This window comes from Amycolatopsis sp. NPDC049159 (assembly GCF_040648295.1).
Taxonomy (GTDB): Bacteria; Actinomycetota; Actinomycetes; order Mycobacteriales; family Pseudonocardiaceae; genus Amycolatopsis; species Amycolatopsis pretoriensis_A.
Genome location: NZ_JBEZDL010000007.1, coordinates 206,814 through 319,390, shown reverse-complemented (window position 1 = coordinate 319,390; position 112,577 = coordinate 206,814). Strand labels below are relative to the sequence as shown.

The window sequence follows — 112,577 nt, the reverse complement described above, 5'->3', positions numbered from 1 at the left end:
GTCAGCGGGATCAGCCCGCCGGAGCCGAAGCAGAGGCCGCCGAGCAGGTAGAGCGGGATGGGGGAGAGGCCGATCTTCCCGGCCAGGCGCCCGAGCGCGCCCAGCACGAAGAAGACCGCCCCCAGTTCGATCAGGGACAGCGCGGTGTGGTCCATCGGCCGCTCAGCCGTACTTGAGGATCTTGGCGGCGGCTTCGAGGCCCTCGCTCGTGCCGACCGCGACCAGCAGGTCACCCCCGGTGAGGGCGAAGTCCGGCGTGGGTGACGGGTGGACCTGGCCCGCCCGCGCCACCGCGACCACCGAAACGCCGGTGCGGGTGCGCATCGCCGTGTCGCCGAGCGTACGGCCGTCGAACGGGCCGGACGGCTTGATCGGCAGCTGCTTCGTGCTGATCCCCGGTAGGTCCTGGTGCTCCTCGGTGAGCTGCGCGACCAGCTGCGGCGCCCCGAGCAGGTTGGCGAGCGTGCCCGCCTCGTCCGCGGTCAGCGGGATCGAGGCGGCGCACGCGTCGGCGTCGTCCGCCTTCGACACGATGAGCTCGGTGTGGCCGTCCCGCTGCGACACGACGCCGATGCGGCGGCCGGTACGGGTGCTGAAGTCCTTGCGGACCCCGATGCCGGGAAGAGGGGTTACTTCGACGTTCACCCAACCACCGTAACCCACCTGTCCGATTCGCGACGTTCAGCCGAGCAGGAGCAACGCGGCCGCGACGACCATCACGACGGCGGTCAGGCCGTGGACGGCGAACGCCACCGCCTTCTTCCCGCGGTGGCGCAGGACGATCAGCATGTCGAAGACGGGCCAGAGGGCCGCGGTGAGGATGACCCAGCCCAGTGCGTGCGGGTCTCCGTAGATCACCAGGGCCAGCGGGACCAGCCCGGCCCCGACGTCGCGGCCGCCCTTGACGTTGAGGAAGCTCTCGGCGTTTTCGGGGACCTCGGTGAAACCGAAGCCCGCGGCGATCTTGGCCGGCGCGAAGAGGTAGTTGAGCCCGACGTAGATGATGCCGAGCGAGACGAGTGCGACGAGGACGTAGCCGGTGACGATCATGGTGTTCCCTCCAGTTTTCTAGCATCGCTAGGATTGCTAGCAACGCTAACTTAGCGGCGCTAGTTTGTCTAGCGGTGCTAGCATCAGCGCCATGACCCAGCGACAACGGCGTGTGCGCGACCGGACCGAGCGCGGGCGGCGGATCGTCACCGCGGCCAGGGAGCTGGCCGAAGCCGAGGGCTGGGACGCGGTCACCACCCGGCGGCTCGCGGCCCTGATCGAGTACAGCCAGCCGGTGCTCTACAGCCACTTCCCCGGCGGCAAGGACGCGATCATGGCGGCGGCCGCCCTGGAGGGCTTCGCCGAGCTGGCCACGGCGCTCGCGGCGGCCCGGGAAGGCGGGGTCGCGGGGGTCGCGGGCGCGTACGTGCGGTTCGCCGGCGAGAAGCCCGCCCTGTACGACGCGATGTTCACGCTGGCCTCCGAGCTCCCGTTCGCCCAGGAGGACACCCCGGAGGTGATGCAGGAGGCCTACGGCGGGCTGGTCGCGGTGATCGAGCCGGTGGCGGGCACCCAGGACGCGGGCGTGCTGACCGAGGTCTTCTGGAGCGCGCTGCACGGGTTGGTCACCCTCGACCGCGGGCGCCGGTTGTCGCCGCGGCACCGGGAGGAGCGGCTCGCGCTGGTGGTCGCCCGCTTCGGCGCGCGGGCCGACTGATCTCCTCCGCACCCCGACCGGCAGAATGGGGGGCGGCCCGAACGAGGACGAGGACGCGAGGAGAGTGCCGGTGACGGGAGCGCTACGAGGTGTGGTCGCTTTGGACGGCCCTTCGGGGACCGGGAAGACGACCGTCGCCCGCAAGCTCGCCGACCGGCTCGGGGCGGGCTACCTCGACACCGGCGCCATGTACCGGATGGTCACCCTCGCCGTGCTGCGCGCCGGCGTCGACCCCGCCGACCCGGCCGCCGTCGCCGCCGTCGCCGACCAGGCGGACTTCAGCATCGGGACCAGCCCCGAGCGCCCCGAGATCCGGCTCGGCGGCGAAGACGTCGCCGCCGACATCCGGGGCCCCGAGGTCACCAAGGCCGTCTCGCCCGTCTCCGCCGTGCCGCACGTGCGCGAGCTGCTGGTCGGCAGGCAGCGGCAGATCATCGACGACGTCGTCGGGCACCGCGGCGGGATCGTCGTCGAGGGTCGCGACATCGGCACCGTCGTCGTGCCGGACTCGCCGCTCAAGGTCTTCCTGACCGCGTCGGCCGACGTCCGCGCCTCCCGCCGGAGCACCCAGGACACCGCCGCCGGGCGGTCGTCGTCGGTCGCCGACGCGCTGGCGAGCGTCGAGCGCCGCGACCACCTCGACTCCACGCGCGCCGCTTCGCCGCTGCGCGCGGCCGACGACGCCGTGCACGTCGACACCTCGGAACTGTCGATCGACCAGGTGATCGTCGCCCTCAGCGAGCTCGCCAGCCACCGCGGGCTGCTGGCGGGGTGCAACGCCGAGGTAGCTCGATGAGAGCTGACGGACTCCCCGAGGGATCCGTCGGCGCACTCCACGACGCCGGGCGGATTTTCGCCCGGTACCATTTGCGCTCGGCCTTCCGCATCCGCGTGCACGGCCGCGAGCGGATGCCCGCCACCGGGCCGGTGGTGGTGATCGCCAACCACAGTTCGATGATCGAGCCGCAGCTGATCTTCGGAATGCTGCCGCGGCGTTCGGCGTTCCTGGTCAAGGCCGAGCTGTTCAAGGGGCTCGCCGGGAAGTTCCTGGTGGCCATCGGGCAGATCCCGCTCAAGCGCGGCGAGATCGACCGCAGGCCGCTGATGACGGCGGTCGGCGTGCTCAAGGGCGGCGGTGTCGTCGGGATCTTCCCCGAAGGCACCCGCGGCGCGGGCGACGTCGGCGCGGCCGAACGCGGCGCGGCCTGGCTGGTCCGGGCCTCCGGCGCGACCGTGCTCCCGGTCGCGACGCGGGGCACGCGCAAGCCGGCGGACGGCAAGCGGCGCTGGCGCCCACGCGTGGACATCCTCGTGGGGGAGCCGTTCACGCCGAAGGTCGGACCCGGGAAGACCGGGCTCGACCAGGGCACCGAAGAGCTCCGCGGCGAGCTCGCGGCGCTCGTGAAGACTTTGGACGATTGGCGCAGCGAAAACGGATTCGCTACGCCATAAGGGAAATTGGGTAGTGATGGCAGTGTTTGATTCCGCCTCCGCGGAAGAAAGTACGTCGGCGGCGCTGGACAGCGTCGGCGAGATCGACGGCACCTGGTCGGACGAGACCGAGTTCGCCGCGCTCGACGCGCAGATCGAGGCGGCCGAGCTGGCCGAGGAGGCCGCGCTCGCGCAGCCGGTGCTCGCCGTCGTCGGCCGCCCGAACGTGGGCAAGTCGACGCTGGTCAACCGGATCCTCGGCCGCCGCGAAGCCGTCGTGCAGGACGTGCCGGGCGTGACCCGCGACCGCGTCGCCTACGACGCCTTCTGGGGCGGCCGCCGGTTCACCCTGGTCGACACCGGCGGCTGGGAACCGGACGCGACCGGCCTGCAGGCCTCCGTCGCCGCCCAGGCCGAGCTGGCCATGCAGACCGCGGACGCCGTGCTGCTGGTGATCGACGCCACGGTCGGCGCCACCGCCACCGACGAAGCCGTCTCCAGGGTGCTGCGCCGCTCGAAGAAGCCGGTGCTGCTGGCCGCGAACAAGGTCGACGACGACCGCCTGCTCGCGGACACCGCGTCGCTGTGGTCGCTCGGCCTCGGCGAGCCGCACCCGGTCAGCGCGCTGCACGGCCGCAGCTCAGGCGACCTGCTCGACGCCATCCTCAAGGCCCTGCCCGAGTCGCCGCGCGAAGGCGGCGCCGCGACGGCGGGCCCGCGGCGCGTCGCGCTGGTCGGCAAGCCGAACGTCGGCAAGTCGAGCCTGCTCAACAAGCTCTCCGGCGAGGAGCGCTCGGTCGTCGACTCGGTCGCCGGCACCACCGTCGACCCGGTCGACTCGCTGGTCGAGCTGGACGGCGAGACCTGGCGGTTCGTCGACACGGCGGGCCTGCGCAAGCGCGTCAACTTCGCCGCCGGCGCCGAGTACTACGCCTCGCTGCGCACCAAGACCGCGATCGACGCGGCCGAGGTCGCGATCGTGCTGCTGGACGCGGCCGAGCCGCTGTCGGAGCAGGACCTGCGGGTGCTGACCATGGTCGTCGAGGCCGGGCGCGCCTGCGTGCTCGCGTTCAACAAGTGGGACCTGGTCGACGAGGACCGCCGGCACGCGATGGTCCGCGAGCTGGACCGCGGCCTGGTCCGCGTGCCGTGGGCGGAGAAGGTCAACATCTCCGCGCTGACCGGCCGTTCGGTGCGCAAGCTGGCGCCGGCACTGCGGACCGCGCTGAAGTCGTGGGACCAGCGGGTGCCGACCGGCCAGCTCAACGCGTGGCTGTCCGACCTGGTCGCGGCCACCCCGCCGCCGGTCCGCTCGGGCAAGCAGCCGAAGGTGCTGTTCGCGACCCAGGCCGGCATCCGGCCGCCGACGCTGGTGCTGTTCACCACCGGCTTCCTCGAGGCGGGCTACCGCCGGTTCATCGAGCGCCGGTTCCGCGAGCAGTTCGGGTTCACCGGCAGTCCCGTTCGGGTGAACGTGCGGGTCCGGGAGAAGAAGGCGAAGGCGAAAATCGGTGGGAAGGCCGCCCGGACGCGGTGATTTCTCCCCGTGTCGGGCCCGCGTGAGGTCCGACACTCCCTCGTGACCCTGCGGACACCTTTTCGCAATCCGCGGGTATGGTGAAAGGTCGTTGCGGGCGCCTCAACCGGAGAGCGAGCCCGGTTGAGGCTCCCGAAAGGTGAGTGGTGGGCTTGCGCGCCCATGGTTTGTCCCTGCACGTCTTCTTCACGGCCGGGGTGAACGGTCGATGACCGTCACGATCGAGCCTGCCGAATCCGCCGCCGAGATCACCGCGCCGTCGCCGGCCTCCGTCGCCGGGCGGGCGCTGTTCTGGTCCGGCCTCGGCGCCAGCGAGCGCACCCTGCTCGACATCGTCGCCGAGACCGCCGAGCGGCACCCCAACGCCGCCGCGATCGACGACGGCCGCACCACCCTGACCTACCGGCGCCTGCTCGAGGAGATCGACGCCTACGGCCGTCGCCTGCGCGGGTACGGCGTCGGCCTCGGCGACCGCGTCGGCATCCGCATCTCCTCCGGCACCGCCGAGCTGTACGTCGCGATCCTCGCCACCCTGTCCGTCGGCGCCGCCTACGTGCCGGTCGACGCGGACGACCCGGACGAGCGCGCCGAGCTGGTCTTCGAAGAGGCCCAGGTGGCCGCGGTCGCGACCGACGGGAAGATCACCGTCCACTCCACGCCGGGCGGCCGCGACGGCGTCCCCGGCCCGGCCGACGACGCCTGGATCATCTTCACCTCCGGTTCCACCGGCAAGCCCAAGGGCGTCGCGGTCACGCACGCCGCCGCGGCCGCGTTCGTCGACGCCGAGGCCGAGCTGTTCCTCACCGACGAGCCGGTCGGCCCCGGCGACCGCGTCCTCGCCGGGCTGAGCGTCGCCTTCGACGCCTCCTGCGAAGAGATGTGGCTGGCCTGGCGCCACGGCGCCTGCCTGGTCCCGGCGCCGCGCGCGCTGGTCCGCACCGGCGTCGATCTCGGCCCGTGGCTGGTCGCGCAGCGGATCACCGTCGTCTCGACCGTGCCGACGCTGGCCGCGCTGTGGCCCGCCGACGCGCTCGAAGACGTCCGCCTGCTCATCTTCGGCGGCGAAGCCTGCCCGCCGGAGCTGGCCGAGCGCGTCGCCGTCGAAGGCCGCGAAGTCTGGAACACCTACGGCCCGACCGAGGCCACCGTCGTCGCCTGCGCCGCGCAGCTGACCGGCGAGGGCCCGGTCCGGATCGGCCTGCCGCTCTCGGGCTGGCAGCTCGCCGTCGTCAACGACGAGGGGCAGCCGGTCGCCATGGGCGAGACCGGTGAGCTGGTCATCGGCGGGGTCGGCCTGGCCCGCTACCTCGACGCCGAGAAGGACGCGGAGAAGTTCGCGCCGCTGCCGTCGCTGGGCTGGCAGCGCGCCTACCGCTCCGGCGACATGGTCCGCGCGGAAGAAGAAGGCCTGCTGTTCCTCGGCCGGCTCGACGAGCAGGTCAAGCTCGGCGGCCGCCGCATCGAGCTGGGCGAGGTCGACGCCGCGCTGCAGGCCCTGCCGGGCGTGCAGGGCGCGGCCGCCGCGATCCGCCGCACCAAGGCCGGCAACCAGGTCCTCGTCGGGTACGTCGTGCCCGCGGCGGGGGTCCCGTTCGACCTGGACGTGTCCGCGACCCGGCTGCGCGAGCACCTGCCCGCCGCGCTGGTGCCGCTGCTCGCCGTCGTCGACGACCTGCCGACCCGCACCTCCGGCAAGGTCGACCGCGCCGCGCTCCCGTGGCCGTTGTCCACTGTGGACGCGACCGGGCTGTCGCCGACCGAGACCTGGCTCGCCGAAGGCTGGGCCGAGATCCTCGGCGTGTCCGTCGACGACCCGAAGGCCGACTTCTTCACCCACGGCGGCGGCAGCCTGACCGCCGCGCAGGTGGTCGCGCGCATCCGCACCCGGCACCCGCAGGTGTCGGTCGCCGACGTCTACGCCCACCCCAAGCTGGGCGCGCTGGCCGCGATGCTGGACGCGCTGAGCGGCCAGGCCACCGAACGCCGGGACATCGCGCCGACCCCGCGTCGCGCCGGGGTGATCCAGACGCTGCTGACGGTCCCGCTGATGGGTCTCGTCGGGCTGCGCTGGGCGACGCTCGCCGCCGCGCTGTCGAACGTCCTCGCGCTGCTCGGGTTCGCCTGGGCGCCGACGCTGAACTGGGCGTGGCTCGGCCTGGCCTGGGTGGTGCTGTTCAGCCCGGCCGGCCGGATCGCGATCGCCGCCGGCGGTGCGCGTGTGCTGCTCTCGGGCGTGCGCCCCGGGACGTACCCGCGCGGTGGCAGTGTCCACTTGCGACTGTGGACGGCCGAGAAGCTCGCCGAGTTCTCCGGCGCGGACAGCGTCGCGGGCGCGTCGTGGATGACGACGTACGCGAAGGCGCTCGGCGCGCGGATCGGCAAGGACGTCGACCTGCACTCGCCGCCGCCCGTCACCGGCTTCCTCAAGCTGGGCCGCGGCGCGGCGATCGAACCCGAGGTCGACCTGACCGGCCACTGGGTCGACGGCGACCGCGTGCACATCGGCAAGGTCCGCGTCGGCGCGGAAGCCCGCATCGGCGCGCGCAGCACGCTGTTCCCGGGCGTCCGCATCGGCAAGGGCGCGGAGATCGCGGCCGGCTCGACCGTCCGCGGCGCCGTCCCGGCCGGGCAGCGCTGGGCCGGCTCGCCCGCCGCGCGCGTGGCCAAGGACGAGCGCGACGCGCTGAAGTGGCCGTCGAGCCGTCCCCCGCGGTCGCACTTCTGGGCCACCGTCTACGGCGCGACTTCGTTGCTGCTCGGGTTCCTGCCCGGCATCGCCGCGCTGGCCGGGGTCGCCGTGCTCGGCTCCGCGATCGCCGGTGCCCCGACGCTGCTGTACGCGTTCACCCGCGCGCTGGTCTTCGTGCCGGTCGCGACGCTGGCGTACTTCGGCGCGTACATGCTGCTGGTGCTCGTCGGTGTCCGGTCGCTGAGCATCGGCATGGTCGAGGGCTACCACCCGGTGCACGGCCGCGTCGCGTGGCAGGTCTGGGCCACCGAACGCCTGATGAGCATGGCCCGCGAAGGCCTGTTCCCGCTGTACGCCAGCCTGTTCACGCCGGTCTGGCTGCGGCTGCTGGGCGCGAAGGTGGGCCGCAACGTCGAGGCGTCGACCGTCCTGGCGCTGCCGAAGATGACCCAGGTCGACAGCGGCGCGTTCCTGGCCGACGACACCATGGTCGCCACCTACGAGCTCGGCCACGGCTGGCTGCACGTCGCCCCGGCGCGGATCGGCAAGCAGGCGTTCCTCGGCAACTCGGGGATGACCGCGCCCGGCCGTTCGGTGCCGAAGCGCGGACTCGTGGGTGTGCTGTCCTCGACGCCGCTGAAGGCGAAGAAGGGCTCGTCGTACCTCGGGATGCCGCCGCTGCCGGTGCGCCGCGCGATCGGTGCCGCCGACACGAGCCGCACCTACACCCCGGCGCTGCACCTGAAGGCGGCGCGTGCGCTTGTCGAGCTGTGCCGGATCATCCCGGTCATGTGCGGGGTCGCGCTGACCGTCTCGGTCGCCTTCGGGCTGCTGTGGGCGGCGACGGCGTTCGGCTTCGGCGTCGCGCTGCTGCTGGCCGGGCCCGCCCTGCTGGCCGCCGGCGTCGTCGCGGCGCTGACCGCGACGGCGATGAAGTGGCTGCTGGTCGGGAAGTTCCGCGAGATCGACCACCCGCTGTGGAGCTCCTTCGTCTGGCGCAACGAGCTGGCCGACACCTTCGTCGAGGCCCTCGCGGTGCCGTGGCTGATCGGCTCGATCGGCGGCACCCCGCTGCTGTCGGCGTGGCTGCGCACGATGGGCGTCAAGATCGGCCGCGGCGTCTGGCTCGAGACGTACTGGCTGCCCGAGGCCGACCTCGTGGCGCTGGGTGACGGCGCGACGATCAACCGCGGCTGCGTCGTGCAGACGCACCTGTTCCACGACCGGATCATGAGCATGTCGCGCGTGGCGCTCGGCGAGGGCGCGACGCTCGGCCCGCACGGCATCGTGCTGCCGGGCGCCGGCATCGGCGCGCGCACCACGGTCGGCCCGGGCTCGCTGGTGACCCGCGGCGACGAGGTGCCCGCCGACACGCGCTGGCTGGGCAACCCGATCTCCGCGTGGACGGGTAAGTAGAAGGTCACGAAGTACCCACCTGGCTCGCCGGACTCACCCGTGGCGTGCGAGCCTGGTTTGGTACGTCGGTACGAGGAAAGGTTCGGCACGGGTGATTTCGAAGGCTCCGGCTCCCGCACCCGGGGCGGACACCTCGGGGGACCCCTACCTCCCCGCCCACGGCAACGGTGGATACCGGGTCCGGCACTACGACCTCACGCTCGACTACAAGGTCGCGCCGAACCGGCTGTCGGCTTCGGCCGTGATCACCGCCGAGGCGACGCAGGCGCTTTCCCGCGCCAGCTTCGACTTCGGCGAGTTCCGGATCAACCGGGTGCTGGTCGACGGGCGGCCCGCGAAGTACCTGAAGCGCGGGGTGAAGCTGCACGTCAAGCCGGCGAAGCCGATCGCGGTGGGTGCCGCGTTCACCGTGGAGGTCCACTACGTCGGCAACCCGCGTCCGGTGGGCAGCCGCTGGGGTGACGTCGGCTGGGACGAGCTGACCGACGGCGCGCTGGTGGCGAGCCAGCCGGTCGGCGCGCCGTCGTGGTTCCCCTGCAACGACCACCCGTCGGACAAGGCGTCGTACCGGGTGAGCGTGACGACGGCGTCGCCGTACCTGGTCGCGGTCACCGGCACCCTCGTCGAGCGGACCACGTCGGCCAGCACGACGAGGTGGGTGTTCGACCGGCCGGAGCCGACGGCGACGTACCTGATGAGCGTGCAGATCGGCCGCTACGACGACCTCGAGCTGACCGGCCGCGGCTGGTTCCCGCACACGGGCGTGGGTCTGCGCCGGCTGAGCCTCGGCTTCGGGCGCGCGAGCGGGCAGGTCGAGACGGTCTTCGAGACCGTGCCGCAGCGGGCCGCCGTGCCACCGCGGCTGCGCCGGGCGTTCGACCGCGACTTCGGGCGGCAGGGCCGGATGATGGAGTTCCTGCAGCGGCTGTTCGGGCCGTACCCCTTCCACGAGTACGTCATCGTCGTCACCGACGACGACCTCGACGACCCGATCGAGGCGCAGGGCATGGCGATCTTCGGCGCCAACCACGTCGACGGCCGCCGCACCTTCGAGCGGCTCGTGCTGCACGAGCTGTCGCACCAGTGGTTCGGCAACAGCCTGACCGTGGCCGACTGGCGGCACATCTGGCTGAACGAGGGTTTCGCGACCTACGCCGAGTGGCTGTGGTCGGAGGAGTCCGGCGGCCCGTCCGCGCAGGCACTGGCCCGCGACTGGCACGCACGCGTGAAACTCAAGCCGGCCGACGTCCGCATCGCCGACCCGGGCGTGTCGCGCATGTTCGACGAGCGCGTCTACAAGCGCGGTGCTCTGACCCTGCACGCCCTGCGAGCGGAGATCGGCGACCCGGCGTTCTTCGCGATGCTGAAGGCGTGGGCGGTCGAGCACCGGCACGGATTGGTGACGACGGGCCAGTTCGTGACGACGGCGGAGGCGTACGCGGGCCGCCCGTTGACGGCGTTCTTCACCCGCTGGCTGGAATCGACGGCGCTGCCGCCGCTTTAGGTCTCGCAGCCGAAGACCGACCGGCAGACCGGGCAGCGGGCCCGCACCGAGCGGCCGACCGGCAGCCGGGTGCCGTGGCCGCAGGCGGGGCAGGCGAACGCGACCTTGGCGCCGTCGAAGCGGTAGTCCGCGGCCGGCCGGTGGTGGTCGCGGTCCTGCCGGTAGCGCGCCCGGGCCGCGCGGCTCGCGCCGGACAGCGGGGGACGCGCGTAGTCCGCCAGCGCCCGGCTGCGGCCCAGCCGGTACGCCTCCGCCGCGGGGCCTGGGAACGGCTGGACCTCCTCGCCGAACGCCAGCGCCCGCTTCGCCAGCACGTACCCCATTTCCGGCGGCGACAGGTACCCGACCCGGGACGTCGTCCGGCGGCGGGTGTAGCGCCCCTGCGTGTCGTCGACGCGGTACGCCGCCAGCATCGGCCGGCCGAGGCCCAGGTAGAGCGTCGCCGTGTCGGTCAGGATTTCGTGGCGGGCGAGGTCGGCGTGGCGGAGCCCGTGGCGGTGCAGGAAGACGTGCGTCACCTCGTGCGCCAGCACCGCCGGGATGTCGCGCGGGTCGTCCTGGTAGCGCGCGCTGAGGGTCACGAAGTACTCCGGGCCCGGCCCCAGTTCGACCTCGCCGACGTGCCCGCCGAGCGCGCTGAAGCCGACGATCACCCGGGCGTCGCCGATGCCGAGGTGGCGGGCCATCGCCGCCGCGACCCGCTGGGCGCCGGTGAGCGGGTCGCGTTCCGCGGGCAGGGGCGGCAGCGTGCCGAACGCCTTGACCGCCGGCCCGGACAGCTTCGCGTAGAGCTCGGCGATCGAGTCCGCCACGACGCCCAGCCGGTCGAACGTTCCCGCCGGCGGCACCGGCCCGGGCCACCGGAGGAAGGCCATACCGGCCAGACGTCCGAGCTGGGGCCAGAGTTCCCGGCGCGATAATTCATCGGATGTCTTTGCCGCTTTCCGAGTGAACTCCTCTGGCGTTTTGGGTGTCCCTCTGCAAGTATGACCGGACGCCGCCGCTTGAACTCGACGAAACGTAGTATGAATTCGGAGGATGCTTCATGGACTCAGTGTCCCGGCGGACGGTGCTCCGTGCTGCCTCGGTCGCGGCCGGCGCCGCGGCCTTCGGTGGTCTGTGGGCCCGGGCCGCGCCGCCCGCGGTGGCCGCCGCGAACCCGCACCGCGAGGTCGCCGCCGATGCGCGCATGGTCTGGAAGCGGCTGCCGAAGAACTGGCAGGAAGGCCCGTTCCTGGCCAACGGCTACCTCGGCGCGCAGGTCTACGCCGGCCAGGCACCGCAGGTGCTCAAGGTGATGCTGAGCCACACCCAGGTGCAGGACCAGCGCATCCAGTGGGAGGCAGGCATCGGCCTGTCCCGGCTGCCGATCGGCTACCTCACGCTCACCTTCGCCGGCGCGATCACCGCCGTCGACTGGACGCTCGACCTCTACAACGCCGAGCTGGGCGGCACCATCACCACGACGCAGGGCTCGATCGCCTTCTCCGCCGTCGTGCACAACGACCTCGGTGTGCTGCTCGTCTCGATGACACCGAGCGCGGGCGAAGCCGGTGCGGCGTGGGCGTTCCAACCGCTGGAGTCCGCGACGACGCGAACCGTCCGCAAGCCGCCCGAGTACGTCGCGAACCCCGCGCCCGAGGTCGCGAACGGGTACTGCGCGCAGCCGATGCTCGCCGGGGGCGGGTACACGACGGCGTGGCGGGAACGCGCGATCGGGGCCCGCCGGCTCCTCGCCGCGACCGTCGCCTACAGCTTCCCCGGCACCGACCACACCGCGACCGCGCTCGACAGCGTCCGGAAAGCGCTTGCCCTGAACCCGGACTTCCTGCTCGCGCGCCACCGCCGCTGGTGGAACGACTACCACCGGCGCAGCTTCGTTTCGGTGCCGGACAAGCAGGTGCAGCGGTTCTACTGGATCCAGCTGTACAAGATCGCGGCCGCCACCCGCGCGGACGGCCCCGTCGTCTCGGAGTGGGGCCCGTGGTTCCCCGAGGTCGGCAACAGCTGGACCGCGGTCTGGTGGAACCTCAACGTCCAGGTCACGTACCCGATCGTCAACAGCAGCAACCACCCCGAACTCGACGCCGTCACCGAAACCTTCCGGCGTGACCACGCCAACCTCGAGGCGTCCGTGCCCCCCGCGTACCGCGACGGCGACACCTACGCGCTTTCGCACCCGGGGGACTGGCGGCTGCGCCCCGGCGGCACGCGCTCGGTCGGCGTCCCCGGGACGACGTCCAAGACCGACCAGACCGGGAACCTGTTGTGGGGCCTGCACAACGTCTGGCTGGCCTACCGCCACCACATGGACCGGAGCGTGCTGCGCGACGTCCTGTACCCGACGCTGGCGAAGGCGCTGAACTTCTACCGCCACTTCCTGGTCACCGGCCCGGACGGCTTCCTGCACCTGCCGCTGACCCGGTCGCCGGAGTACGCCGACGCCCCCGACTGCACCTACGACCTGTCGCTGATCCGGTGGGCCGCCCGCACCCTCGTCGACACGGCCCGGATCCTGCGCCTGAACGAGCCGCGCGTGCCGGCCTGGCAGGAGATCGGCGCGAAGCTCGTGCCGTACCACGAAGATCCCGCGAACGGCGTGCTGATCGGCGACGGCGTCCCGCTGGCCGCGTCGCACCGGCACTTCTCCCACCTGCTGTGGCTGTACCCGTTGCGGGAGAAGGTCTGGGACAACCCCGCCGACCGCGACCTGATGACCCGCACCTTCGACCACTGGGTCGCCGACCAGTCCGCCTGGCACGGCTACAGCTACGCGTCCGCGTCTTCGATGAAATCCGTGATGGACGCACCCGAAGAAGCGTTGCGGTACTTGAAGTTCTTCCTCGACCGGAACATCGTCGCGGACACCGAGCTGACCGCGAACACGATGTACCGCGAAGGTTCGAACTTCGCCGTCGAAAGCCCGATCACGGCCGCGCAGTCCCTGGTGGACATGGTGCTGCAGGGATCCGGTGGCGTGCTCAAGGTCTTCCCGTCGGTGTCGGCGACCTGGCGGGACGCCTCGATTTCGGGCCTGCGCGCGGAAGGCGCGTTCCTCGTGGACGCCTCCCGCCGCGCGGGCACCACGGAGTTCGTCCGCGTGCGCAGTGAAGCCGGGGAACCCCTGGTCCTCCAGCACGGCATCGCCGGGGACGTCGACGTCCGCGACGAGCACGGCCGGCACCTGCCGTGGCGCGCCACCGGCCCGGGCCGGATCTCGATCGGGCTGCGGCGCGGCGGCACCGCCGTCGTCGCACCCCGGGGCACGCGGCCGGACTTCGCGCCGCGAGACGTTCCCGCGCTCGGTGCGGCACCCGCGTGGGGCCTGCCGGACTGACACCCCGCTTCGACGAGGAGGCCGGAATGGACATCACCCGCAGAACCGTGCTCGGCGGCGCGCTCGCCGGGCTGGCCGCCGCCGGCTTGACGCCGGCGGCCGCGGCGACGGCACCGGGCAGCGACGACTTCGGCTGGGCGGAGTTCCTGGCCACCGCGGACCTGCGCTGGCGGCGCCTGCCGAAGACCTGGTACGAGGGCCCGTTCCTGGGCAACGGGTTCCTCGGCTCGGGTGTCTACGCCGAGCCGGGGCAGAACGCGCTCCGGTTCACCGTCCAGCACAGCCAGGTGCAGGACCACCGGCCGGAGTTCGGCTCGCTGTTCGGCCTGGCCCGGCTGCCGGTCGGGTACTTCACCCTGGAGCCGGTCGGCGCGATCACCGCGCTCGACTGGCGGCTGGACCTGTGGAACGCCGAACTGACCGGCACGATCACGACGTCGGCCGGGAGCCTCAGCCTGCGCGCGATCGTCCACACCGGACAGTCACTGCTCGCGATCGAAGTCCGGCCCAGCGAAGGCGAACGCGGCTTCGAGTGGGTGTTCCACCCGGCGGTGGCGGTCAGCCCGCGCGCCGATCCGGTGTGGAACAAGCCGCCGCCGGACGGCTACACCGCGAACCCGCCGGTGAACCTGACGACCAGCGGCGACGCCCGGCTGGCCGTCCAGCCGCTGCTGGCCGGCGGCGAGCACGTGACGGCCTGGCGGGAGGTGCCGCGCGGCGGCACGCGCACGCTGTACACGTCGGTCGCGTGGTCGCACCCGGAAAAGACGTCGGTGGCGCGAGCGCTCGGCACGGTCCGCCGCGCGCCCGCGTTCCCCGAGCTGACCCGGGACCACCGGCGCTGGTGGCACGACTACTACCGCGGCAGTTTCATGTCCGTTCCGGACACCCGGCTGCAGAGCTTCTACTGGATCCAGCTGTACAAGATCGCTTCGGCGGCCCGGCGGGAGGCGCCGGTGATGGCGACGTCCGGGCCGTGGCTGGAGAACACGCCGTGGCCGGCGACCTGGTGGAACCTCAACGTCCAGCTCGAATACTGGCTGATCCACGGTTCCAACCACCTCGAACTCGACGCCGTCAGCTATGCGCTGGACAAGTACCGGGCGAACCTCACCAGCCAGGTCGCGTCGCCGTACCAGGCCGACTCCGCCGGCATCCCGCGGACGACCGACATGACCCTGCTCAACGGCGTTTCCAATGCCACCAGCGGGTTCGCGGTCGGCGTTCCGGGGCAGGACACCCCGACGCCCGAGGTGGGCAACCTGACCTGGGCCCTGCACAACGTCTGGCTGTCCTACCGGCACACGATGGACCGGAAGCTGCTGACCGGCACGCTGATCCCGTTGCTGCGCAGGGCGATCGGCTACTACCTGCACTTCCTCGCCCCGGGGCCGGACGGCAAGCTGCACCTGCCGCCGACGTTCTCGCCCGAGTACGGCGTCAACGCCCCGGACTGCACCTACGACCTTTCGCTGATCCGCTGGGGCTGCAAGACGCTCCTGCAGGTCGCACCCGGCGATCCGCTCGCGCCGAAGTGGCGGGACGTCCTCGCGAACCTCGTCGGCTACCCGGCCGACGCGAACGGCTACATGATCGGCGCCGGGGTGCCGTTCGCGAAGTCGCACCGCCACTACTCGCACCTGCTGCAGATCTACCCGCTCCACGACGTCACCTGGGAGCAGCCGGAGCACCGGCAGATCATCGAGACGTCGCTGAACCACTGGGTCGGCTTCGAAGGCGCGCTGCAGGGCTACACGTTCACCGGGGCCGCGTCGATCTCGGCGCAGATGCTGCGCGGCGACCAGGCCGCGTTCTACCTCGGCGAGCTGCAGCGGCGCTACATCCAGCCGAACACGATGTACAAGGAGTCCGGGCCGGTCATCGAGACGCCGCTCTCGGCGGCGAAGTCCCTCCAGGACATGCTGGTGCAGAGCTGGGGCGGCGTGCTCCGGTTGTTCCCCGCGGTCCCGTCGGCGTGGGGCGACGTCGCGCTGCGGGACTTCCGCACCGAGGGCGCGTTCCTGCTCAGCGCGTCCCGGGCGGGCGGCAAGACGCGCTGGCTCAAGGTGCACAGCGAGGCCGGGGCGCCGTGCGTGCTGCGGCCGGGCATCGAGGGCGAACTCGCGGTCACGGACGCGCGTGGCCGGGCCCGCCGGTGGCGGCGGCTGGCCACCGGGGACGTCCAAGTCGAACTCGGGCGCGGCGAGGACGCCTTCGTGCACCGGAAGGGTGACCAGCCGGACTTCGGTGTCCGGCCGGTCACGCCGAGCGGCCCGAGTTCGCCGTGGGGCCTGCCGTGATCCCGCGTTCTCACCCGGGGAGCGGGCGGTAGCGGCAGAATGGGGCTCTCGACGAGGGGAGCCTTCATGAGCGAGCCGGGGGAGCGGCCCCAGCCGTACGGGCAGTGGCAGCCGCCAGTGCCGCCGAAGCGGACTTCGACGACGGCGATCGCGCTGGTCACCGGGTCGGCCGTGGTCGTCGTCGTGATGGTGCTGGCCTTCCTGGCCTGGGGCTATCCGGGCTTCCTGCGCAAACCGGACGGTCAGGCCGACGGCGGCTTCTTCACCGCGGCGGCGTCGACGTCATCGTCGTCTTCCGCGCCGCCGGCCGCGGTCAGCTCGCCGGTCTCGATCCCGGGCGGCCGGGCCGCGCTGCCGAAGCGGACGAAACCGCTGGCCGACCCGGTGACCTGCGCGTTCACCCCGGACCCCGGCGCGCCGGCACCGAAGAAGGTCGCGCTGCCGCCGGACGGCCCGGCGCCGTCGTCCGGGACGGCCGGGGTGCGGCTCGCGACGAGCGCGGGGACCATCGGGCTGACGCTGGACCGCGCGCTGGCGCCGTGCACCGTGGTCAACTTCCTGAGCCTGGCCAAGCAGGGCTTCTACGACGGCACGTCGTGCCACCGGCTCTCGGTGACGGACGGGCTGCAGATGCTGCAGTGCGGCGACCCGGTCGGGGACGGGACCGGCGGCCCGGGCTACACGATCCGCGACGAGGTGTTCCCCGAGCTGACCTACGGCCGCGGGATCCTGGCCATGGCGAAGACGAGCCAGCCCGACACCGGCGGTTCGCAGTTCTTCCTGGTCTTCGGCGAGACGCAGATCCCGCCGGAGTACACGGTGTTCGGCAGCATCGACGACGCCGGCCTCGCCGTCCTGGACCAGGTCGCCCGCGGCGGCATCGACGCGTCGAAGCCGGGCATCGGCGACGGCAGCGGGCCCCCGAAGACCCCGGTGACGTTCACCGGGGTCACCACCACACCGTGATCACGGCCGGTCGAGGACCGTCCGCACCGCGCTGAGCAGGGCCTTCGCGGCTTCGGGGGCCGCGGTGGCGTGGCGCCAGGCGACGTAGCCGTCCGGGCGGACCAGCAGGCAGCCGTCCTCGTCGATGCCGCTCAGCCGGGACCAGTCGCCGTAGGCGTCGCGGGCCCCGGGGTCGCCGATCCGGACGGCGCGCAGGTCGAGGCCCAGCTCGGCACCCACCTTGGCGGCCGCGTCGCGCCACGGCGTGCCGGTCAGCCCGGTCAGGACCGTCCACCGGCCGCCGGCCACGAGGTCCAAAGTGGACACGCGGCGGCCGTGCGGGCCGACCAGCCACGCGTGCGGCAGCTTCGCGCCGGGCTCGGTGCTCGGCCGGTGGAACAGCTCGGGATCGCGGTCCGGCTCGGCGGTGGTGCCGTCGGGCAGCACCGCACCGGAGCGGTACCGCTGGTCCAGCTCGACGCCGTGGGCGTTGAACTCGTAGTGCTTCAGCTCGATGGCCCGCTCCAGCTCACGACGTTTGCGCGCGCCGTCGGCGGTCGGCGCGAGGCAGGTCTCGAGCCCGGCGGTGATGCCGTCGGCGTCGGTGTCGCCGTCGATGCCGAGCGCGGCGAAGATCGGCCCGAACTGGTCGCGGCTGAGGTTCGCCCGGTCGACGATCTGCTTGCCCACCGGCGCGCGTTCGGCGCTGTAGCTGTCGAGCAGTCCTTCGCCCGCCTCGCCGCGCAGGACCATCGCGAGCTTCCAGGCCAGGTTGTAGGAGTCCTGAACGGACGTGTTGGAGCCCAGCCCGTTGGACGGCGGGTGCCGGTGCACGGCGTCCCCGGCGCAGAACACCCGGCCGTTGCGGTACTCGGTCGCGTAGTTGTGGTTGACCGTCCACAGTGATGTCGAGGTGATCCCGACGGCCAGTCCGGGGTCGCCGACCAGGTCGCGCACCAGCCGCGTCGCCTCTTCGACGTCGACCTCCGGCGGGGCCTGCTCGATGTCGTAGCCCCACGTGAGCAGCCACTCGTTCCACGGCCGGACCATCCGGACCAGGCCCATTCCGATCCCGCCGAGGTGCGCGCCCGGCCGCATCACCCAGTACAGGACGCTGGGGCGGTGGGCCACGTACGGCGCGAGGTCGGCGGTGAACGTGATGTTCATGCTGCCCGCTTTGCCGGTCTGGCCGGCGATCGGCAGGCCGGCCTGCTCGGCGACGCGGCTGCGGGCGCCGTCCGCACCGACGAGGTACTTGGCGCGCAAGGTGAAATCGTCGCCGCGCACGCGGTCGTGGAACCGGGCCGTGACGCCGTCGTCGTCCTGCGTGAAGTCGAGGAATTCGGTGTCCAGCCGCAGTTTCGCACCGCGCGCGGCGGCTTCGCTCGCCAGGATCGGCTCGAGGTAGGTCTGCGGCAGGTCGATCATGTGGCACGGGCTGGCCGCGGTGTACTCGGCCGCCGACCGGTCGCCGGTGCCCCAGCTGGCGATCCGGCCGATCTCCGGCCCGGTCAGCGACGTGCAGAGCACGGTGTCGCCCATCAGCTCCGGCGGCGTGCCGACGGCGAGGGCCTTGTCCTCGACCCCGAGGTCGCGCAGCACCTCCATGGTGCGCTGGTTGGTGATGTGCGCGCGGGGCGTGTTCGCCGTCCAGCCGTACTTGGTGGCGAGCACGGTGGGCACGCCGTAGGTGGCGAGCAGCAGGGCCGCGGAGCCGCCGGCCGGGCCGCTGCCGACCACGATGACGTCGGTGTCGTAGCTCATTCGGTGCTCCCCGAGATCCGGAAGGTGAATTCGAGCCGCTGGTCGGCGAAGTCGACGATCAGGCCCTCCTTGACGCCGAACACGGTGTCGGAGTCGAGGTATTCGCCGCCGGCGACGAACAGCTGGGTGATCAGCGTCCGGTACCCGGGCTTGGCGATCATGAAGTGCACGTGCGGCGCACGGTAGGGGTGCCGCCCGACGGCGTCGAGCATCTCGCCGACCGGCCCGTCGGCGGGAATCGGGTACGCACTGGGCACGATGGTCCGGAAGCGCAGCCGCCCGCCGGCGTCGGTGCGGAAGCGGGCCCGCAGCACCGGACCGTCCACATCGGGCAGCTGGACGTCGTAGAAACCGTCCTCATTGGACTGCCAGACGTCCACGACCGCGTCCGCCACCGGATCGTCTTCGGTGTCGGTGACCCGGACGTCGGTCCACAGGGGAGTCCCCGGCAACCCGGCCGCGATGTCGGCACCCTGCGGGGTTTCGGGCGGCCCTTCGACGTAGAACGGCCCGAGCACGGCGGACGGCGTCGTGTCCGGCGTGCGCGAGTTGGTCAGGACGTCGACGACGCTGGAGACGCCGAGGGTGTCCGACAGCAGGATGAACTCCTGCCGCGTGTCGGTGGTGATGTGCCCGGCGCGGGTCAGGAAGCCGATCGCGTACTCCCACTCGTCCTGCGTGAGATCGGTGCGGATGGCGTAGCCGTGCAGGGTTTCGACGAGGTCGGTGAGGAGGACGCGCACGCGGTCCGGGGCGCCGGCGAAGCTGTCGACGACCTGCTTGGTGAGCGCCTTGAGACTCGGGCGCGCGGCCGGGCGGGTGCCGTGCACGGCCTGGCGGAGGAGGTCCGCTTCGGGCTCGTCCTCGATGTCGGCTTCGGTGAGCCCCAGTTCGGCCAGCGAGTGCGGGACGGGGAGGCTCGCGGCGAGTTCGAAGACGTCGTCCGCGTCCTCGAGCCCCAGGTGTGCCATGACGTGGGGGAGCAGGACGGCGTGGGTCTCGGCGTGCGGCAGGCCGAACTTGCCCCCGAGGTGGTGGCAGAGCCGGTGGTGCAGTCCCATTTTCACCGAGTCGAGGCAGGTACCGGCGAGCCAGGCACCGCGGAGGGCGTCGGCACGGGCGTCCACATCGGACGGATCTTCGGCGATCCGCGGCAAGGCGCTGGTGAGCAGCCTGACGGCCTCCGCGGCGAGCAGGTCGGTCATGGGGTTGGCGTCGGGGGCGTAGCGGGCCTCGACGGCGTGGGCGAGCGCGTTGAGACCACTGGCCGCGGAGACGCTCACCGGGAGTCCGAGGGTGAGCCGCACGTCGTAGAGGACGGCTTCGGGCCGGACCGCGGGGGTCTTTTGCGTGGTCTTGCGCCCGTCGGCGGTCTGCCCCAGCACGGAGGTGAGTTCGGAGCCGGCGTAGGTCGTGGGCACGATGAGCTGCGGCAGATCGGTGTGGAGGGCGATGGCCTTGGCCAGCCCGGTGGCAGAGCCTCCCCCGATCGCGACGACGCCGTCGACGTCGTGCTCGGCGACGACCTCGAGCGCCCGTTCGGTGACGTCGACGGGCGTGTGCATGGCGGGCTCTCCGAACCGCGCGGCCAGCCGGGAGCCGAGTGCCTCGGCGGCCCGGTCCCCGTGCCGCGGCCGGCCGATCAGCAGGACGCGGGTGAGCCCGAGCCGGTCGGCTTCGGCACCGAGGCTGTCGAGCGAGCCGAAGACCACCCGAACGGGGTTCGCGGCGTAGCTGAACGAGGTCATGCGGCGAGTATCCGGCGTCCGGAGGGCGGCGGTCCTGCACGTTCATGCTGCCGGCCGGCACGAAACGCGCGTGTGTCAGCCCGCCCGGCGCAGGGCCGCCGGCGTCGTGCCCAGCTGGGCACGCAGCACCCGGGTCAGGTGCTCCTGGTGCGAGAACCCGCAGCGGACGGCGATCTCCGCGATCGGCGCGTCGCCCGTGCGCAGCAGCAACCCCGCCTGCTCCACCCGCAGCCGCAGCAGGAAGCGGTGCGGGGGCAGGCCCGTGCGAGCCTTGAAGCGCCGCGAGAACTGGCTGACGCTCAGCCCCGCGAGCGCCGCCAGCTCGCTCAACGGGACCGGCGAGGCCAGCCGGTCCGCCATGAAGTCCCGAACGGTCGCGAACTGCCGGTCGGAGAGCCCTCTGCCGACCGGCTCGGGAGCACGCCCGACACGGTGCCGGCGGACCAGTTGCGCCGCAACGAGCGCACCCAGCTGGTCGGCGTAGGTACGGGCGCCCGGCTCCCAGTCCCGCACGACCCCATCGAGACTCAGCACGAGCTGTTCGAGCAGGGGATCGGTACTCCCGAGCTCCTCGGCAAGCCGGACCGGAGCGGAACCCCCGGCAGCTTCCTGAACGGCATCATCAGCCAGGTAAACGTGCACACTGTCGAGCTCCCCACCCAGCTCGACGGACAGTTCCGCGTGCGAAGGCTGGAGGAAGAGCCCCCCGACAGGCATCCGCCGACGCTGCTCCCGCGGGGTGCCGACACCGCGGCGAACGGTCACCGGGCCATCAAGGTGCAGGATCAGCTGATGGCTACGCGCGGCCCCGAACTCGGCCCGATAGGGCCGCTCCCGCTGCCGGGAAACGTAGAGGCGCTCCCACCCAAGACCGGCACTGGTCCGATCAGGCCGAACCCAGGGCAGCGCAAGGATGCCGTTGGTATCACCCAGTCCGAGTTCACCCACGCCCAACTCCTCACCATCGAGGCCCCAGCGATGATACCCGCCGAAAGCCCCACGCCCGACCCGAGCTGGGTGGCCATCCCCGAGCCTGCCCGTCCGGCGAGGACAGTCCTTCAGCCCCGAAAATCACCCCGGGGATGCCCGCCCATACCGCCAGTACCCCAGAAACGCGACATCCGCCTTGGACCACCCACGATCCCGCACCAGATGCCGCCGCGCCCCGGTAGCCAGCGCCGCCTCCCCGGCAACCCACGCGTAAGCCGGGCCATCCGGCAGATTCGCCGCAACGAGCGAAGCCAAAGCCAGCTCACCAGGACGCTCACCAGCCCGAGCACGGGGCAGCCAATGCACCCGCACCCCCGCCGGAGCCTCAACGCCCCGGACATCGCCGACCGAAGGCACCTCCAAGAAAACCTCCGCCACCAGATCGGCGGGCGCGTGGTCGAGGATCGCCAGGATCGCAGGCAAAGCGCTCTCGTCCCCGACCAGCAACTGCCAAGGCACCCCATCCGGCGGCAGGTAGCTGATCCCGAGATCGAACACCCCAGCCCGATCCCCCGCCCGCGCCCGCCGAGCCCAAGAAGCCGCCGGAGCGTCACCATCGTGCAGAGCGAACTCGATGTCGATCTCACCGGCCCGCGATCGCCGGATCGTGTAGTTGCGCACCCACGGCCGGCGGCTCTTCGGCATCAGGAGCACCTCGGCCATCCAGCCCTCGTTGTCCAGCGTCGGCATCCGCAGCCGCTCCTGACCCACCCGGGGGAAGAACAGCCGCACAGCCTGATCATCACCCGCCGGCTCGAGGTCCGCGAGGTCCGCCCCACCGAGGGTGATGGTCCGGAACGACGGACTCGGCGCGGTGTTCGCCAGGACTTCGAGCGCGATCATCCGCCGCGTCTTCGGGCGACGCACCTTGGGAATCATCAGACGTCCAGCACGAGCCGAGGGGACAGCGAACGCGACACGCAGGCGTACATCCGGCCGGCGGGCGCCCCGATGTCGTCCCGATGCTCCGGTTCGCCCTCCAGCACCGAAAGCTCACAACTACCGCAAACGCCTTCGCGACACCCCGAAGGCACCGCCCGCCCGGCGTAGCTCAACGCGTCGAGCAGGGATTCATTGGCCGGAACCCGAATGGTGTCACCGGAGCGAGCGCACACGACGTCGAACGGCGTGTCCGGCCCGAACACCTGCCGAGTCGGCTGAAAGCGTTCGGTGTGCACGCGAGGGAACAGCGCTTCGGCCGCGTCCACCATGGACGCCGGCCCGCAGCAGTAGACCTCGGCAGAAGAGAATTCCGCCGCCAGCGCCGCGAGGTCCGGTCGGCCGTGGGAGAACAACCGCACGCGATCGCCGAACTCGGCACGGAGTTCCGCCGCGAACGGCATGGTCGAAGCGGAACGACCGACGTACACGAGCGTCGCGCCGGCACCGGCCGCCCGCACCATCGGTGCGATCGGCGTGATCCCGATCCCGCCCGCCAGGAACAGGTAATCGGACGCGGGCGCGAGCGGGAAGTGATTGCGAGGCAGGGAAACCTCGAGCGTCCGGCCCGGGCGCAGGTAGAGGTGCACGTATTCGGACCCGCCCCGGCTGAGCGGATCGTGCCGCACCGCGATCCGGTAGGCGGAAAGATCACCCGGGTCGCCGCACAGCGAGTACTGCCGGGTCAGCCAGTTGGGCAGCGCGAGGTCGATGTGCGCACCCGGCTCCCACGGCGCCAGCGGCCCCTCATCGCCCCGCAGGACCAGGGAAACGACGTCGTCGGCGACGCGCTCGACGCGGTCGAGGATCGTCTTCTGCATGGTCAGTACAGCTTCCGGTAGCCCTCTTCGAGCATCTGCTCGAAGAGTTCGGGGTCGGCGTTCATCTGCTCGGCGGCGATCTCGCCCACCGACGGCAGTTCCGCGGCGAGCGCCTGGCTGGCCGGGTCCCAGAGCCGGGACCGGATCAGCGCGCGGCCGCAGTGGAAGTACACCTGCTCGACCTGGACGACGATGGCCAGCATCGGTTCCTTCGCCTCGGTGCGCATCCGGGCGAGGACGTCGGGGTCGTCGGTGACGTACGCGCTTCCGTTGACGCGCAACGTTTCCCGCATGCCGGGGACGAAGAACAGCAGGCCGACGCCGTCGTTCTCGGCGATGTTGCGGAAGGAGTCGGCGATCTTGTTGCCGGTGCGGTCGGGCAGCGCGAGGGTGCGTTCGTCGAGGACCTTGACGAACCCGGGGTAGTCGCCGCGGGGCGAGCAGTCGGCTCGGCCGGCCGCGTCGGCGGTGGCCAGCGTCAGGAACGGCGAGTGGGCGATGAAGCGGCGGGCGTGCCGGTCGACGCGGTCGGCGATCTTGGCTTCGATCATCGCGTCGGGCTCGCCCAGCCGGGACCGCACCTCGGCCATCGAGACGTGACTCAGCGTGTTTGTGCTGGTCATGACACAATTATGAGCAAATACTCAGATCTCGCGCTACTCGCTTTCGAGCCGCGCGGAAGGAGGAGCCGTGAGCCCGGGCGAGCGCCGCATCCAGCCACGTAAACAGCCCCGCCAAGTGCGTGCCGAGCTGACCAGGGAGCGGATCCTCACCGCGGCTGCTCGCGTTTTCGCCGAGCACGGCTACGCCGCGGGCACCACCAACCGCATCGCCGAGCGGGCCGGGATCTCCATCGGCTCGCTGTACCAGTACTTCCCGAACAAGGACTCGATCCTGGCCGAGCTGCTGGTCCGCCACCTCGACGACGGCACGGCCGCCACGGAACGGATCCAGCGCGGGGAACTGCCCGGCCCGATCGAGGAGATCTTCCGCGTCTTCGTGCGCGGCGCGATCGAGACCCACCTCGACGACCCGCAGCTGCTGCGGCTGCTCATGGAACAGGCACCGCGGTCGAAAGAGCTCCTCGACAAGGTCGAGCGGCTGAAGCAGGGCCTGGTCGGCTACGTCCAGGAGCTGTTCGACCACCACCCCGAGGTCCGGGTGACCGACACCGAGACGGCGGCCCGGCTCTGCGTCACCACGACCGAGCTCGTGGTCCACCAGCTCATCGCCGACCACGAACCGGTGGACCTCCGGAAGCTGGAGAACGAGCTGGTCGCGATGCTGACGCGGTACGTCAGGGGGTGAACTGGCGTTGACCGCCGTGGCAGACGAAACCTTCGGATTCGGCGTTGCTCGAGCGGACCGAGTTGTCGCGGAAGACCGTGCCGGTCACCGGGCGCTGACGACCGGCCCGCATGACGGCGAACGGGTCGTCTGCGTCGCGTGACGCTCGCGAAGGTGGCCAGGCTCGCCTGGTTACCGGCGGGATCGGGCCCGTCGTCGAAGGTGAGCGCGACGACCCGCTCGGTGGTCTCGACGCGGTTCACGAGGGTGCCGAAGAACTGGAAGATCCGCGACTTCGACACCTCGAACAGCGCGACCGCGCGGGCGAGGACGACGAGCACGCGAGCCACGACGACGACCCACTTCCGCGCGCGGCGGGATTTCCGGATCATGGCTTCACCCGAAGAGACGAGGAAGCCGCGGAGGTGCCAGTACCTCCGCGGCTTCCCGAAACCGTCAGAGCGGGTTGAAGACGCCCAGGGGAGCGGTGCAGAACGGGCCGCCGACGTACTCGGCCGCGGGTCCGGTCGGCGCGGGCTTGGACGCCAGCTGCTCCGCGTACACCTCCGCGTCGTCGAGGGACTTGTAGCCCAGCGCCTCCGCCTCGGCCAGCGAGTAGATCCGGCGCGTGTTGTCCGAGACGCCCCAGATCAGCCGGTACCCCGGCGACGGTGCCGACAGGCAGGCCTCGAACAGCCGGGCGCCGTCGTCCGGCGAGAGCCACGTCGTCAGGCCGCGCGGGCCCAGCGGCAACGGTGTCTCGAAGCACGAGCCGATCCGGATCACGATCACGTCCATGCCGAACCGCGAGTGGTACAGGCTGCCCAGCGCCTCGATCGCCGCCTTGGAGACGCCGTAGTACGTGTCCGGGCGCGGGGACGAGTCCGCGGGGAGGTCGGAGTCGTTGCGGCGGAAGCCGACCGCGTGGTTGCTCGACGCCAGGATCACCCGGGAAATCCCGGCTGCCCGCGCGGCCTCCAGGACCGTCTGCGTCCCGTTGATGTTGACGTCGAGGGTCGCTTCCCACGAGTTCTCGCGGCTGTGGCCGCCCAGGTGGATCAGCGCATCGACGCCCTCGCACGCCGCCGCCATCGCCGCCGGGTCGGTGACCGACGCCGTCACGACCTCTTCGGAGGCGTCCGAAGCCGTCTGCGGGGCCAGGTCGAGCAGGCGCAGCACCCGGCCGTCGCGCTTCAAGCGGGGCCGCATCAGGGTGCCGACGACACCCGCCGACCCGGTGATGAGCACACGCTGGTCCGTCATTGTGGTCCTCTCGATAAGGGCGGCGGTCAGCGAATCCCGGCCCGGCGCAGCTGCTGCCCGAGCTCGGCGGTGGTTTCGGCGAGCAGCTCGCCGACGCGACGGGCGTCGGCGTCGCTCACCTGGGAGATCGGCATCGAGCAGCTGATCGCGTCCGTGCCCGGGATCCGGTAGGGGATCACCGCGGCGACGCACCGGACGCCCAGCGTGCCCTCCTCGACCTCGGCCGCGTACCCGCGCTCGCGCGTAGCGGCGCACTCGGCGTGCAGGCCCTCGAGCGTGGTGATCGTGTTCGGCGTCAGCGGCGTCAACGTCGCCGGCATCAGCGACTCGATCTCCTCCTGCGTCAGCTCGGCCAGCAGCGCCTTGCCCAGCGCGGTCGCGTGCGTGGGCAGCGTGCGCCCGACGCGGGAGACGAGGTGCGTGGAGCGCTGCGACTCGCGCGTCTCCAGGTAGACGACCTCGGTGCCGTTGCGTCGCGCGAAGTGCGCGGTGAAACCGGTCTTCTCCCGGATGCGCTCGAGCGCCTCGGTCGCGAACGGGACGACGGCGTCGCGGTCCAGGTACGCCGTGCCGCAGATCAGCGCGCGGACGCCGAGGCGGTAGCGGGCGGTGTTGGTGTCGGCCTCCAGCCAGCCCGCTTCCAGCAGCGTCCGCAGCAGGCCGTGCAGCGACGAGCGCGGAAAGCCCGTGCGCGCGTGCAGGTCGGACAGCGACAGCCAGACGTCGTTCGCCGCGAACGTCTCGATGAGGTCGACGGCCCGGCGCGCGGACTTCACCCCCGACGACTCGGCGGGAGCGCCTTCGGCCGCTACCGGGTTGTCCACCTTCTGCGGCATTTGTGCTCCTCCGTCCGGCCGTTGACTTGTGACTCCGGCCATATTAGCGTCCCGAACAACGTTCTTATGGATGAACATAATCACTATAACAGACTCCGTTCATGGATGTGAACATCTCCTTCGAGACCGCATCATCGTGGACGCGGAAAGGAGCCTGCGGTGCACGCACTCGACTGGACGATGGTCTGCGCGTACTTCGCGCTGATGATCGTGATCGGCTGGTGGTCGCACAAACGGGTCAGCGACGTGAAGGACTTCTTCACGGCCGGCGGCAAGATGCCCTGGTGGCTGGCCGGGATCTCGCACCACATGTCCGGCTACAGCGCCGTGCTCTTCGTCGCGTACGCGGGCGTCGCGTACACCAGCGGCGTCACCGTGTACTTCTGGGGCTTCGCCAGCATCGGCATCGGCGTGGGCATCGGCAGCTGGCTGTTCGCCGCCCGCTGGAACCGGTTGCGCTCGAAGCTCGGCGTCGCCTCGCCGCTGGAGTACCTGGCCAAGCGGTACAACGTGCCGACGCAGCAGGCGCTGGCCTGGAGCGGCAGCCTGCTGAAGATCTTCGACATCGCCGCCAAGTGGTTCGCCGTCGCCACGCTGCTGCACGTCTTCGCCGGGCTGGACTACAACCTCGGCATCCTCATCACCGGCGCGGTCACCCTCGTCTACTGCACCATCGGCGGGCTCTGGGCCGACGCGCTCACCGACTTCGGCCAGTTCGTCATCCAGGCCATCGCGGCGATCGTGATGATCGTCGTCGTGCTCGGCAAGCTCGGCGGCGTCTCCGCGCTCTGGACGATGTGGGACAAGCTGCCCGAAAACCACGTCAACCCCGTGACGTCCAAGTACACCACCATCTTCCTGCTCGTCTACGTGCTGGTGAAGACGCTGGAGTACAACGGAGGCATGTGGAACCTGGCGCAGCGGTACATGGCCGCGCCGAACACCCAGGAAGCCAAGCGCGGCGCGCGCCTTTCGTCCGCGCTGTACCTGTTGTGGCCGCTGGTGCTGATGTTCCCGATGTTCGCGGCGCCGCTGCTGATCCCCGGCATCAAGGACCCGACGCAGTCCTACGCGATCATGACCACGACGTTCCTGCCGCCGGGCCTGATCGGCCTGGTGCTGGCCGGCATCTTCTCCCACACCATGGCGATGGTCTCCTCCGACGCCAACGCGATCTCCGCGGTGATCACCCGGGACATGATCCCGGCGATGTTCCGCCGCACCCGGCAGTGGACGGACACCCAGGGCCTGAAGGCCGCCCGGATCACCACGGTGATCTTCGTCGCGCTGACCATGCTGGTGGCCACCCAGGCGCAGAACCTCGGCGGGGTGCTGCAGATCGTCGTCAACTGGGTCGCCGCGCTGATGGGCCCGATCTCGATCCCGCTGCTGCTGGGCATGCTGCCGTGGTTCCGCAAGTGCGGCCCGCGCGCGGCGCTGGTGTCCTGGGCGGGCGGCCTGATCGACTACGCGCTCTGCTACTACGTCTTCAACGCGAACCAGACGGTGCTGATCGCCACGCCGATCCTGGTTTCGCTGGCCCTGTACGTCGGTCTCGGACTGCTCGCGCCCGAGCGCAGCGCGGTCGCCGATGAGATCGTCGACACCGTGAACGTCGACGACGACGTCGATCGCACCAAGGAAGGCACGACCGTGCCCGCTTGACCGGCGCCGGTCCACCCCCGGCCGCACCCGACAAACGGAGAGCAGAAAACAGATGGCACAGACCGAGATCGCGCTGGACGGCCTGCTGGCCTTCCCCCTCACCCCGTTCACCGAGGACCTCGAGGTCAATCTCGACGCGCTCGCGGAGAACGTGGAGAGCCACATCGCGGCGGGCGCCGGCGCCCTGTTCGTCGCGTGCGGCACGGGTGAATTCAGCTCCCTGTCGCCGGCCGAGCACGCCGCTGTGCTCGCGAAGACCCGTGAGGTCGCCGCGGGCCGCGTTCCGGTCTGGGTGGGTGCGGGCGGGGGTGCCGCCTCGGCGCGGGCGGGCATCGCCCTCGCCGAGGCCGGGGGTGCCGACGGCGTCCTGCTGCTGCCGCCGTACCTGGTCACCGGGCCGCCGTCGGGCCTGGTCGACTTCGTCCGCTACGCCGTGGGCGACTCGTCGGTGCCGGTGATCGTCTACCACCGCGGCACCGGCGTGTACACCGCGCAGACCGCGGCGGCGCTGCTCGACATCCCCTCGGTCGTGGGCCTCAAGGACGGCTACGGCGACGTCGAGGTGATGACCCGGATCGTCACCACCATCCGCGCGCTGGACACCGAGCGGTCGCGGAAGTTCCTGTTCTTCAACGGCTTGCCGACCGCGGAGGTCTCGGCCAAGGCGTACGCCTCGATCGGCGTCGCCCGGTACTCCTCGGCGGTGCACTGCTTCGCGCCGGAGATCGCGCACCGCTTCCACCGCGCGCTCGGCGAGGGCGACACCCGCGTGATGGACGCGCTGCTGACCGGCTTCTACCTGCCGCTGGTGGCGCTGCGGGACGAGACGCCCGGCTTCGCCGTCTCGCTGGTGAAGGCCGCCGCCCGGCTGCGCGGCGACAAGGTCGGGCCGGTCCGCCCGCCGCTGGTCGAGCCGACGCCGGAGCAGGTCCACCGGCTCGAGAAGATCGTGGAGGACGGCTTCGTCACGCTGAAGGCACTGGGCTGATGAAGATCCTCGATGTGGTGCTGACGCCGGTCGCGTTCGCCGACCCGCCGCTGCTCAACGTGATGGGCGTGCACGAGCCGTTCGCGCTGCGCAGCGTCGTGCAGGTGAAGTGCGAGGACGGGATCGTCGGGCTCGGCGAGTCCTACGGCGATTCCGCGTTCCTCGGCGAGGTGCGCAAGGTGCTGCCGCAGCTGCGCGGCCACGACGTCTTCGACCTGCCCGGGCTGCAGCGGCTGGTCGCGCGGGCGTTGTCGGACACGGTGCTGACCGACGCGCACGGGCTGATCGGCGGGTTCTCCATCCGCAAGACCGTGGCGAGCGTGTATTCGCTGTTCGAGGTCGCGTGCCTGGACGCGCAGGGGCAGTACCTCGGCCGGCCGATCACCGACCTGCTCGGTGGCAAGGCACGGGACGCCGTGGAGTTCTCCGCGTACCTGTTCTACAAGTACGGCAAGCACGTCGACGGCCGCGAAGACACCTGGGGCGAGATCACCACGCCGGAAACCCTGGTGGGCTCGGCGAAGCGGATGATCGACGAGTACGGCTTCCGCTCGATCAAGCTCAAGGGCGGGGTTTTCGAGCCGGCGCAGGAGGTCGACGGGATCCGCGCGCTGGCCGAGGCGTTCCCGGGGCACCCGCTGCGGATCGACCCGAACGGCGCGTGGACTCCTGAGACCGGCATCCGGGTCGCCGCCGAACTGGACGGCGTCCTGGAGTACCTCGAAGACCCGACGCCGGGCATCGAGGGCATGGCCCAGGTGGCCGCCGAGGCGTCGATGCCGCTGGCCACCAACATGTGCGTGGTCAACTTCGGCGACATCGACCCGGGCTTCCGGGCGCGCGCGATCGGTGTCCTGCTGTCGGACCACCACTTCTGGGGCGGCCTGCGGGCGACGCAGTCGTTGTCGACGACGTGCGAGAGCTTCGGTGTCGGCCTGTCGATGCACTCCAACAGCCACCTCGGGATCAGCCTGGCCGCGATGGTGCAGGTCGCCGCGGCGACCCCGCACCTGACCTACGCCTGCGACACGCACTGGCCGTGGAAGGTCGAGGACGTCGTCGAGCCGGGCGTGCTGGAGTTCCGCGAAGGTGCCGTGGCGGTGTCGACGACGCCGGGGCTCGGCGTCAAGCTGGACGAGGACGCACTGGCCCGCCTGCACGAGAACTACGTCCGATGTGGACTGACCAAACGGGACGACGTGACCTACATGCGCAAGTACGTCGACGGGTTCGAGCCCAACACGGCGAGGTGGTGATCCGGTGAAGGTGACGGGATACGCCTACCCCTGGGACGTCCTGGAGTCCGGGTTCGCCGCGCGCGTCCGGGACCTCGGCGTCGACGAGGTGGCGGTGGCGCTGTCGTACCACAGCGCCCGCGCGGCGACGCCGTGGTCGGCTGCGCGGACTTCGGTCGTGGCTCGGCACGCGGCGTTCTACCGCCCGGTTGCGGACGGGTGGGGCGCGCTGCGTCCGTCCACTCCGGACTGGGTGACCTCGGAGGACTCCGGCGGCGACGCTGTCCGGCTGCTCAACGAGGCCGGGATCCCGGCCGCCGCGTGGCTCGTGCTGACCCACAACTCCCAGCTCGGCTACGAGCACCCGGACGTCGTGGTGCGCAACTGCTTCGGCGAGCCGTACCCGTGGGCGCTGTGCCCGGCGCAGCCCGCGGTGCGCGAGTACGCCGCGAAGCTGACCGCGGAGGCTGTCGCCGGGCTGGACCTGGCGTCGGTGATCCTCGAAGCCTGCGGCCCGCTCGGCGCGGTGCACCAGCACCAGCACGAGAAGACCGACGGCGTCTGGGCGCCCGCGGTGGCCCGGCTGCTGTCGATCTGCTGCTGCGACGCCTGCGCGTCTTCGTGGGACGTCGACGCGGACACCGTTCGGGCTCAGCTCGTCGAGGAGGTCCGGCGGCTGGTCGCGACCGGCGACCTCGGCGTCACGGCCGACGGGTTGCCGCCGTCGTTGACTCAGCACCTTCTGTTTACAAGACAGATGAACACCGACGCGCTGCGGGCCGCCGTGCTGGCTGTGCTGCCTTCGGAGGTGCGTGTCGTGCTGCACGGTGCCCTCGACCCGTGGGCCACTGGCGCGCTGCCCGGGCTGACGCCGTCCGCTGCGGACGACGTCGACGCGGTCGTATTGTTCGGGTGGGCGCCCGCCACGGGTGCCGAGGCCGTCGCCGCGGCTCGCGAGGCGTTGCCCGAGCGGGTCGCGATCGGCAGCTACATCACCGCGGTCGCCGCCGCCGGAGTGCCGGACATCGCCGCGTACGCCGGCGAGCTGGCCAAGGCGGGCGCCGCGGAGCTGCACCTGTACCACCTCGGACTGGCCGGTCCGGGTCGCTGGGGCGACCTGGGCTCGGCCACCGCCGCCGCCCACGAGAACTGAGGAGCTGTTCCACCCATGAGCCAGGCCACCGACGCCGCCACGCTCGAGAAGATCCTCGCGGGAGCCGCCGCGGCCGCCCGTCCCGCCGCCGCGGCCACCCCGGCCGAACGGTCCCGCTGGCTGGTCGCGGTCGCCGACGCGCTCGACGCCGCCGCGGACGAGCTCGTCCCGCTGGCCCACGCCGAAACCCACCTCCCGGCGACCCCGCGGCTGGCCGGCGAGCTGAAGCGCACGACGTTCCAGCTGCGCCTGTTCGGCGAGGTCCTCACCGACGGCGAGTTCCTCGGCGCGGCCGTCGACCACGCCGACCCGGACTGGCCGATGGGCCCGCGGCCGGACATCCGCCGCGTGAAGACCGCCGTCGGCCCGGTGCTGGTGTTCGCGGCCAGCAACTTCCCGTTCGCGTTCAGCGTCGCCGGCGGCGACACGGCGGCCGCGCTGGCCGCGGGCTGCCCGGTGGTGCTCAAGGCGCACCCGGGGCACCCGGAGCTGTCCGCGCTGACCGGCCGGATCGTGCGCGAAGCCCTGGTCGGCGCCGGCGCGCCCGAGGGCATCTTCGACGTGATCTTCGGCCAGGACGAAGGTGTCACGGCGCTGAAGGACCCGCGCATCGAAGCGGCGTCGTTCACCGGCTCCATCCCCGGCGGGCGCGCGCTGTTCGACATCGCGAACGCGCGGCCGCGGCCGATCCCGTTCTACGGCGAGCTCGGCAGCGTCAACCCGGTCGTGGTGACCGAGGCCGCGATCGCCGCGCGCGGGGAAGCCGTCGCCAAGGGCTACGCCGGGTCGTTCACGCTCGGCGCCGGGCAGTTCTGCACGAAGCCGGGCCTGCTGTTCCTGCCCGAGGACCACGGCCTGACCGAGACGCTGCGTTCGGCGCTCGAGGGTGCCGCGGCCCAGCCGATGCTCAACGACCGCATCGCGGCCGGGTACGAGGCGAAGCTCGCGGCCCTGCGCGAGGTGCCGGGCGTCGATGTCGTGTCTTCGGCGGCTTCGGAGTCACCGTCGTTCACGCCGACGCTGCTGGCCACGACCGGCAAGCAGTTCCTCGAGGGCGGCCCCGCCGTGCACGAAGAGTGCTTCGGCCCGGCGTCGCTGATCGTCACCTACGCCGACCAGGCCGAGCTGCTGAGCCTGCTCGACGTCGTCGAACCGGGGCTCACGGCCACGATCCACGGCGAGGAGTCCGACGCGGACTGGCTCCGGGCGGTGCTGCCCCCGCTGGCCCGCATCGCCGGCCGGCTGCTGTGGAACGACTGGCCCACCGGCGTCACGGTGAGCTGGGCCCAGCAGCACGGCGGCCCGTACCCGGCCACGACCGCCCCGACGACGACCTCGGTCGGCACCGCGGCGATCGACCGGTTCCTGCGCCCGATCGCCTGGCAGGGCTTCCCGGACGCGCTGCTGCCCGAACCCCTGCAGGAGGCCAACCCCTGGCAGCTGCCCCGCCGCACCGACGGCGCCCGCTGACCCGCACTTTCACGTGAAAGTGCCGACCTGGGCCCCGCACTTTCACGTGAAAGTGCGGGGTGATGCTCCACCACGCCGCCGCACAACCGAATTCCGTTCCCCCTCACTGGGAGGCATCGTCATGCCCGTGAACCGGAGAAACGCCCTGCGCGGCGGCGCCCTGGTGGCCGCTTCCACCGTGTTCCTCACCCGTCCTGCCTTCGCCTCGGCGGTGGCCGCTCCGGCCGCGGGCGGGGTGCCCGCCGCGACCGCGCCGATCGTGGCCGCCTACCGGCAGCTGCAGACCGGCATCAACCGGCCGTCGCCGGAACGCGCCGAGGCGCTGGCCAACCTGGGCCGCGTCGCCAAGGCCTACCACGCAAGCCTTTCCGTGGCCGGGGGTGGTGCTCCACTGTGGACGGACCTGCCGCTCGGCCCGGGCAGCGACTACACGACGTCGATGTACGCCCGGCTGCGCGCGATCGCCGTCGACTGGGGCACGCCCGGCGGCGCGCTGGCCGGCGACCCGGCGGTGCTCGACCGGATCAAGGCCGCGCTCGAGCTGATCCACGCCAGTCAGTACAACGAGAACGTCGGCGAGATCGGCAACTGGTACACCTACGAAATCGGCATCCCGTACTACCTGCTGCACACGCTTTCGGTCGTCGCCGACCAGCTCACCGCGGACGAGCTCGCCCGCTACCTCGCGCCGGTCAAGCGGTTCGTCGGGAACCCGAACGTGCGCGCGAACAACGCGTCCGTCGTCGAAACCGGGGCCAACCGCGCGGACAAGGCGCTGATCTCGATCGTGGCCGGCGCGATGCTCGGCGACGCGGCCTGGATCAGGACCGGCCTCGACGCGCTCACCGACGTCGCCGGCGGGGGCGCGGCGAGCGTCGTGGCGAAGCTGGACCGCGCGGCGGGCGACGGCTTCCACGTCGACGGCTCGTTCATCCAGCACGACACCATCCCGTACCCCGGGCACTACGGCATCGTGCTGCTCACCGCGCTCGCCGGCGCCATCCACGTCACGCAGGGCACCGAGTACGCGCTCCCGCAGCCGCTGAAGGACAAGATCTACGCACTGGTGGCGGACAGTTTCGCGCCGTTCGTCTACGCGGGCGCGCTGATGGAACCGGTGCGCGGGCGGATGCTGTCGCGGCAGGGCGAGACCGGCCACGACATCGGCCACCAGCTCACCGTCGCGACCCTCGTGCTGGCGCGGACGGCGTCCGGCAAGACGAAGACCGACCTGAACGCGCTCGCCGCGAAGTGGATCAAGGAAGGCGCGTACGCCCCGTTCCTGAAGATCCCGGACCCCGAGCGGTTCGCGCCCGGCCCGGACCTCGTGGCGACGCCGGGGATCGAGTTCGCCCAGGACATGCTGGCCTCCGGCGCGCGCCCGGCGCGGGTCACGGCCACGCACCGGATCTTCGGTCAGCAGGACCGCCTGGTGCACGTCACCGAGGACTGGTCGGCCTCCCTCGGCGTCAGCTCGGCGCGGATTTCCCGCTACGAGGCCATCAACGGGCAGAACCTCAAGGGCTACCACGTCGGCGACGGCGTGCTCTACACGTTCCTCCCGAACGCCAAGGGCCACTACACCGACGCCTACTGGCCGACGGTAGACCCGCTGCTGCTGCCGGGGACGACGGAGAACGACGGCCCGGTGGACCCGGCGTTCGGCGGCGTGCCGGTCGGGCCGAACCGGCACACCGGCGGCGTCCGCTGGGACGCGCACACCGGTGCCTACGCGTTCGACTTCAAGTCGTGGGACGGCTCGCTGGTCGCGAAGAAGTCGTGGTTCTTCACCCCGGCCGGGATCCTGTGCCTCGGCGCCGGCATCACCAGCACCTCGGACCACGCGGTGCGCACCACGATCGAGAACCGCAACCTCGGCGAGGGCGGGCGCGGGGTGCTGCTGGCGGACGGCCGGCGCGTTCCGACCGACCTCGGCAAGGCGTCGGCGTTGCGTCGTCCGCGCTGGCTGCACCTGGAAGACGTCGGCGGGTACGTGGTCCTGGACGGCGCTTCGGTGACGGCGTTGCGCGAGGACCGGACCGGCGCGTGGCGCGACATCGACACCGGCGCCAACACCAAGGGCACCACGACGCCGAACACGCGCCGCTACCAGAAGCTGGTCCTGGAGCACGGCGTGCAGCCCGCCGGCGCGACCTACGCGTACGCCGTGCTGCCGGGTGCGTCGATGCTCGGCACCCTGGCGGCGTCCTGGGCGTGGCGCGTGCGGGCCAACACCGCGGCGGTCCAGGCCGTCCAGACCGGCGACACGCTGCTGGCGAACTTCTTCGCGGCCGGCTCGGTCGACGGCGTCAGCGCGTCCGGGCCCGCGTCGGTGGCGGCCGGGCGGCGTCAGCTCGCGGTGTCGGACCCGACCCAGACGCAGGACAGCGTCACGGTGACCGTGCACGGCAAGACCGTGACGGTGCCGCTGAAGGGCACGTTCGGCGCGACGACGGTCGTGCGGTTGTAGGACCCCGGTTACGCTGCGAGCCATGACCGGTGCCGAACACGTCGACGTCCTGATCGTGGGGGCCGGCTTGTCCGGCATCGGTGCGGCGTGCCGGCTCCAGGAGCGGCTGCCGGGCAAGACGTACGCGGTGCTCGAAGCGCGCGACACCATCGGCGGCACCTGGGATCTCTTCCGCTACCCGGGCATCCGGTCCGATTCGGACATGTTCACCCTCGGCTACCCGTTCCGGCCGTGGAAGGACCCGAAGGCGATCGCGGACGGGCCGTCGATCCTGGCCTACATCCGCGAAACGGCGGCCGCGCACGGGATCGCCGACCGGATCCGCTTCGGGCACCGCGTGGTGCGGGCGTCCTGGTCGTCAGCGTCTGCGCGGTGGACGGTTTCGACGGCGCACGGCGCCACCTTCACGTGCCGGTTCCTGTACCTGTGCAGTGGTTACTACTCCTACGAATCCGGGCACGTCGTCGACTTCCCGGGCCGGGCGGAGTTCGCGGGGGAGATCGTGCACCCGCAGCACTGGCCCGCGTCGTTGGACCACACGGGCATGCGGGTCGTGGTGATCGGCAGCGGCGCGACGGCGGTGACGCTCGTCCCGGCGCTGGCTTCCCGCGCCGCGCACGTGACGATGCTGCAGCGGTCGCCGTCGTACATCGTGGCGCGCCCGGGCTCCGACGCGCTCGCCGACCGGATCCGCGCGCTGCTGCCGGAGAAGCTCGCGCACCGGGTGGTGCGCGGCAAGAACGTGGTCATGGGCACACTGTTCTTCCAGCTGATGCGCCGGCTCCCCGAGCGGTCATCGCTGGCGTTGCGCAAACGCGTGGCGGCGCAGCTGCCGGCGTCGATCCCGGTGGACCCGCACTTCGTGCCGTCGTACGACCCGTGGGACCAGCGGCTGTGCCTGGTCCCGGACGCCGACCTGTTCAAGGCGCTGCGGTCGGGCAAGGCGGACATCGTGACGGACGGGATCGCGCGGTTCACCGCGTCCGGCGTGGAGCTGACGTCGGGGCGCACGGTGCCGGCGGACCTCATCGTGACGGCGACGGGCCTGCGCCTGGTGGCGTTCGGCGGGATCGAGCTGGCGGTCGACGGACGCGCGATTTCTTCCGGCGACCAGCGGGCGTACAAGGGCATGATGTTCGGCGGCGTCCCGAACCTGGCGTGGTGCGTGGGCTACACGAACAACTCGTGGACACTGCGGGCCGACCTGACGTCCCAGTACGTGTGCCGGCTGCTCGCGCACCTGGACCGCCACGGCTTCGCCTACTGCGTGCCGGACGAGGCCTCGGCTTCCACGGCGGGCCGGCCGCGCCCGATCGTGGACCTGCAGTCCGGGTACGTCAAACGGGCCGCTTCCGGCCTGCCGAAGCAGGGTGGGAAGCGGCCCTGGATGATGCGCCAGAACTACTTGCTCGATCTGGCGGACATGCGGCTCAACCGGCTCGACGACGGCGTGATGCGGTTCGGCACCCGCACGACGGCGAGCGCGGCTCAGCCCTGACGCGCCTTGGCGCGCGGGTTGTCCTTGTTGATCACGAACACCCGGTTGCCGCGGCGGATGACCTGGGCGCCCTGCTGGCGGGCCAGCGAGCGGATCGAGCTGCGGACCTTCATGGTGACCGTCCTTCCCGTGGGAACCGTCCCACACCCTGCTCAACATCGGCCGGGTCGGTTTGATTCCGCGACTCAGCTGGTCTCGCGCGCCACCCACCCTTGCAGGTCATCGCCGCGGATGGCGGCGGCCATCAGCTCCGGGAACTGGTCCGGGGTGCACGCGAAGGCCGGGACGCCCAGCTCGGCCAGCGCCGCCGCGTTCTCGTGGTCGTACGACGGCGCGCCCGAGTCGGACAGGGCCAGCAGCGTCACCACCTGGACCCCGGCGTTCACCAGCTCGCCGACGCGGTGCAGCAGCTCGTCCTCGTTGCCGCCTTCGTAGAGGTCGCTGATCAGCACCAGCAGCGTGCGCTCCGGGCGCTCGACCAGGCCCTCGCAGTACGCGATCGCCCGGTTGATGTCGGTGCCGCCGCCCAGCTGGGTGCCGAACAGGACGTCGACCGGGTCGGCCAGGTGCTCGGTCAGGTCCGCCACCTCGGTGTCGAACGCGACGAACGACGTCCGCAGCGCCCGCATCGAGGCCAGCACCGCGCCGAACAGCCCGGAGTACACCACCGACTCCGCCATCGAGCCCGACTGGTCGACGGCCAGGATCACGTCCCGCTGCACCGCCTGCTGCCGCCGGCCGAACCCGATCAGGCGTTCCGGCACGATCGTGCGCAGCTCGGGGGAGTAGTGCTTGAGGTTCGCGTGGATCGTGCGGGCCCAGTCGACATCACCCGGGCGGGGCCGGTGGGTGCGCGACGCCTTGTCCAGCGCGCCCTTGATCGCCGCGCGGGTGCGCTCGGCGAGCCGCTCCTCCAGCTCCTGGACCACCTTGCGGACGACCTCGCGCGCGGTCTCCTTCGTCTCCTCGGGCAGCACGCCGTTCAGCGACAGCAGCGTCCCGACCAGGTGCACGTCGGGCTCGACCGCCGACAGCAGCTCCTTTTCGAGCAGCATCCGGGTGAGCCCGAGCCGGTCGACGGCGTCGCGCTGCATCACCTGGACCACCGTGCTGGGGAAGTAGCGGCGGATGTCGCCCAGCCAGCGCGCGACCCGCGGTGCCGACGCGCCGAGGTTGGCCCCGCGCGTGCCGCCCGCGGTTTCCTCGTCCGGCTTGTCGTAGAGGGCGGCCAGCACCTGGTCGACGCCACTGTCCTCATCGGACAGCGGGGTGTCGGCCAGCCCGGAGCCGGGCCCGGCGCCCTCGCCGCCCAGCACCAGCCGCCAGCGCCGCAGCCGGTCGTCGGTCTCCGCGTTCACGCGCCCACCCCCAGCAGTGTCGCCAGCACGGGCAGCACGCGCTCCGCCCGGTCCTCGTCCAGTTCGTCGGCCACCGGCGCGAGCCGGGCGGGCCCGGTCAGGCCGGCCGCCCGGTGCCCGATGGCCCGTTTCTCGGGCCCGCTGAACGCGCCGAACGTCCGGCGCAGCAACGGAAGCACCTCGGTGAAGACCTCCGGCGGGATCCCCGCGAGCCACGCGTCGATCACCCGCAGCAGGCCTTCGTCGTGCACCAGCAGCAGCGCGCCGCCGTCGAAGAAGCCTTCGACGTACGCCGCCCCCGCCGCGGGCGTGATGCCCGGCGTCAGCGCCCGGCCCAGCCGCAGCTCGATGTCGAACGCGTCGAGCAGGCCGCTGTCGTGCAGGATCCGGGTGAGCCGCCCGGCCAGCAGCGGCGGCAGCGACGGCCGCTCCGCGAGCCGGGCCAGCGCCGCCAGCCAGCGTTCCTTGGCGTCGTCGCCCAGCAACGACGTCGCGTCGTGCACGCCGTCGACCAGCGCGGCCAGCCGGGCCGCGGCGTCGTCGTCGATGCCGTGTGTCGCCGGCGGCAGGCCCGCGCAGATCCGGTCGAGCATGCGGTCGGCGACCGCGCGCAGCGCCGCGGTGTCGGTGCCGCGGACGTTCCCGTAGCGGGTCGCCCTGGCCAGCGCGGGCAGCGCCGACATCAGCCGCGCGACGTCCGCGTCGGCCGCCGCCCGGGCGTCGAGCGCCGCGAGCGCCTCGGGCAACGCCTCGGGCAGGTCGGCGAGCAGGCAGTTCTCGACGGCCGTGGTGACCTCGTCCAGCGGGGGCGTGCCCTCGACGGTGCCGCGGACCGCGGCCGTGGCCGCCGACGGCACGGTGGTGCCGTGCACCGCCGCCGCGACGAGGTCGACCTCGAACGACGGTTCCCAGGCCAGCGCCCAGGTTTCCCGGAACGTGCCCTTGTTCCGCCGCGCCGACGCCTCCCGGCTGCCCCACTCGATGCCGAGGATCCGCAGCCGGTGCAGCAGCTTCGAGCGGTCGAGCCCGCCGGGAGTGCGCAGGTCGAGGTCGAGCTCCTTGACGATCGGATCCTTCTTGAGCCGCAGGCGTTTCGCCGTCGCGGTCAGGTCCGCGGCCAGCGGCGGCTGCGGCACCCGCTCGGGGACCTCGCCGAGCCGTTCGCCGACCACCAGCCGCCGCGTCACGAGCTCGACCTGCACTTCGTCCCCGCCGCACAGCACGGACCGGGTGGCTTCGGTGACCTCGGCGAGCCCGGCCGAGGACCGTCCGCGCAGCGCCGCGAGCGCCTCGGCCAGCCGGACGGCCTCGATGACGTGCGCGGTCGAGACGGGCAGGTCCTCCTCCCGCAGCACCCCGGCGACGCCGGTCAGCCAGCGCGTGGTGACGTCTTCGGCCGTGGTGAACAGGTGGTGGTACCAGCCCGGCGACCGCACCCCGGCGCCGTACCCGCTGGCAGTGGCCAGACGCCCGTGCGTCCACGGCACCCAGGTGCACGCGACCTTGCGCTTCGGCAGTCCTTTGAGGACGGCCTGGTCGTGCGACGCCGGTGGCAGCGGGTCGGTCAGCGCGGGGACGTGCCAGGCCCCGCAGACCACGGCGATGTTGTCGAACCCCTCCTTGCGGGTGCGGCGCAGCACCGAGCGCATGTACGCCTCGCGCCGCGCTTCGTTGCCCTGCGGCGGTTTCTCGTCCTCCCGCAGCGCGGTCATCGCCTCGGCGATCACCTCGAACGGGTTCTCGTCGTCACGCCGGGACTCGACGACGTCGTCCCACCAGCGTTCCGGGTCGTCGTAGCCGCCGGCCGCGGCCAGCTCCGCCAGCGGGTCGCCGGGCGGGCCGGCGTGCTCGTCCGGCCCCGCGGCGAACGTGTGCGCGGCCGGGAGGTCGCAGAACCGCACCGGGATCCCGGCTTCGCGGGCGTAGGCGAGCGCCTGCCATTCCGGGCTGAAGACGGCGAACGGCCAGAACGCGGCGCGCGAGACGTCGTCGGTCGCGTACGCCAGCAGCGCGACCGGCGGCGCCATCGCCGGGTCTTCGGTCAGTTCGACCAGGACGTCGGCTTCGGGCGGACCCTCGATCAGCACGACGTCGGGCTCGAGTTCGGCGAGCCGCGCCGCCACGGCCCTGGCGGACCCCGGACCGTGGTGGCGGATGCCGAGCAGGTGGGTCGCCGTCACGAAATCTCCTGGCCGGCCCGGTAGAAGTCGGCCCAGCCGTCGCGCTCGCGGACCACCGTCTCCAGGTACTCGATCCAGATCGCGCGGTCGGCCACCGGGTCCTTGACCACCGCGCCGTGGATGCCGGCCGCGACGTCGTGCGGGCGCAGCACGCCGTCACCGAAGTGCGCCGCCAACGCGAGCCCGCCGGTGAGCACGCTGATCGCCTCGGCGGTCGAGAGCGTGCCGGACGGGGATTTCACCGCCGTGCGGCCGTCTTCGGTGCGGCCGGAGCGCAGCTCGCGGAACACCGTGACCACCCGGCGGATCTCGGCCAGCTCGGCGGCCTCGGTGGGCAGCTGCAGCGACTTGCCGAGCTCCGCGACCCGCCTGCTGACGATCTCGACCTCCGCGTCGGCGCTGTCCGGCAGCGGCAGCACGACCGTGTTGAACCGCCGCCGCAGCGCGCTCGACAGCTCGTTGACGCCCTTGTCGCGGTTGTTCGCCGTGGCGATCAGGTTGAAGCCCGGCCGCGCCTGCACCTCGGTGCCCAGTTCGGGGATCGGCAGCGTCTTCTCGGACAGGATCGTGATCAGCGAGTCCTGGACGTCGGCCGGGATGCGGGTCAGCTCCTCGAGCCGGGCCAGCTTCCCGTCCCGCATCGCGTGCAGCAGCGGGCTTTCCACGAGCGCGGCGGTGCTCGGGCCCTCGGCGATCAGCCGGGCGTAGTTCCAGCCGTAGCGGATCGACTCCTCGGACGTGCCCGCGGTGCCCTGCACCAGCAGCGTCGAGTCGCCGCTGATCGCGGCGGACAGGTGTTCGGACACCCACGTCTTCGCCGTGCCCGGCACGCCGAGCAGCAGCAGCGCGCGGTCGGTGGCCAGGGTGGCGACGGCGACCTCGACCAGCCGGCGGGGGCCGACGTACTTCGGCGTGAGCACGGTGCCGTCCGGCAGGGTGCCGCCGAGCAGGTATTCGACGACGGCCCAGGGCGAGAGGAGCCAGTTCGGCGGCTTCGCCCGGTCATCGGCGGCGGCCAGCGCGGCCAGCTCGGCGGCGTAGTCCTGCTCGGCGTGCGGCCGGAGGACGGTGGCGGGGGCGGTCATGCGAGCTCCTCGTACATTTCGCGGCGGAAGTTCAGCGTTTCGGTGAGCGCCCGGCGCCAAGGCCCGGCGTCCATGGTCAGGCGGGTGGTGGCCAAGGGGTGGCCGAGGCAGCCGCGCGGAACCGCCCGCGCGATCACGACGGCGGCGTGCGAGACCAGGCGGTGGTCGTCCTGGCGGGCGATCCAGTCGAGCAGGGCGGTGCCGAGCTCCTTCGTCCACGGCCGGGGCAGTTCGTGCACCAGCCGCGCGAACGATTCGACGGGCAGCCGGCTGACCAGGTGCCCGATCGTGGCGGCCTGGCCGGCCGGACTCAGCACGCCCAGCAGCGGCGGGGTGGTGCGCCCGCCGGGGTCGGCGCCGATCAGCGCCTTCGCCCAGGTCTCGTCGCCTTGCCGGACCGCGGCGGTGGCCCAGGAGTCGCGCAGCACGGCGGCCGGGCACCCCTCGACGCTCATCCGCACCACCTCGGCGGGCGGCCCGAACTCGGTCCAGAAGGCCAGGGGCGCGGCCGCGACGAGGGTGCGCAGCCGGACGGTGCCTTCCCCGCGTTCACCTTGCGGCAGCGCGATTTCGAGCACCCGGTTCCGGCGGCGGACCAGCGGGCGCAGCCGTTCGGCCATGCGTTCGCCGTACCGGGTGCCGGGCAGCCGCCCGAGCAGCTCGGCGGCTCGCTCCCGGACGCCGGCCGCCCGGTCGGACAGCGCGGCTTCGAGGAAGGCTTCGTCGTCGGGCCGCACGTGCGCGGCGAGCACCCCGAGGAAGTCCGAGCGGATGTCGGCGGGCTCGCTCTTCCAGGAACCGACGAGGGCTTCGCGGGCTTCGCCGGGTGCGTCCGCCAGCTTGGCGGCCAGCCAGCGGCGGCGCTGGGCGAGGCTGCCGTACTGCCAGATGTCGCGGGAAGACCCGGTTTCCGCGGGCGCGGCGAGGAAGGACCAGTCCGGGTTCCGCTGCCCGAGCCAGGCCCCGACGGGCCCGGCGACCGCGACGAGCGGCCCCCGCAGCGCGGCTTTGGTCCGTGCGGCTTCGGCGAGCAGCGGCAGGGTTTCGGGCGGGACGCGGTAGTGCGTGCCGGCGACGATGCCGAGCCACTCGAGGAGCAGATCGGGATGACTGGCGGCGAGCAGCCGGGCCAGCCGTTCCCTGGCGAGCGCCGGCACGAAGGGCCGCTCGTCGGCGGCGGCGACGGGCAAGGGCCGCACGTCGTGCAGCGGCGGCCGCCCGGCCCGCCGGTAGGTGGTGAGCACGGCCGCGGCGGCCAGGAGCTGCTCGGCGGGGTCGTCGCGGTCTTCGGCGAGCGGCCGGACTGCGGCGGGCTGGGTGGCGAGGTCGAGGGTGCGCCGGCGGGTGCCGAGCAGTGCGGTGCCGACGAGATCTTCCCAGGCTTTCACGGCTTCACCGCCTTCTGGAGGGAGGGGATTCGAATGCGGGCGGCCGCGTTGGTGCGGACTCGGGTGGAGAGGGCGGTGCCGCTCGCTGGGGCGTGGCCGGTGGGTGGTTGGTCGGCGTAGCGGCGGCCGGCAGGGCGCGGGTCGCGGGGGCGTGGTGGGTCGGGGTGGCGGCCGGCGCCGGCAGGGTTGGGACGCGGCTCGCGGGGGCGTGGTGGGTCGGAGTGGCGGCCGGCACCGGCAGGCTTGGGACGCGGCTCGCAGGGATGTGGTGGGTCGGAGTGGCGGCCGGCACCGGCAGGCTTGGGACGCGGCTCGCAGGGATGTGGCGGGTCGGGGTGGCGGCCGGCGCCGGCAGGGTTGGGGCGCTGGTCGCGGGGGCGTGGTGGGTCGGGGTGGCGGCCGGCGCCGGCAGGCTTGGGACGCGGCTCGCGGGGGCATGGCGGGTCGGAGTGGCGGCGGGTGCCGTGGAGTGCGGTGCCGACCGCACAGGCGCGCTCGGTGAGTGGTGGGTCGGAGTGGCCGCGGGTGCTGGTGCCGGCCGGGATGCGGGCGGCCGCGTGGGCGCGCTCGGCGAGGGGGTGGCCGACGGGGGCGGGAGCGGCGGGGATCCGGGTCGGACCAGGTGCAAGGAAGTGGACGTGGTTCACAGCCGCACCGCCCGGTTTTCGTGCCAGCACGTCAGGGGGCGCAAGCCTGCTGGGCTCCACTCGCCCGCCACCGTCAGCGGGTTGCCCGCCGACATCGCCAGCAACGGCCACGGGAACGCGTACGGGACCAACGGCAGCGCCGTTCCGTCCTTTTCGGACAGACACCAGCCGCCGGGGTGTTCGGCCGGGGTCACCGACGAAAGCAGGACCGGCCAGCGTTCCAGCCACGGGTCCGCCGCCATGGCCTCCGCGTACGCCGCCAGTGCGGCCGGGATCGAGCCGCCCTCGGCAGCCGGGGCCGCGAGGGGGATTCCGCGCTCCACCAGCAATGCCCGCAACGGGGCCGCGCCCGGGTAGAACGCCAGCTCCGCCGTCAGCAGGTGCCCGGGTGGCAGCGACGCGTCCAGCGGGCGGCCCGGTGGGGCGAACGACAGCACCAGCGCGTCCCGCCCCGTGCCGAGGCCGCGCAGCCACGTCCGGCGGGTGAGGAGGCGGTCGTTCTCCTCGTCGGCCGCGCCCGTGATCAGCCAATCGTCCGACACCCGCTCGCCGGATTCCAGGACGCGGGCCGTCTCCACCGAGAAGCCGAGCCTGGTCCGGACCGTCTCCGCCAACGGTGGCGGCAGCGAATCCAGCCTCGTGGCCGCGTCCGCCAGCAAGTACAACAGCGACAGTTCCGAAAGGAGCGCCTCCGGCCAGTCACGGCGGCCCACGGTGCCCGCGGCCCGGCGCAACCCGCCCGCGAGGCCGGACGCCTGTGCGTCGACCATCCGGGCCGCGACCGTGCGCAGTTCCTCGCCGCCGTTGCGGTCGAAGCCCGCGAAGCCGGCGCCGATCCGGTCGGTCAGCCAGACCTTCAGCTCGGCGACACCGCCTTCGACGCGCGCGGCACGTTCGCCCGCCCGCCGCGCGGCGGCTTCCTCGTCCTTCGGCCCGGCCGCTTCCGCGCGTTTTTCCGCCCGCTGGGCGCGGTCGGCGCGCTCGGCCAGCCAGGAGTGCACCCACTCCGGTGGCTCGCCCGCGTCGATCTTCCCGGCCGCCCACAGCATCAGCAGCCCCAGTGCGTGCTTGCACGGGAACTTCCGGCTGGGACAGGAACACCGGAACGCGGGCTCGGCGAGCTCGACGCACGTCTGGTACGGCTTCTTGCCGCTGCCCTGGCAGAAGCCCCACACGGCGTCTTCGGACGCACCCGCGCCCGACCACTTGGCCGGCGCGGCGAGCGCCCGGCCCGCCTTCTCCGACGCGGGATCGGGCGCCAGCCCGGCCACGCGCTCCGCGGTCCACGGCACCGCCGTCACCACCTGTCCCCCCACTGTGCTCCCTCGCTTTCCGGTACTCGCTGAAGCATGCCAGCACCCACCGACAATTTCCGGAAGCGTTGACGAACGCGCCTATTCCAGTACTAGAATAGGCCCGTGCTCACCGACGCGGAACTCACGGTGCTCGGCCTGGTGACCGAGCGGCCGAGGCACGGCTACGAGCTGGACGAAGTCGTCTCCGAACGCGGCATGCGCGAGTGGACGGCGCTCGGCTTCAGTTCGATCTACTACGTGCTCGGCAAACTCCGCGACCGCGGCCTGGTCGCCGAAGTCGAGCAGGACCGCGCGCACGCCAAGGCGAAGAAGACGTACACGGCCACGGACGCGGGCCGGGCGGCGTGCGCGGCCGCCGCGGAAGCCGCCATCGCCGAACTGCGCCCGGTGCACCCGCCGGTGCTCGTCGGGCTGGCGAACAGCCCGGTCGTCGCGCCGGACCGGCTCGCCGCGGCGCTGGCCCGGCGAGCCGACGCGGTGGGGGAGCGGCTGGCCGAGGTCCGCCGCGCCGCCGCGGCCCAGCCGGACGCGCCGCCGTTCGTCCGGGCGATCTTCGACTACTCGATCGCGCAGCTCGAAGCGGAAGCCGCGTGGCTGGAAGGGATGTCCTGATGCCGTACGACCTCAAGAAAGAGCTGAAACCGCTCTACGCGCCCAAGAACACCGACTGGGCCCTGCTCGACGTGCCCGAGCAGCGGTTCCTCGCGATCGACGGCCGCGGCAACCCGAACACGGCCGAGAGCTACAAGCAAGCCGTCGAAGCGCTCTACGCCTTCGCGTACACGATCAAGATGACCGCGAAGAAGACCGGCGAGGACTTCGTCGTCGGCCCGCTCGAAGGCCTGTGGTGGGCGGACGACTACGCCGCTTTCACCGTGCGGGCCAAGGACACCTGGCAGTGGACCATGCTCATCGCGCAACCGCCGTGGATCGGCGAAGACGCCGTCGGGGAAGCCCGGGAAACCGTGCGGCGCAAGAAGAAGATCGACGCGCCGGTCCGCCTCGAGAAGCTGCACGAGGGCCGCTGCGCGCAGGTGCTCCACGTCGGTTCGTACGACGACGAAGGCCCGCTGCTGGCCCGCCTGCACGACGAATTCTTGGAGGGCCAAGGATTGAAGCCGACCGGGCTGCACCACGAGGTCTACCTCGGCGACCCGCGCCGGGTCGCGCCCGGGAAGCTCAAGACCGTGCTGCGTCAGCCGGTGGGCTGATCCAGCTCGGCGAGCCCCTTTTCCCAGCGCTCCCGCCGTTGCGCGGAAGTCTGCTCCCACCACGGTTCGCCGCGCTCGCCCAGCGCCACCTTCGCCAGCTGGGTGCGCTCGCGGTCCTGGACGCGCCGGGCCGCCATCAGGTGCTTCTGCAGCCGGTCGCGGACGTCGGCCGGGATCTCCGGGTCGGTCGCGCGCCAGCGGCGGCCGTTGACGACGATGTACCGGCCGTCGGATGTGTGTTCGGGCATCAGTACTCGGAGGTCGCCGGCCAGGTGTCGTCGTGCAGGAGGCGCTTGAGGATCTTGCCCGTCGCGTTGCGGGGCAGGTCCGGGACGAAGTAGACGTCCCGCGGCACGGCGAACCGCGCCAGCCGCTGGTGGATGTACGCGCGGATGTCCTCGGCGTGCAGCGAAGCGCCGCGCCGGGGCACGACGTACGCGGCCAGCCGCTGGCCCCACTCCGCGTCCGCCACCCCGACCACCGCGGCGTCGTGGACGCCGGGCAGCGCGACCAGTGCTTCCTCGACCGGGCGCGGGAAGACGTTCTCGCCACCGGAAACGATCATCTCGTCGGCCCGGCCGGTGACGAACAGCCGTCCCGCGGCGTCGAGGTAGCCGACGTCGCCGGTGGCCATCAGATCCGCCGCGCGCGCCGGGTCGGTGCCGTTGGTGTAGCCGTCGAAGAGCATGTCGTTGCCGACGAAGATCTGGCCCTCGCCGCCCGGCGGCACCGGCTTGCGGTCCTCGTCGAGGATGGCCAGGCGGGTGCCGAGCAGGCAGCGCCCGGCCGTGGTCGGCGCCGCGCGCAGGTCGGCGGGGTCGGCGATGCTCGCCCACGACACTTCGGTCGAGCCGTAGAAGTTGTAGAGGACGTCGCCGAAGGTGTCCATGAACGACGTCACGAACGCCCCGGACATCGCCGAGCCGCTGCTCGCCACGATCCGCAGCGACGACAGGTCGTAGCGTGCGCGGACGCGTTCGGGCAGGTCCATGATCCGCTGCAGCATGATCGGCACGACGAACAGCGCGTCGCACTTCTGCTCGGCGATGGTCCGCAACGTCTCTTCGGCGTCGAACTTGCGGATCAGCGCCAGCGAGGCCCGCAGCGCCATGCCGATCTGCATCGCGGCGAGGCCCCAGCTGTGGAACAGCGGTGCGGCGACGAGGATGCGGTCACCGGCGCGCAGCGGGATGCGGTCGAGGATCGCGGCGGCCGAGCCGAGCCCCTTGGGTGTGGGGCGGCGCGCGCCCTTCGGCGTCCCGGTGGTGCCGGAGGTGAGCACGACCAGCCGGCCCGGCCGCTCGACCGGCTTCGGCGGGTCGGCGGGCGCGGCGTGGATCAGCTCGTCGACGGTCGGGTAGCCGGCGTCGGCGTCCGGCCAGGTGCTGATCCGGGCGAAGTCGCCGGGGACGTTCGCGATGGTCTGCGCGAACTCGTCGTCGGCGAGCACGGCGGACGGCTTGTGCTCGGCGAGCACGTCCTTGACCGAAGCCGCGGACAGGCCGGTGTTCAGCAGGACGACGTCGGTGCCGAGCTTGCTGGCCGCGACGAACGACTCGACCATCGCGGAGTGGTTGCGGCACATCAGCGCGATCCGGTCGCGTTCGCTGACACCGAGTTCGCTCAGTGCGTTGGCGAGCCGGTTGCTGCGCTCCTGGACCTGGCGGAACGTGCGGAGGTTGCGCTCGTCGTGCAGCGCCTGCTCGTCCGGGACGCGGCCCGCGGCAGCCTGGTAGCCGCCCGCGACGGTGGCGCCCCACTGCGCGAGGGACTGGAGCTGGCGGGCCAGCTTGTCCGGCCGCGCCGGGCTCAGCACGCCGGCGCGCAGCAGCACGCTCGTGGTGCGCAGCTTGGTCGCCTTGGTGCCGTCGCGATCGGCTTCGGTGTCGTACTGCCCGGCCAGGTGCAGGTCGAGCCGCCGGCCCAGGGCGCGGACGTCCTTCTTGATCGACGAGACCAGATCCAGGTACGCCGGCGGCAGCATCATCCGGACGAACAGCTCGGTCTTGCCGCCCGCCAGGGGTCTCAGCTCCAGGGAGACCCACGTGCCCTCGTCCGGGACGCCGCACCACACCACGTGCTCGCCCGGCCGGTACACGACGGCCTGCACCTGCGCCTCCAGCATCGGCCCGCGCTCGGGGACGATCCGGATCACACCTTTCGGCCCGCGCCCGCGCGAAGCCGGCTCCTGCACCTCGCACCAGCTGATCTCCGGCACGAACCGCGCGTACCACTCCGGCGATCCGACGATCTGCCACACCACGTCCGGCGTGTGCCCGACCACCGCACTCGCTTCGACCACATCGTCACGCATCGTCTGCCCTCGCCGAAGTGTCACCGAACACACGTTCAGGTCACGGAGGCGTCACAGTAACAGCAAACGGGTGATCACGGATACTCCGAACGGCCAGATACCGGTGAGTAACGGACACTCGTAGTAGGTCTCCCCCATGTCCAAAGTAGACCGATTAACGGGGTTCACCGAGCATAGCGGGCGAACGGCGTTCAAGCGCGGTGCTTCTCGGCGGGCATCGGCCTGAGCAGGCCCGATACCGCGCGTGTTCGGGAGCGTGCGGGATTACCGGGCATAACGGGCAACCAGCTCCGCGCCCAAGCGGGCCAGCTCGGCCTTCACCGACTCCGGACCCTCGACGTCGACCAGCGCGCCCCACCCCGCCAGCTCCTGCGCGATCATGATCGGCGCGGGCGCCGCGACCCGGGCCCGCACCCGGTCGTCCGGCAGCTCGGCGACGAGCTCGCAGTGCCGCCCGAACCGGTCCCGCAGCACGCCGAAGTGGCGCCGGCTCAGCACCACGTCCGCGGTCAGCGACGAACGGCGCTTCTCGACCTCCTCGACGACCTCTTCCCACACCTTCGCCAGCTCCAGGTCCGAGGGCCGGTCGGCGGGCTCCTCGCTGACGGTGGCGGCGGCGATCCGGTCGACGCGGAACGTGCGACGCCCCTTCTCCGTGCCGGCGACCAGGTACCAGACGTCGTCCTTGTCGACCAGGCCCCACGGGTCGACCAGCCGCTCCGACCGCTCGCGGCCGCCGTAGACCAGGTGGACCCGGCGGCGGGCGATGACGGCGTCCCGCAGCAGCTCGACCACCGGCGGCCGGTCCTTCGGGCGCTCGCCCCAGCCCGCCTGGTCGACGACGACCGCGTCCGCGGCGGCCTCGGCGTCCGCCCGGAACGTGCCGGGCAGCGCGCCCATGAGCTTCCGCAGCGCGGACTTGACCTCGGAGGCGCCGGCCGCGGCCGGGCCGGCCAGGAGGAACAGCGCCTGCGCCTCGCGGGCGCTCAGGCCGGAGAGGTCGGTGCGGGCGCCGCCGACGAGCTGCCAGCCGCCGCCGCGACCGGGCTGCGGGTACACGGGCACGCCGGCGGCCGAGAGGGCTTCCAGGTCACGGCGGGCGGTGGCGACGGAGACCTCCAGCTCGGCGGCCAGCTCGCCCGCGGTGACCCGGCCGCGGGTCTGCATCAGCAGGAGGGTGGCCACGAGGCGGTCGGCGCGCATGGGGGAAGTGTCGCAAACAAAGTGCTCACTCGGTGCACACTTTCATCCCGCATGCTGGCTCCACACCGTCCGAGAGGAGCAGCCGTGCTGCGAGGAATGGCCACCGTTTCGTACTTCGCCGACGACCACGAGGCCGCGAAGGAGTGGTACGCCGGGTTCCTGGGCATCGAGCCGTACTTCGAGCGGCCCGGGTACGCCGAGTTCCGCATCGGCGACCACCAGCACGAACTCGGGCTGATCGACCGGAAGTACGTCCCGGCGAGCATGGGCGGGCCGAGCGGCGAGATCGTCTACTGGCACGTCGACGACCTCGAAGCGACCGTCGCCCGCCTCCACGAGCTGGGCGCGAAGGAGTACGAGCCGATCACCGAGCGCGGGCCGGGGTTCGTGACGGCGTCGGTCGTCGACCCGTTCGGCAACCTCCTCGGCGTCATGACCAACGCGCACTACCTGGCGGTGCTGGCCCGCTGACGAGGTGTGCGGCGGCACCACGGGATCTTCCCGGCTTGTAGCCGCCGCACACATGGTCCGCGACGCGGGTCACGCTTACCGTTCCCGTCCATGACCAGCGATCTGGACGGGCGCACCGCCCTCGTGACCGGCGGGGCCGGGGGCATCGGCCTCGCCTGCGTCCGCGCTCTCGCGGCGGCCGGGGCCAAGGTGCACGTCGTCGACGTGGACGCCGAACGCGCCGAAGCCGCCGCCACCGAAGTCGGGGGCTGGGCGCACGCCGCCGACCTGACCGACCCCGCCGCCATCGGCGCGCTGCCCGCCGAGGTCGACATCCTCGTCAACAACGCCGGCATCCAGCACGTCGCACCGATCGAGGACTTCCCGCCGGACGTCTTCACCCGCATCCAGTCGTTGATGGTCACCGCGCCCTTCCTGCTCATCCGGCACGCGCTGCCGTCGATGTACGCCAGGGGCTGGGGCCGGATCGTCAACATGTCGAGCGTCCACGGGCTGCGCGCCTCCCCGTACAAAGCCGCGTACGTCGCCGCCAAGCACGGGCTCGAAGGGCTCTCGAAGGTCGCCGCCCTCGAAGGGGCCGAGCACGGGGTCACCAGCAACTGCGTCAACCCCGGGTACGTCCGCACCCCGCTGGTCGACGGCCAGATCGACGCGCAGGCCGCCGAGCACGACATCCCGCGCGAGGACGTCGTCGCCGAGGTCCTCCTCCGCCGCGCCGCGATCAAGAAGCTCATCGATCCCGGCGATGTCGCTTCCCTGGTGGTGTGGCTGTGCTCCCCGCGCGCCGGCCACATCACCGGGGCGTCCATCCCGCTCGACGGCGGCTGGACCGCCGCCTAGATCCCGCCCGACCACAAGGAAGTGGAGCCCGCAGTGAGCCAACCCCACCGGTCGGCGATCGCCAAGATCGTCGGCGCGAGCCTGATCGGCACCACCATCGAGTGGTACGACTTCTTCCTCTACACCTCGGCCGCCGCGCTGGTGTTCAACAAGCTGTTCTTCCCGACGGCGGATCCGCTCACCGGCACGCTGCTGGCGTTCCTGACCTACGCGGTCGGGTTCCTCGCCCGCCCGGTCGGCGGCCTGGTGTTCGGCCACTTCGGCGACCGGCTCGGGCGGAAGAAACTGCTCATCGTCAGCCTGTCGCTGATGGGGGGTTCGACCGCGCTCATGGGCGTGCTGCCGACGTACGCCTCGGCGGGCGTCGCGGCGCCGGTGCTGCTGACGCTGCTGCGCCTCGTCCAGGGCTTCGCGCTCGGCGGGGAATGGGGTGGCGCGGTCCTGATCGTCTCCGAGCACGGCGATGACCGCCGCCGCGGGTTCTGGGCGAGCTGGCCGCAGTGCGGGGCGCCGGGCGGCAACCTGCTGGCCACCGCCGTCCTGGCGATCCTGTCCGCGACGCAGACCGACGCGGCGTTCCTGTCCTGGGGCTGGCGGATCCCGTTCCTGCTCTCGGCGGTGCTGCTGCTGATCGGGCTGTGGATCCGGCTGGCCGTTTCCGAGTCGCCGGTGTTCCTCGCCGCGCAGCAGCGGGCCGAGGAGCGCGGCGAGAAGCACGTCCCCGTCGTCGACGTCTTCCGCCACAACTGGCGCGAGGTGCTGGTGACCATCGGCGCGCGGATGGCCGAGAACGTGTCGTACTACGTGATCACCGCGTTCATCCTGGTGTACGTCACGACCGGGCTGCACCTGCCGAAGGGCATGGGCCTGACCGCGGTCCTGATCGGCTCGGCCGTGCACTTCGTGACCATCCCGCTCTGGGGCGCGCTGTCCGACCGCGTCGGCCGCCGTCCGGTCTACCTCTTCGGAGCGATCGGGATGGCCGTGTGGAGCTTCGCGTTCTTCGCGCTGCTGGACACGAAGTCGTCGGTCGTGATCGTGCTGGCCACGACCGTCGGGCTGGTGCTGCACGGCGCGATGTACGGCCCGCAGGCGGCGTTCTTCGCCGAGCAGTTCCCGACCCGCGTCCGCTACACCGGGTTGTCGGTCGGCGGTCAGCTGTCCTCGATCGCCGCCGGCGCCGTCGCGCCGCTGATCGCCGTGGCGCTGTTCTCGGCCTGGGGCAGCACGGTGCCGGTGTCGCTGTACGTCACGGGGATGTGCCTGCTCACCGTGATCGCGCTGCTGGCCGCCCGCGAGACCCGCGGGCAGTCGCTGCACGACGAGGGTGTCCAGGCGGAACAGGCGGCCGTTTCGCCCTAGCATGACCGCCGTGACCGCACCTTCCGACGCGTTGCGCCGGCTGCTCGACCTCCTCGCCTCCGGGGCGAGCACCGAGCAGCTGGCGCACGTCGTCGTGGCCGCCCGCGCCGAAGGCACCCTCGGCGCGGGCGACCTGGCCGCACTGGCCAGCGCCGGCGAGCTGGCCTTGCGGATCCGCGAGACGCTCGCCGAGCACCGGCGCCGTGAAGCCCAGCTCACCGCGCTGTTCGAGACCGCCAGCGAACTCGCCGCGCTGTCCGATCCGGACACCGTGCTGCGCTCGATCGTCCGCCGCGCGCGGGCGCTGCTCGGCGTCGACGTCTCCTACCTTTCGCTGAACCGCGAGGCCGAGAACAAGACCTACGTCCGGGTCAGCGACGGGTCGGTGTCGGCGGAGTTCCAGCAGATCGTGCTGGGCATGGGGGAGGGCCTCGGCGGGCTGGTCGCGCAGACCGCGCGGCCGTACGCGACTTCGGACTACTTCACCGACGAGCGGTTCAAGCACACCCGCCACATCGACTCCGGCGTCAAGGACGAAGGCCTGACCGCGATCCTCGGCGTCCCGCTGGCGATCGGTCCCAAGGTGCTCGGCGTGCTCTTCGCCTCCGACCGCGCCACCCGGGAGTTCACCGCGGACGAAGTGGCCCTGCTGTCCTCGCTGGCCGACCACGCCGCCATCGCGCTCGACAGCGCGAACCTCCTCGACCAGACGCGCCGCGCGGTCGCCGAGCTCAACGAAGCCAACGCGACGATCCGCGCGCAGAACGAGGCGATGGAACGCGCCGAGGACGCCCACGACCGGCTCACCGACCTCGTGCTGCGCGGCGGCGACCTGCCGGACGTCGCCGCCGCCGTCGCCGGGGTGCTGCACGGCGACCTCACGGTGTACGACGCCGACGGCACGCTCCTGGCGAGCTCGGCCGCCCCGGCCGCGCTGGACCCGGACGCGCTCGCCGCGGCCCGGACCGCCGGGCGGGCGGTGTCCACAAAGGACTGCTGGGTGTGCGCGGTGCAGGCCGGTCCCGAGCTGCTCGGCAGCCTCGTGCTGGCCGGCCGCGCCGGGCTCACCGACCCCGACCGGCGGCTGTTCGAACGCGCCGGCGTCGTGACGGCGCTGCTGCTGATGCTCCGGCGGTCGGTGGTGCGGGCCGAGGACGAGGTCCGCGGCGAGCTGCTCACCGACCTGCTGACCGCGCCCGACCGCAACCCCCGCGCGCTGCTGGCCCGCGGGCGCCGGCTGGGCATCGACCTGTCGGCCCCGCACGCGGTGCTGGTCGCGCACGCCGACGGCGGTTCGCGGCGGCGGGTGGCGAGCGCCGCCGCCCGGCACGCGACGCTGGTCGGCGTGCACGCGGAGGAGGTCGTGCTGCTCGGCGAAGGCGACCCGGACGAACTGGCCCGCCGGGTGGCCGCCGACCTCGGCGCGGCGACCGGCCGCCCGGTCACGGTGGGCGCGGCCGGTCCGGCGAGCGGCCCGCCGTCGATCGCGGACGCCCACGCCGAAGCCGCCCGCTGCGTACGTGCCCTGCTCGCGCTCGGCCGCACCGGCGAAGGCGCGGCGATGGCCGGGCTCGGCTTCCTCGGCCAGCTGCTGGGCGACCGCGCGGACCTCGACGCGTTCGTCCGGCAGACGCTCGGCCCGGTCCTCGACTACGACGAGCGCCGCGGCACCGAGCTGGTCGCGACGCTGCGGGCGTACTTCGCGAACGGGGCCCAGCTCGCGCGCACGAAGGACGTCCTGCACGTCCACGTGAACACCGTCGTGCAGCGGCTGGAGCGGGTGGCATCGCTGCTGGGCGAAAACTGGCAGGCGCCCGACCGCGCGCTGGAAATCCAGCTGGCCCTGCGCCTGCACCGCCTCGGCTCGCGGTGATTTCTTCCAGCGTGCTGCGGACCAAAGCCCGTTGCGCCGGGCGGCCCTAGCGGGACGCGCCGCCACCGGGCACCGTGGAAGCCGACGGATACCGAGACGATGGGGGTTCTCGTGAAGGAATTCGAAAGCGCGCTCGCGGCGGGGTTCGACGTGGTCCCGGCCGAGGTGCCCGGGCTTGCGATCGACCGGCTCGACGGCGGCCAGTCCACCGGGTCCCCGGCGCGGCTGTGCTACACCTGGGTGGCGGACCCGGTTCGCCCGTCGGTCAGCCCCTGTAGGTGACCGAACCCGCCTCGCCGGTCGTCGGGTTCAAGCGGCACCTCGGTACCGCGGTGGTGCCCGGCGACGCGGTGTACGTGCTCTCCGAAGAAGGCGCGACAGCCTTGCGCGGGCCGCACGTGGAGTCCCTGGTCCCGTTGCTCGACGGCACCAGGGACTTCGCGGCCCTGCGCCGGGAACTGCCGCCCGACGTCCCGGCCGACGAAGCCGCCGGGGTGCTGACGCGGCTCGCCGAAGCCGGGCTGATCGGCCTGCGATCCGCGGTCTCCGACCCCGAATCGGCTTACTGGGACGCGGTGGACGGCGAACCCGCGTCCGGCCGGGTCGCGGTGCTCGGCGCGGACCCCGCGACGGTGGACGTCCTGCGCGCGGCCGGGCTCACCGTGGCCGAGGACGCCGGCCTTTCCCTCGTGCTGTGCCACGACTACCTCGCCGGCCACCTGTCCGATGTGGACGCCGAGCACCGCCGCGCCGGGCGGCCGTGGCTGCTCGCCAAACCACTCGGGGCGCGGGTGTGGCTCGGCCCGTTCTTCACCCCCGGTGAAGGGCCGTGCTGGCACTGCCTGGCCGCCCGGCTGTGGGGCAACCGGCCCGCCGAGGCCCACGTCCGTGCCGCGCTCGGCTTGCCCGGCCCGCTGCCGCGCCCGGAAGTCGCCCTCGCGCCGCTGACCGCCGTCGCGCTCAACCTGGTGGCCCTCGAAGCGCGCAAGTGGCTGGCCGGGCAGCGGTACCCGGGCCAGCGGGCGCTGTGGACGTTCGACAGCCGCGACCTGACCGGCGAGCGGCACGAGGTGCGCGCCCGCCCGCAGTGCGCGTCCTGCGGGAACCCGGAGCTGGTCCGCGACCGGACGCGGCGGCCCGTGGTCCTCGAATCCCGCCCCAAGACCCAGCTCGGCGGCGGCGGGCACCGCGCGTTGCCGCCGGAGCAGGTGCTCGGCGAACACCGGCACCTGGTCAGCCCGCTGACCGGCGTCGTCAAGGAGCTGCGCCGCGACACGCGCGGCCCGGCGCTGTTCGCGTCGTTCCGCTCCGGGCCGAACACCGCGCTGGGCCGGCGTGGTGCCGAGCGGCTGCGCACGGCGCTGCGCAGCGAGAACGGCGGCAAGGGCGTCACCCCGCTCCAGGCCGAGGTCGGCGCGCTGTGCGAGGCCCTCGAACGGCACAGCGGGCACTACGACGGCGACGAGGAACGGGTGCGCGCCAGTTTCCGTTCGCTGGGCGACAAGGCCGTGCACCCCGACACGTGCCAGTTGTTCCACGAACGGCAGTTCGCCGACCGGGCGTGGATCAACGCGCGGCACGGGCCGTTCCAGTTCGTCGGCGAGCCGTTCGACGACGACGAAGTGCTGGACTGGACGCCGGTGTGGTCGTTGACCCGCGGCGAGCACCGGCTGTTCCCGACCGCGCTGCTGTACTTCGACGCGCCCGGGCCGCCGTCCGTGCTCGCCGACTCCAACGGCAACGCCGCGGGCGGCACGCTGGAAGACGCGGTGCTGCAAGGGATGCTGGAGGTCGTGGAACGCGACGCCGTCGCGCTGTGGTGGTACAACCGCACCCGGCAGCCGGCGATCGACCTGGCCGCGTCCGGTGATCCCTGGATCGCCGAACTGCGCGAGGTTTACGCCGGGCTGGGGCGCGAAGTCTGGGTCCTCGACGTCACTTCCGACCTCGGGATCCCCGTGCTGGCCGCCGTCTCCCGGCAGGTCGGCGGGCCCCGCGAGGCGATCATGCTCGGGTTCGGCGCGCACCTCGACCCGGCCGTCGCGCTGCGGCGCGCGCTGACCGAGCTGAACCAGCTGGTGCCCGCGGTCCTCGACGGGTGGGACGGCGGCGACGACCCGGACGCGGTGCGGTGGCTGCGGGACGCGACGGTGGCCACCGAGCCGTACCTGCTGCCTGCCCCGGGGCACCCGGTGCTCAGACCCGACGTCTCCTCACCCGACCTGCTGGCCGACGTGCACCTGGTGCGGGCGCGGCTGGAAGCGGCCGGGCTCGAGGTGTTCGTGCTCGACCAGACGCGGCCCGACATCGGCCTGCCCGTGGTCAAGGTGATCGTGCCGGGCCTGCGGGGGTTCTGGGCGCGGTTCGCGCCCGGCCGGCTCTACGACGTGCCCGTGCGGCTCGGCCGGCTGACCGAGCCGCACGGCTACGACGACCTCAACCCGATGCGGATCTTCCTCTAGCACTGGCCGTCGGCGAGCACCCAGTAACCCGACGACGTTTCGCGCAGCGCGTGCGTCGTGAAGGTGTTCCACAGACCCATGGCCTGGTTCGAGCCGTTGGCGTAGGTCTGGCCACCGCTCTGGTGCGCGCGCCCGGCCTGCGTGTGGGCGTAGTTGCTGGCGCTCACGCACGTCCCCGACGGCGGGGCGCTGGTCGTCGTCGTGGTGGTCGGCGGCGCGGCCGTCGTGGTGGTGCCGGTTCCCTTGTCCAGTCCCCAGAACACGCCGGTGTAGTAGCTGGAGCAGATCCCGGCGAGGAAGTACGCGCCGGTGCTGCCGCACTGCGTCGTGCCGCTGCCCGGGTCGACGGCGGTGCCGTGGCCCATGCCGGCGATCGAGTACAGCTGCACCTTGTCGCCGTAGTTCGTCACCGTCGTGCTGCCGGGCAGGGACTGGGTGCTGGTCGGCGTCTGCGAAACGCCGTGCACCGCGGTCCACTGGTCGCGCAGTTCGGTGCCGTTGACCGGGTAGACGGTGTAGTCGCCGGTGCCCTGCCAGATCGCGACGCGCGGCCACGGCCCGCCGTAGCCGGGGTTCTGCGCGGTGACCTTCGCGGCCCACTGCGCCGGGCTCAGGTTCTGGTTGTTCTGCTGGCAGCCCGACGCCTGCGTGATGCTCGTGGCGCACTGCGCGGGGAGGCCGGCCATGACGCCGCCGCCGGCGAAGACGTCCGGGTACGCGGCGAGCAGGTCCGCGGTCATCCCGCCGCCCGCCGAGAGCCCGGTGACGAACACGCGCTTGGTGTCCGAGCCGTGGTCCGCGACCGCCTTGTCCACCATGGACTTCACCGACGCCGCTTCGCCCTTGCCGCGGGTGTCGTCGGCGGGGTCGAACCAGGTGAAGCACTTCAGCGAGTTGTTCGCGGTCGACGTCTGCGGGAACACCACCTCGAACCGCCACCGGTCGGCCAGCGCGGGCCAGCCGGAGTGGGCGTAGTAGTCCGCGGCGCTCTGCGTGCAGCCGTGCAGGGCGACGACGACCGGGCGGCCGGCTTCGAGCCCGGCGGGGGTGTAGGTGTACATCGCCAGTGCGCCCGGGTTGGCGCCGAAGTCCGGCACCTGGACCAGGGACGACGGCGGCGGGTCGGCGGCGGCCACCCCGACGGTGGTGAGCACGGCGGCGGTGATCGCGGCGAGTCCGGCGAAGGCGAGCTTGCGCAAGGTGAACTCCTTCTCGTCGTTGAGAGGGTTTCCCGCGACGCTAAGTCGGACCGGCGGCGGGGACCATGTGGCCGTCCACCACATCGGCGCCGGAATTCATGGTGCCCGGCGGGGTGGCTCTCCGGCGGTGCGGGCGCTTGAGTTCTGTCTCATCGACGAGACCGGAGGTGGACCGTGCGCGGTTGGCTGACCTGGGTACTGGCGGGTGCGCTCGCGGCGGCGCTGCCCGCGACGGCGTCGGCTTCGGCCGGGCGCTGCCGGGCGGAGGTGCCCGGCGCGGAGAAGTCCGTCGCGGTGTGCCTGGACGACCTGACGACGACCGGCACGCTGAAGTCCGGCCACACGGTCGAAGCCGACTGGGCCGGCTTGACGTCGGCGGGACTCCCGTCGCCGAGCGGCGTCCCGGGCGTCCAGGTCGACGGGTACTTCCCGGACTCCTCGACGTCGAACGCGAACAACGGCTGGAACCACGACTCCCAGTTCGTGCTGCGGATGCCCGACCACTGGAACGGCGGCCTCGTCGTGGCCGGCTCGCCCGGCGTCCGCCGCCAGTACGCGAACGACCGCGCGATCGGCGACCAGGCGCTGGCCGAGGGCTACGCCTTCGCCGCCACCGACAAGGGCAACACCGGCGCGGCGTTCTACACCGACGGCGTCCGCCCGGGCGACGCGCTGGCGGAGTGGAACACGCGCGTCACGCAGCTGACGCTCGCCGCCCGCGGCGCGCTGACCCGCCACTACGGCCGCCCGCCGGCGAGGACGCTGGCGGCCGGGCTGTCCAACGGCGGGTACCTCGTCCGGTGGCAGCTGGAGAACCGGCCGTGGCTCTACGACGGGGGCGTCGACTGGGAGGGGACGCTGTGGCGTGCCGATGGACCGAACCTGTTCACGTTCCTGCCCCCGGCCCTGCGGGCGTACCCGGCTTACGCGGCGGGGTCGCCGGCCGCCCACCAGTCCATTTTGGACGCGGGCTTCGCGCCGGGCTCGGAGTTCCTGTGGGACTACCACTACCGCGTCTACTGGGACCTGACCCAGCGGATCTACCGCGAGGAGGCCGACCCGTCGTTCGACGGCGCGGTTCTGGCCGGAACCCCTTTCTGCACTTCGGGAACGCCGGCGTGTGACGCGGATTATGCGTACTCGTCCAGGCCTGCTTCGGTAGCGCGGGCGGTGGAGCGGATTTCGCTGACCGGGCGGATCGGGAAGCCGTTGCTGACGCTGCACGGGACGTGGGACACGCTGCTGCCGATCACGCGCGATTCCGATGTCTACGACCGGATGATCAGTGCGTCCGGGCGCGGGTCGCTGCACCGGTACTACCGCATCGAGGGCGGCAACCACGTCGACGGCCTGGTCGACCAGTACCCGGACCGGTTGCGGCCGTTGGGCCCGTGCTTCCGGACGGCGTTCGACGCGCTCGCGGGCTGGCTGCGCGGGGTGCGACCGCCGGCGTCGGCGACGATCGCCCGCCCCGCCGGAGCGACCCCGGCCGAGCTGGCGACCTCGTGCGACCTGGGTCGAGGGCGGGTCACTCCGGGGTGACGCTGCCGTCTTTCGCGATCGAGCCGGCGGGCCAGACGTGTCCTGCGTCCGCGTCGGTGACCTGAGCGCGGGTGAAGTCCGGTCTTCGGCGAAAGCTCGCGCCGTCGAACGAGGCCCCCAGGAAGTTCGCGGTCTCCGCGAACCGGACGTTGACGAAGTACGCGGTCCGGCCGAATTCGCTGTCACCGAACTCCGCCGCACCGGTGAAGCCCGTGTCGTCGAAGTCGGAGCCACCCCGGAACTGCGTGCGCTCGAAGGTCGCGGTCGACCACCGTCTGCCTCAGGCCGGGGTGGGCTTGGGCGAGCCGTTCGAGGTCGGTGAGGCTGCCAATCCGCACCGCCGCCTTGTCGCTGCCGAGCTGCTCGCTGGCTTTCGCCGACAGTTCGTTGATCTCCGCCGCCGCGCTCTTCCAGCCGGTGTCGAACGCGTCGCGGTGGTCGGCTCGCGTGCCGCGTGGGCGAGCGCCGTCGGTGCCGGGAACCGTACGTCCTCCCACCACGCCGGGAGCGCCCGGGTCAGTCGCCCTTGATCAGGTGGTTCGCCAAAGCCGGGCTGAACGTTCCGGCCGGCACGCCCGTTCCGTAGCCGCAGCTGCCGTCCGAGTCGCCCGGGACCTTGATCCACAGCTGCAGCTCCGGGCCGCCGCCCGGCTGGGACGTCGCGCCCAGCTTGCGCTTGGGCGGGTTGCACCACTCCGAGTCCGTGCCGTGGCCGGCGCCGTTGCGGCTCGTGTCGACCACGAACGGGGCCGCGTACCCGAGGGCCGAGCCGACCGCTTTGCCGTAGGTGGTCGATTCGGCCGTGGTGGAGAAGTTCGACACGTTGAGCACGAAGCCGTGGATCGACTGGACGCCCACCTGCTTCAACCGGGACGCCATCGTCGTCGCCGGGATCCAGGTCGCGGTGCCGCCGTCCAGGTACGCCCACGTGTTCGGGGCCTTCTGCGCGAGCTGCGTCGCCGCGTACTTCAGCAGGTCGACGCGGTCCGTGCGGGCGGTGCCGGTCAGGCAGTCGAGCTGGGCGAGCGCGTCCGGCTCGAGGACGACGATCGCCGGCTTGCCGCCGATGCCGTCGGCGAACGCCGAGATCCAGTCGCGGTAGGCCTGCGGGCTGCCCGCGCCGCCGGTCGACTCGCCGCCGCAGTCGCGGCCCGGGATGTTGTAGGCGACCAGGACCGGGAGCTTGTCGGCGACGTCGGCGGCGTAGGTGTACTTGTCGACAGCCGTGCGGATGTCGCCACTCCAGTTGCCGAACCAGCGGGCGCCGGGCTTCGTCGCGATCGACGTCCGGATCGGGCCCGCGAGGCTGTCGGACGGGTGGTCGCGGACCCAGACCGCCGGGTTCGAGTCGGGGTCGACGTAGAAGCCGTTCGTCTTCTCGAGCGGGTTGCCGTCCGCGGCGAGGGCCGGGGACGCGGGGGCGAGGCCGGTCAGCGCGAGCGCGGCGGCCACGAGCCAGGTCGAAATGCGCATTCCGCGAGTTTGCCGACCGGGTGTACACGGGCCGTACAAAACAAAAGTGAACCGCCGGCGGCGCGCGTCCGTACTACTGGGTGAGGGGCTGTTTCCGGCTACCCCGAAACCGGTCCTGAGCTGCGGTTTCGCCGCCCTGCGGGTCACCTCGTTCGGCTGCTTGCGGCAGTGTCGCCCCCTCGTTCATGATGGGGTTCCGGGGTCCGCGAAATTCGTTCACGTCGAATAGCCAGGTGTCGGCCATGCTTCGGAAGAACCGTCCGTCCGGAAGTGAACGCCATGCTGCTACCCGTCGCCGAGGCCGCCTGATGGCCGCGGACCTGCCCGGCCTCGCCATCGTCGCCGGCCTGCTGCTCCCGGCGCTGGCCGCCGCGGCCTGGGCGATCGCCCTCGAGCGGCGCACGCGCCGCGGCCCCGACGAGCCGGACGAAGAGCCGGACTGGACGGTGGCCGGCATCCAGGCGCGCCTGCGCTTCGAGCAGTCGGCGCGCCGGGTCGCGGAGGCGGGCACGATCGCGCTGCCGACCCTGCCGATCCCGCGGCAGACGGGCCCCGAGTCCTCGCTGGACGGGCTGCCGTGGCGGACGCCGCGGACCCTCCCGCCCCCGCGCCCGATGGGCCGCGTGCCGGCGCCGCAGCTGGCGTTCGCGGCCCCCGACACCGACCTGATGCGCCGCATCCTGGACGGCCTCCGCAAGATGGACTGACTTCAGGGGCCGGCCGTCAACGCCGCCGGCGACTCCGCCTCCGGGATGAGCAGCCGGGGCGCACCCGTGCCGTCCGCCGGCACCGACCAGACGTCCGCGTGGCCCGGCGCCCGGGGTACGCCGTAGCCGATCGTGTGGTCGTCGAGCCAGGCCGGCTGGTCGTCGACGCTGCGGGTCTCCGCCAGCGGTGTCACCTTCGACGCCGCCAGGTCCAGCACCGAAAGCCGCCAGCCGCGGGCCGGGTCGCCGTCCACCGCGGACTTGAACGCCACCCGCGTGCCGTCCGGGGACAGCGACGGGCACTCGACGTTCTCCCGCAGCGTGCGGATCGTGTGCGCGGCGAAGTCGCCCGCGACGAGGTACCGGTGCCCGGCCGAGGACATGGTCGCGTAGAAGTGGCGGTCGTCGGCGGTGAACGTGACGCCCCAGAAGTTGAGGTCGGCCGCCTGGTACGGCTTGCCGTCGACGGTCACCGCGTAGTCCTCGAGCGTGCCGGCCAGGTCGCCGGTCGCGGTGTCCAGGATGCCGGCGCGGGTGGAGAACATGCCGCCGTTGTAGGAGTCGCCGGTGACGAACACCGTCCACGCGAGCATCCGGCCGCTACCCGACACCCGCGCCCGGTTCGGCAGCCCGACCAGCGGGATCTCCCGCTTCGACGCCAGCCCCGCGTCGAGCACCACCAGCTGGTAGGTGGTCAGGTCGCCGTCCGGGCGCAGGCAGAGCCCGGTGCCGCCGGCGGCGTACACCCGGCTGCACGACAGCGGCGACACGGTCCGCGGTCCGCCCGGGTCGGTGGTCGAGACGGTGGCGACGTGGCCGCGGTCGGCGTCGGCCGTGCTGCGGAACAGCAGCCGCGGGCCGGGGGAGAGGCTGACCGCGCCGGTCGCGGTGCCGGCGTGGCCGCGCGCGCTCGCGAACCCGACGTACGCGACCGCCGCCCCGGCCAGCACGAGCACGCCGGCGACGGCGATCAGGACCCGGACCTTCATGCGGTGGCCTTCCGGGGCGAGAGGACGGCGAACGTCACGCCGATCGCGACCACGGCCCCGCCCGCGGCGACGCCGATCGCGAGCTCGGGACCCCAGAACTGCCAGGCCAGTCCGAAGAGGACGGACGAGGTGAAGTACGCGAGCGCCTGGACGGTCTGCACGAGGGAGATCCCCGTGGTACGCAACGATTCCGGCAGCAGCGGACCGGCCAGCGCCATCAGCACGCCGTCGGTCGCCGCGTAGAAGGCGCCGTACAACGCCAGCGCCGCGGCGATGAGCGGCCACCCGGACACCGGCCCGGCCAGCAGCAGGTAGACGACGGCCAGCGCGCCGTAGCCGCCGAGCACCACGGGCAGCCGCCCGATCCGGTCGGCCAGCGCGCCCAGCGGCGCGGCGAGCAGCAGGTAGCTGAGGTTCGTGCCGACCGCGAGCAGCGGGAACCAGCCGGTGGCGATGTCCTCCTCGTGCTGCAGCAACAGGTAGACGAACCCGTCGCCGACCGTGGCCAGCCCGAGCACGCACGCCGCCACCAGCAGCCGTCGCACGCCGCTGCCGCGCAGCAGCGCCGCCGCCGCGCGCGGGGTGACCGGGTTCGCGGCCGCTTTCGGCGTCCGGTGGTCGCGGACGAACAGCACCAGCAGCAGCACGCCGATCGCGGCGACGCAGAAGCTGACGACGAACACGGCGTCGAAGGCTTCGGGTTCGGCGGCGCCGACCGCGGCGAGCACGGCGAGCGCGACCAGCGGGCCGGCGAACGCGCCCACGCTGTCCATCGCGCGGTGCACGCCGAAGGCCCGGCCGAGCAGGGGTTCGGGCGCGGACAACGTGATCAGCGCGTCGCGCGGGGCCGTCCGCAGCCCCTTGCCGGTGCGGTCGAGCGTGATGACCGCGCCGATCGCGGCCGCCGACGCCCCGGCCGCGAGCAGCCCGAGCTTCGCCACCGCGGACAGCGCGTACCCCGCGCCGGCCACGACCTTGCGCCGCCGGACCCGGTCGGCGACGTAGCCGCCGGCGATCCGCAGCACCGCCGTCGCGCCGGTGTAGAGGCCGTCGAACAGCCCGTACGCGGCGGGGCTCAGGTGCAGGCCGAGCACCAGGTAGACCGGCAGGACCGCGGTGACCATCTCCGAGGAGACGTCGGTGACCAGGCTGACCGCGCCGAGCGCGAAGACGTTCGCGCCGACCGCCGAGAGCTTGCCCTTCGCGGCGTGCTCTCGGCGGCCGATGGTGGAGAGGTACACGCGGGTTACTGCCAGACGTCGAGGATCGGCGACTTGCTCGCGGCGCCGCCGATGCCCGGCAGGCCGTAGGACGCCTCGATCGTGCGCAGCACGGTGTAGTGGTTGATCGATTCGCTGTAGCTGCCGACCTTGACGTGGGCGCCGGTGAAGCTGGTGAAGATCTGGTTGACCGACGTGCCGCTGTCCTCGTCGAAGGTGGTGATCAGCAGGCTGTTGTGGGTCTTGGCCCACTGCGCGTAGGCGTCGAGGTGGTTCTTCAGCCAGGAGTCGCCGGTGCCGACGCTGCAATCGTGCATGTCGTTGCACATGTCGGGCGTGACGAACGAAACGGTCGGCAGCTGGGTGAAGTCGGCGGGGAAGCTCGAGTACCGGACGTTGCTCGCGGCGGGGACGTTCGAGAAGTCGACCCAGCTGTTGTGCTTGCGCCGGTAGGTGCCGCTCGAACAGCCGGTGTAGCCGTCGGACGGCATGGCTTCGGAGTAGCCCTTGAACGACTTGCCCGCGCCGATCAGCTGCTGGCCGAGGTTGGCCTTGGCGCCGAGGTTCGCGGGGCAGCTGTCGTCGGTGACGCCCTGCGTCGCGCCGGAGAAGAGGGCGACGTAGTTGGGCTGGCTCGGGTGGGTGATCGCGAACGAGTTGGTGAACTTCGCGCTCTGCGAGGCGAGGGAATTGAAGTAGGGCGCGCTGGAGCTGCCGTTGATCGAGGAGTACTTCTTGTTCTCGAACATCACCAGGACGATGTGGTCGAACGCGGGCACGGCCGCCGCGGTCGGCTGCACGGCGGGCTCCGCCGTCCGGGTGACGACCGCGGTCGTGACCGCGCCCGCGGTGACCAGAGCGGCGGCGGCGAACACGGCGGCGATCCGCTTGCGGATCATGGGTCCTCCAGCGTGTGGTGGGAGAGGGCGCCTCATGATGCCCATCGCGGAGGGCTGCTGCGTGCCGTGTCGTGGTCCGGTTCGTGAACACCTGGAAACCCTCCGGCGGACAACGGAAAGAGTGGGTTAATGCCTTTCCGGTGTCAACCTCCTTTGGTAGGTGTCCACAATGGCCGGTCAGGGAGTTGACAGGTCGTTCCCAGCTCGCTCAAAGGAACGCGGCCGAGACTCGTTCCCATGGACCCCTCGACCACCGCCAGGACCGCTCACCGGGAACGGGGCCGCCGCAAGGCCGCCCTGGTCACGGCGACGGCCGCCCTGCTGGGCGCGGCCGCCGCCGGCGCGATCGGCTTCGGCCTGTCGACGGCGGACGCGGACACCTCGCAGACGACCACCACGACCGATTCCGGAGACCAGGACCAGCTGCAGGCCCCGGACAACGGCCTGAGCTCCGGTTCGGGCTCCGCGCACACGGGATCGGGGGCGTCGTGACGACCGCGGCGACGGCGTTCCGCGCCCTCGGCACGACGGCGGAGCTGCTGGTCACCGACCCGGCCCGGCTGGGTGCGGCGACCGAGCTCCTGCACGGGGAACTGGCGGCGATCGACCTCGCGTGCAGCCGGTTCCGGCCGGACTCGGAGATCTCGCGGTTGCACGAGGCCGCGGGCCGGCAGGTGCGGGTGAGCCCGCTGCTGGCGGAGGCTCTGGGCGTCGCGCTGAGGGCGGCCCGGGTGAGTGACGGGCTGGTCGACCCCACGGTGGGGGACGCGGTGCGCGAGCTGGGCTACGACCGCGACTTCGCCGAGGTGGCGGGACGCGTCGATGCCGCCGAGGCCGGGCGGGCACCGGGCGAAGAGGACTTGACCGCTTCCGAGCGTGCCGTCGGCGGCTCCGACCTCGCGGCGGCACCCGCCGATTCCGCCCCGCCCACGCCCGCTCCCGGCTGGCACCGCGTGCTCTTCGATCCCGTCCGACGACTCGTCGTCCTGCCCCGCGGTGTCCGCCTCGACCTCGGCGCCACCGCGAAAGCCCTCGCCGCCGACCGGGCCGCGCGGCGGATCCACTCCGTCGTCGGCTGCGGGACGCTCGTCAACCTCGGTGGCGACCTGCGCGCCGCCGGGCGGCCGCCGGCCGGGGGGTGGCAGGTCGCGCTGGCCGACGACCACGCCGGTGCCGTCGCCTCCCCGGACGCCACCGTCGCGCTGCACCGGGACTTCGCCTTGGCCAGCTCGGGGATCACCCGGCGGCGCTGGCGGCTTGGTGGCCGGACGGTGCACCACATCGTCGACCCGCGCACCGGCGACGTCCCGGAACCCCGCTGGCGCACCGCGAGCGTCGCCGCGAAGTCCACTGTGGACGCCAACACGGCGGCCACGGCGGCGATCGTGCTCGGCGCCGCCGCACCGGAGTGGCTGGCCCGGCGGCGGCTGCCCGCGCGGCTCGTCGGCGTCGGCGGCGACGTCGTCACCACGCCCGGGTGGCCGTCGTGAGCACCGCCGTCTGGTACTTCAGCCGCGCGACCGGGCTCGTGTCGCTGGTGCTCTTCACCGGCGTCGTCGTGCTCGGCGCGCTCGGCGCCGGCCGGTTCGCGACGCCCGCGTGGCCGCGGTTCACCGTCGCCGCCGTGCACCGGAACCTCGCGCTGACCAGTCTCGCCTTCCTCGTCGTGCACATCGCGTCGGCGATCCTCGACGGCTACGTCCCGCTGAGCTGGCTCGACGTCGTGCTCCCGTTCGGCGCGGGCTACCAGCCGTTCTGGGTGGGCCTCGGCGCCGTCGCGATCGACCTGCTGCTCGCGATCGTCGTCACCAGCCTGGTCCGGACCCGCCTGCCCGCGCGGGTGTGGCGCGCCGTGCACTGGCTGGCCTACCTGTGCTGGCCGGTCGCGCTGGTGCACGGCATCGGCATGGCCGAGGACGACGCCGCGCGGGGCTGGATCGTCGCGCTCGACGTGCTGTGCGCGCTGGCCGTGCTCGGCGCCGTCGCCTACCGCGCCGGCGTGAAGCACGCCGACACCGAAACCCGCAAGCTCTCGCCGCTGGGAGGCACCCGATGAGCATCCTGCCCCCGCACCGGCTCGACCTGGCCGGTCACCGGCGCCGCAACGGCGTCGTCCCCTGGGTCGCCTACCACGGTGACGACGGCCGCGACCGGCTGGTGGAAGCCGTCGAAGCGGCCGGCCTGCGCGGCCGGGGCGGCGGCGGCTTCCCGACGGCGGTGAAGCTGCGCGCGGCCCGGTCGCGGCGCTCGATCGTCGTCGCGAACGGCTGCGAAGGCGACCCGCTCAGCCGGAAGGACGCCGCGCTGCTGGCGTTGTCACCGCACCTGGTGGTGGACGGCCTGCAGCTCGCCGCGCACGCGATCGGCGCCACCGAGACCGTGCTGTGCGTGCACGCGGGCAGCCCGGTGCTGCCGAGCGTGACCGCGGCGCTGGCCGAGCGCGACGACCGCGTGCCGGTGCGGATCGCGGAGATCCCACGGCGGTACGTCGCCAGCGAGGAGAGCGCGCTGGTCCACTTCCTGACGTCCGGCGACGCGCGGCCGCTGGGCAAGGAGCCGCGGCCCGCCGAACGCGGGGTGCGGGGCCGCCCGACGCTGGTGGACAACGTCGAAACGCTGGCGCAGCTCGCTTCGGTGGTGCTGCTCGGCCCGCACCACTACCGCGCCGCGCGCACGGACCTGGTGACGGTGACCGGCGCGGTCCGCACCCCCGGCGTCGTCGAGCTCCCGGCGGGCCCGTCCCTGACGGCGGTGCTGGCCGCGGCGGGCGGCGAAACCGAGCCGCTGCAGGCGGTCCTCGTCGGCGGCTACGGCGGCACCTGGACGACCGACCTGCGGCTCGGGCTGTCGGGAATCCCGGCGGTGTACGCACTTCCGGCGAGCGCGTGCGGGCTGGAGTACACGGCGAAGGTGCTGGCGTTCCTCGCGGCGGAGTCGGCCCGGCAGTGCGGCCCGTGCATGTTCGGCCTCCCGTCGATCGCGGCGGATTTCGCGGAGCTGGTGCGCGGCGGCCCTGCGGTGCACCGGCTGGCCCACCGCCTCCCGCTGCTGACCGGCCGCGGCGCGTGCGCCCACCCGGATGGCGCGGCCCGCCTGGCGGCGAGCGCGCTGCGCACGTTCGGCGCGGACGTCACCACCCACCAGGCCGGCGGCCGGTGCCGGGTGCTGGAGGGAGTGGCGTGAAGCTCTCGGTGGACCCGATCGCCTGCCGCGGCCACGGGCTGTGCGCGGACCTGCTGCCGGAGCTCGTCCGGCTGGACGAGTGGGGTTACCCGGTAGTGGCGTCGGGGCCGGTTCCGCCGGAGCTGGCGGCCGAGACCCGCCGCGCGGCAAACGCTTGCCCGGCACTGGCGTTGCGGTTGCGGAAGGCGTGATCCGCCGGTTCCGCGCCGGGCGTCGAGGACTTCGACGCGCTCGATCAGCCGAACGGGAACCGGTGACTCAGGCGGACGTCAGCGGCGCCGTCGCCAGCAGGTGGCTCGCCGCCACGCTTGCTCCGTCCGCCCGGACCTCGCCCGCGAACCGGCGCGCCCGGGCCGCCACCTCCGGGCTCAGCGCGACCTCCAGCGCCGCCGTCAACGCGGCCTCGGCCGGCACGCCCGGCTCCGTGGCCGCGCCGATGCCCAGCGTGCCGACGCGGGCGGCGAAGTAGTGCTGGTCGTACATCTGCGGCGCCACCACCTGGGGCGCGCCCGCGCGGGCCGCCGCCGTCGTCGTGCCCGCGCCGCCGTGGTGGACGACCGCCGCCACCCGGCGGAACAACGCCTGTTGGTTCACCTCGCCCACGCCGAAGCAGTCCGAGGCGCCGGGCGCGGCGAGGTCCGCCCAGCCGCGGGCGATGACCGCCCGGCGGCCGTGCGCGCGGGCCGACGCCAGCATCGACTCGGCGAGCTCGCCCGGGGCGCGCATGCTGCCGAACCCGAAGTACACCGGTGGCTCGCCCGCGTCGAGGAACTCCTCGAGCCCGGGTGGCAGCGGGCGCTCGTCCGGCCAGATCCATGCGCCCGTCTGGACGATCCGGGAGTCACCCGGTTCGGGCCACGGCGCCAGCGCCGCGTCGGCCGCCAGCCACGGCCGGTCGGAGAACACGTGCGTCGGCAGGTCGGCGAGGGGCGGCTGGCCGGCCGCCGCGCGGTGCTCGTTGACCCGGGCACCGAAAAATGTGTTCCAGCGGTCCGCGTCTTCGGCCCAAAGGGCGCGGTTTTCCGCCTTTCCGGGCGACCGCCACGGCATCGGCGGCGGCGCGTGCAGATCCGACGGCAGGGTGATCGGGCAAAAACTCGCGTAGACGTAGGCGGCGCCGCGGCGCTCGGCGATCGAGCGGGCGGCGAACTGCAGGGCCCCGGCCGCGACCAGGACGTCACAGCCCTCGGCCGCGGCGCCGATCGTCTCGAACTGGGTCGTCACGGTGTCCTCGGCCGCCCTGCGGATCTGCTCCGGTGTCGGCGGAACCCGGTGCGCCGACGCGGTTCCGCGCAGCAGCGGGCCGATCGGCACGACGTCGAACCCGAGCTCGTCGAGTCCGTCCCGGAAGTCGGGCGGCACGCACAGCCGGACGTCCTGCCCGAGCGCGCTCAGTTCCGAGGCCAGCGCCACCACCGGCTGCACTTCGCCCCGCGAGCCGATCGTGGACAGCAGCACGCGCATGGAAAATCCCCTCATCGGAAAATGGTGAGCCCGGATTGTGGACCCGCACCCGGGGCTTGCCGCAAGCCCCGGTATCCGCTATACATTCGAATGGGGAGAGGGAATCTCGTGTCCTCTTCGACTTCTGATCGTGCTGCTTCCGGTGTGCTCTCCTGGCCCGCTCAGCCTGCGCCCACCCGGGGTCCTGCCGTAACCTTTGATGACCGAACCCGGACCCGGTGAGGAAAAACCCGGTCGGCAGGAGGTCAGGATGACACTTCGCAGCGTGCTCCTCGAAGACGAGGTCATCCTGTCCGTGGACGGGGTCTTCGACGGCGGCTTGGCCCCCAGCTACCACCAGGCGATCGAAGACGCCTTCGCCGAAGCGGTCCGCCGCATCGTCGTGGACCTCACGATGGCCACGGCGGTCGACGGCGGCGGCATCGCGGTGCTGGCCGCGACGGCGGCGGGCTGCACCGCCCGCGAGACGCAGCTGATCATCGCGATGCCGCGGGGCGTCGAGGCCGTCATCACGGATCCGGCCCAGGTCAGGCTGCTCCTGCGCAGCTTCGAACCCTGGCAGGACGCCGGCTAGCGGACCCGCACGGTGAACCGGAAGCGGTGCAGCTCGCTCTCCGGCGCCCACGGCCGCGCGTGCCGCGCCACCAGCGTCGTCTCACCCGGCTCGTCCGCGTGCAGGACGAACCGGTGTTCGCCGGTGCCGCCGGCCCGGTCCGCCACCGGGTGGAGGGTCTCTTCGACCACTCGCAGCGGCGGTTCCGGGCCGTCGAGCACCCACTGGTAGCCGGTGCCCGCGTTCTCGGGCAGGCGCAGCTCCAGCCGTTCGCCGGGCGCGACGTCCGCCGCCGCGCCGTCGGCTTCGAGCGTGATCACCCGCACGGGCTCACCACAGGTAGATCTCGTGGATGAAGCCGTCGGCGGCCTCGGGGTAGGTGACCGAGCCGCTCAGTTTCGCCGACGCGGCGAGCATCAACAGCGTTTCGTGCACGCCGTCGCTGTTCGTCGCGAGGTGCTTCCAGCCGACGCCGTCGACGAACGCGTAGCCGTTGCGGGGGGCGTTGTTCGTCCAGAGGGCGAGCAACTTCTTGTTCGACTGCCACGCCGCGGCCGTGGTGACCGGGGCGGCGGCCCGCGCGGCGCCCGGCGGGCTCAGCACCGGTTCGGCGCTCGGTTCGGCGGCGACGGTGGCCGTCGTCGCCGCGGTCAGCTGGTCGGGGGTGAGCGGCTGGGGCGCGTTGTCCGGGCTGGCGGCCGGGGCCACCGCCACGGGAGTGCTGGACGGACTGGTCGATGTGGCCATCGCGGGCTCCTAGAAGACGTAGGTCTCGATGATCGTGCCGTTGTTGCTGAACGCGTTGACCGGACGGCCACCCTGCTTCGCGGCGATCAGCTCGATCAGCATCGCCTTGTTGACCACTTCGCTGTCGGCGGCCAGGTGCAGCCAGCCCATGTTCTGCAGGTACGCCCAGGTGTTGCGCTCCTGGTCGTTGCTCCAGAGGCCGAGCACCGACGTCGAGCCGGTCCACGAGCGCAGGTTCACCGCGCCGACCTGGTGGACCTGCCAGGTCTCGATGCCGCACTCGCCGTAGGCGATCCGGAAGAAGCCGCCGTCGCCCCAGCTGGTGCTCCAGCTGTTCTTCGCGATCCAGCAGCCCTGGCTGTCGTCGTAGCCGACGAGCGTCACGCAGTGACCGCCGGCGAGCGAGCCGGTGACGTGCCGGTAGACGCCGGTCTTGTAGGAGAAGAAGTCCTGGTACACCAGGAAACACGCGACGAGCGCGCCGCGCGCGGCCAGCTGTTCCTTCATCGCCGCGGGGTTGCCGGTCAACGCCGCGTACGACGGCGTGGTCGCGAGCCGGTTCGGCCAGTCGGCGTTCAGCTTGGCGGCGGAGCGGTTGCGTGGGCTGTACGGGAAGTAGTCCTCGTACGTGATGCCGACGTCGTGGCAGAACTTCAGCGCCCGGTCGGGCATCCAGCCGGTGTCGCAGGTCGCGCCGTCGTTCGCGCCGTGGGTGTAGAACAGGTGCGCTTCGGACAGGTCGAGCTGCAGGCCGGGCTGCCCGCGCGTGAACGCGGCGACGGTTTCGATCGTGGCGGCCGTGCCGAAGGAAACGCAGGAACCGCAGTCACCCTGGTCCTTCACCGGCGTGACGTAGTTGGCGCCACCGGTGTTGCGGCTGTCGAACTGCGCGGCGGCGCCGGCTCCGGAAACGGCGGTGGCGCGGGCGGCTTCACCCTGGGCGAGGGATTTCGCCGTCGATTCGAGGTCGTGCCGCTCGGCTTCCGGGGGCAGCGGGACACCCAGCCGGTGGCGGCGCTGGTCCTCTTCGAGGATGGTCATGGAGTTCTCGCCCATGACCCACGGATGGCCCTGCGCGGCGAGTTCCGTGCGGACCCGGTCGAGTTCGACCGGTGACGCGGGGGTTGCGGGATCGGCCATGATGACTCCCCAATCTTCGACGCCTCACGCGGCGGTGGCCGTGCCCGATCGGTTCTACTCCCGCCGCGGTCGTGGTCACCAGAGCGGTCATCCTTTTGCCGAGGAGCAGTTTTGTGGCGACCGGAAAATTGTGGCTGTCAAGAAATCTCGACGCGGTCGGCGATTTCGGAAACGTCTTCCCGGCCGGACAGTTCTTCGGCGAAGATGGTGTCGATCTTCCGGCTCGCGGTTCGCAGTTTCGCGAAGCCCGCCCCGAGCAGCACGAGCACGACGAGCACCGCCGGCGGCCAGATCGCCCCGGCGGTGATCAGTGCCGAAGCCGCGAAAACCGCCCGGCCGGTGACCCGGTGCCACGCGGGACGGGGCTTGGCGTGCCGTCCGCGCGGGGTGTGGGCAACGGGCCGCGCGAGGGCAGCGTGGACACTCATCCAGACCTCCGGAATTTCATCGAACCGGCCGGGACGGGGATTCCCGGCGGAGGCGCCCGCTCGTTCGGCGCCACCGGATGTGTCGAGGTGGGAGGCGTTCCGGTTACCGGTCGTTATTGTTTCGAGTCCGAATTCGGGAAAGGGAGTCCGCGATTGTTTCGGCGGCTATTCCACACCAGGGCCGTTAGGCCCGGATCGGCGCGCCGGAGGTCCCGCGCTCAGGTGTCGTCGTGCCCGCCGGTGCCCTTCCCCTTGCCACGGGTTTCCCCCTTGCCGATCTTGCCCGGCTTGGTGGTGGGCGGCGCGGAGCGGGTGGGAGTCGGGTGGGTGACGGCGGCGGGTTCGAGCGAGGGAGGGGTGACCGACGGCCGCGGTTGCTGCTGCGGATCGGGAGTACCCCGGTCGGCGAGCGGCCCGGACGTGGCGGAGGTGGCGGAGGGCGCGGTGGCCACCGGCGCGGGCGGTTGCGCCGGGGTGGTGGTCCCGGTGTCCCGCAGGGTGAGGAGGCCACCGAGGACGGCGGCGACGGCCACGGTGGCAAGCGCCCCGGCGACGGCCATCCGGCGGCGTCGCGCGGGCCGCGGGTCGGCGCTGGGGGAGGTGAGGAGAGCGGTGTCGGGGTACGCGGCGGCAGGGGAGCCGGGCTCGGCGGCGGCAGGTGCGTCGTTTGGGTGGCGGTTGCCGATGTGGTGGTCGAACTCGGCGGCAGGGGTCGCATCGCTCCGGTAGTGGGCGGCTTGGGCGGCGTGGTGGCCGGGCTCGGCGGCAGGTGTTGCACCGCTCCGGTGGTGGCCGGCTTGGGCGGCGGTGCCGGCGGCGTGGTGGCCGGGCTCGGCGGCTTGGGCCGCGTCGGCGCCTGGGGCACGGTGGTGCGGCTCGGCAGCGGGGACCGCGTCACTCGGGTGCTGACCGCTCCGGGCCGCCTCGGCGGCTGGGGCCGCGCCGGCGGCCGGGGCCCAGTGGTGCGGCTCGGCGGCGGGGATCTCGCCGCTCGGGTGGTGGCTGGATCGGGGGGCTTCGGCGGTGGTGCCTTCGGTGCGGTGGCGAAGCTCGGCCGAGGCCGTTCCCTGGTCGCCTCGGGCGGAGCCGGGAATCGATGCCGCCGCGAGGTCGGTGGCCGCGCCTGCCGCGAGCTCCGCCGTCGTCACCACCTTCAGCCGGCGGCGCCACAGCGGCCGCCGGACGAACGGGGTCACCGGAGCCGGTGAGCGCAGCAACTCGCGCACTTCCTCTGCCGTGGGCCGGTCGCGTGGCTCGCGGCGGGTCATCCGGCGCAACGTGTGCGCCAGGGAGGCCGGTACGTCCGCCGGGATCCGCGGTGGCCGGCTGAGGCGGGCCATCGCCGCCTCCACCATCGTGCCCGCGTACTCGCGCTCGCCCGTCAGGCACTCCAGCAGGATCAGGCCCAGCGCGTACACGTCCGCCGGTGGCCCGGCCGGCTCGCCGCTGACCTGCTCCGGAGCCAGGTACGCCGCCGTGCCCGGGACCACGCCCGTGCCCGTGATGTGCGTCGTGTCCAGGGCGTGCGCGATGCCGAAGTCGCCGATCAGCGGACCGGCCGCGGAGAGGAACACATTGGCCGGCTTCAGATCGCGGTGGACGACGCGGCGGGCGTGGACGTGGGCCAGCGCTTCCACCAGCCCGTCCGCCAGCTCCGTGACCTCGGCCGCCGGCATCGGGCCGCTGAGCAGGCGCTCCGCCAGGTTTTCGCCCTCGACCAGCTGCATCACCAGGAACGTGCGGCCGTTGTCGTTGCCGCTGTCGAGCAGCGCCACCACGCCCGGGTGGCTGATGCTGGCCTGGATGGTCGTCTCGCGCAGCCGGCGCCGCTGGTCCACCGGCATCGCGTCGCGGTCGTAGATCTTGACGGCGACCTCGCGCTCCAGCCGGAGGTCATAAGCGCGGTAGACGCGGGCCGTGCCGCCGCTGCCGATCAGCCTGCCGACCTCGTAGCGGCCGGCAAGCAGGGTCGGTGGCCGCTCGTCGTCCGGCTCCCGGCGCGGCCCGGTCGTGAACTCACCCAGTACGTAGCGAGCACACGTGACGTCGTCCGAGGGGCCCGCCGTAGGGCTCCCCGCTCTCCCGGCTTCGTCGGCCACGGGCGCCAGGTACCCGGAACTCGTGCGCGGCAAACGTCGGAAGATCACCGAAAACGGGCGTTCACCGGCCCGCGAACGCGTCCACCCCGGTGAGCTGCGCGGACAGCGTCCACAAGCGAGCGGCCTGTGCGCGGTCCACAGCGTACGGACGGACGCCGGCGGCGCCGGCCTCCCCGGTGTCCTCCGGGAGCAGCTCGGCGACGTCGCAGTCCTCGAGGTACAGCCCGCCGAGCCCGGCCAGCTGCGGTGACGTCGCGGCCCACACCGTCGTCGCCGCCCCCTGCTCCGGCGTCTTGAACGCCATCAGGGTGTTCCCGGCCTCGTCGATCCAGCCGCGCTCGACCATCTCCGCCCGCGGCAGGTGCCGCTGCAGCGGCGTCATGATGCCGCCCGGGTGCAGCGCGAACGCGTGGACGCCCTTCGCGGCGCCCAGCTCGTCGAGCCGGACGGCGAACAGCACGTTGGCCGTCTTGGCCTGCCCGTAGGCCGCCCACTTGTCGTAGCCGCGCTCGAACTGGACGTCGTCCCAGCGGATCGGCGAGTTGTGGTGACCGCGCGAGGACAGCGAGATCACCCGCGCGCCGTCGGCGATCGCCGGCCACAGCCGGTTGACCAGCGCGAAGTGGCCGAGGTGGTTGGTCGCGAACTGGGCCTCCCAGCCCGGGCCGACGCGGGTTTCGGGGCAGGCCATGACGCCCGCGTTGCCGATGAAGAGGTCGATCCGCCGCCCGGTGGCGAGGAACCGCTCGGCGAAGCCGCGGACGCTGTCGAGGTCGCCCAGGTCCAGTTCGTCGACCTCCGCCAGGCCGTCCAGCGCCGCTTCGGCGGCCGCGCGGCGGCGGGCCGGGACGACGACGTGCGCGCCGGCGCCGGTCAGCGCGCGGGTGGTTTCGAGGCCGATCCCGGAGTAACCGCCGGTGACGACGGCGAGCTTCCCGGTGAGGTCGATGCCCGCGACGGCTTCGGCCGCGGTGGTGCCGGCGCCGAAGCCCGAGCCGATCTTGTGCTGTGCGGTGCTCATGCACCCGACGGTAAAACCTGGAGTGCGCTCCAGCGCAAATCGCGGCCGGGGCCGAAACAGGGGACAATCGGGGACGAGAGGCGCAGCCGACCTAGGAAGGCTCTGATGGCCGACTACTACGGGAACCAGCCCCAGGACGTCCGCCCGGGGATCGACGCGCGCCGGCTGTGGGCGGGCGGCGTAGCGACGGCGGTGGTCGCGGCCCTGCTCGCCGTCGTCGGGCTGCTGATCGCGCGCGGCATCTTCGAGGTCGAAGTGCTCGCCCCAAAAGGCGAGGGCGTCTGGGGCAACGCGAGCACCACGACGTACGCGCTGGTCGCCGCCGCGGTGGCCCTGCTCGCCACCGGGCTGATGCACCTGCTGAGCGTGGCGACGCCGGCGCCGTCCCAGTTCTTCGGCTGGATCATGGTGCTGGTCACACTCATCGCCGTGGTGCTGCCGCTGACCCTCACGGTGGCGCCGAGCGCGAAGATCGCGACGGCCGTGATCAACCTGGTGCTCGGCCTGGCCATCGCGATGGTGGTCAACAGCATGGCGGCCAGCGCCCGGACCCTGCACCGGCGCCGCCGCCAGCAGAAGACGGCCCCACCGCCGCCTCCGACGCAGCAGCAGTGGACCCAGCAGGACCCGCCGACCCGGTACTACGACCGGTGATGGACATCCAGGAGACGAACCGCCGCGTGATCCGGCAGTTCCGCGCGGGCGGCGAGGTCGAGGGCATGCACCGCGAGCGCCTGGTGCTCCTGACGACGACGGGCCGCCGCACGGGCGAGCCCCGCACGGTCCCGATGATGGTCCACCACGACGGCGAGCGGTTGCTGGTGGTGGCGTCCAACATCGGCGCGCCGAAGCACCCGGACTGGTACCTGAACCTGGCGGACGACCCGCGGGTGAAGGTGGAGGTGAACGGCCGGGAGTTCGAAGGAGAGGCCCTGCCGCTGCTGGGCGCGGACTACGTGCGGGCGTGGACGGAGCTGGAGCAGCACTACCCGTTCCTGGCGGAGCACCGGGAAAAGGCCCGGCAGGCACGCCGGGTCATCCCCATCGTGGAGCTGTCCGAAGAGGACTGACACTGGTCGATCCGGTGGTCCGCGTTCGGACCCCGGACGTATCACCTTCGAGCGAAGGAGCGACTAGGCCGGTGTGACCGAGGATGTCTCACGTGGGCTGGCTGACCTGAACGACCTCGAACGCGCGCTCGTGGACGCGGCGCGTACCGGTACGTCGTTGACGTGCGGCGCTGCCGATTCCGGCGAGCCGGGCGAGACCGGTGATCCGAGCCGGTCGATTCGCGCGCAGTTGCTGCGAGAGCTGGTGCTCGGCCGGCACGGCCCAGTGGATCCTCGGGGCATCCGCCTCACGGGCGCCCGGATCACCGGGGTGGTCGACCTCGACAACGTGGCTGCCTGCGCGGGGATGAAGCTGGCCGGGTGCTCGTTCGAGGAACGAGTCACCGCCTGGAACGCGCGGCTGCCGTGGCTGGACTTGACGTCCTCGTGGCTTCCGGGGTTCCGCGGGAATTTGATCGATGTCGAAGCGGGGCTTTGGCTCACCGGCACCGTCATCGTCGGTTCCGGGAGCGGAGGCGCTGTCGGCCTTCACAGTGCTCGTGTCAGGGGATCCCTCGATCTCAGCTACGCCCAGGTCGTCAACGACAGCGGGCCTGCTGTCCGGGCCATCGGACTCGAAGTGACCGGTAGCGTGTTCATGTCCGGTGCCGAGTTAACCGGAACTGGAAGCCCGGGCGCCGTACAGTTGTTCGGCGCTCACATCGGTGGCAACCTCGTGATGAGATCGGCGAAGATCACCAATCGCAGCGGCAAGGCCTTCGTGGCCGGTCAACTCAGGGTCGAGGGAAACCTGAACTGCGAAGGAGTCGAAGCCTCCGGTGACGACTTCGGTGGTGCGGTCTCCCTGCTCGGTGCCCACATCGGCGGCGACGCGTACTTCCGGAACACCGAAATCACCAATCGGGCGGGGCTGGCTCTGGATCTCGAGCACGCGCACGTGGTGGGGAAGGTCTTCCTCCTCCGCTCCACCTTGTGCTCGGAACCCGACGGTGCTGGGCGTTGTGAAGATCCGACGTTGGTCGATCTGAACGGATTCGAGTACGGCGCACTGGAGTCATCGCCTGGACAACCCGTCTCGTGGCAGGACTGGCTGCACATCATCCGCCACCACACGAAGTACTACCGGCCCGCGCCGTACCAGGCGCTGGCGAGCGCCGAACGCGGCGCGGGGCACGACGGCAACGTCAGACGGATCCTCATCGCCCAGCAGAAAGACCTCCACCAGCGTGCGCCGGATTCTTTGGGGAACCGGTCGACCCGGTGGTTCCACTGGCTTTGGGGAGCTCTGGCGGGCTACGGCTACCTCGCGCGGCGAACCGCGGTGGCGCTGTTCCTCGCGCTGATCACGGCAGGCGGCCTCGGTGCGTGGGCCGGGCAAGTCGCCGAGGGCGGACATCACGTCGGAGAACGCGTGAGCTCTTTCGGTTCACCGGTCGGACTGCCGTGCACCACGGTGGAACTCGTCGGGCTCGGTCTCGATCGCGGGCTCCCGCTTGCTCCGACCGGTGTCCGCGCCCGTTGTGACCTCAATCCGGACACGAACGGGGCGGCCGCTTTCACCGTCGCGATCTGGCTCCTGCAAGCCGCGATCTGGGGGCTGGCGACCCTCGCTCTCGCCGGTTACACGGGATTGATCAGGAAACCCACGTGAGCTCCCTGATCAATCCCGTGGAGTTCGTGTCCTACTTGCTCGCCACCCGGCGGTACCGGGCCGTGGCCAGTGGGGCGAAGACCGCGATGATCGCCACGCAGCACACGATCGAATACAACGCCGCGTGCTCGGCCGGCCAGCCCGTCGGTGCCGGGCCGAACCGGTTGCCGAACAGGTCCCTCGTCGCGTTGATCACCGCCGTGAACGGGTTCCAGTCCGCGATCGCCTTCAGGAAGCCGGGGAGGGTCTGCGTCGGGACGAACGCCGAGGAGATGAAGCTCAGCGGGAACATCCAGATCAGGCCGGCGCTCTGCGCGACCTCGACGCTGCGGGCCGCGAGGCCGATCAGCGCGCCGACCCACGACAGGGCCCAGGCGAACATCAGCATCACCAGGTAGCCGAGCAGCGCGTCCCAGAAGCTGCCGCGGATGCGCCAGCCGACGATCAGCCCGCACAGCGACATCACGACCAGCGCCACCACGCTGACCACCAGGTCCGACGTCGTGCGGCCGAGGATCACCGCGATGCGGGACATCGGCAGCGAGCGGAACCGGTCGATGATGCCCTTCTGCAGGTCGTTGGCGAAGCCGATGACGGTGAACGCCGAGTTGAACGCCACCGTCTGGGCGAAGATCCCCGCGATGAGGAACTCGCGGTACGCCGCGCCGCCCGCCTCGCCGCCGATGGCGTTGCCGAAGACGTAGGCGAACAGCAGGACGAACATGATCGGCTGCAGGGTCGCGGCCATCAGCCAGTCCGGGTTGCGGCGGACGTTCACCAGGTTGCGCCAGGTGATGATGCCGCCGTCGGAGATGCCCTTCGCGAGCGCGTTCACTTCGCGGCCTCCTCGGTGGGCTCGGCGCCGTGGCCGGTCAGGGACAGGAAGACGTCGTCGAGCGTCGGCCGGTGCAGGGCGACGTCCTGGACGGCGATGCCCTGCGCGTCGAGCCGCCGCAGGGCCTCGATGAGGGCCTTGGGCCCGGTGTCGACGAAGATCTCCGCGCGCCGCGTGTGGTCGTCGCCCGTCGGGTCGCCGGTGCCCACCTCACGCAGCACCTCGAGGGTGGCGGGCAGGTCGGCCGGGGAGGCGACGACCAGTTCGAGCCGCTCGCCGCCGATCTGGGCCTTGAGCTCGTCGGCCGTGCCGCGCGCGATCACCCGGCCGTGGTCGATCACCACGATCGAGTCGGCCAGCTGGTCGGCTTCTTCGAGGTACTGGGTGGTCAGCAGCACGGTCGTGCCGTCGGCGACCAGTTCCTTGATGACGCCCCAGGTGTCGAGGCGCCCGCCCGGGTCGAGGCCGGTGGTCGGCTCGTCGAGGACGACGACGGTCGGCTCCGCGACCAGCGCGCCGGCCAGGTCGAGCCGCCGCCGCATGCCGCCGGAGTAGCCCTTCGCCGGCCGGTCGGCGGCCTCTTCCAGCGCGAACCGCGCGAGCAGCTCACGGGCGCGCGACCGGGCCGCCGCCTTCCGCCTGCCGTAGAGCCGCCCGACCATGTAGAGGTTCTCGAAACCGGTGAGGTTCTCGTCGACGGCCGCGTACTGCCCGGACAGCCCGATCCGCCGCCGGACTTCGTCGGGCTGGGCCAGGACGTCGTACCCGGCCACGTGCGCCTCGCCGGAGTCCGGTCGCAGCAACGTGGTCAGGATGCGGACGGTGGTGGTCTTCCCGGCCCCGTTCGGGCCGAGCAGGCCGAGCACGCGCCCGGCCGGGATGTCGAGATCGACGCCGTCGAGCGCGCGCGTCGAACCGTAGGTCTTCACCAGCCCGCGTACCTGGACGGCGATGTCCGGTTCCGGCTGTGGCATGTCGGCTCCTCTTCCGGTGACACCGACAAGCTAAGCCACGCTGTCCGCTTTGTCCTCCGGGTTTCTCCCGGAGAAGAATCAATTCGCGGAAAGCGCCACGGCGAACTCCGGCGGCGTCCGCAACGATTGGAACACCACGCAGTAGCGCTCGGTCAGCTTTTTGAGCGTGGCGAGCTCGGTTTCGGAAGCGTCGGTGTCCAGGTCGAAGGACAGCCGGATCGCGCGGAAGCCCACCGGCGCGTCCTTCGCGACGGCCAGCGTGCCGCGGAAGTCGAGGTCGCCCTCGGCGCGCACGCGCCCGCCGCGAACCTCGAGGCCCAGCGACGTCGCCACCGCGCGCAGCGTCACCCCCGCGCACGCGACGAGCGCTTCGAGCAGCATGTCGCCCGAACAGGCGAGGGTGCCGTCGCCGCCGGTCGCCGGGTGCAGGCCCGCCTCGACGACCGCGCGGCCGGTCTCGACCTTGCAGGAGATGCCGAGGCCGTCCAGTTCGGCGTCGGCGTGCAGGGTGACGACGGCGCTCTCCGGGCTTTCGCGGTACTTGTCCTTCAGCGGGGCCTGGGTCGCGCGCAGTTCTTCGGTGTCCATGGGGCGATTCTGCCCCGGAAAACGGAGAAGCGGGGAGACCGGGACGACCCGGTCTCCCCGCTTCAACGGTTCAGCTTCAGCTCAGGGTCACGGCCACGTCGTCGATGACGAACGAGGTCTGCAGCGAGCTGTCTTCGGTGCCGGTGAACTTCAGCGCGAGGGTGCCGCCGGCGGCCGACGAAACGTCGACCGTCTTGAGCACGTACCCGGACGCCTTGTTCAGGTTGGAGTAGCTGCCCAGCGTCGTGCTGCCGTTGGCGACGGTCAGCTTGTCGTAGGCGGTGGTGGTGGTCGTCTCCGCGGAGTCGATGTGCAGGTAGAACGTCAGGCTGGCGTGGCAGCCTGCCGGAATGCTCACCGACTGCGCGAGCGAGTCGGTGTGCGTCGTGCCGTACCCGTTGAGCCACGCGTTGTAGGTGCCGCCGTGCGTCGGCTGGTCGGAACCGTTCTGCCCGATCACGCCGCTGCTGGCGGTCCAGCTCGCGCTACCCGACTCGAACCCGCCGTTGGCCAGCTTCTGGCCGGAGCAGCCGCCGGTGGTGCCGACGGTCCACGTGAACGACGCCGTGCCGGTCTTGTTGGCCGCGTCCTTCGCCGTCACGGTGACGTTCGAGGTGCCCGCGGTGGTCGCGGTGCCCGAGATCGTGCCGGTGGAGGCGTTGATCGCCAGGCCGGCCGGGAGACCGGTGGCCGACCAGGTGTACGGCGAGGTGCCACCGCTGGCCGACAGCGGCAGGTTCACCGAACCGCCGGTCGTGGTGGACTGGTTGCCCGGGTTGGAAACCGTGACGGTGCCGGTCGCCGAGCACGTCGGGTCGCCCGACTGCGCCGGGACGGAGATGGCGTCCCACGCCGCCTTGACGGTGTTGAACTCGGTGCAGCTGCCCGGGAAGAGGTTCTTCGCCGCGGTCAGCGTCCAGGTGCGGTACTTCAGGTACGAGCTGCTGCTGGTCTTGAGCAGCATCGCGTTGTAGAAGATCTTCACCGCGGTCTGCACACCGAGACCGGTGACCGTGGAGCTGTTGCACGTCGAGCTGGTCGGCTGCCCGTTGGTCGGGTTGGTGCCTTCGGCCAGCAGGTAGAACCAGTGGTTGCCGGGGCCGGCGGCCGCGTGCACCTCACCGTTGGGGACGGAGCTGTCGTAGCAGTTCTTGTCGCCCAGCGCCGACGGGTTGTACATGTTGCGGATCGGGCCGGAGCCGACCAGGTTGACCTGCTCGCCGACGAGGAAGTCCGGCACGTCGTAGGGCGAGGGCTCGTTCGCGAACCACTCGGTGGAGGCGCCGAAGACGTCCGCGACGAACTCCTGGGTGCCCGCACCGGAGATGCCGCCCGGGGTGTGGTCGTCGATGCCGTGGCCGTGCTCGTGCGCGACGACGTCGATCGAACCGATCCAGCCACCGGCGGTGTTCTTGCCGATCTGGACCTGGGTGCCGTCGTAGTAGGCGTTCTGGTCGTTGAGGCCGACGCGGATCGGCCAGCCGCCGCCGCTGCCGTCGAAGCTGTTGCGGCCCAGCCACTGCGAGAGCATCTTGTTCTCGGTCTGCGCGGCGAACAGCGCGTCGACGCAGCCGGTTTCGCGGTTGCTGGCGGTGCCGTTGCCCCAGAGGTCGTCCGGTCCGCTGAACGTGGTGTTGTTGGCCGCGTCCTGGCAGGACGTGTTGGTGATCGTCGGGTCCTTCAGCGAGTACGTGCTGCCCGAGTGGGTGGTGTCGAGGTGCACCGGGTTCGGGCCGTTCCAGGCGCTGGTGCCGTCACCGTTGAGGACGTGCTCCTGGGTCTTGAGCACCTTGCCCGTGGCGGCGTCGACGATGACGTCGAGGCGGCTCGGGCCGTCGGCGTCGCGGCCGACGACGGTGCTCTTCCACGCCAGCGTCGGCGTGCCGAGCGCGTAGACGACCTGCTGGGCCGGGCTCACGCTGTCCACGGCGGACAGCTGCTGCCGGGCGGTCACCTCGGCCGCGGCCTTGGAGACCTTGGCGGTGGTGGTGGCGAGGTTGATGGTCTGGTCCTGCGCGACGGAGGTGCCCAGCACCTGGCCCGTCGAGTCGGTCGCGACGACGAAGTCGCCGCCGACGACCGGGAGGCCCTTGTAGCTGCGCTCGTAGGGGACGTACTTGAGCCCGTTGGTCGAGGAAATCGCTTTCTGGGCGAGGAAAACGTCGTCCGCGCTGGCGTGCAGCGCGGCCGGCTTGCTGGCGACCAGGCCGGCCGCCGCGTTGACGGCCAGGGTCTGGGCGTCCGCGGTGGCGTTCGGGGTGGCGGGCTGGGCCTGGGCTGCGGTGGTCGTGCACATAGCGGCTATCAGCGCGCCGCTCGCGGCCAAGACGATGGGACGTCTCAGGTGCATCGAAGGATCTCCTCCGGGCAGGGCGAACCGGCCCGGTGCAGGCCGGGCCGAGAACGGGGGACGGGAAAACGTTGCTACTTGGCGGAAATCAGGATCCGGCGCCGAAGGCTCGTGAACAAGCGACTAACGTACGGTCTTATCTACCGGACGCAATACTTCCCAAAAAGGACATTTCGCGCCTTTGAGGGCGAAATTGTTTACCGTCCACACAGGACCGATCGGGGATCACCGCCGTTCGGGTGATCTTTTCCGCGTCCGAACGGCGAAAGGCCCCCACGCCGTGATCGGCGTGGGGGCCTTTCGGTGCTGCTGACGGTCAGGCGGTCTTCTCGCGCTTCGGGAGCTTCCAGCCCGGGCGCACGAAGTGGCAGGTGTACCCGTTCGGAATGCGCTGCAGGTAGTCCTGGTGCTCGGGCTCGGCCTCCCAGAAGTCGCCGGCCGGGCTGACTTCGGTGACGACCTTGCCGGGCCACAGCCCCGACGCCTCAACGTCGGCGATGGTGTCCGCGGCGACCCGCTTCTGCTCGTCGTTCTCGAAGAAGATCGCCGAGCGGTAGCTCACGCCGATGTCGTTGCCCTGGCGGTTCTTCGTCGTCGGGTCGTGCACCTGGAAGAAGAACTCGAGCAGGTCGCGGAACGTGGTCCGCGCGGGGTCGTAGACCACCTCGATGGCCTCGGCGTGCGTGCCGTGGTTGCGGTAGGTGGCGTTCGGGACGTCGCCGCCGCTGTAACCGACCCGGGTCGAGATCACCCCGGGCTGACGGCGGAACAGCTCCTGCATGCCCCAGAAGCAGCCGCCGGCCAGGACGGCCCTTTCGGTTGACGTGGTCACGGCGTCACTCCTTTTCCTCGTGTGGTGCTGCCACCTGTACAACTTCGGTGGTCAGCCGATGATTCCACGCGGGGGTTACGGAAGCCTGACGTCAGCCGGCCTGCAGCTTCGCGATGGTGAGCACGTCGCCGCCGATGCCCCAGCCGCCGTCGGCGACCTCCTCGACCAGCACCATCGTGTTCGCGCGGGCCCGGTCGCCGTAGATCTCGGCGTACAGGTCGGTGGTGCGGGTGACGAGCTGCTCCTTCTGCTCGGCGGTCAGGGTGCCGGCGGGGACCTTGAAGTTGGCGAACGGCATGGTGGTGCCTCCGGTATCGTCGGTTACGTGCTTTCGTAAGCAACGCTAACACCGAATTCGGAACGGCGCTACCGAAATATTGATGACAGTGATAGTGCCTGGTAGCGTGGGGTTTCGTGGACCAGAGAACGCGCATCCTGACGGCGGCGGCCGACCTGCTCTCGCGATCGGCGGACGTCTCGACGCGGGCCGTCTGCGAAGCCGCCGGGGTCGGCGCACCGGCGTTGTACCGGCAGTTCGGCGACAAGGACGGGCTGCTCGCCGCCGTCGTCGACCACGGGTTCGAGCAGTACCTCGCCGGCAAGCGCGCGGCGGCACCGTCACCGGACCCGGTGCGCGACCTGCGGGACGGGTGGGACAACCACGTCGCCTTCGCCGTGGGGCACCCGCACCACTACCGCCTGATGTACGCGGGCCTTTCGACGCCGCCCGGCGCGGCCGCCGAGGCCCACGAACTGCTGCTCGCGGTGCTGGAGCGCTGCGCGGCCGCCGGGCGCCTGAAGGTGCCGCCGCCGCTCGCCGCGCAGATGGTGATGGCGGCCAACGCGGGGGTGGCGCTGTCGATGATCACCCGGCCGTCGCTCTACCCGGACCTGGCGTTCTCCGTCCGCGTCCGGGAGAGCGTCCTGGCCGGCATCCTCGCCGAAGAGCGGCCGGAGCCGTCCGCGGACGTGGCCGCCGCGGCGACGACGCTCGGCGCCCTGCTGGGCGACGCGGCCCCGACGGGACTGAGCGCGAGCGAGGCGTCGCTGCTGCGCGAGTGGCTGGTGCGGCTGACTCTCCACAGTGGACATTAGCCCGGACGGTCGTGCCGGGGTTCGGCCGTCCGCCAAGGGAAAACCGATGCGGGAACAGTATCCCGCTTCGGCGCGCTGCGGTCCGGCCGCGGTGGGACCATGGTCCGGGGCCGTCCTCCGACACGGCCCCGAGGAGGCGCGCGATGCGCGACCAAGACGGGATCGCCACCGAACGGACCAGCGGCGTACTGGTCGTCGAAGTGCGAGGCCGGCTCGACATCGACACGGTCACCCAGTGGACGGCGGTGATCGAGGCCACCCTCTGCGAACTGCCGGGACCGCACCGGCTGGTGATCGACCTCGGGCAGCTGGAATTCCTTTCGGCACGCGGGATCCGCGGTCTGCAGCGGGCGTTCGAGCTGTGCCGCGAGCGGGGGATTTCCGGCTGCCTGATCGCGAACCCGGGCAGCGCGGTGGAGAAGGTGATCCGGCTGACGGGCCTGGCGGGACGGGTACCGGTGTTTTCCCACCGGCTGGCGGCGATCGCGGCCTACCAGCCGACGGAGATGCGCTGGCTGCTCGCCTGACGGGATCGGGGTGGCGGCTTCCGCGCCGGCTCGCGCACCCACGGGGCGCGTCGGTGATCGGCACGTAAGCGACGTCCGGCCGCGGGTGGTACCGCCGGATGTGCGCCCCCACCGGCAGCGCGCCCTCCCCGGCGCCGGCCGTCAGCAGCTCCCGCAGGCCCGCCCAGGGCTCGACCGCACCGCAGCACCTCAACGCGCGCGAGGTTCGCGGTCACCACCGACTCGCGTCGCACGAAACGGGTGGGCCGCCGCGACCGTCAAGAAGCGCGGCTCCCGCACCAGCACCGGGCCGGTGACCAGGTCCGGTGCCTCGAGCGACCGCCCGGCCGGCACAACGTCCACCTCACCCTCGCGCAGCAAGGGCAGGACCTGGCGGGCCGCACCTCGCGGAACTCGACCCGGCAGCCCGGCTCCCGCTGCCGGAAGCGCTCGGCCACACCGGCCAGGAGCTGCCCGCCCGCCGCGTCGCCGAACGCGACTCGCAGCGTGCCGCTGACCCCGCGGACTCGATCGCCTGCTCCAGCGCAGTGCCGACCCCTCGCCGGAGGTCGCCGACGAGGCCACCGCGGTCAGCTCCACGCGGCGGCTGGTCCGGGTGAACAGCGGCACGCCGATCCGCCGTTCGAGCTTCCGGATCGGCTGGCTGACCTGCGCGGTCGAGAGGTGCAGCCACTCCGCCGTGCGGCCGAAGTGCAGCTCCTCGGTGCTCCACCGCCTCGGCCAGGGTCAAACCGCTACGACACCGAGCTGGTCCGCTGAGCGCTACTCGCCGCGCATCGACCGGCGGATCGCGGCCAGCCTGTCCTTCGCCGCCTGGTCGCGGTCGGCGATCTGCTTGTCGAGGGTTTCGGCCGTGGTGTCGGTGCCGAGGCCGGCGACCTCGGCGGCCCCGACCGACGTCGTGTACCGGTTCTCGATCTTGTCACGCACGAAGTCGAAGCTGGGCACGCCGCCCAGGCTGTAGTCCGGCTCCGGCAGCGGCGACGAGGGCACCGCGATCGCCGCGGTGGGGGTCTCGTCGACGATCTCGCCGTCCAGGACGTTCGGGTCGTCGTCGGGTTTGGTCATCTGCCCAATCTAGCGTCCGAGTGGGCACTCCCGCCGGTACCGCAGTGGGTAATTCGGCCGTTGGGCGGTGCCACGCGGTGCGGAATTCTCGAACCCGCACAGCCGTGTCCGGAAGGAGCAGACCATGAGTGCCGGGGCCTACCGCGCCGAAACCACGGAAATGGGGACGGTCGCCAAAGCGGTCGAAGAAGTCGGGTCGTCCTTCCATTCGGTGACCCGTGACCTGGAGAGCCTGGTGCTCGACGCGTTGTCGTTCGCCGGGATCGGGAGCGGGGTGGCCGCCGCGAACTCGGCGCTGCACTCCTCGCTGGGGAGCGCGCTGCAGAAGTTCCTGAGCCTGATCACGAACGTCAACCAGAACGTCCAGACGGCCGCGAACGGCTACAACGCGGCCGACTCCGACGTCGCGCAGGCCTACGGCGGCGGCCAGGCCCAAGCCGGCGGCGGGGGAGCGGCGGCCGCGGCGGCGCCGCAGCAGCTGGACCCGCGCGTGGTCGATTCGATCATGCGCTCGGAAGGCGCGACCGGCGAGCAGGGCGGCGTGCCGGAGGCGTACGGCTTCCGGCAGAACATGCACAACGGGTACGACCGGATCATCGCCGCGCGCGAGCAGTACGGCATCGGCAGCGCCGAGGAACGCGCCGTCGTCTCGGACCTGATGACGGCGAACGCGCGCACCGCGGGCGCGCTCAACTTCACCGATCCGGGCACGCAGGCCGCGATCATGTCCGGGGCGCACATGCGCGGCGCCGGCGGGGTGCGCGCGATCCTCAACCACATGGGCGGCGACGACATCGTGCGCAGCTCGCGGACCCTGAGCGACACGACGATCCAGCACGTCCAGGGCCTCACGCCGGAACAGTTCCAGCAGGAGTTCCGCGACGCCCGCGTCGAGTACGACCGCCAGATCTACGGTGACACCACCACCCGCCAGGGCGGGCACACGCAGAACTGGTGGGACCGCTACGGAAACGGCCTGACCCAGCGGTACGACCGCGAGCAGGCCGAATTCCTCGGGCTTTCCCAGCCGCGGAACTGAGTGGTTCGAAGATCGAAAAACGGGGCACCTTACCTCCTGTAGCCGAACGACGACGGGAGGCACGCGATGAACCGGAGGATGATCGCACTACTGGGCGGGGTCGCCGCGATGGCGGGGACCGTGGCGTTCGCGGGAACGGCCGAAGCGGCGTCGACGCCGTGCAGTGCCGAAGCGAAGGCCTGCGTCCAGCGCAGTTCGAACACGGCGTGGCTGACGGACGGCGCCGGGAACGTCACCTACGGCGGCGTCCCGATCACCGTCGGGTTGCCGAAGTACCCGACCCCGCTCGGGAAGTTCCACGTGCAGTACAAGGACATCGACCACTACAGCAAGCAGTACAACGGCCCGATGCCCTATTCGGTGTTCTTCACCACCACCGGGGTCGCTTTCCACCAGGGCAGCCTGAAGGCGAAGTCCCACGGGTGCGTGCACCTTTCGCACGCGGCCGCGGTGACGTTCTACAACTCCTTGCACCCGGGTGACGTCGTCGAGGTCGTGCCCTGATCCGTCCTTTTCGGACGGTCGAGCAGGGCGGCGGCGACGGCGCCGAACACCAGGTGGTCGGCCAGCTGCGGCGCGCGGGGAAGCATCCGCACGGCGGGGTAGGCCCGAGCGGCGAGGCCGAGGTCCAGTGCGGCGATCGCCAGCCCGGCCACCGCGCCGCGGGTGACGCCGCGGCAGCGGGCGACGGCGAGGACGCCGGTCCACCCGGCGGCGATGAACAGGTGTGCGACCAGCCCGGCGGCGACGCCGGGCCGGTCGCGCCTGCCGGGGATCAGCGTGCCCGCGGCGCGGGTGGCGGCGAGGAGGTCGCCACCGGTGGCGAGGGCGTGCACGGTCGACGGTATACCGCTGACCACGGCGGCGACGGCACCTGCTCGCACGACCTGGCGGAGCCGGCGGCGTCGCGCTGCCGTGAACGACTCTTTCACCGCGTCCGACGTCATGAACGACTCTTTCATGTCATCGGGCCGGACGTCAGTGGATCGCCAGGTAAGCAGCCACCCGGATCCGCAGCCCGCGCACGTGGGGGAGCGCGATGGCGAACGCCCGCGCCGGCCGGTACCCCGGCCAGGGATCACCGTGCGTGCACGGCCCGAGGAAGTACACGAAGCCGTCTTCGTCGTCGTAGCGGCCGGCCGACCAGCACTGGAGACTGCCCGGCATCCGCGCTTCCCAGTACGTCCAGTGCTTCATCGCGCGAGCTAGCTGGCGGGCGAACCGGGGCAGCTCGGCTTCCGCCAGCCCGAGGCCGCGGCCGCTCCAGACCCGCGGGGTGCGTTCCGGTGTGCGTGCGGGACAGCCGAACGTGACTTCGCCGCCCGCGTAGTGGCGCGTCCAGCGAGCGCTTTCCGTTGCCAGTGCGTCGAATTCGGGGCCGCCGGTGAGCTCCAGCGTCATGGGAAAACGATAGGCGATCAAGCGCGCGGGAGTACCGCCGCGCGGGTGTCGATCAGTGGTCCGATAGTGTATACAGTATCCAGTAGACGCGTCGGATACGGAGGCCGCCATGTACTCAGTCACCGACCCCGCGACGGGTGAGCGGGTCGAGGAGATCCCGAACGCGACCGACGAGGAGGTCCGAGCCGCCATCGGCCGGGTGCACCGCGGGTACGCGGGCTGGCGGGCGCGGCCCGTCGCCGAGCGGGCCGCGATCGTGCGCCGGGCCGCCGGGCTGTTCGCCGAACGCGCCGACGAGCTCGCCGCGATCATGACCCTCGAAATGGGGAAGCGGATCAACGAAGGCCGCGGCGAGGTCGGCGTCGTCGTCGACATCTTCCGCTACTACGGCGAGCGCGGCCCGGAGCTGCTGGCCGACGAGCCGCTGCCGATCCGCGGCGGCGAGGCCGTGCTGACGAAGGAGCCGATCGGGCCACTGCTCGGCGTCATGCCGTGGAACTTCCCGTGCTACCAGGTCGCCCGGTTCGTCGCGCCGAACCTGGTGCTGGGCAACACGATCCTGCTCAAGCACGCGTCGATCTGCCCGCGCTCGGCGGTCGCCATCGAGCGCGTGCTGCGCGACGCCGGCGTGCCCGAAGACGCGTACGTGAACGTCTTCGCGTCGAGCCGTCAGGTCCCGTGGATGCTCGCCGACCCGCGCATCCAGGGCGTGTCGCTGACCGGCAGCGAGCAGGCCGGCATCTCCGTCGCGGCGGAGGCCGGGCGGAACCTCAAGAAGAGCGTCCTCGAGCTCGGCGGCTCGGACCCGCTGATCGTGCTGGACACCGACGACCTGGACGAGACGGTCAAGGTCACCGCGACCGCCCGGATGCGCAACTGCGGCCAGTCGTGCAACGCTCCGAAGCGCATCATCGTGCTGGGCGAGCTCTACGAGGAGTTCGCCGACCGGTTCGCCGAGCGCGTCGCGGCGTACTACGTGCCGGGCGACCCGGCGGACCCGGCGACGACACTCCCGCCCCTGGCCTCACCGGCCGCCGCGGACGAGGTGGCCGCCCAGGTCGAACGCGCCATCACCGAGGGCGCAACCCTGTGCGCGGGCGGCCACCGCATCCCAGGCCCGGGCGCGTACCTGGAGGCGACGGTCCTCACCGACGTAACCCCGCAAATGGCGGCGTACCACGAGGAAATCTTCGGCCCGGTAGCCCTGCTCTTCCGCGCCGAGACGGAGGAGGAAGCGATCGCACTGGCCAACGACACCCCGTTCGGACTGGGCGCGAGCGTCTTCAGCACGGACCGCAACCGCGCGGCCCGCATCGCCCGCGCGATCGACGCGGGAATGGTCTACATCAACAAGTCCGGCGGCTCGGAGGCGGACCTCCCGTTCGGCGGCATCAAACGCTCGGGCATCGGCCGGGAGCTGGGGCCGTTGGGGATCGAGGAGTTCATGAACAAGAAACCGATCCGCCTCTGAAACTCAGCTCGGCTGGAAGAACTCCAGCAACCGGCGGCTCGCGTCCGGGGACATCAGCAGTTCCTGCATCCGCGCCGACATCAGGGCCGCCTTGCCCGTGCGCTCGTACATCTCCCGCTCGTACTCCTCGATCGCCGACGGGATGTCCGGCTGTTCGGCCAGTGCGAGGCCCAGCACCGCGCCGTCCAGCAGTGCCATGTTCGCGCCCTCGCCCACCGGGGGCATCAGGTGGGCCGCGTCGCCGATCAGTGTCACGTCCGGGCGTGGCGGCCAGGTCAGGCCCGGGGGGAGGGTGGTGATCGTGCGGGGGAGCACCGTGTCGTCGCAGGCCTCGATCAGCGCTGTGATGCCCGGGGCCCAGCCGGGGAGGAGTTCGATCAGGCGGGCGCGGGCGGCGGCCGGGTCGTCGAGCGGGATTCCGCTCGTGGCCAGCCAGTCCTCGCCCGTGTTGTAGAAGCTGAGGCCGATGCGGACGCGGCCGTCGCCGTTGCGCTGGGCCGCCAGGGAAATGCCCTTGCCGAACACCCAGTAGTTGCCGCGGCCGACCATGGCCGCCAGGTCCGGGTGGGTGCGGTCGATGTCGGGGATGCCGAGCTCGACGGTGTTCTGGCCGATGTGCACCGGGCGGGCGTCGGTGAGCAGGGCTCGGACGCGGGACTGGGCGCCGTCCGCGCCGACCAGCAGGTCGTACTCCGCGCTGCTCCCGTCGGCGAAGTGCACGACGCCGTCGGCGGCGGACGCGTACGCGTGCCCCCAGCGGACCGTGCCGGCGGGGAGGGAGTCCAGCAGCAGGTCGCGCAGGTCGGCGCGGTCGACCTCGGGACGCAGGAGCGGTGCGTCGTCCGGCGTGTCCTCCTGGAGCAGCAGCGTGCCGTCCGGCTCGAGCAGGCGCATGTCCTGGCCCTCGCCGCGGGCGATCGCGAAGAACTCGTCGATCAGGCCGGCCTCGCGCAGCGCCCGCTGCCCGGAATGGATGTCCAGCATCCCGCCCTGGCCGCGGGCTTCGCGCGACGGCTCCCGCTCGTAGACGACGGCCTCGACGCCGTTCACGTGCAGCACCCGGGCCAGGGCCAGGCCGCCCAGGCCCGCTCCGACGATGGCGATGGTCATGGCTTCCTCCGATGCACCGTATCGATCGATACACTGTATCGCAGAAGGCGTTGTATTGTCCGCGGCATGGTGGTGTGGGAGCGGCCGGAGCCGCCGGATCGGCCGGTGCCGGCCCCGCTGAGCAGGGAATTGATCGTCCGGGCGGCGGTCCGGCTGGCCGACGCGGACGGCCTCGTGGCGGTTTCGCTGCGCAAGGTCGCCGCGGAGCTGGACGTCGGGCCGATGCGGCTGTACGGCTACATCGCCACCAAGGAAGAGCTGCTCGACCTGATGGCCGACGCGGTCCACGGCGGGATCCGGCCGACCGGGGACGGGTGGCGCGAAGTGCTGCTCTCGCTGGCCGAAGCCACCCGCCAGGCCGTCCGCCGCCACGAGTGGTTCGCCGACCTGATCGGCGGACGGCCCGCGCTCGGGCCGAACGCGCTGGCCAAGGGCGAGGCAGTCGTGGCCGCGCTGGACGGCGTCAGCGTGGACGACGTCATGCCGGTCGTCTCGGCGGTCGACGCGTACGTGATCGGTGCGGTGCGCCGCGAGACCGCCGAACGCCGCGCCGAGCGCAGCTCCGGGATGGACAGGGAACAGTGGCAGCGGTCCTACGGCCCGTACCTGCAGCGGACCCTGGCCACCGGCCGCTACCCCGCGCTGTCCACGGTCATCCACGACGCCGTCCACCTCGACGCCGACGAGACCTTCCGGCTGGGCCTCGACTTCCTCCTCGACGGCATCGAAGCGCGGCTCGCTAGGGGATGATGCCCCGCGAATCCAGTGCGTCGGCCAAGCGCTCGCGCAGTTCCTTCGCCGTCGCCTGGACGTCGATCTCCGCCGGCGGTGAGAGGACCTTCGACATCACCGTCGACAGGTTTTGGTACGCCGGGGTCAGCGGGCGGACCGCCGCGTCCGTCAGCGCGGCCCGGATGTCGTCCTTCATCGGGTACTGGTCGGCCATCGTCGGGTTTTCCTTGGCGTCGGCCGGTTTCGCCGCGTCGAGCGGGCTGGTGTCTCGGTAGATCGTCGCGATGCTCGGCGGGATACCGTCGACCAGCGCCTGGTACTTCTGGCTCGCCGCGTTCCGCAGGCACAGCGCCGCTTCGAACGCTTCGGGCTTGTGCCGGGAGTACGTGCTGACCGCGAGGTTGAAGCCGCCGATGGTCACCCGGCTCGGCTGGCCCGCGGTCACCGACGGGTAGCGCGTCCACTTGAAGTGGCTGAGGTCCTGCGGCTTTTCCTTGGCGTAGGAGGCGTAGACGAACGGCCAGTTCAGCTCGGTCGCCGCCTGCCCGCGCTGGAACGCCTGGCGGATCTCGTCCTCCTTCTGGTTCGTCAGCGACGGGTCGGTGATCCCCGCGGTGGTGAGCCGCTTGAGGAGCTCCAGCGCGCGCACCGCGCCGTCGTCCATCACGACCGAACGGCCGTCGTCGGACAGGATGTGCCCGCCCGCCGAGGCGACCAGCGTGTTGTAGAAGACGACCAGGCCCTCGTACTGCGCGCCGGTGAACAGCACCTGGTACGGCTTCCCGGCCGCCTTCAGCTGTTCCGCCTGCGTCATCAGCTCGTCGAACGTCTTCGGCGGCGACGGCGTGATCCGGTCGTCGTACCAGAGCAGCTGGACGTTGGTGTTCTTGGTGGCGCCGTAGAGCTTCCCGTTCCACTTGGCCGTGGCGAGCGGGCCGGGCAGCACGTCCCGCGTGGCCGCGGCCGCGTTCGCGCCGGTCCATTCCTCGGCCCAGCCCGCTTCGGCGAACTCCGGCACCCACGTGACGTCGAGGCCGAGCACGTCCAGGGACGCGTCGCCCGCGGCGAGCCGGCGGACCATCTGCTCGCGCTGACCGTCCGCGCCGCGCGGCAGTTTGTTGTAGACGATCTTGTACTTGCCCGCGGCGGCCGCGGTGCAGCGGTCGACCACCGTCTGCAGGTGGTCTTCCGGCGAGATGTACAGGTTGATCGTCAGCCCGGCGGCCGAGGAGCACGCGACGAGCGCGGTGCCGGCCAGCACGGCCGCGGCCGTGAGGGGGAGGAGCTGGCGCATGTCGGCCTCCTTGTCGGACAGGCGACGCGCGATTGCAAGCGCTTGCATCGATGATTAGCCTTGATCAAGGCAGGTGTCAATGGCGGCAACTCGGATGGTTGCAAGCGCTTGCAGCGAAGGGGGCGGGGCATGCCGGACAAGCTCGACGACGTCGCCCGGGTCGCCGGGGTCTCGGCGGCCACCGTGTCGCGGGCGCTGCGCGGGGTGCCGGGCGTCGCCGAGCGCACGCGGACCCGGGTGCTGGCGGCCGCCGCGCAGCTGGGCTACGCGATCTCGCCCGCGGCGTCGAGCCTGGCCACCGGCCGCACCGGGACGGTCGGCGTGCTCGTCCCCTACGTCGACCGCTGGTACTTCTCGCGCCTCATCTCCGGCGTCGAGCGGGTGCTGCGCGAGGCCGGGATCAGCCTGCTGCTCTACAACCTCGGCGACGACGCGGGCCGCGCGCGGTTCTTCGCCGACCTGCCGCTGCGCCGCCGGGTCGACGCCGTGCTCGTGCTCTCCCTGCCCCTCGCGGCTTTCGAACGCGAGCTGCTGCTGGGGCTCGGCACCCCACTCGTCACGGTCGGTACCGAGGAACCCGGCGCGGACTCGGTCGGCATCGACGACCACGCCGCCGCCGCGGCCGCGATGCGGCACCTGGTCCAGCTCGGGCACCGCGAAATCGCGTTCATCGGCGAGGACGAGCCCGTCCCGCTCGGCTTCACGACGCCGTTGCGGCGGCTCGCGGCCTATCGCGAGGTCTACCACGCGGTGTGCCGGGAGGACGGCCGCGAGCCGGACCCCGCGTTCGAGACCGGTGGCGGCTTCACCGTCGCGGGCGGGGAGCGGGCGATGGGGACGCTGCTCGGCCTGCCCCGCCGGCCGACCGCGGTGTTCGCCGCGTCCGACGAAATGGCGTTCGGGGCGCTGCGGACGCTGCGCCGGGCCGGGCTGCGGGTGCCGTCGGACGTCTCGGTGGTCGGCTTCGACGACCACGACCTCGCCGATCTGCTCGAACTGAGCACCGTGGCGCAGCCGGTGGCGGAGCTCGGGGAGCGGGCCGGGCGGCTGCTGCGCGCGAGGTTGTCCGGCGGAAAAATCGCGACATCGCCCGCGATTGTCGGGACGCACCTGGTACTTCGGGGTAGTACTGCGCCGCCACCGGGGCGTTGATCAGCGGTTTTTCCGGCACTACTCCGTCCGGTCGATTGCGGGTGAGTCGATCACCCGGTCAAATAATCGCCGACAAGGATTAATCGCCGTGAGGAGCTGGCTGTGCACTGGGGGTCCGTGCTCGAAGAAGGCGGAGCGGGGATGGTCCGTCCGTACTTCCGCACTCATGGCCGCACCCGCCCGACCCGGGACCTGCCGGTCGAGACGCTCGTCTCGATCACGCAGCGGGGACGGGCGGTGGTGCGGGGGAGCACGCGGGAGGAGACGGAGATCTGCGCGCTGCTCCGGACTTCGCAGTCGGTCGCGGAGGTCGCCGCGCGGCGCCGGATCCCGCTGGGGGTGGCGCGGGTCCTGCTGTCGGACCTGGCGGACCGGGGGATCGTCGCCGTGCACACCGCCCGGAAGGGCGCGGGGAACCGGCCGAGCCTCGAGCTGATGGAACGCATCCTGCACGGGCTCAGCCGGATCTGAAAGAGCTCTCACGCGGTGGTGAACTCCCGGACCAGCCGGGCGAACTCCTCGGGCTGGTCGAGTGGCAGCAAGGTGTAGCTGTCGTCGACCAGCGCCAGTTTTCCCTTGGGCAGCAACGCGGTCAGCCGTTCGCCGTGCTCCGGCGGCATCACGCGGTCCTCGCGGGCCCACGCCACCAGCGCCGGCCGGTCGAACGCCGGCAGCCGCTCGGCCACCGCCACCAGGATTCCCGGCGCCGCGGCGAACTCCCGCAGGACGCGAACCGTGTCGCGGCGGATGCCGGCGTCGCCGAGCAACGGCCGGATCCAGCGTGCCGCGACGGCGTCACCGCGTTTGGTGAGCCGGCCGAACGCGATCGGCAGCCGGCGCACCGCGCGCAGCCGCATCTGCTGCATGAACACGCCGAACAGCCCTGGTGACAGCTTTCCGGTCAGGAACAAAGTCTTACCGGTCAGCCCGGGCGGGAAGTTGTCGAACGCGTCGCACGACGCCAGCACCACCCGGCTGACGCGCGCAACGCCGTCGGCCATCAGCAGCTGCACCAGCGCGCCGCCGGTGTCGACGCCGACCAGGGTCACCTCGCGCAGGTCGAGGCCTTCGAGGAACTCCGTCAGCAGCCGGGCGATCCCGGGTAGCGACAGGTCGGCGCCGGGACGCATCGGCTTGCGGTGGGCGCCCAGCGGCAACGTCGGGACCACGCACCGGTGACCGGGCAGCGCGGCGACCGGGCCGTCCCAGAGCGAGCCGTCCATCAGGAGGCCGTGGACGAACACCACGACCGGGCCCGGCCCACCCGTGTCGGTGTACTCGACGGTCCCCGCGGTCAGCTCGATCTGCATGGTTCGAAGTGAACCACGTGGTTCGCAAACTGTCGAGGGCTCAGCCTGCGGCTTCCTCCCGGGTCACCGCGCGCAGCAGCGCCTCGAACCCGGCCTCGGCGCCGGAGCCGTCGTCGCTGGTCAGCAGGTCGACGAGGAAGCCGCGCAGGGTGGCGAGGATCATCGAGGCGACTTCGTGCTTGCGCTGCTCGGGCCAGTCCGCGGGACAGAACGAAATCAGCGTCGGGAGGTACTGCTGCGACGCTCCGCGGCCGAGCGCCGCGTACCGGCCCGGGTCGTACATCGCCAGGCCCATCGCCTGGTCGAGCACCCGGCGCAGCTCCGACTCCTCGTCGCGCAGGCTCACCCAGGCGGCACGCACGCGGTCGGTCAGTGTCGAGGGTTCCGCCGCGACGGCCGCCAGCGCGTTGCCGATCCGCCGCTCCCGCAACGAAAAGACCACCTGTCGCAGCAGGTCTTCGACGCCGTCGAAGTGGTAGAGCAGCACCTTGTGCGTCGTCCCGGCCGACCGTGCCGCCCGCCGCAGCGAGAAGTCGACGAGACCGTTCTCGGCGACGTCGTCGGTGATCGTCGCCAGCAGCTCCCGGCGCCGGGCCTCGCCGCGGGCCGAGCCGGCCGACCGCCGGTAGCCGGTAGCGTTCTCCATGCGGGACAGCTTGGCACGGGGAGGGGACGTCGATGCGGGTGCTGGTGACCGGCGGCAACGCGGGGATCGGGTATTTCGCCGTGGAGCAGCTGGCTTCGGCGGGCGCGGACGTCGTGCTCGGCAGCCGCGACGCGGCGAAGGCGGAAGCCGCGATCGCGTCGATCCGGTCGCGGGTCGCCGGGGCGGTGGTGACGCACGTCCGGCTCGACCTGGCCGACCTGGCCCAGGTCGCCACCGTCGACACCGGTGAGCTCGACGCCGTCGTCTGCAACGCCGGGGTGCTGCTCGACCACCCGCCCCGCCGCGAGACCGCCGCCGGCCACGAGCTGATGTTCGGCACCAACCACCTCGGCCACTTCGCGCTGATCGCGCGGCTGCTGCCGGTGCTGGCGCCGGACGCGCGCATCGTCACCACCGGCAGCTTCGCCGCGAAGTCCGCAAAGCTCGACTTCGCCGACCTACAGAGCGAAGCCGGCTACGTCCCGAAGCGCGCTTACGAACGCTCCAAGGTCGCCCAGATGCTCTTCGCCGTCGAACTCGACCGGCGGCTGCGGGCAACGGGCTCGAAGCGGCTGAGCGTCATCGCCCACCCCGGTGGCGCCCTGGACTCGCTGACGCCGTCGCGGCCGCCGGTGCACGTCCGCACCACCGGCCAGTGGCTGCGCGGCCTGCCGGCCCGGGTGCTGCTGCACGGCAAGGACGCCGGTGCGCGGCCCGCCGTCCGCGCGGTGCTCGGCCCCGATGTCGCGGGCGGGCAGCTGTGGGGCCCGCGGGTGTTCGGCCTCCGCGGCCGGCCGAAGCTCGAGGAGCGCTGGGCGAACCTGACCGGCGAGGCAGCTGCCGAGCGGCTCTGGGCGGAAAGTGCCACGCTGACCGGAGTGGACCCGCTGGCCTGAATGCACAGCGCTGAGGCTCACGCTGTGCACATCGCACGGTGACGCCGCCGGAACCGCTGCTTACGGTGCGGGGAACCGTTTCCCCCGCACGGAGAAGGAGGTCGGCGTGGCCTCAACAGTCGGTGTCGATGACTATGCCCTCACCAGAGTGCCGGACCACGCCCGGTATTCGTGGTGGTCGGTCGCCGTCCAGCGGTTCGGCCAGGTGTCCGCCCTGTCCCAGTTCCTGCTCGGAGCCACCGTCGGCTTCGGGATGAGCTTCTGGAACGCGGTACTGGCGTTCACGCTCGGCTCGGTCATCTTGGAGCTCATCACCATCCTCGTCGGCGTCATCGGCGTCCGCGAGGGCCTCTCGACGTCCATGATCGCCCGCTGGACCGGCTTCGGCCGCGGCGGCTCGGCGCTCATCGGGCTCGCCATCGGGATCAGCCTCATCGGCTGGTTCGGTATCCAGTCGGCAGTATCCGCGCAGGGGCTCGTCGCGCTCATCGGCGGCCTGCCGGAGTGGGGCTGGGCGCTGCTCTTCGGCCTGCTCGTCACCGCGATCGTCGTGCGCGGCTTCCACTCCATGGCCTGGACGGCGTACCTCACCGTGCCGGCCTTCCTGATCCTCGTCGGGTGGTCGGTGATCTCCGAGCTGACCCGCCACGACCTCGGCACGCTCGTGTCCTCGGCCCCGCCCGGCCCGGCACTGAGCCTGTTGCAGGGCACCACGCTGGTGGCGGGCGGCTTCATCGTCGGCGCCGTGATCACCCCGGACATGACCCGCTTCAACCGCACCACCGCCGACGTCGTCAAGCAGACGCTCGTCGGCATCACCCTCGGCGAGTACGTCATCGGCCTGTCCGGCGTCCTGCTCGCGCACGCCGTCGGCAGCGCCGGCATCACCACCATCGTGACGTCGTCGGTCGGCTGGATCGGGCTGCTCATCGTCATCGCGGGCACGATGAAGATCAACGACTGGAACCTGTACTCCTCGGGGCTCGGCGTCGTGAACTTCATCGGCACGGTGTCGGGGCGCAAAGCCCACCGCGGTCTGGTGACGGCCGTGCTCGGCGTCGCGGGCAGCCTGCTCGCCGCGGCCGGGATCCTGGCGAAGTTCACCGACTTCCTCACCGTGCTGGGCGTCGCGTTCCCGCCGATCGCCGGGATCATGGTCGCCGAGTACTTCGTGGTGAAGAAGTGGCGCGGGGACCTGGAATCCGCGCGGGCGCGGGGAACCGTGCCCGAGGACGCGCCGGCGTGGGTGCCCGCCACCCTCGTCGTCTGGGTCGCCGCCGCGTTGTTCGGCGAGTTCGTCGAGTGGGGCCTGCCGAGCATCAACTCGCTCGTCGTGGCCTTCGTCCTGTACGTCGTCGCCGGGAAGCTCGGTCTGGTGCGGGGGATCGGCAGCAGCCGGACCGCCGAGACCGCTCCCGCCGTCCAGTCTGCTTAAGGAGAACCTTCGTGCGCATCGGCATCGACGTCGGCGGCACCAACACCGACGCTGTCCTGCTCGACGGCCGTCAGGTGCTCGCCTCGGTCAAGACCAGCACGACCGCGGACGTCACCTCGGGCATCGTCGCCGCGATCGACGGCCTGCAGCGGCAACGCGCGTTCGACCCGGCGGCGGTGCGGGCGGTGATGATCGGCACCACGCACTTCATCAACGCCCTCGTCGAGGCCCACCGGCTCGCGCCGACCGCGGCCGTGCGGCTGAGCCTGCCCGCCGGGGCGTCGCTGCCGCCGATGGTCGACTGGCCGCAGCGGCTCGTCGACGCGGTGTCGGGGCGCAGCTACCTGGTCCACGGTGGACACGAGTTCGACGGCCGCCACATCGCGGAGCTCGACGAGAGCGAACTGCGCAAGGCCGCCGACGACATGGGGGCGGCCGGGGTGCGCAGCGTCGCCATCACCTCGGTCTTCTCCCCGGTCAACGCCGAGTTCGAGACCCGCGCGGCCGAGATCATCGGCGCGCAGCTGCCGGACGTCGCGATCTCGCTGTCCCACGAGATCGGCCGGATCGGCCTGCTGGAGCGGGAAAACGCGACGGTGATCAACGCGGCGCTGCGGGAGCTGGCCGCGCACATCGTCGACGGGCTGTCCGCGTCGGTCACCGGCGCGGGCATCACCGCACCGCTGTACCTGAGCCAGAACGACGGCACGCTGATGGACGTCGACTTCGCCCGCCGCTACCCGGTGGCGACCTTCGCTTCCGGGCCGACGAACTCGATGCGCGGCGCGGCGATCCTGTCCGGTTTGGACACGTGCGCGGTGGTCGACGTCGGCGGCACGACGTCGGACGTCGGTGTGCTGCGGCAGGGATTTCCCCGTGAGGCGACCACGGACGTCAGCGTGGCCGGCATCCGCACCAACTTCCGGATGCCGGACGTGCTGTCGATCGGCATCGGCGGCGGCAGCCGGGTGCGCGGGAACGTCACCGTCGGCCCGGATTCCGTCGGCTACGAGCTGACGTCGAAGGCGCTCGTCTTCGGCGGGGACACGCTCACCGCGACCGACATCGCGGTCGCCGCCGGCCGCGCGGAGATCGGCGACCCGTCGCTGGTGTCGCATTTGGACAAGGCGCTGGTGCGGGCGGCGCTGGACCGCATCGCCGCCGAGGTGTCCGATGTGGTCGAACGGATGCGGACGTCCGCCGAGCCGTTGCCGGTGGTGGCGGTCGGCGGTGGTTCGGTGCTGCTGCCGGACGAGCTCGCCGGGTGCGGCGAAGTCCACCGGCCCGAGAACTACGCGGTGGCCAACGCGATCGGCGCGGCCATCGCGCAGATCGGCGGCGAGGTCGACCGCGTCTACGTGATCGAGCCCGGCCGCCGCGAAGCGGTCGTCGACGAGGCGAAGCAGGAGGCCGTGGACCGCGCGGTCGCCGCTGGTGCTTCGCCGGCTTCGGTCGGCATCGTCGACTTCGACGAGGTGCCCATCCCGTACCTGCCCGGCAACGCCACGCGCATCCGCGTCAAGGCCGTCGGCGACCTGCAGCTGGGGGCGTGATGCGCGAGATCACCGAGCACGACCTCGACGACATCGCCCGCGGTGCCGCCATCCTCGGCACCGGGGGCGGTGGCGACCCGTACATCGGCAGGCTGCTGGCGCTTTCGGCGGTGCGGGAGCACGGCGCGGTGCCGCTGGTTCCGCTGGCGGAGGTGGGCGACGACGCCGTCGTGCTGCCGGTCGCGATGATGGGCGCGCCGACCGTCATGGTGGAGAAGCTGCCGTCGGCCGAGCAGGTGGGCCTGGCCGCGCGCACGCTCGCCGGCTACCTCGGCAAGGAGCTGACGCACATCGCGTGTGCCGAAGCCGGGGGCGTCAACTCGCTCATCCCGGTCGTCGCGGCCGCGCAGCTCGGCCTGCCGCTGGTCGACGCCGACGGGATGGGGCGCGCGTTCCCCGAGCTGCAGATGGTACTTCCCACACTGTATGGAATCCGGGCCACGCCGATGTCGATCGCCGACGAAAAGGGCAACCGCGGAGTATTGGATACCGTCGACAATCGCTGGGCGGAGCGCCTGGCGCGCTCGGCGACCATCGACATGGGCTGCTCGGCGATGATCAGCAACTACGCCATGTCCGGCGGCCAGGCACGGGAATCCCTGGTGCCGGGCACGCTGAGCCTGTGCGCCGAACTGGGCGCCCTGGTCCGGGCCGCACGTGCCGCGCACGAGGATCCCGTGGCCCGGGTCGCTTCCCGGCTGGGCGGACGGCGGCTGTTCAGCGGCAAGGTCGTCGACGTCGCCCGCCGGACGGTCACCGGGTTCGCCCGCGGCGAAGCGAAACTGTCCGGAATGGACGACGACACCGGAGCGGAACTGGTGCTGCGCTTCCAGAACGAGCACCTGGTGGCCGAGCGCGACGGTGTCGTCCAGGCGTCGGTGCCCGACCTGATCTGCACGCTGGAACGCGAGTCCGGCGAGGCGGTGACGACCGAAGGGCTGCGGTACGGCCAGCGCGTCACGGTGATCGCCGCGCCCGCCGACCCGCGCTGGCACACGCCGGAGGGCATCGCGCTCGCCGGCCCGCGGTACTTCGGCTACGACATCGACCCGATCGGGGTGGCCGGGTGAGCTGGACCCTGACCGAGGACGACCTGCCGGACCTCGCCCGCGGCGCCGCCGTGCTCGGCACCGGCGGCGGTGGCGACCCGTACGTCGGGCGGCTGCTCGTGCGCGAAGCCATCCGCGAGCACGGGCCGATCACGATCCTCGAGCCGTCCGAAGTGGACGACGACGCACTGGTGATCCCGACCGCGCAGATGGGCGCGCCGACCGTCGTGCACGAGAAGCTGCCCAACGGCGCCGAACCCGTGCTGGCGCTGCGGACGCTGGAGAAGCACCTCGGCAGGCGCGCGGACGCCACCATGCCGATCGAGTGCGGGGGCATCAACTCGATGATCCCGCTGATCGTCGGCGCCCGGCTCGGGCTGCCGGTGGTCGACGCCGACGGCATGGGCCGGGCGTTCCCGGAGCTGCAGATGGAAACGTTCGGTGTATACGGTATCCCGGGCTCGCCGATGGCGATCGGCGGCGAACGCGGCGAGACGACGGTGATCGACACCGGCGCGGACAACCGGCGGATGGAGTGGCTGGCCCGCGGGGTCACCATCCGGCTCGGCGGTGTCGCGCACATCGCCGAGTACGCGATGAGCGGCGCCGACGTCAAGCGGACCGCCGTGCCGCGAACGCTTTCGCTGGCGCTGACCGTGGGCCGGACGATCCGGGAAGCGCGGGCGGCCAACGAGGACCCCGTCGACCGGCTCGCTTCGGCGTTGCGCTCGACGCCGTACGAGCACCTGCGGGTGCTGTTCCGCGGCAAGGTGTCCGATGTGGAGCGCCGGACCGAGGCGGGCTTCGCGCGCGGGCGCGCGGCGGCGGTGTCGTTCGACGGTTCGAGCAAGCTGGAGATCCTGTTCCAGAACGAGAACCTGCTGGCCACAGTGGACGGTGAGGTGCGCTGCCTGGTGCCGGACCTGATCTGCGTGCTGGAGTCGGCGACGGCCGAGCCGATCACCACCGAAACCCTGCGCTACGGCCAGCGCGTCACCGTCGTCGGCATCTCGACCCCGCCGCTGATGCGCACGCCGGAAGCCCTGGACACCTTCGGCCCGGCCGCGTTCGGGCTGCCGCACGACTTCGTCCCCGTGGAGGAGATCGGATGAGCTTGGCCGGGAAGCAGGTCGTGATCATCGGTGGTGGTTCGGGCATCGGGCGGGAAGTGGCCCGGCGGGCTGCCGCTTCGGGTGCGTCGGTCCACCTCGGCGGGCGGACGCCGGAGAAACTTTCGACGGCGGCGAAGGAGGTCGACGGGACCTGGCAGGTCGTCGACAACACCGACCAGGACTCGCTGGCGGCGTTCTTCGATGCTCTCGACCGCGTCGACCACCTGTTCACGCCCGGCGCGTCCTACACGGTCGGGCCGCTGCGGGAGCTGAGCGACGAGGACGCCGCCAGCCCGTTCACGACGAAGTTCTGGGGCCAGTACCACGCCGTCAAGCACGCGGTGCCGAAGCTGGCGCCGGACGCGTCGATCGTGCTGATGTCGGGCGCGGCGAGCGTCCGGCCGCCCGGTGCCGCGCCCGCGTACGTCGCCTGCAACGCCGCCGTCGAAGGGCTCGGGCGGGGGCTGGCGGTCGAGCTGGCGCCGGTCCGGGTGAACGTCGTCGCGCCGGGCACGATCGACGGCGACCTCTGGGCCGGGCGGCCGGCGGACGTCCGGGAGGCGAGCTTCGACCAGTACTCGCGGGACACGCTGCTGCACCGCGTCGGGAAGGAGTCCGAAGTGGCCGATGCGGTGCTGTACCTGTTCGGCAGCACGTACACCACCGGGTCGACGCTGTACCCCGACGGTGGGTACGCGCTGCGCTGACCTCGTCTACTGTGGTCAGTCATGCGCATCACCGCCGGTGACGTGGCCGCCCTCGAACGCGGGGTGGCCCTGCTCGGGTCCGGCGGTGGCGGGGACACCGTCACCGCCGCAGTGCTGCTGCGCCGGCTGGTCGAAGGCGGCCGCGAACCCGAGGTCTCCGCGATCGGGGAGCTGGCGCCGGACGCGCGGGTCGTGCCGGTCGGGGTCGTCGGTGCGACCGCGGCGTTCACCGAGAAGCTGCCGGGCGGCGACGAGTTCGCGGCCGCGGTGGCCGCCGTCGAACGCTGGACCGGCGAGCGCGCCGACGCGCTGATGTCCATCGAGATCGGCGGCCTCAACGGGCTGCTGCCGCTGGTCGTGGCCCAGCAGCTCGGGCTCGCCTACGCCGACGCCGACCTTTCGGGCCGCGGCCTGCCCCGGCTCGACCAGTTCTCCGTCGCGGCGACCGGCCGCGGGATCGCGCCGGCCGCGCTGGCCGAGCCCGGCGGCCAGGTGGTGGTGCTGGCGGCCGGGTCCGACGCCGTCATCGAGCGGGGAACCCGCGCGTTCCTGGCCGGTTCCGGTGGCTGGGCGGCGTTCGCGCTCGCGCCGATCCCGGCCGGGGAGCTGGCGGAGTGCGCGGTGCCGGGGACTACGAGTGGCGCGCTGGCGCTCGGCCGCCGGGTGGTGGCCGCGGGGGAGAGCCCGGCGCGCGCGGCGCTCGAAACGGCGTTGGACGGCTCGGTGCTGGCCCGCGGCCGCGTCCTCGAGGTGGCGCGGCACGTCGGGCCGGGGCAGCACGGCAGCCCGGGCTTCGGCCGCGGCAGCGTCACCCTGGCCGACCACCGCGACGGCTCGTTGCTGCGGCTGGAAATGGAGAACGAATACCTGCTGGCGCTGCGCGACGGCGCCCCGGTGGCGTCGACCCCGGACGTGCTGTCGGTGCTCGACCACCGCACCGGCGTCCCGGTGTCGTGCGACGCGATCCGCGCGGGCGTGGAGGTCGACGTGGTCCGCCTGGCGGCGGCGCCGTTCTGGACCGACCCGCGCTGGCTGCCGGTGGTGCGCCCCCGCGCGTACGGCATCGACTGCGACCCGGTGGGCCTCCCGTGACCGGCTACCCCCGAGCACCCCGATGTGCCGGGCGGAGGTGGGGCCGGTGAGCCTGCGGCGGGTGCTCGCGCTGCCCGGCTGGGCCGAGCACGTCCGGTTGCTCGCCGGTGCGGCCGGGCTCGACCGTCCACTCGCGACGGTTCAGGCCACTTTGGACGCTTCGCGGACGCCGGTGGCGGGGGAGCTGACCGTCGTCGTCCGGCCGGTCGCCGGGACCGACTGGCAGATCGACGCGCTCCTGCGCCGGTGCGCCGACGCCGGGGCGGCCGCCGTGCTGCTGCCCGGTGCCGCGCCGCTCACCGCGTCACGGCTGCTCGCCGACCGGCTGGCGGTTCCGTTGCTGGGTACCGGTGCGTCGCCGCTGGACCTGCTCGTCGAGGCCCGGCTCATGCTCGCCGCGCCCGAACTGGACCGCGCCGAACTGCTGCTGGCCACCCACCGCGCGCTCGGCGACCGGCTGCGCCCGCCCGAAGAGGTCGTCGCGGTGCTGGGGCGGCTGCTGCGGTCGCCGGTCGCCGTGCTCGACGATCGCGGGGCGCCGCTGGCCGGTGAGGTCACCGGGCGCGTCCGGCTCGACGAGCCGGTCCCGCAGCGGACCGAGCTCGACGACGGCGTGCTGCTGGCCCACCCGGTGCTGCTGCAGCGGCCGGCGCTGTGGCTGGCGGCCGAGCTGCGGGGGACCGAAGCCGCGCGGGCCGACGTCGTCCCGCCCGCGCTCGCCGTGGCGGCCGGGGTGCTGCAGCGCTGGCTGCTGGCCAACCGGCTGGAACTGGAACGGGACGCGCGCTCGCGCACGGCGTTGCTCGGCGACCTGCTGCGCCTGGACACCGAGCCCGGCGCGGACCTGCGCCGCCGCGTCGCGGACGCGGGCTGGCGGCTCGGCGGCTGGCACGTCGGGCTGCACATCGGCGTCCCGGCGGCGTTCGACACGGTGGCCCGCACCCAGGACGTCGTGCGGGCGCTGCGGGCCGGCGACGTCGAGGCGGTGGTCGTCGAGCACGGCGACGGCTGGACCGGCTGGGTCACCTTCGACCACGAGCCGACCGCGGCCCGGGTGCGCTCGCTGGCGACCCGGCTGCAGGCGGCGCACCGCACGCTGCGCCTGGGCGCGCACATGGGCGTCGGCCGGCCGCACGCGCGCCCGGAAGGCCTCGCGGCGACGGTCGCGGAAGCCCGCGATGCGGCCCGGCTCGCCGCGACCCGGCCGGAAACCGGGCACTTCCTGCACGTCGACCAGCTCGGCATGGCCCAGCTGCTGCTGGAGTGGACCCGCACGGACACGTTCGAGCCGGCCGCGCGGGCCCTGATCGCCCCGCTGCTGGACGCCCCGGGCGACCTGGTCCGCACCCTGGCGGCCTACCTGGATGCGGAGTCGTCCCTCGCCGAGACGGCCACGGTGCTGGGCGTGCACCGCAACACCGTGGCCGCGCGGGTGGCGCGGATTTCGCAGCTGCTCGGCGTCGACCTGTCCCGCCCGGACGAGAGACTGGCGCTGCACCTCGCGTCCCGGGCGGTGACGTTGGAGTGACTAGTCGTCGTCCCCGCCGCCGGTGACGTTGCCGATGCTGGCCGGCACGCCCTTGATCATGTCGACGACGGTCTTGCCCGCGAGGCCCGACTTCCCGAACCACGGGTCGGTCATGACCTTGATGGCCGACTCGAACTTTTCGGCGCCTTCCTTGCCGAAGAGCTTGCCGAGCTCGTGCACGGAGAAGTTGCTGATCTTGTCGAACTTCTGCATGATCTCCGGCGTCACACCGTCCACTTGGGACAGCTTGTTCTTGATGACGTCGGTCATCTGATCGGTGAACGGCTTGTGCGGCTTGGGATCCGGGGTGGGGGCGGGCGCCGGGTCCGGCTTCGGTTCGGGCGTGGCGTCGGGTTTGGGGTCAGGCTTGGGTTCCGGGGTTGCTGAGGATGAGGAGGGCGCAGGTTCTGGTTTTGGTTCGGGCTTGGGCTCGGGTGTGGTGTCGGGCTTGGGCTCGGGTTTGGGTTCCGGCGTGGCCGAGGACGGGGTGGTGTCCGGTTTCGGCTCGGGCTTGGGTTCCGGGGTTGCTGAGGATGAGGACGGCGCGGGTTCCGGTTTCGGCTCGGGCTTGGGTTCCGGTGTGGCCGAGGACGGGGTGGTGTCCGGCTTGGGCTCGGGCTTGGGTTCCGGCGTGGCCGAGGACGGGGTGGTGTCCGGCTTGGGTTCGGGCTTCGGCTCGGGCGTGGCCGAGGACGGGGTGGTGTCCGGCTTGGGTTCGGGCTTCGGTTCCGGTGTGGCCGAGGACGGGGTGGTGTCCGGTTTCGGCTCGGGCTTGGGGTCCGGCGTCGGGTCCGGCTTGGGTTCCGGTTTCGGGTCCGGCGTCGCCGAAGAGGGTTTCGGGTCCGGCTTCGGCGTCGGGGTCGCGTCCGGCTTCGGGGTGGGCTTCGGGGTTGGTGTCGGCGTCAGGCTGCCCGCCGGGGGCTTCGCCGCCGCCAAGTCGTCGCCTGCTTTACCCATCTTCGTCAGGGCCTGGAGCAGGTCGCCGAGCTTCTTCGCCAGCTGGGCCAGCTTCGCGCCGATCTTGCCCAGGGCCGTGGCCACCGTGCCGATCGTCGTGCCGATGAAAATGGCGATCGACGCGCCGAACGTCACCGGGGCCAGGGCCGCCGCGATCAGGGCGCCCTTGATGATCGTCGCGAGGAGCATCGCGATCAGGTCGCGCAGGATGCCGCGGAAGGCGCCGACGATGCCGCCCGCGATCTTCATGTTCTTGCCGGCCTGGTCGAGGTACCAGCCGAGGGAGCCCAGCTGCTCGGTGACCGCGTCCATGTCCTTCTTGAACTGGTCCGCGGCGTTGCCGCTCCACTCCTTGAGCAGCGTGTCGAGCGCCTGCTGGTGCTGCGTCGACCACTCCTCGAGCTTCTTCTTCTCCGCGGAAAGCGCTTCACTGGCCGCCGCGATGCCGATCGGGTCGCCCATCAGGATGTCCAGCGGCCAGCGGAGGATCGTGATGTGCTCGATGAGCCAGCCGATCCCGGCCGTGAGAAGGCTGCCGATCGGATCGAGCACGAGGCCGATCGTCTCCAGCGCCATGCCCGCCGAGCCGATGCCGATCGCGACCTTGTCGTTGTCCTTGACGGCTTTGTCCAGGCCGATCGCCGCTTCGAAGAAGCCCGCGCCGGCCGAGGCGTTGTCGCTGTTGAACAGTTCGGAGCCGTGGAGGCTGACGTCCTTGCTCTGGTAGTCGTCGCCCACTAGTCGAACCTCACGATCGAGTTCACGGCGTCCTCTTCACCCGACTGGTAGCGCTTCGCGGCCTCGGTGACCTTGTCGGCGAACTCGCCGATCGTCTTCGAATACGCGTCGAACTGGTCCCGGGCCTTGTCCGTCCACGTGCTCGCACCCGCGGCCATCAGCTGGCACGCCGGGTTGATCCCGAACATGCCGGGGTCGCAGACCATGCCGCCGACGAGGTCCGAAGTGCCCTTGAGGTTGCTTTGCAGCTCGTCGAGGTGCTTGCCGAAGGTGGCCAGTGGCTCCGAAGAGACCTTGAAGCCGCCGCCGCTCACCAGGGGTTCGATTCGTCGTCGAAGTGGTCGTCGGCCGGGGGACGGCGACGCGGGGCGGACGGCGGTGCGGGCGGAGCCGGCGGACGCGGCGGTGCGGGCGGGGCCGGCGGCGGGGTGGTTTCGGGGGGCTCCGGCGCCGCGAAGTCGCCGTCCGGCGGCGGATCCGGGGGCAGGAAGGAGCGGACCATGTCGGTCGACTCGCCGTCGCCGTTGATGGTCGCGAAGGAGTCGGCGACGGCGCGGGCGGTCTGGCGCTGCGCGTCGCGCACCGCGCCCATGATCGTCGCGGTCAGCCGCGCCGGACCCAGTTCGCACGCGCGGTGCCCGAGCTCGAGGTTCGTCAGGGCGCCGTTCGGGGCGAGCGTCACGGTGACCGCGCCGTCGCGGGTGCGGACCGTCGCCCCGGCCGCGGAAATCGCTTCGGTCAGCGCCGCGGCCTTCGTCTGCATCTCCCGGACCTGCCGTTCGAGCAGCAGCTGGAAGTCTTCACCTGGCCCCAGGTTCGGTTGCACGAAATCGACTCCTCGAGACGGGGATCGGGCCGGCGCCCGTGATCCGGCCAGGCTAGCGCACCCCGGACGTTCATCCAGTGCTAGCCGGGGGTATGCCTGGATGTCTCCCCGAAGTTGCCCGCGAATGCCCCCCGATCGGGTTGACCCGGTCCGCGCTCCGGGTTGCACGATCGGGTCATGACCGAACTGGACGACTACCGGCCGCTGGGCCGCTCCGGGCTGCGCGTCTCGCCGCTGGCGCTGGGCGCGCTGACCTTCGGCTCCGGCCCGCACTGCGCCGACGACGACACCGCCCGCGCGGTCTTCCGCGCCTACACCGGGCGCGGCGGCAACTTCGTCGACACCGCCGACAACTACAGCGCCGGGCGCAGCGAGGAGCTCGTCGGCGAATTCCTCCGCGACGTCGACCGCGACGACGTCGTGCTCGCCACCAAGTACTCCGGGCCCGGCTTCGACGGCGGGAAACCGCTTTCCGACCCCCGCCACCGCAGCAACGGCCGCAAGAACATGGTCGCATCGCTGGAGGCGTCGCTGCGGCGGCTCGGCGTCGACCACGTCGACCTGTACTGGCTGCACATCTGGGACGGCTTCACCCCGGCCGAAGAGGTCATGGCGGCGTTCGACGACCTCGTGCGCGCCGGCAAGGTCCGCGCGGTGGGCCTCAGCGACGTCCCGGCGTGGTACGCGACGAAGGCCGCGATGCTCGGCGGCCCGCCGGTGACGGCGCTGCAGCTGGAGTACTCCCTGATCGAGCGCGCGATCGAGGCCGAGTTCGTGCCGCTGGCGCGGGAGTTCGGCATCGCGGTCCAGCCGTGGGGCGCGATCGGCGGCGGGTTCCTGTCCGGCAAGTACACCCGCGACGGCGGCGGGGAAGGCCGGCTCGCCGAAGGCGCGCCCTACCGCTCCGCGGCGGAGACCCGCTGGGCGGTGCTGGACGTCGTCCGCGAAGTCGCGGCCGAGGTGGACGCGACCCCGGCCCAGGTGGCGCTGCACTGGGTGACGCGCCGCCCGTCGATGCCGGCGCCGCTGATCGGCGCCCGGTCACCCGGGCAGCTCGCCGAAACCCTGGGCGCGCTGACTCTGGAGGTGAGCGACGCCCACCTCGACCGGCTGACCGGGGCGAGCGCGCCGGAACTGCCGTTCCCGCACGGCATCCTGGCCCGGCTCAACGCCGGGCTGCCGGGCTAGCCGCGTGTCGCAGGGTGTTCGACGGCCGGGGTCGGCGGACCTCGGCCGCGCGACGCTAGCCGCGGCCGTGGTGGCCGTCGTCGGCGACCGTTTCCGCGTGCGGCTCGCCGTCGCGGCAGGACACGAGCACCACGTTCTCGGTCCCGTCGTCCTTGAACTTCACCGACGCGGTGGCGGCCGGACCGCGGTCGACGTCGTCGGCGCGGAAGCCGGGGGTCGGGCTCCACGACAGCAGCTCGACCCGATCCCCGGTGCACTTCGCGACGAGACTGCCGCCGGGAACGGTCAGGCCACGCGGTTCCGGGGCACCCGGCGCGGTCGTCGTGGCCGGCGGGACCGGCGCGGAGGTGCTGCTCGCGGGCAGCGTTTCCAGGGCGCGGGCCACGTCGTCGGCCGAGAGCGGCTGGTTCTGCGGGCCGAGGATGCCCGCGCCGACGACGTCGAGGGCCACCGTGCCGACGCCCGCGGTCGCGGCGGCGGCCAGCAGCCAGCCCGTCGCCATCAGCACCCCGCGCCTGTTCATCCGTCCACTGTGCCATCCGGGCGGGTTAAAGCGCGGCTAAGCCGTCCTTAGCGTTCGCCTGGAGCCCGGCGAAGCGGCTTCGCGTGTGTAGCCTCCCGGACATGGCGACCGTGCTGCTCGTCGAGGACGACCCGACCATCCGCACGGCCGTGCTGCGCGCGCTGACCGAGCGCGGGCACGCCGTGACGTCCGCGCCGACCGCGATGGCCGGGCTCCAGGCCGCCGTCACCGACCGGCCCGACGTCGTGCTGCTCGACCTGGGCCTGCCCGACCTCGACGGCCGCGAGGTGCTGCGGATGGTCCGGGCGGTCAGCGCCGTGCCGATCATCGTGGTCACCGCCCGCGGCGCCGAGGAGGAGATCGTCCGGCTGCTCGATGCGGGCGCCGACGACTACGTGGTCAAGCCCTTCGGCGGCGCCCAGCTCGACGCCCGGATCCGCGCCGTGCTGCGGCGCAGCGAGCCGGAGGAGACGACGGCCCCGGTGGTGGTCGGCGGCCTGAGCGTGGACGCGCGGACCCGGCAGGCGTCCCTCGAGGGCGAGCCGCTCGACCTCACCCCGCGCGAGTTCGACCTCCTGCACTACCTCGCGAGCCGGGCGGGGACCGTGGTGAGCAAGCGCGAGCTGCTCACCGACGTCTGGAAGCTGCCCTACGCCGGCGCCGACAAGACCGTCGACGTCCACCTGTCGTGGCTGCGGCGCAAGCTCGGCGAGACCGCGCAGGAACCGCGGTACCTGCACACCGTGCGGCGGGTCGGCGTCCGGCTGGCCGAGCCGGGGGCCGGCGCGTGAGGAAGCGGCTCGCCGTCCTCGTCGCCGCCGCGATGAGCCTGGTGCTGGTGGCGTTCCTGGTGCCGCTGGCGATCCTGCTGCAGTCGGTCACCGCGGACCGCGCGGTCACCGCCGCCACGGCGAAGGCCCAGTCCCTGACGTCCCTCGTGGCGACGGCGGGGACCGCGGCGCTGCGGCCCGCGGTCGACCAGCTGAACACCGCCTGCGACAACCGGGGCTCCGCCCCGGGCCGGGGGCTCCGCCACCCGGAACCCCCGAACGAATGCGGGGGCCACCCGGTGACCGTGTTCCTGCCGGACGGCACGGTGCTCGGCGCGCCCGGCCCGCGCACGCCGGGGGTCACGCTGGCCGCGGCCCAGGGCAGCAGCCTGACCGTCGAAGGCGACGACGGCCGGGAGATCCTGGTCGCCGTCCAGGGACTGCCGCGGGGCACTGCCGTCGTGCGGGCCTTCGTGGACCGGGCGGAGCTGACCCGCGGACTGGGCGCGGCCTGGCTGGTCCTGGCCGGGCTGGGGGTGCTGTTGCTTGCGCTCGGAGTGTTCGTGGCCGACCGGCTGGCGCGCTCGATCGTGCGGCCGGTCCACGAGCTCGCGGCGGTTTCGCGCCGGCTCGCCGACGGCGACCTCGATGCCCGCGCGCGGCCCGGCGGCCCGGGGGAGGTGCGGTCGGTCGCGGCCGCGTTGAACCTCCTGGCCGCCCGGATCCGCGACCTGGTCCGGCAGGAACGCGAAGCCGTGGCCGACATCTCGCACCGCCTGCGGACGCCGTTGACCGTGCTGCGGCTGGACGCCGAGGCGTTGCGCGACCCCGAGGAAGCGGACCGGATCACCGGCCACGCCGAAAGTCTGGAGCGCCAGGTGACCGCGCTCATCGACCAGGCACGGGCGCGGGACGCGGCACCGGGGGCGTGCGACGCGGCGCTGGTCGTCCGCGAACGGGCGGACTTCTGGGCGGTGCTGGCCCAGGACCAGGACCGCGCGGTGACGGTGGCGATCGACCCGGGCCCGCTGCCGGTCGCGGTCGGCGAGCCCGAGCTGGCCGCGTGCCTGGACGCGTTGCTGGGCAACATCTTCGCGCACACCCCCGAGGGAACGGCCTACGCGATCCGGCTGTCGGCGGCGCCCGCGGGCGCCCGCCTGGAGGTCTCGGACGAGGGCCCGGGCTTCGACGAGGTCCCGCGCGGCGAGAGCGGCGCCGGTTCGACCGGGCTCGGGCTCGACATCGCCCGCCAGACGGCGCGGGCGTCCGGCGGGACGTTCAGCGTGACCCGCGCGCGGCCGCACGGCGTCCGGATCGCACTGGAACTCGGCGCGGCGTTAGGGATGCCTTAAGGTGCGGGCAGCGCGCCGCTAGCGTCCGGTGCGTGAAGCTCCTTTTCGTTGACAGGCAACGAAAGGAATGCACATGCGCAAGATCCTGGTGATCGCCGCGGCCGGTGCCGCGCTCGCGGTGGGCGGCACGACCGCGGCCCTGGCCCAGTCCGGCGCCGACGACGGTCGCCCGACGACCAGCACCCCCGCAAGCTCGGCGACGACCACGGGCTCCCGGCCGAGCAGCACGCACGACCTGGGTGACGACCACGGGGGCCGGACCACGCCGAGCACGTCCGCGACCCGCAGCCACGACCTGGGCGACGACCACGGTGGCCGCACGACGCCGGGCAGCTACC

The 112,577-nt window shown here is 72.2% G+C and carries 108 protein-coding genes and 1 pseudogene (1 of these 109 only partly in view); 57 read left to right on the top strand and 52 right to left on the bottom strand.

Annotated features, from left to right (window positions below; genetic code table 11):
- The 3 genes in view from AB0B33_RS16230 to AB0B33_RS16220 are tightly spaced (at most 36 nt apart) and all read right to left on the bottom strand, a layout consistent with a single transcriptional unit that may run on beyond the window.
- Positions 1–155, bottom strand: the 5' end (the start) of a protein-coding gene (locus AB0B33_RS16230; protein WP_360771953.1) for a cation:proton antiporter. 1,039 nt of this gene lie to the left of the window's left edge; the window shows 155 of its 1,194 coding nt (coding positions 1–155); the start codon lies at positions 153–155; its stop codon lies off the left edge, out of view.
- Between the two features lie 7 nt (positions 156–162).
- Entirely contained in the window at positions 163–645 is a 483-nt protein-coding gene (locus AB0B33_RS16225; protein WP_247021590.1) for a TrkA C-terminal domain-containing protein, read from the bottom strand.
- Between the two features lie 36 nt (positions 646–681).
- Positions 682–1,050, bottom strand: coding sequence for a DUF4267 domain-containing protein (locus AB0B33_RS16220; protein ID WP_247021592.1), 369 nt, complete (start codon positions 1,048–1,050; stop codon positions 682–684).
- 91 nt (positions 1,051–1,141) lie between these two features.
- Here AB0B33_RS16220 and AB0B33_RS16215 point away from each other — a divergent pair, with 91 nt between their 5' ends.
- The 6 genes from AB0B33_RS16215 to AB0B33_RS16190 all read left to right on the top strand — a co-directional run bounded on the left by AB0B33_RS16215 (position 1,142) and on the right by AB0B33_RS16190 (position 10,285).
- Positions 1,142–1,708, top strand: coding sequence for a TetR/AcrR family transcriptional regulator (locus AB0B33_RS16215; RefSeq protein WP_247021594.1), 567 nt, complete (start codon positions 1,142–1,144; stop codon positions 1,706–1,708).
- Between the two features lie 91 nt (positions 1,709–1,799).
- Positions 1,800–2,504, top strand: a complete 705-nt coding sequence (cmk, locus tag AB0B33_RS16210; protein ID WP_247025068.1) for a (d)CMP kinase — start codon at positions 1,800–1,802, stop codon at positions 2,502–2,504.
- The gene (locus AB0B33_RS16205; RefSeq protein WP_360771948.1) at positions 2,501–3,160 is read left to right on the top strand and encodes a lysophospholipid acyltransferase family protein; all 660 of its coding nucleotides are present in this window, start codon (positions 2,501–2,503) and stop codon (positions 3,158–3,160) included. The genes cmk and AB0B33_RS16205 overlap by 4 nt, the downstream gene beginning before the upstream one ends.
- A 16-nt stretch (positions 3,161–3,176) precedes the next feature.
- On the top strand, positions 3,177–4,676 hold the full coding sequence (gene der / locus AB0B33_RS16200; RefSeq protein WP_360771945.1) for a ribosome biogenesis GTPase Der: 1,500 nt from the start codon (positions 3,177–3,179) through the stop codon (positions 4,674–4,676).
- Between the two features lie 208 nt (positions 4,677–4,884).
- Complete coding sequence (locus tag AB0B33_RS16195) at positions 4,885–8,781, top strand: Pls/PosA family non-ribosomal peptide synthetase (RefSeq protein ID WP_360771942.1); 3,897 nt, start codon at positions 4,885–4,887, stop codon at positions 8,779–8,781.
- A gap of 91 nt (positions 8,782–8,872) precedes the next feature.
- Positions 8,873–10,285, top strand: a complete 1,413-nt coding sequence (locus AB0B33_RS16190) for a M1 family metallopeptidase (protein WP_360771939.1) — start codon at positions 8,873–8,875, stop codon at positions 10,283–10,285.
- On the opposite strand, the gene AB0B33_RS16185 is transcribed toward AB0B33_RS16190, so the two are convergent.
- Complete coding sequence (locus tag AB0B33_RS16185) at positions 10,282–11,160, bottom strand: hypothetical protein (protein ID WP_360771937.1); 879 nt, start codon at positions 11,158–11,160, stop codon at positions 10,282–10,284. The two genes, AB0B33_RS16190 and AB0B33_RS16185, sit on opposite strands and share 4 nt — an antisense overlap.
- Positions 11,161–11,330: 170 nt before the next feature.
- Here AB0B33_RS16185 and AB0B33_RS16180 point away from each other — a divergent pair, with 170 nt between their 5' ends.
- The 3 genes from AB0B33_RS16180 (at position 11,331) to AB0B33_RS16170 (ending at position 16,888) form a co-directional block, all read left to right on the top strand.
- Positions 11,331–13,622, top strand: coding sequence for a glycoside hydrolase family 95-like protein (locus AB0B33_RS16180; protein WP_360771935.1), 2,292 nt, complete (start codon positions 11,331–11,333; stop codon positions 13,620–13,622).
- Positions 13,623–13,648: 26 nt separating this feature from the next.
- Positions 13,649–15,922, top strand: coding sequence for a Tat pathway signal sequence domain protein (locus tag AB0B33_RS16175; protein WP_360771932.1), 2,274 nt, complete (start codon positions 13,649–13,651; stop codon positions 15,920–15,922).
- A 66-nt stretch (positions 15,923–15,988) separates the two neighbouring features.
- Positions 15,989–16,888, top strand: a complete 900-nt coding sequence (locus AB0B33_RS16170) for a peptidylprolyl isomerase (RefSeq protein WP_360771929.1) — start codon at positions 15,989–15,991, stop codon at positions 16,886–16,888.
- Here the strand turns inward: AB0B33_RS16170 and AB0B33_RS16165 are convergent, their stop codons facing one another.
- The 6 genes from AB0B33_RS16165 to AB0B33_RS16140 all read right to left on the bottom strand — a co-directional run bounded on the left by AB0B33_RS16165 (position 16,889) and on the right by AB0B33_RS16140 (position 23,752).
- A complete protein-coding gene (locus AB0B33_RS16165) occupies positions 16,889–18,631 on the bottom strand; it encodes an FAD-dependent monooxygenase (protein ID WP_360771926.1) in 1,743 nt (580 codons plus the stop codon).
- Positions 18,628–20,379, bottom strand: a complete 1,752-nt coding sequence (locus tag AB0B33_RS16160; protein ID WP_360771923.1) for a maleylacetate reductase and hydroxyquinol 1,2-dioxygenase domain-containing protein — start codon at positions 20,377–20,379, stop codon at positions 18,628–18,630. The genes AB0B33_RS16165 and AB0B33_RS16160 overlap by 4 nt, the downstream gene beginning before the upstream one ends.
- 75 nt (positions 20,380–20,454) lie before the next feature.
- Positions 20,455–21,327, bottom strand: coding sequence for an AraC family transcriptional regulator (locus tag AB0B33_RS16155; RefSeq protein ID WP_360771920.1), 873 nt, complete (start codon positions 21,325–21,327; stop codon positions 20,455–20,457).
- Positions 21,328–21,450: 123 nt separating this feature from the next.
- Positions 21,451–22,248: a siderophore-interacting protein gene (locus AB0B33_RS16150; RefSeq protein WP_360771917.1), complete on the bottom strand. Its 798-nt coding sequence runs from the start codon at positions 22,246–22,248 to the stop codon at positions 21,451–21,453.
- Entirely contained in the window at positions 22,248–23,129 is an 882-nt protein-coding gene (locus AB0B33_RS16145; protein ID WP_360771914.1) for a PDR/VanB family oxidoreductase, read from the bottom strand. The genes AB0B33_RS16150 and AB0B33_RS16145 overlap by 1 nt, the downstream gene beginning before the upstream one ends.
- A gap of 2 nt (positions 23,130–23,131) precedes the next feature.
- Positions 23,132–23,752 (bottom strand): MSMEG_1061 family FMN-dependent PPOX-type flavoprotein, encoded by a 621-nt coding sequence (locus AB0B33_RS16140; RefSeq protein ID WP_360771911.1) that lies wholly within the window; start codon positions 23,750–23,752, stop codon positions 23,132–23,134.
- A 115-nt stretch (positions 23,753–23,867) separates the two neighbouring features.
- Between AB0B33_RS16140 and AB0B33_RS16135 the strand changes: the two genes are divergently transcribed.
- Both AB0B33_RS16135 and AB0B33_RS16130 read left to right on the top strand, forming a co-directional pair.
- Positions 23,868–24,437, top strand: coding sequence for a TetR/AcrR family transcriptional regulator (locus AB0B33_RS16135; protein ID WP_360771908.1), 570 nt, complete (start codon positions 23,868–23,870; stop codon positions 24,435–24,437).
- A 110-nt stretch (positions 24,438–24,547) separates the two neighbouring features.
- Complete coding sequence (locus AB0B33_RS16130) at positions 24,548–24,886, top strand: hypothetical protein (protein ID WP_360771905.1); 339 nt, start codon at positions 24,548–24,550, stop codon at positions 24,884–24,886.
- Here AB0B33_RS16130 and AB0B33_RS16125 read toward each other — a convergent pair.
- The gene (locus AB0B33_RS16125) at positions 24,873–25,679 is read right to left on the bottom strand and encodes an NAD(P)-dependent oxidoreductase (RefSeq protein WP_360771903.1); all 807 of its coding nucleotides are present in this window, start codon (positions 25,677–25,679) and stop codon (positions 24,873–24,875) included. The two genes, AB0B33_RS16130 and AB0B33_RS16125, sit on opposite strands and share 14 nt — an antisense overlap.
- A gap of 26 nt (positions 25,680–25,705) precedes the next feature.
- The gene (locus AB0B33_RS16120; RefSeq protein ID WP_360771900.1) at positions 25,706–26,515 is read right to left on the bottom strand and encodes an IclR family transcriptional regulator; all 810 of its coding nucleotides are present in this window, start codon (positions 26,513–26,515) and stop codon (positions 25,706–25,708) included.
- Between the two features lie 159 nt (positions 26,516–26,674).
- Here AB0B33_RS16120 and AB0B33_RS16115 point away from each other — a divergent pair, with 159 nt between their 5' ends.
- The 7 genes from AB0B33_RS16115 to AB0B33_RS16085 all read left to right on the top strand — a co-directional run bounded on the left by AB0B33_RS16115 (position 26,675) and on the right by AB0B33_RS16085 (position 36,994).
- A complete protein-coding gene (locus AB0B33_RS16115; protein WP_360771897.1) occupies positions 26,675–28,180 on the top strand; it encodes a sodium:solute symporter family protein in 1,506 nt (501 codons plus the stop codon).
- A gap of 52 nt (positions 28,181–28,232) precedes the next feature.
- The gene (locus tag AB0B33_RS16110; RefSeq protein WP_360771894.1) at positions 28,233–29,168 is read left to right on the top strand and encodes a 5-dehydro-4-deoxyglucarate dehydratase; all 936 of its coding nucleotides are present in this window, start codon (positions 28,233–28,235) and stop codon (positions 29,166–29,168) included.
- A complete protein-coding gene (locus AB0B33_RS16105) occupies positions 29,168–30,424 on the top strand; it encodes a glucarate dehydratase family protein (RefSeq protein ID WP_360771891.1) in 1,257 nt (418 codons plus the stop codon). Before AB0B33_RS16110 ends, AB0B33_RS16105 begins: the two co-directional genes overlap by 1 nt.
- 4 nt (positions 30,425–30,428) lie before the next feature.
- Positions 30,429–31,556, top strand: a complete 1,128-nt coding sequence (locus tag AB0B33_RS16100; RefSeq protein WP_360771889.1) for a hypothetical protein — start codon at positions 30,429–30,431, stop codon at positions 31,554–31,556.
- A gap of 15 nt (positions 31,557–31,571) precedes the next feature.
- Positions 31,572–33,026, top strand: a complete 1,455-nt coding sequence (locus AB0B33_RS16095; RefSeq protein ID WP_360771886.1) for an aldehyde dehydrogenase (NADP(+)) — start codon at positions 31,572–31,574, stop codon at positions 33,024–33,026.
- 121 nt (positions 33,027–33,147) lie between these two features.
- On the top strand, positions 33,148–35,496 hold the full coding sequence (locus AB0B33_RS16090) for a polysaccharide lyase 8 family protein (protein ID WP_360771883.1): 2,349 nt from the start codon (positions 33,148–33,150) through the stop codon (positions 35,494–35,496).
- 22 nt (positions 35,497–35,518) lie between these two features.
- Positions 35,519–36,994: an NAD(P)/FAD-dependent oxidoreductase gene (locus AB0B33_RS16085; RefSeq protein WP_360771880.1), complete on the top strand. Its 1,476-nt coding sequence runs from the start codon at positions 35,519–35,521 to the stop codon at positions 36,992–36,994.
- Here AB0B33_RS16085 and rpmJ read toward each other — a convergent pair.
- The 6 genes from rpmJ to AB0B33_RS16055 form a co-directional block, all read right to left on the bottom strand.
- Positions 36,985–37,107 carry a 50S ribosomal protein L36 gene (gene rpmJ / locus AB0B33_RS16080; RefSeq protein WP_247021642.1) on the bottom strand — a complete coding sequence of 41 codons (123 nt, stop codon included), beginning with the start codon at positions 37,105–37,107 and terminating at the stop codon, positions 36,985–36,987. The genes AB0B33_RS16085 and rpmJ overlap by 10 nt on opposite strands.
- A gap of 72 nt (positions 37,108–37,179) precedes the next feature.
- A complete protein-coding gene (locus AB0B33_RS16075; protein ID WP_360771876.1) occupies positions 37,180–38,352 on the bottom strand; it encodes a VWA domain-containing protein in 1,173 nt (390 codons plus the stop codon).
- Positions 38,349–40,532, bottom strand: a complete 2,184-nt coding sequence (locus AB0B33_RS16070; RefSeq protein ID WP_360771874.1) for a DUF5682 family protein — start codon at positions 40,530–40,532, stop codon at positions 38,349–38,351. The genes AB0B33_RS16075 and AB0B33_RS16070 overlap by 4 nt, the downstream gene beginning before the upstream one ends.
- Positions 40,529–41,617, bottom strand: coding sequence for an AAA family ATPase (locus AB0B33_RS16065; RefSeq protein ID WP_247021648.1), 1,089 nt, complete (start codon positions 41,615–41,617; stop codon positions 40,529–40,531). Before AB0B33_RS16065 ends, AB0B33_RS16070 begins: the two co-directional genes overlap by 4 nt.
- The gene (locus AB0B33_RS16060) at positions 41,614–43,005 is read right to left on the bottom strand and encodes a DUF5691 domain-containing protein (RefSeq protein WP_360771871.1); all 1,392 of its coding nucleotides are present in this window, start codon (positions 43,003–43,005) and stop codon (positions 41,614–41,616) included. The genes AB0B33_RS16065 and AB0B33_RS16060 overlap by 4 nt, the downstream gene beginning before the upstream one ends.
- A gap of 643 nt (positions 43,006–43,648) precedes the next feature.
- On the bottom strand, positions 43,649–44,956 hold the full coding sequence (locus AB0B33_RS16055) for an SWIM zinc finger family protein (protein ID WP_360772038.1): 1,308 nt from the start codon (positions 44,954–44,956) through the stop codon (positions 43,649–43,651).
- Positions 44,957–45,070: 114 nt separating this feature from the next.
- Here AB0B33_RS16055 and AB0B33_RS16050 point away from each other — a divergent pair, with 114 nt between their 5' ends.
- On the top strand, positions 45,071–45,580 hold the full coding sequence (locus AB0B33_RS16050; protein ID WP_360771868.1) for a PadR family transcriptional regulator: 510 nt from the start codon (positions 45,071–45,073) through the stop codon (positions 45,578–45,580).
- Entirely contained in the window at positions 45,580–46,179 is a 600-nt protein-coding gene (locus AB0B33_RS16045) for a GyrI-like domain-containing protein (protein WP_360771865.1), read from the top strand. Before AB0B33_RS16050 ends, AB0B33_RS16045 begins: the two co-directional genes overlap by 1 nt.
- Here AB0B33_RS16045 and AB0B33_RS16040 read toward each other — a convergent pair.
- The 3 genes from AB0B33_RS16040 to AB0B33_RS16030 all read right to left on the bottom strand — a co-directional run bounded on the left by AB0B33_RS16040 (position 46,164) and on the right by AB0B33_RS16030 (position 49,696).
- Complete coding sequence (locus tag AB0B33_RS16040) at positions 46,164–46,427, bottom strand: hypothetical protein (RefSeq protein WP_247021658.1); 264 nt, start codon at positions 46,425–46,427, stop codon at positions 46,164–46,166. The two genes, AB0B33_RS16045 and AB0B33_RS16040, sit on opposite strands and share 16 nt — an antisense overlap.
- Positions 46,427–48,493 carry an AMP-binding protein gene (locus tag AB0B33_RS16035; protein ID WP_247021660.1) on the bottom strand — a complete coding sequence of 689 codons (2,067 nt, stop codon included), beginning with the start codon at positions 48,491–48,493 and terminating at the stop codon, positions 46,427–46,429. The genes AB0B33_RS16040 and AB0B33_RS16035 overlap by 1 nt, the downstream gene beginning before the upstream one ends.
- 264 nt (positions 48,494–48,757) lie before the next feature.
- Positions 48,758–49,696 (bottom strand): WYL domain-containing protein, encoded by a 939-nt coding sequence (locus AB0B33_RS16030; RefSeq protein ID WP_360771860.1) that lies wholly within the window; start codon positions 49,694–49,696, stop codon positions 48,758–48,760.
- A gap of 84 nt (positions 49,697–49,780) precedes the next feature.
- Between AB0B33_RS16030 and AB0B33_RS16025 the strand changes: the two genes are divergently transcribed.
- The 6 genes from AB0B33_RS16025 (at position 49,781) to AB0B33_RS16000 (ending at position 56,704) form a co-directional block, all read left to right on the top strand.
- A complete protein-coding gene (locus tag AB0B33_RS16025) occupies positions 49,781–50,167 on the top strand; it encodes a VOC family protein (RefSeq protein WP_360771858.1) in 387 nt (128 codons plus the stop codon).
- A gap of 90 nt (positions 50,168–50,257) precedes the next feature.
- Entirely contained in the window at positions 50,258–51,007 is a 750-nt protein-coding gene (locus AB0B33_RS16020) for a 3-hydroxybutyrate dehydrogenase (RefSeq protein ID WP_360771854.1), read from the top strand.
- A 33-nt stretch (positions 51,008–51,040) separates the two neighbouring features.
- On the top strand, positions 51,041–52,369 hold the full coding sequence (locus AB0B33_RS16015) for an MFS transporter (RefSeq protein ID WP_360771852.1): 1,329 nt from the start codon (positions 51,041–51,043) through the stop codon (positions 52,367–52,369).
- Position 52,370: 1 nt separating this feature from the next.
- Positions 52,371–54,242, top strand: coding sequence for a GAF domain-containing protein (locus AB0B33_RS16010; RefSeq protein ID WP_360771849.1), 1,872 nt, complete (start codon positions 52,371–52,373; stop codon positions 54,240–54,242).
- Positions 54,243–54,353: 111 nt separating this feature from the next.
- Positions 54,354–54,524 carry a hypothetical protein gene (locus AB0B33_RS16005; RefSeq protein ID WP_247021672.1) on the top strand — a complete coding sequence of 57 codons (171 nt, stop codon included), beginning with the start codon at positions 54,354–54,356 and terminating at the stop codon, positions 54,522–54,524.
- A complete protein-coding gene (locus tag AB0B33_RS16000) occupies positions 54,521–56,704 on the top strand; it encodes a TOMM precursor leader peptide-binding protein (protein ID WP_360771846.1) in 2,184 nt (727 codons plus the stop codon). Before AB0B33_RS16005 ends, AB0B33_RS16000 begins: the two co-directional genes overlap by 4 nt.
- Here the strand turns inward: AB0B33_RS16000 and AB0B33_RS15995 are convergent.
- Positions 56,701–57,903, bottom strand: a complete 1,203-nt coding sequence (locus AB0B33_RS15995) for a PHB depolymerase family esterase (RefSeq protein WP_360771843.1) — start codon at positions 57,901–57,903, stop codon at positions 56,701–56,703. The two genes, AB0B33_RS16000 and AB0B33_RS15995, sit on opposite strands and share 4 nt — an antisense overlap.
- 174 nt (positions 57,904–58,077) lie before the next feature.
- Between AB0B33_RS15995 and AB0B33_RS15990 the strand changes: the two genes are divergently transcribed.
- Positions 58,078–59,445: a tannase/feruloyl esterase family alpha/beta hydrolase gene (locus tag AB0B33_RS15990; RefSeq protein ID WP_360771840.1), complete on the top strand. Its 1,368-nt coding sequence runs from the start codon at positions 58,078–58,080 to the stop codon at positions 59,443–59,445.
- On the opposite strand, the pseudogene AB0B33_RS15985 reads toward AB0B33_RS15990, so the two are convergent.
- Both AB0B33_RS15985 and AB0B33_RS15980 read right to left on the bottom strand, forming a co-directional pair.
- Positions 59,432–59,641 (bottom strand): annotated as a pseudogene (locus tag AB0B33_RS15985) (hypothetical protein); the annotation flags it as partial. The gene AB0B33_RS15990 and the pseudogene AB0B33_RS15985 sit on opposite strands and share 14 nt — an antisense overlap.
- A gap of 320 nt (positions 59,642–59,961) precedes the next feature.
- Complete coding sequence (locus tag AB0B33_RS15980) at positions 59,962–60,918, bottom strand: glycoside hydrolase family 6 protein (RefSeq protein ID WP_360771837.1); 957 nt, start codon at positions 60,916–60,918, stop codon at positions 59,962–59,964.
- Positions 60,919–61,226: 308 nt separating this feature from the next.
- On the opposite strand from AB0B33_RS15980, the gene AB0B33_RS15975 reads away from it, so the two are divergent.
- Complete coding sequence (locus AB0B33_RS15975) at positions 61,227–61,625, top strand: hypothetical protein (RefSeq protein WP_247021680.1); 399 nt, start codon at positions 61,227–61,229, stop codon at positions 61,623–61,625.
- A 2-nt stretch (positions 61,626–61,627) separates the two neighbouring features.
- Here the strand turns inward: AB0B33_RS15975 and AB0B33_RS15970 are convergent, their stop codons facing one another.
- From AB0B33_RS15970 to AB0B33_RS15960, 3 genes are read right to left on the bottom strand one after another with little or no spacing between them, the layout of a single operon-like run.
- On the bottom strand, positions 61,628–62,614 hold the full coding sequence (locus tag AB0B33_RS15970) for a hypothetical protein (protein ID WP_360771834.1): 987 nt from the start codon (positions 62,612–62,614) through the stop codon (positions 61,628–61,630).
- Positions 62,611–63,855, bottom strand: a complete 1,245-nt coding sequence (locus AB0B33_RS15965; RefSeq protein WP_360771831.1) for an MFS transporter — start codon at positions 63,853–63,855, stop codon at positions 62,611–62,613. Before AB0B33_RS15965 ends, AB0B33_RS15970 begins: the two co-directional genes overlap by 4 nt.
- A gap of 5 nt (positions 63,856–63,860) precedes the next feature.
- Positions 63,861–64,733, bottom strand: coding sequence for an alkaline phosphatase family protein (locus AB0B33_RS15960; protein ID WP_360771828.1), 873 nt, complete (start codon positions 64,731–64,733; stop codon positions 63,861–63,863).
- A 237-nt stretch (positions 64,734–64,970) separates the two neighbouring features.
- Here AB0B33_RS15960 and AB0B33_RS15955 point away from each other — a divergent pair, with 237 nt between their 5' ends.
- From AB0B33_RS15955 to AB0B33_RS15935, 5 genes are read left to right on the top strand one after another with little or no spacing between them, the layout of a single operon-like run.
- Complete coding sequence (locus tag AB0B33_RS15955; RefSeq protein WP_360771825.1) at positions 64,971–65,225, top strand: hypothetical protein; 255 nt, start codon at positions 64,971–64,973, stop codon at positions 65,223–65,225.
- The gene (locus AB0B33_RS15950) at positions 65,222–66,223 is read left to right on the top strand and encodes an FAD:protein FMN transferase (RefSeq protein WP_360771821.1); all 1,002 of its coding nucleotides are present in this window, start codon (positions 65,222–65,224) and stop codon (positions 66,221–66,223) included. The genes AB0B33_RS15955 and AB0B33_RS15950 overlap by 4 nt, the downstream gene beginning before the upstream one ends.
- A complete protein-coding gene (locus AB0B33_RS15945; protein WP_360771819.1) occupies positions 66,220–66,789 on the top strand; it encodes a ferric reductase-like transmembrane domain-containing protein in 570 nt (189 codons plus the stop codon). Before AB0B33_RS15950 ends, AB0B33_RS15945 begins: the two co-directional genes overlap by 4 nt.
- The gene (locus tag AB0B33_RS15940; RefSeq protein WP_360771816.1) at positions 66,786–67,916 is read left to right on the top strand and encodes an NADH-ubiquinone oxidoreductase-F iron-sulfur binding region domain-containing protein; all 1,131 of its coding nucleotides are present in this window, start codon (positions 66,786–66,788) and stop codon (positions 67,914–67,916) included. Before AB0B33_RS15945 ends, AB0B33_RS15940 begins: the two co-directional genes overlap by 4 nt.
- Entirely contained in the window at positions 67,913–68,107 is a 195-nt protein-coding gene (locus tag AB0B33_RS15935) for a ferredoxin (RefSeq protein ID WP_360771814.1), read from the top strand. Before AB0B33_RS15940 ends, AB0B33_RS15935 begins: the two co-directional genes overlap by 4 nt.
- 67 nt (positions 68,108–68,174) lie before the next feature.
- Here the strand turns inward: AB0B33_RS15935 and AB0B33_RS15930 are convergent, their stop codons facing one another.
- A complete protein-coding gene (locus AB0B33_RS15930; RefSeq protein WP_360772035.1) occupies positions 68,175–69,380 on the bottom strand; it encodes a glycosyltransferase in 1,206 nt (401 codons plus the stop codon).
- Positions 69,381–69,630: 250 nt separating this feature from the next.
- On the opposite strand from AB0B33_RS15930, the gene AB0B33_RS15925 reads away from it, so the two are divergent.
- Entirely contained in the window at positions 69,631–69,954 is a 324-nt protein-coding gene (locus AB0B33_RS15925; RefSeq protein WP_360771811.1) for an STAS domain-containing protein, read from the top strand.
- On the opposite strand, the gene AB0B33_RS15920 is transcribed toward AB0B33_RS15925, so the two are convergent.
- The 6 genes from AB0B33_RS15920 to AB0B33_RS15895 all read right to left on the bottom strand — a co-directional run bounded on the left by AB0B33_RS15920 (position 69,951) and on the right by AB0B33_RS15895 (position 75,368).
- Positions 69,951–70,259, bottom strand: coding sequence for a protease inhibitor I42 family protein (locus AB0B33_RS15920; protein ID WP_247021700.1), 309 nt, complete (start codon positions 70,257–70,259; stop codon positions 69,951–69,953). The genes AB0B33_RS15925 and AB0B33_RS15920 overlap by 4 nt on opposite strands.
- A gap of 4 nt (positions 70,260–70,263) precedes the next feature.
- A complete protein-coding gene (locus AB0B33_RS15915; RefSeq protein WP_360771807.1) occupies positions 70,264–70,680 on the bottom strand; it encodes a hypothetical protein in 417 nt (138 codons plus the stop codon).
- A 9-nt stretch (positions 70,681–70,689) separates the two neighbouring features.
- A complete protein-coding gene (locus tag AB0B33_RS15910; RefSeq protein ID WP_247021704.1) occupies positions 70,690–71,820 on the bottom strand; it encodes a C1 family peptidase in 1,131 nt (376 codons plus the stop codon).
- Between the two features lie 137 nt (positions 71,821–71,957).
- Positions 71,958–72,248, bottom strand: coding sequence for a hypothetical protein (locus tag AB0B33_RS15905; protein WP_360771804.1), 291 nt, complete (start codon positions 72,246–72,248; stop codon positions 71,958–71,960).
- A 218-nt stretch (positions 72,249–72,466) separates the two neighbouring features.
- Entirely contained in the window at positions 72,467–74,347 is a 1,881-nt protein-coding gene (locus tag AB0B33_RS15900; protein WP_360771801.1) for a protein kinase, read from the bottom strand.
- A gap of 61 nt (positions 74,348–74,408) precedes the next feature.
- The gene (locus AB0B33_RS15895; protein WP_360771798.1) at positions 74,409–75,368 is read right to left on the bottom strand and encodes an SDR family NAD(P)-dependent oxidoreductase; all 960 of its coding nucleotides are present in this window, start codon (positions 75,366–75,368) and stop codon (positions 74,409–74,411) included.
- A gap of 105 nt (positions 75,369–75,473) precedes the next feature.
- Between AB0B33_RS15895 and AB0B33_RS15890 the strand changes: the two genes are divergently transcribed.
- The 3 genes from AB0B33_RS15890 to AB0B33_RS15880 all read left to right on the top strand — a co-directional run bounded on the left by AB0B33_RS15890 (position 75,474) and on the right by AB0B33_RS15880 (position 78,089).
- On the top strand, positions 75,474–76,022 hold the full coding sequence (locus AB0B33_RS15890) for a DUF6069 family protein (RefSeq protein WP_360771795.1): 549 nt from the start codon (positions 75,474–75,476) through the stop codon (positions 76,020–76,022).
- Positions 76,022–76,438, top strand: a complete 417-nt coding sequence (locus AB0B33_RS15885; RefSeq protein WP_360771792.1) for a nitroreductase/quinone reductase family protein — start codon at positions 76,022–76,024, stop codon at positions 76,436–76,438. The genes AB0B33_RS15890 and AB0B33_RS15885 overlap by 1 nt, the downstream gene beginning before the upstream one ends.
- A gap of 73 nt (positions 76,439–76,511) precedes the next feature.
- On the top strand, positions 76,512–78,089 hold the full coding sequence (locus AB0B33_RS15880) for a hypothetical protein (RefSeq protein WP_360771789.1): 1,578 nt from the start codon (positions 76,512–76,514) through the stop codon (positions 78,087–78,089).
- A gap of 31 nt (positions 78,090–78,120) precedes the next feature.
- Here AB0B33_RS15880 and AB0B33_RS15875 read toward each other — a convergent pair whose 3' ends face one another.
- The 6 genes from AB0B33_RS15875 to AB0B33_RS15850 all read right to left on the bottom strand — a co-directional run bounded on the left by AB0B33_RS15875 (position 78,121) and on the right by AB0B33_RS15850 (position 83,966).
- A complete protein-coding gene (locus AB0B33_RS15875) occupies positions 78,121–78,924 on the bottom strand; it encodes an ABC transporter permease (RefSeq protein WP_247021718.1) in 804 nt (267 codons plus the stop codon).
- Entirely contained in the window at positions 78,921–79,898 is a 978-nt protein-coding gene (locus AB0B33_RS15870; RefSeq protein ID WP_247021720.1) for an ATP-binding cassette domain-containing protein, read from the bottom strand. The genes AB0B33_RS15875 and AB0B33_RS15870 overlap by 4 nt, the downstream gene beginning before the upstream one ends.
- A 78-nt stretch (positions 79,899–79,976) precedes the next feature.
- Complete coding sequence (locus tag AB0B33_RS15865) at positions 79,977–80,486, bottom strand: OsmC family protein (protein WP_360771784.1); 510 nt, start codon at positions 80,484–80,486, stop codon at positions 79,977–79,979.
- A 76-nt stretch (positions 80,487–80,562) separates the two neighbouring features.
- Entirely contained in the window at positions 80,563–82,782 is a 2,220-nt protein-coding gene (locus tag AB0B33_RS15860; protein WP_360771782.1) for a M4 family metallopeptidase, read from the bottom strand.
- A gap of 370 nt (positions 82,783–83,152) precedes the next feature.
- A complete protein-coding gene (msrA, locus tag AB0B33_RS15855) occupies positions 83,153–83,668 on the bottom strand; it encodes a peptide-methionine (S)-S-oxide reductase MsrA (protein ID WP_360771779.1) in 516 nt (171 codons plus the stop codon).
- A gap of 91 nt (positions 83,669–83,759) precedes the next feature.
- Positions 83,760–83,966, bottom strand: a complete 207-nt coding sequence (locus tag AB0B33_RS15850; RefSeq protein ID WP_360771776.1) for a 4-oxalocrotonate tautomerase family protein — start codon at positions 83,964–83,966, stop codon at positions 83,760–83,762.
- Positions 83,967–84,082: 116 nt separating this feature from the next.
- On the opposite strand from AB0B33_RS15850, the gene AB0B33_RS15845 reads away from it, so the two are divergent.
- Both AB0B33_RS15845 and AB0B33_RS15840 read left to right on the top strand, forming a co-directional pair.
- A complete protein-coding gene (locus tag AB0B33_RS15845; RefSeq protein WP_360771774.1) occupies positions 84,083–84,763 on the top strand; it encodes a TetR/AcrR family transcriptional regulator in 681 nt (226 codons plus the stop codon).
- A 143-nt stretch (positions 84,764–84,906) separates the two neighbouring features.
- Positions 84,907–85,290 (top strand): STAS domain-containing protein, encoded by a 384-nt coding sequence (locus AB0B33_RS15840; RefSeq protein WP_360771771.1) that lies wholly within the window; start codon positions 84,907–84,909, stop codon positions 85,288–85,290.
- Between the two features lie 189 nt (positions 85,291–85,479).
- Here AB0B33_RS15840 and AB0B33_RS15835 read toward each other — a convergent pair whose 3' ends face one another.
- Positions 85,480–85,986 carry a LysR family transcriptional regulator gene (locus tag AB0B33_RS15835; protein ID WP_360772032.1) on the bottom strand — a complete coding sequence of 169 codons (507 nt, stop codon included), beginning with the start codon at positions 85,984–85,986 and terminating at the stop codon, positions 85,480–85,482.
- Positions 85,987–86,052: 66 nt separating this feature from the next.
- A complete protein-coding gene (locus AB0B33_RS15830; protein WP_247021737.1) occupies positions 86,053–86,358 on the bottom strand; it encodes a hypothetical protein in 306 nt (101 codons plus the stop codon).
- A gap of 124 nt (positions 86,359–86,482) precedes the next feature.
- On the opposite strand from AB0B33_RS15830, the gene AB0B33_RS15825 reads away from it, so the two are divergent.
- The gene (locus AB0B33_RS15825) at positions 86,483–87,397 is read left to right on the top strand and encodes a hypothetical protein (RefSeq protein WP_247021739.1); all 915 of its coding nucleotides are present in this window, start codon (positions 86,483–86,485) and stop codon (positions 87,395–87,397) included.
- Between the two features lie 66 nt (positions 87,398–87,463).
- The gene (locus AB0B33_RS15820) at positions 87,464–87,901 is read left to right on the top strand and encodes a L,D-transpeptidase (protein WP_360771765.1); all 438 of its coding nucleotides are present in this window, start codon (positions 87,464–87,466) and stop codon (positions 87,899–87,901) included.
- On the opposite strand, the gene AB0B33_RS15815 is transcribed toward AB0B33_RS15820, so the two are convergent.
- Positions 87,856–88,344, bottom strand: coding sequence for a hypothetical protein (locus AB0B33_RS15815; RefSeq protein WP_360771763.1), 489 nt, complete (start codon positions 88,342–88,344; stop codon positions 87,856–87,858). The genes AB0B33_RS15820 and AB0B33_RS15815 overlap by 46 nt on opposite strands.
- Positions 88,345–88,375: 31 nt before the next feature.
- Positions 88,376–88,798, bottom strand: coding sequence for a hypothetical protein (locus AB0B33_RS15810; protein ID WP_360771760.1), 423 nt, complete (start codon positions 88,796–88,798; stop codon positions 88,376–88,378).
- A gap of 109 nt (positions 88,799–88,907) precedes the next feature.
- Here AB0B33_RS15810 and AB0B33_RS15805 point away from each other — a divergent pair, with 109 nt between their 5' ends.
- On the top strand, positions 88,908–90,269 hold the full coding sequence (locus tag AB0B33_RS15805) for an NAD-dependent succinate-semialdehyde dehydrogenase (RefSeq protein ID WP_360771757.1): 1,362 nt from the start codon (positions 88,908–88,910) through the stop codon (positions 90,267–90,269).
- Between the two features lie 3 nt (positions 90,270–90,272).
- On the opposite strand, the gene AB0B33_RS15800 is transcribed toward AB0B33_RS15805, so the two are convergent.
- The gene (locus AB0B33_RS15800; RefSeq protein WP_360771755.1) at positions 90,273–91,379 is read right to left on the bottom strand and encodes an FAD-dependent monooxygenase; all 1,107 of its coding nucleotides are present in this window, start codon (positions 91,377–91,379) and stop codon (positions 90,273–90,275) included.
- A gap of 66 nt (positions 91,380–91,445) precedes the next feature.
- On the opposite strand from AB0B33_RS15800, the gene AB0B33_RS15795 reads away from it, so the two are divergent.
- Positions 91,446–92,129, top strand: coding sequence for a TetR/AcrR family transcriptional regulator C-terminal domain-containing protein (locus AB0B33_RS15795; RefSeq protein WP_360771752.1), 684 nt, complete (start codon positions 91,446–91,448; stop codon positions 92,127–92,129).
- Here the strand turns inward: AB0B33_RS15795 and AB0B33_RS15790 are convergent.
- Entirely contained in the window at positions 92,119–93,405 is a 1,287-nt protein-coding gene (locus AB0B33_RS15790) for an ABC transporter substrate-binding protein (protein ID WP_360771750.1), read from the bottom strand. The genes AB0B33_RS15795 and AB0B33_RS15790 overlap by 11 nt on opposite strands.
- A 129-nt stretch (positions 93,406–93,534) precedes the next feature.
- On the opposite strand from AB0B33_RS15790, the gene AB0B33_RS15785 reads away from it, so the two are divergent.
- Together AB0B33_RS15785 and AB0B33_RS15780 are read left to right on the top strand one after the other, a co-directional pair.
- Positions 93,535–94,557 (top strand): LacI family DNA-binding transcriptional regulator, encoded by a 1,023-nt coding sequence (locus AB0B33_RS15785; protein ID WP_360771747.1) that lies wholly within the window; start codon positions 93,535–93,537, stop codon positions 94,555–94,557.
- Positions 94,558–94,659: 102 nt separating this feature from the next.
- On the top strand, positions 94,660–95,028 hold the full coding sequence (locus AB0B33_RS15780) for a DUF742 domain-containing protein (RefSeq protein ID WP_360771745.1): 369 nt from the start codon (positions 94,660–94,662) through the stop codon (positions 95,026–95,028).
- A gap of 8 nt (positions 95,029–95,036) precedes the next feature.
- On the opposite strand, the gene AB0B33_RS15775 is transcribed toward AB0B33_RS15780, so the two are convergent.
- Positions 95,037–95,867, bottom strand: a complete 831-nt coding sequence (locus AB0B33_RS15775; RefSeq protein ID WP_360771742.1) for an alpha/beta hydrolase — start codon at positions 95,865–95,867, stop codon at positions 95,037–95,039.
- 40 nt (positions 95,868–95,907) lie between these two features.
- Positions 95,908–96,513, bottom strand: coding sequence for a TetR/AcrR family transcriptional regulator (locus tag AB0B33_RS15770; protein ID WP_360771739.1), 606 nt, complete (start codon positions 96,511–96,513; stop codon positions 95,908–95,910).
- Positions 96,514–96,545: 32 nt separating this feature from the next.
- Here AB0B33_RS15770 and AB0B33_RS15765 point away from each other — a divergent pair, with 32 nt between their 5' ends.
- From AB0B33_RS15765 to AB0B33_RS15730, 8 genes are all read left to right on the top strand, one after another.
- Positions 96,546–97,409, top strand: a complete 864-nt coding sequence (locus tag AB0B33_RS15765) for an SDR family NAD(P)-dependent oxidoreductase (protein ID WP_360771737.1) — start codon at positions 96,546–96,548, stop codon at positions 97,407–97,409.
- A 106-nt stretch (positions 97,410–97,515) separates the two neighbouring features.
- Positions 97,516–98,844 (top strand): cytosine permease, encoded by a 1,329-nt coding sequence (locus tag AB0B33_RS15760; protein WP_360771734.1) that lies wholly within the window; start codon positions 97,516–97,518, stop codon positions 98,842–98,844.
- An 11-nt stretch (positions 98,845–98,855) separates the two neighbouring features.
- A complete protein-coding gene (locus AB0B33_RS15755; protein ID WP_360771731.1) occupies positions 98,856–100,397 on the top strand; it encodes a hydantoinase/oxoprolinase family protein in 1,542 nt (513 codons plus the stop codon).
- Positions 100,397–101,467 carry a DUF917 domain-containing protein gene (locus AB0B33_RS15750; RefSeq protein WP_360771728.1) on the top strand — a complete coding sequence of 357 codons (1,071 nt, stop codon included), beginning with the start codon at positions 100,397–100,399 and terminating at the stop codon, positions 101,465–101,467. Before AB0B33_RS15755 ends, AB0B33_RS15750 begins: the two co-directional genes overlap by 1 nt.
- Positions 101,464–102,558 (top strand): DUF917 domain-containing protein, encoded by a 1,095-nt coding sequence (locus tag AB0B33_RS15745; RefSeq protein WP_360771725.1) that lies wholly within the window; start codon positions 101,464–101,466, stop codon positions 102,556–102,558. Before AB0B33_RS15750 ends, AB0B33_RS15745 begins: the two co-directional genes overlap by 4 nt.
- A complete protein-coding gene (locus tag AB0B33_RS15740) occupies positions 102,555–103,265 on the top strand; it encodes an SDR family oxidoreductase (RefSeq protein WP_360771722.1) in 711 nt (236 codons plus the stop codon). The genes AB0B33_RS15745 and AB0B33_RS15740 overlap by 4 nt, the downstream gene beginning before the upstream one ends.
- Before the next feature lie 21 nt (positions 103,266–103,286).
- Positions 103,287–104,357 carry a DUF917 domain-containing protein gene (locus AB0B33_RS15735; RefSeq protein WP_360771720.1) on the top strand — a complete coding sequence of 357 codons (1,071 nt, stop codon included), beginning with the start codon at positions 103,287–103,289 and terminating at the stop codon, positions 104,355–104,357.
- A 46-nt stretch (positions 104,358–104,403) separates the two neighbouring features.
- On the top strand, positions 104,404–105,885 hold the full coding sequence (locus AB0B33_RS15730; RefSeq protein ID WP_360771718.1) for a helix-turn-helix domain-containing protein: 1,482 nt from the start codon (positions 104,404–104,406) through the stop codon (positions 105,883–105,885).
- Here the strand turns inward: AB0B33_RS15730 and AB0B33_RS15725 are convergent, their stop codons facing one another.
- The 3 genes from AB0B33_RS15725 to AB0B33_RS15715 are packed head-to-tail and all read right to left on the bottom strand — an operon-like array spanning position 105,886 to position 108,406.
- Positions 105,886–107,580 carry a hypothetical protein gene (locus AB0B33_RS15725; protein WP_360771715.1) on the bottom strand — a complete coding sequence of 565 codons (1,695 nt, stop codon included), beginning with the start codon at positions 107,578–107,580 and terminating at the stop codon, positions 105,886–105,888.
- Positions 107,580–107,894: a hypothetical protein gene (locus AB0B33_RS15720; RefSeq protein ID WP_360771712.1), complete on the bottom strand. Its 315-nt coding sequence runs from the start codon at positions 107,892–107,894 to the stop codon at positions 107,580–107,582. Before AB0B33_RS15720 ends, AB0B33_RS15725 begins: the two co-directional genes overlap by 1 nt.
- Entirely contained in the window at positions 107,891–108,406 is a 516-nt protein-coding gene (locus AB0B33_RS15715; protein ID WP_247021801.1) for a YbaB/EbfC family nucleoid-associated protein, read from the bottom strand. The genes AB0B33_RS15720 and AB0B33_RS15715 overlap by 4 nt, the downstream gene beginning before the upstream one ends.
- 177 nt (positions 108,407–108,583) lie before the next feature.
- On the opposite strand from AB0B33_RS15715, the gene AB0B33_RS15710 reads away from it, so the two are divergent.
- Positions 108,584–109,594 carry an aldo/keto reductase gene (locus tag AB0B33_RS15710; RefSeq protein ID WP_360771709.1) on the top strand — a complete coding sequence of 337 codons (1,011 nt, stop codon included), beginning with the start codon at positions 108,584–108,586 and terminating at the stop codon, positions 109,592–109,594.
- A 55-nt stretch (positions 109,595–109,649) separates the two neighbouring features.
- On the opposite strand, the gene AB0B33_RS15705 is transcribed toward AB0B33_RS15710, so the two are convergent.
- On the bottom strand, positions 109,650–110,117 hold the full coding sequence (locus tag AB0B33_RS15705) for a hypothetical protein (protein ID WP_360771706.1): 468 nt from the start codon (positions 110,115–110,117) through the stop codon (positions 109,650–109,652).
- Between the two features lie 101 nt (positions 110,118–110,218).
- Between AB0B33_RS15705 and AB0B33_RS15700 the strand changes: the two genes are divergently transcribed.
- The 3 genes from AB0B33_RS15700 to AB0B33_RS15690 form a co-directional block, all read left to right on the top strand.
- Complete coding sequence (locus AB0B33_RS15700) at positions 110,219–110,908, top strand: response regulator transcription factor (RefSeq protein ID WP_247021807.1); 690 nt, start codon at positions 110,219–110,221, stop codon at positions 110,906–110,908.
- On the top strand, positions 110,905–112,239 hold the full coding sequence (locus tag AB0B33_RS15695; protein WP_360771702.1) for a HAMP domain-containing sensor histidine kinase: 1,335 nt from the start codon (positions 110,905–110,907) through the stop codon (positions 112,237–112,239). Before AB0B33_RS15700 ends, AB0B33_RS15695 begins: the two co-directional genes overlap by 4 nt.
- A 73-nt stretch (positions 112,240–112,312) precedes the next feature.
- On the top strand, positions 112,313–112,577 hold a 265-nt coding region (locus tag AB0B33_RS15690), incomplete at its 3' end, for a hypothetical protein (RefSeq protein ID WP_360771700.1).

Bases quoted from the DNA above. Each gene is read 5' to 3' on its own strand.
- AB0B33_RS16220 (WP_247021592.1), bottom strand. From the start codon at position 1,050: ATGATCGTCACCGGCTACGTCCTCGTCGCACTCGTCTCGCTCGGCATC.
- AB0B33_RS16215 (WP_247021594.1), top strand. From the start codon at position 1,142: ATGACCCAGCGACAACGGCGTGTGCGCGACCGGACCGAGCGCGGGCGG.
- AB0B33_RS16205 (WP_360771948.1), top strand. From the start codon at position 2,501: ATGAGAGCTGACGGACTCCCCGAGGGATCCGTCGGCGCACTCCACGAC.
- der (WP_360771945.1), top strand. From the start codon at position 3,177: ATGGCAGTGTTTGATTCCGCCTCCGCGGAAGAAAGTACGTCGGCGGCG.
- AB0B33_RS16195 (WP_360771942.1), top strand. From the start codon at position 4,885: ATGACCGTCACGATCGAGCCTGCCGAATCCGCCGCCGAGATCACCGCG.
- AB0B33_RS16185 (WP_360771937.1), bottom strand. From the start codon at position 11,160: ATGGCCTTCCTCCGGTGGCCCGGGCCGGTGCCGCCGGCGGGAACGTTC.
- AB0B33_RS16180 (WP_360771935.1), top strand. From the start codon at position 11,331: ATGGACTCAGTGTCCCGGCGGACGGTGCTCCGTGCTGCCTCGGTCGCG.
- AB0B33_RS16175 (WP_360771932.1), top strand. From the start codon at position 13,649: ATGGACATCACCCGCAGAACCGTGCTCGGCGGCGCGCTCGCCGGGCTG.
- AB0B33_RS16170 (WP_360771929.1), top strand. From the start codon at position 15,989: ATGAGCGAGCCGGGGGAGCGGCCCCAGCCGTACGGGCAGTGGCAGCCG.
- AB0B33_RS16165 (WP_360771926.1), bottom strand. From the start codon at position 18,631: ATGAGCTACGACACCGACGTCATCGTGGTCGGCAGCGGCCCGGCCGGC.
- AB0B33_RS16160 (WP_360771923.1), bottom strand. From the start codon at position 20,379: ATGACCTCGTTCAGCTACGCCGCGAACCCCGTTCGGGTGGTCTTCGGC.
- AB0B33_RS16150 (WP_360771917.1), bottom strand. From the start codon at position 22,248: ATGATTCCCAAGGTGCGTCGCCCGAAGACGCGGCGGATGATCGCGCTC.
- AB0B33_RS16145 (WP_360771914.1), bottom strand. From the start codon at position 23,129: ATGCAGAAGACGATCCTCGACCGCGTCGAGCGCGTCGCCGACGACGTC.
- AB0B33_RS16140 (WP_360771911.1), bottom strand. From the start codon at position 23,752: ATGACCAGCACAAACACGCTGAGTCACGTCTCGATGGCCGAGGTGCGG.
- AB0B33_RS16130 (WP_360771905.1), top strand. From the start codon at position 24,548: ATGACGGCGAACGGGTCGTCTGCGTCGCGTGACGCTCGCGAAGGTGGC.
- AB0B33_RS16125 (WP_360771903.1), bottom strand. From the start codon at position 25,679: ATGACGGACCAGCGTGTGCTCATCACCGGGTCGGCGGGTGTCGTCGGC.
- AB0B33_RS16120 (WP_360771900.1), bottom strand. From the start codon at position 26,515: ATGCCGCAGAAGGTGGACAACCCGGTAGCGGCCGAAGGCGCTCCCGCC.
- AB0B33_RS16110 (WP_360771894.1), top strand. From the start codon at position 28,233: ATGGCACAGACCGAGATCGCGCTGGACGGCCTGCTGGCCTTCCCCCTC.
- AB0B33_RS16105 (WP_360771891.1), top strand. From the start codon at position 29,168: ATGAAGATCCTCGATGTGGTGCTGACGCCGGTCGCGTTCGCCGACCCG.
- AB0B33_RS16095 (WP_360771886.1), top strand. From the start codon at position 31,572: ATGAGCCAGGCCACCGACGCCGCCACGCTCGAGAAGATCCTCGCGGGA.
- AB0B33_RS16090 (WP_360771883.1), top strand. From the start codon at position 33,148: ATGCCCGTGAACCGGAGAAACGCCCTGCGCGGCGGCGCCCTGGTGGCC.
- AB0B33_RS16085 (WP_360771880.1), top strand. From the start codon at position 35,519: ATGACCGGTGCCGAACACGTCGACGTCCTGATCGTGGGGGCCGGCTTG.
- rpmJ (WP_247021642.1), bottom strand. From the start codon at position 37,107: ATGAAGGTCCGCAGCTCGATCCGCTCGCTGGCCCGCCAGCAGGGCGCC.
- AB0B33_RS16065 (WP_247021648.1), bottom strand. From the start codon at position 41,617: ATGACCGCCCCCGCCACCGTCCTCCGGCCGCACGCCGAGCAGGACTAC.
- AB0B33_RS16045 (WP_360771865.1), top strand. From the start codon at position 45,580: ATGCCGTACGACCTCAAGAAAGAGCTGAAACCGCTCTACGCGCCCAAG.
- AB0B33_RS16040 (WP_247021658.1), bottom strand. From the start codon at position 46,427: ATGCCCGAACACACATCCGACGGCCGGTACATCGTCGTCAACGGCCGC.
- AB0B33_RS16035 (WP_247021660.1), bottom strand. From the start codon at position 48,493: ATGCGTGACGATGTGGTCGAAGCGAGTGCGGTGGTCGGGCACACGCCG.
- AB0B33_RS16030 (WP_360771860.1), bottom strand. From the start codon at position 49,696: ATGCGCGCCGACCGCCTCGTGGCCACCCTCCTGCTGATGCAGACCCGC.
- AB0B33_RS16020 (WP_360771854.1), top strand. From the start codon at position 50,258: ATGACCAGCGATCTGGACGGGCGCACCGCCCTCGTGACCGGCGGGGCC.
- AB0B33_RS16010 (WP_360771849.1), top strand. From the start codon at position 52,371: ATGACCGCCGTGACCGCACCTTCCGACGCGTTGCGCCGGCTGCTCGAC.
- AB0B33_RS15980 (WP_360771837.1), bottom strand. From the start codon at position 60,918: ATGCGCATTTCGACCTGGCTCGTGGCCGCCGCGCTCGCGCTGACCGGC.
- AB0B33_RS15975 (WP_247021680.1), top strand. From the start codon at position 61,227: ATGGCCGCGGACCTGCCCGGCCTCGCCATCGTCGCCGGCCTGCTGCTC.
- AB0B33_RS15970 (WP_360771834.1), bottom strand. From the start codon at position 62,614: ATGAAGGTCCGGGTCCTGATCGCCGTCGCCGGCGTGCTCGTGCTGGCC.
- AB0B33_RS15960 (WP_360771828.1), bottom strand. From the start codon at position 64,733: ATGATCCGCAAGCGGATCGCCGCCGTGTTCGCCGCCGCCGCTCTGGTC.
- AB0B33_RS15955 (WP_360771825.1), top strand. From the start codon at position 64,971: ATGGACCCCTCGACCACCGCCAGGACCGCTCACCGGGAACGGGGCCGC.
- AB0B33_RS15940 (WP_360771816.1), top strand. From the start codon at position 66,786: ATGAGCATCCTGCCCCCGCACCGGCTCGACCTGGCCGGTCACCGGCGC.
- AB0B33_RS15930 (WP_360772035.1), bottom strand. From the start codon at position 69,380: ATGCGCGTGCTGCTGTCCACGATCGGCTCGCGGGGCGAAGTGCAGCCG.
- AB0B33_RS15925 (WP_360771811.1), top strand. From the start codon at position 69,631: ATGACACTTCGCAGCGTGCTCCTCGAAGACGAGGTCATCCTGTCCGTG.
- AB0B33_RS15915 (WP_360771807.1), bottom strand. From the start codon at position 70,680: ATGGCCACATCGACCAGTCCGTCCAGCACTCCCGTGGCGGTGGCCCCG.
- AB0B33_RS15910 (WP_247021704.1), bottom strand. From the start codon at position 71,820: ATGGCCGATCCCGCAACCCCCGCGTCACCGGTCGAACTCGACCGGGTC.
- AB0B33_RS15905 (WP_360771804.1), bottom strand. From the start codon at position 72,248: ATGAGTGTCCACGCTGCCCTCGCGCGGCCCGTTGCCCACACCCCGCGC.
- AB0B33_RS15895 (WP_360771798.1), bottom strand. From the start codon at position 75,368: ATGAGCACCGCACAGCACAAGATCGGCTCGGGCTTCGGCGCCGGCACC.
- AB0B33_RS15890 (WP_360771795.1), top strand. From the start codon at position 75,474: ATGGCCGACTACTACGGGAACCAGCCCCAGGACGTCCGCCCGGGGATC.
- AB0B33_RS15885 (WP_360771792.1), top strand. From the start codon at position 76,022: ATGGACATCCAGGAGACGAACCGCCGCGTGATCCGGCAGTTCCGCGCG.
- AB0B33_RS15870 (WP_247021720.1), bottom strand. From the start codon at position 79,898: ATGCCACAGCCGGAACCGGACATCGCCGTCCAGGTACGCGGGCTGGTG.
- AB0B33_RS15865 (WP_360771784.1), bottom strand. From the start codon at position 80,486: ATGGACACCGAAGAACTGCGCGCGACCCAGGCCCCGCTGAAGGACAAG.
- AB0B33_RS15860 (WP_360771782.1), bottom strand. From the start codon at position 82,782: ATGTGCACGACCACCGCAGCCCAGGCCCAGCCCGCCACCCCGAACGCC.
- AB0B33_RS15850 (WP_360771776.1), bottom strand. From the start codon at position 83,966: ATGCCGTTCGCCAACTTCAAGGTCCCCGCCGGCACCCTGACCGCCGAG.
- AB0B33_RS15840 (WP_360771771.1), top strand. From the start codon at position 84,907: ATGCGCGACCAAGACGGGATCGCCACCGAACGGACCAGCGGCGTACTG.
- AB0B33_RS15830 (WP_247021737.1), bottom strand. From the start codon at position 86,358: ATGACCAAACCCGACGACGACCCGAACGTCCTGGACGGCGAGATCGTC.
- AB0B33_RS15825 (WP_247021739.1), top strand. From the start codon at position 86,483: ATGAGTGCCGGGGCCTACCGCGCCGAAACCACGGAAATGGGGACGGTC.
- AB0B33_RS15820 (WP_360771765.1), top strand. From the start codon at position 87,464: ATGAACCGGAGGATGATCGCACTACTGGGCGGGGTCGCCGCGATGGCG.
- AB0B33_RS15815 (WP_360771763.1), bottom strand. From the start codon at position 88,344: ATGACGTCGGACGCGGTGAAAGAGTCGTTCACGGCAGCGCGACGCCGC.
- AB0B33_RS15810 (WP_360771760.1), bottom strand. From the start codon at position 88,798: ATGACGCTGGAGCTCACCGGCGGCCCCGAATTCGACGCACTGGCAACG.
- AB0B33_RS15805 (WP_360771757.1), top strand. From the start codon at position 88,908: ATGTACTCAGTCACCGACCCCGCGACGGGTGAGCGGGTCGAGGAGATC.
- AB0B33_RS15800 (WP_360771755.1), bottom strand. From the start codon at position 91,379: ATGACCATCGCCATCGTCGGAGCGGGCCTGGGCGGCCTGGCCCTGGCC.
- AB0B33_RS15795 (WP_360771752.1), top strand. From the start codon at position 91,446: ATGGTGGTGTGGGAGCGGCCGGAGCCGCCGGATCGGCCGGTGCCGGCC.
- AB0B33_RS15790 (WP_360771750.1), bottom strand. From the start codon at position 93,405: ATGCGCCAGCTCCTCCCCCTCACGGCCGCGGCCGTGCTGGCCGGCACC.
- AB0B33_RS15785 (WP_360771747.1), top strand. From the start codon at position 93,535: ATGCCGGACAAGCTCGACGACGTCGCCCGGGTCGCCGGGGTCTCGGCG.
- AB0B33_RS15775 (WP_360771742.1), bottom strand. From the start codon at position 95,867: ATGCAGATCGAGCTGACCGCGGGGACCGTCGAGTACACCGACACGGGT.
- AB0B33_RS15770 (WP_360771739.1), bottom strand. From the start codon at position 96,513: ATGGAGAACGCTACCGGCTACCGGCGGTCGGCCGGCTCGGCCCGCGGC.
- AB0B33_RS15765 (WP_360771737.1), top strand. From the start codon at position 96,546: ATGCGGGTGCTGGTGACCGGCGGCAACGCGGGGATCGGGTATTTCGCC.
- AB0B33_RS15750 (WP_360771728.1), top strand. From the start codon at position 100,397: ATGCGCGAGATCACCGAGCACGACCTCGACGACATCGCCCGCGGTGCC.
- AB0B33_RS15740 (WP_360771722.1), top strand. From the start codon at position 102,555: ATGAGCTTGGCCGGGAAGCAGGTCGTGATCATCGGTGGTGGTTCGGGC.
- AB0B33_RS15735 (WP_360771720.1), top strand. From the start codon at position 103,287: ATGCGCATCACCGCCGGTGACGTGGCCGCCCTCGAACGCGGGGTGGCC.
- AB0B33_RS15710 (WP_360771709.1), top strand. From the start codon at position 108,584: ATGACCGAACTGGACGACTACCGGCCGCTGGGCCGCTCCGGGCTGCGC.
- AB0B33_RS15705 (WP_360771706.1), bottom strand. From the start codon at position 110,117: ATGAACAGGCGCGGGGTGCTGATGGCGACGGGCTGGCTGCTGGCCGCC.
- AB0B33_RS15700 (WP_247021807.1), top strand. From the start codon at position 110,219: ATGGCGACCGTGCTGCTCGTCGAGGACGACCCGACCATCCGCACGGCC.